Source organism: Enterobacter sp. BIDMC 26 (assembly GCF_000534435.1).
GTDB classification, from domain to species: domain Bacteria; phylum Pseudomonadota; class Gammaproteobacteria; order Enterobacterales; family Enterobacteriaceae; genus Enterobacter; species Enterobacter ludwigii.
The window spans coordinates 4,894,806-4,983,972 of record NZ_KI973182.1; the positions used below are offsets into that span (position 1 = coordinate 4,894,806).

Below are 89,167 nucleotides of genomic sequence, written 5' to 3' on the forward strand. Positions count from 1 at the left end.
AGAATTCTGGCAGTTCCCGACAGTATCCATGGGTCTGGGCCCAATCGGTGCTATCTATCAGGCTAAATTCCTGAAATATCTGGAACACCGTGGTCTGAAAGACACCTCTGAACAGACCGTCTACGCCTTCCTGGGCGATGGCGAGATGGATGAGCCAGAATCGAAAGGCGCAATCACCATTGCGACCCGTGAGAAACTGGACAACCTGTGCTTCATCATCAACTGTAACCTGCAGCGTCTGGATGGTCCGGTAACCGGTAACGGCAAGATCATCAACGAACTGGAAGGCATCTTCGCCGGTGCTGGCTGGAACGTGATCAAAGTGATGTGGGGTTCCCGTTGGGACGAACTGCTGCGTAAAGACACCAGCGGTAAACTGATCCAGCTGATGAACGAAACCGTTGACGGTGACTACCAGACCTTCAAATCCAAAGACGGTGCCTACGTTCGTGAGCACTTCTTCGGTAAATATCCTGAAACCGCAGCACTGGTTGCAGACTGGACTGACGAACAGATCTGGGCTCTGAACCGTGGCGGCCACGATCCGAAGAAAATTTACGCTGCACTGAAAAAAGCGCGTGAAACCAAAGGTAAAGCGACTGTAATCCTGGCCCATACCATCAAAGGTTACGGCATGGGTGATACCGCAGAAGGTAAAAACATCGCTCACCAGGTTAAGAAAATGAACATGGACGGCGTGCGTTATATCCGCGACCGTTTCAACGTTCCAGTGACCGATGAGCAGGTAGAAAACCTGTCTTACATCACCTTCCCTGAAGGTTCTGAAGAGCATAAGTACCTGCACGAACGTCGTCAGGCGCTGAAAGGCTACCTGCCAGCTCGTCAGCCTAACTTCACCGAGAAGCTGGAACTGCCAGCGCTGGAAGATTTCTCTCAGCTGCTGGAAGAGCAGAACAAAGAGATCTCTACCACTATCGCTTTCGTTCGTGCCCTGAACGTGATGCTGAAGAACAAGTCGATCAAAGATCGTCTGGTTCCAATCATTGCCGACGAAGCGCGTACTTTCGGTATGGAAGGTCTGTTCCGTCAGATCGGTATTTACAGCCCGAACGGCCAGCAGTACACCCCGCAGGACCGTGAACAGGTTGCTTACTACAAAGAAGACGAGAAAGGTCAGATCCTGCAGGAAGGTATCAACGAGCTGGGCGCCGGCGCATCCTGGCTGGCTGCTGCGACCTCTTACAGCACCAACAACCTGCCGATGATCCCGTTCTACATTTACTACTCCATGTTCGGGTTCCAGCGTATCGGTGACCTGTGCTGGCAGGCAGGCGACCAGCAGGCTCGCGGCTTCCTGATCGGTGGTACTTCTGGTCGTACGACCCTGAACGGTGAAGGTCTGCAGCACGAAGATGGTCACAGCCATATTCAGTCTCTGACTATCCCTAACTGTATCTCTTACGACCCGTCTTACGCGTACGAAGTGGCAGTCATCATGCATGACGGTCTGCAGCGCATGTACGGTGAAGCGCAAGAGAACATTTACTACTACATCACCACGCTGAACGAAAACTACCACATGCCGGCCATGCCAGCAGGTGCCGAGGAAGGTATCCGTAAAGGTATCTACAAACTCGAAACCGTTGCAGGTAGCAAAGGTAAAGTTCAGCTGCTGGGCTCCGGTTCTATCCTGCGTCACGTACGTGAAGCGGCACAGATCCTGGCGAACGACTACGGCGTTGGCTCTGACGTGTACAGCGTAACGTCCTTCACTGAACTGGCGCGTGATGGCCAGGATTGTGAGCGCTGGAACATGCTGCACCCAATGGAAACGCCACGCGTTCCATACATCGCTCAGGTGATGAACGACGCGCCTGCGGTTGCGTCTACTGACTATATGAAACTGTTCGCTGAGCAGGTTCGTACTTACGTACCGGCTGATGATTACCGCGTACTGGGTACTGACGGCTTCGGTCGTTCTGACAGCCGCGAAAACCTGCGTCACCACTTCGAAGTGGATGCATCTTACGTGGTTGTAGCAGCACTGGGCGAACTGGCTAAACGTGGCGAAATCGATAAGAAAGTGGTTGCGGACGCAATCACCAAATTCAACATCGATGCAGATAAAGTTAACCCGCGTCTGGCGTAAGAGGTAAAAGAAGAATGGCTATCGAAATCAAAGTACCGGACATCGGGGCTGATGAAGTTGAAATCACCGAGATCCTGGTCAAAGTGGGCGACAAAGTTGAAGCTGAACAGTCGCTGATCACTGTAGAAGGCGATAAAGCCTCTATGGAAGTTCCGTCTCCTCAGGCTGGCATCGTTAAAGAGATCAAAGTCTCTGTTGGCGATAAAACCGAGACTGGCAAACTGATCATGATTTTCGATTCCGCCGACGGTGCAGCAGCTGCTGCACCTGCGCAGGAAGAGAAGAAAGAAGCTGCTCCTGCGGCTGCTGCACCAGCAGCTGCTGCGGCAAAAGAAGTCAACGTGCCTGACATCGGCGGTGACGAAGTAGAAGTCACTGAAATCCTGGTGAAAGTGGGCGATACCGTTACGGCTGAGCAGTCCCTGATCACCGTAGAAGGCGACAAAGCCTCTATGGAAGTGCCGGCGCCATTCGCGGGTACGGTTAAAGAGATCAAGATCAACACCGGTGACAAAGTTTCTACCGGCTCTCTGATCATGATCTTCGAAGTGGCAGGTGCTGCACCTGCTGCCGCGCCTGCTCAGGCTGCTGCGCCAGCGCCGGCCGCTGCACCTGCTGCTGGCGGTGCGAAAGATGTCAACGTACCTGACATCGGTGGTGACGAAGTTGAAGTCACCGAAGTGATGGTAAAAGTGGGCGACAAAGTTGCTGCTGAACAGTCACTGATCACCGTTGAAGGCGACAAAGCGTCTATGGAAGTACCCGCGCCATTCGCGGGTACCGTTAAAGAGATCAAAATCAGCACCGGCGACAAAGTGTCTACGGGCTCTCTGATCATGGTCTTCGAAGTGGAAGGCGCTGCGCCAGCTGCTGCTCCGGCAGCCGCTGCTGCCGCTGCACCGGCTCAGGCGGCTAAACCTGCTGCTGCCCCTGCTGCAAAAGCAGAAGGTAAATCTGAGTTCGCTGAGAACGACGCTTACGTTCACGCTACGCCACTGATTCGTCGCCTGGCGCGCGAATTCGGTGTAAACCTGGCGAAAGTGAAAGGGACTGGCCGTAAAGGTCGTATCCTGCGCGAAGACGTTCAGGCCTATGTGAAAGACGCGGTGAAACGCGCTGAAGCTGCCCCTGCTGCTGCCGCTGGCGGCGGTATCCCGGGCATGCTGCCATGGCCGAAAGTGGACTTCAGCAAGTTCGGTGAAATCGAAGAAGTGGAACTGGGTCGTATCCAGAAAATCTCTGGTGCCAACCTGAGCCGTAACTGGGTGATGATCCCGCACGTTACGCACTTCGACAAAACGGATATCACCGATCTGGAAGCGTTCCGTAAACAGCAGAATGCCGAAGCTGAGAAGCGTAAACTGGATGTGAAATTCACCCCAGTCGTCTTCATCATGAAAGCCGTTGCTGCGGCGCTTGAGCAGATGCCACGCTTCAACAGCTCCCTGTCCGAAGATGGCCAGAAGCTGACGCTGAAGAAATACATCAACATCGGTGTTGCGGTTGATACGCCAAATGGTCTGGTTGTTCCGGTCTTCAAAGACGTGAACAAGAAGAGCATCACTGAGCTGTCCCGTGAACTGACCACCATCTCCAAAAAAGCGCGTGATGGTAAGCTGACTGCCGGCGAAATGCAGGGCGGCTGCTTCACTATCTCCAGCATCGGCGGCCTGGGTACTACCCACTTCGCACCGATTGTTAACGCGCCGGAAGTGGCTATCCTCGGTGTGTCCAAGTCCGCGATGGAACCGGTATGGAATGGCAAAGAGTTCGTGCCGCGTCTGATGATGCCAATCTCTCTGTCCTTCGACCACCGCGTGATCGACGGTGCTGATGGTGCGCGTTTCATCACCATCATCAACAACACCCTGAGCGACATTCGCCGCCTGGTGATGTAATCGAAAAGCCGGCCAGTCGGCCGGCTTTTTTCTGTTAATCTCATGTGGTCTGTGAGGTTATTGGCGAAAAGCGACAATTCGTGAGCCGTTTGTTGTTTCAAAATTGTTAACAATTTTGTAAACTGCGGGCGGATAGAACGTCCCGGTGGATGAAGGGCGACAAGTACCTGGACCGCCGGAAATCAATAAGAGGTCATGATGAGTACTGAAATCAAAACTCAGGTCGTGGTACTTGGGGCAGGCCCGGCGGGTTACTCTGCTGCCTTCCGTTGCGCTGATTTAGGTCTGGAAACCGTAATCGTAGAACGCTACAACACCCTCGGTGGTGTTTGCCTGAACGTAGGCTGTATCCCTTCTAAAGCTCTGCTGCACGTTGCGAAAGTTATCGAAGAAGCCAAAGCACTGGCTGAACACGGTATCGTCTTCGGCGAGCCGAAAACCGATATCGACAAGATTCGTACCTGGAAAGAGAAAGTTATCACTCAGCTGACCGGTGGTCTGGCAGGTATGGCCAAAGGCCGTAAAGTGAAAGTGGTAAACGGTCTGGGTAAATTCACCGGCGCGAACACCCTGGAAGTGGAAGGCGAAAACGGCAAAACCGTTATCAACTTCGACAACGCGATCATCGCTGCGGGTTCCCGTCCAATTCAGCTGCCATTCATTCCACATGAAGATCCACGCGTGTGGGATTCCACCGATGCGCTGGAGCTGAAATCCGTACCTAAGCGTATGCTGGTTATGGGTGGCGGTATCATCGGTCTGGAAATGGGTACCGTGTACCATGCGCTGGGTTCAGAGATCGACGTGGTTGAAATGTTCGACCAGGTTATCCCGGCTGCCGATAAAGACATCGTTAAAGTCTTCACCAAACGTATCAGCAAGAAATTCAACCTGATGCTGGAAACCAAAGTGACTGCCGTTGAAGCAAAAGAAGACGGTATTTACGTTTCCATGGAAGGCAAAAAAGCCCCTGCCGAACCACAGCGTTACGACGCAGTGCTGGTGGCTATCGGCCGTGTGCCGAACGGTAAAAACCTCGACGCGGGCAAAGCAGGCGTGGAAGTGGACGACCGTGGCTTCATCCGCGTTGACAAACAGCTGCGCACCAACGTGCCGCACATCTTTGCTATCGGCGATATCGTCGGTCAGCCAATGCTGGCGCACAAAGGTGTTCACGAAGGTCACGTTGCCGCTGAAGTTATCGCCGGCATGAAACACTACTTCGATCCGAAAGTGATCCCATCTATCGCTTACACCGAGCCAGAAGTGGCATGGGTGGGTCTGACTGAGAAAGAAGCGAAAGAGAAAGGCATCAGCTACGAAACCGCCACCTTCCCGTGGGCTGCTTCTGGCCGTGCTATCGCTTCCGACTGCGCAGACGGTATGACCAAACTGATCTTCGACAAAGAGACTCACCGTGTGATCGGTGGTGCGATTGTCGGTACCAACGGCGGCGAGCTGCTGGGTGAAATCGGTCTGGCTATCGAAATGGGTTGTGACGCTGAAGACATCGCGCTGACTATCCACGCTCACCCGACTCTGCACGAGTCTGTTGGCCTGGCGGCAGAAGTGTTCGAAGGTAGCATCACCGACCTGCCTAACGCGAAAGCGAAGAAGAAATAAGTTTCTTCATGATTGCGAAACGCCTCCTCCGGAGGCGTTTTTTTTGCCTGCGTTATGGGGCGACCGGTTGCCAGGTGTGATCCAGGTGATAAGCAGGTAACGCCTGCGCTTTCTTCTCTGACTCGCTGCCGAGGTCCGACTGGTACACCTTGTCGGTCTGGTTTATTACAAAGCTCATCACGCCCGTCTGGCCGTAGCTGACTGGCCAGGCCACCATGGCAAAACCATTTTTATCCGGCAGGATGCGAAAACGGTAGCCGTGATAGCCAGTGCCGGGTTCTTTCGGGCTGAAGGCCGGACCGAGTGGGCTGGGGGCTTCGCCGGGCGAGGCCGGCCAGTATAAGCCGTCTTTTTTGCCGGCTGAGCTGACAATCTTCTGCGCATATTTCTGGTTCAGCGCAAAATAGCTTTGCTGTGCATCCACATACGCGTGCAGCGCCTCGATGGCGGCGAGCTCGTTGCGGCCAATCTCGCGGGTCAGGATCTCTTCAGCCCCTTCTTTGATATCAAATTGCCAGCCAGAGGCGGTTTTGATCACCGGAATCGGTAGCTGCCAGTCGCTGTCACCGACCACAAGATGTGCCTTATTCCCGTCAACGACCGTATTGTGCCGAACTTTCCAGTCGCGCAGGAAGCGATCCACGGCATCAGGATCCACCCCTTCCGGCGGCAGGAAATCACGCCAGTTCTCACCGAGCAGGGTGTTCATCGCGCTTTCATTTTGCTCACTGATGGCGCTGGCCAGCGCATCGGTTGCCTGGTCTGGCGTGCTGAAAGATTGCTGCGCCATTGCGGCGGCCGACAGCATGAATAACGCGATCCCACTGAGTAATTTGCTTTTCATGTCGGCTTCCTTAACGGTGACGGAATTCACGGTGTTCAGCACGCCCGGTAGACGTCTGGCGCGGTTGCTGATGGCGGGCAGCCTGTTGCCTGCTCTGGGCGCCTCGCTGCTGCTGGGCTTGCCAGTTGGCGGAACGACTGTCGTTACCGCTGAGCGCATTGGCGCGCGGCTGGCTACTCCGCGCAGGCTGCGAAACCCGTTTCTCTTGCCTTTGCGTGGTGGTCGGGCGACTGTCTCGCGTCTTAGCGGCTGTCCGCTGTGCCGTTTGCGGTTTGGTGTCGTAGCCCCGGTAGTTGTTGCGCTGGGAAATTTGCTTCAGCTGGGCGGTTGACGCCTGACGCTGTGCATCTTTGGTGCCCGGACGCGCGGTTTGCGGGAAGGTTTTTCCCGTTGATTTCTCCATCTGGCTCAGCGCAGCCTGCCGTTGGCTGTCCCGGTTGACCGGTTTTTGCTGCGTCGCGCTTAGCCCCGTTGCCGTGTTCGTTGAGTGGAAGCGATTGTTGAGCGTGTTGGTGGGATAGGGCACTCCTTCACGATAGGCCGGGTTATGCTGCCAGGTGCGGTTGGCGTCCGTCAGGCGCTGGCCGCTGATTTTATTAAAGTTCTCAACGTTGATATTGATGTTGTTATCACCGTTGCGGTTATAGCCGCCGTGGTGATCCCAGTCGTCATCATGGTGGTGATCCCAGTCATCGTCATCATCCCAGTCGATGTTGCTGAAAATAGCGTAGGTGGTCGCCACACCCAGGCTGAACCCTAAGCCTTTGACCAGGCTGTCCGTAAACTGCTCTCCCGGAGAGGGCGGTAAATAGACGGGCGGATAAGCGGTGTTCGGCCAGGTGCCATACACGGTATTCGGGTTGTAGGTGGGCACGTAAACCACCTGCGGGTCGGCAGACTCAATTTTAATGACCGTCGGGGCTGACGTCGTGGCGGTGCTTGTTGTCTGGCCGGTGGCCGTTTTCGCCGGGGCCGGTTTTGTCTCGGTGGTGACCGTTTGCTGCGGTGTTGATTGCAATGCACCGGTTTGCTGCGCCAGCAAACGCAGACGTTGCACGGAATCCATCACATCTTTCGGCTGCGCGAGAAACGCGTCGCCCAGGCTCTGCACCCAGGGTGGATTTTCGCCCATCAGGGACATCAGCTGAGGAAACGCCACCAGTGATTTCACGCTCGGATCCCAGGGGTGATTCGCCACGGCCTGAATGGCGGCATCGCCCTGCAGTTTAGGGTTGTCTTTTGACCACTGTGCCGCCTGGATGACGTTGGCCGGGTAAGTCGAAGCCATCAAAATTTGCGATAGCAGGGCATCCGGGTAGAGCGCGATGGGGGCAACCCACTGATCAATTTGCGCGGCCGTGTAGGCTGGCGCGACGACCGGTGCTGGCTGAGCGGCAGGCGGCGCAGCCGGTTGTTGTGCGACGGGGGCAGGAGCCACAGGCTCCGTTGCGCGGCTTTTAACGAACATGACGCCTGAGGCGGCAAACAGCCCGGCACTGCACAGAAGGACAAGCAGTTGTGGCTTAAAGGGCAACTTCATAAAATGACTCCAACGAGACAAGCGCTGTGCCGTGAGGCGTTACGGTTGGCGTGAGTATCAATCACCCGTCTTTTACTGTTTTGACTTTTGTGGGGAATCATCCGGTACGTCCGGATAAAGAGTGTGAGTATTTATTACACAATTATATCGGATGGTTGAAATGCCGCCGGAATATTCAGAAGGTCGCACTCACGGTTTTTGCAGTCAGAATTCGTTGCACCTGCCCGCTACACCATGCTTAACGATTCAGCAAATTTTTTAATGTTGCTTTTTTGTAAACGGATTAACACTGTGCAGAAATCCTGCTATGCTGCCCGACGCGGTATCGGGCATTTACCCTACAAACTGCTGTCTCACAGGAGCGTGAAGAGAACGCCCGCCGCATATGACAATGAGAGCGAGGAGAACCGTCGTGCTAGAAGAATACCGTAAGCACGTAGCAGAACGTGCCGCCGAGGGAATTGTACCCAAACCTTTAGATGCAACCCAAATGGCCGCGCTCGTCGAGCTGCTGAAGAACCCGCCTAAGGGCGAAGAAGAATTCCTGTTAGATCTGTTGATCAACCGTGTACCGCCTGGCGTAGATGAAGCTGCCTACGTAAAAGCCGGATTCCTTGCCGCCGTCGCCAAAGGCGAAGCAACCTCCCCACTGGTTACTCCTGAAAAAGCTATTGAACTGCTCGGTACCATGCAGGGTGGCTACAACATTCATCCGCTGATTGACGCACTGGATAACGACACGCTGGCACCGATTGCCGCCAAAGCGCTCTCCTCAACGCTGCTGATGTTCGATAACTTCTACGATGTGGAAGAAAAAGCCAAAGCCGGCAACGCCTACGCGAAACAGGTTATGCAATCCTGGGCCGATGCCGAATGGTTCCTGAACCGTCCTGCACTGGCTGAAAAAATCACCGTTACCGTCTTCAAAGTGACCGGTGAAACTAACACCGATGACCTCTCTCCGGCACCGGATGCGTGGTCTCGTCCTGATATTCCTCTGCACGCGCTGGCGATGCTGAAAAACGCCCGTGAAGGTATTGAGCCGGATCAGCCGGGCAGCGTTGGCCCGATCAAACAGATCGAAGCCCTGCAGGAAAAAGGTTTCCCGCTGGCATACGTCGGTGACGTAGTGGGTACCGGTTCGTCCCGTAAGTCCGCGACCAACTCCGTACTGTGGTTCATGGGCGATGACATTCCTCATGTGCCTAACAAACGTGGCGGCGGCCTGGTGCTGGGCGGCAAAATTGCGCCAATCTTCTTCAACACCATGGAAGATGCGGGCGCACTGCCGATCGAAGTGGATGTCTCTAACCTGAATATGGGCGACGTGATTGACGTTTACCCGTTCAAAGGTGAAGTGCGCAACCACGAAACCAACGAACTGCTGGCGAGTTTTGAGCTGAAAACCGACGTGCTGATTGACGAAGTGCGTGCCGGTGGCCGTATTCCGCTGATCATCGGTCGTGGCCTGACGACCAAAGCGCGTGAAGCGCTGGGTCTGCCGCACAGCGACGTGTTCCGTCATGCGAAAGATGTGGCGGAAAGCAATCGTGGTTACTCCCTGGCGCAGAAAATGGTGGGTCGCGCCTGCGGCGTCGCCGGTGTCCGTCCTGGCGCGTACTGCGAACCGAAGATGACCTCCGTGGGGTCTCAGGACACCACAGGCCCAATGACCCGTGATGAACTGAAAGACCTGGCGTGCCTGGGCTTCTCTTCTGACCTGGTGATGCAGAGCTTCTGTCACACTGCCGCGTATCCGAAGCCGGTTGACGTGACCACGCACCACACGCTGCCTGACTTCATCATGAACCGTGGCGGTGTGTCGCTGCGTCCGGGTGACGGTGTTATTCACTCCTGGCTGAACCGTATGCTGCTGCCTGATACCGTCGGTACCGGTGGTGATTCCCATACGCGTTTCCCAATCGGTATCTCGTTCCCGGCGGGCTCTGGGCTGGTGGCGTTTGCTGCTGCGACCGGCGTGATGCCGCTGGATATGCCAGAATCGGTTCTGGTGCGCTTCAAGGGCAAAATGCAGCCGGGTATCACCCTGCGTGACCTCGTGCATGCTATCCCTCTGTATGCCATCAAACAGGGTCTGCTGACCGTTGAGAAGAAAGGGAAGAAAAACATCTTCTCTGGCCGTATTCTGGAAATTGAAGGTCTGCCGGATCTGAAAGTCGAGCAGGCATTCGAACTGACCGATGCGTCCGCGGAGCGTTCTGCTGCTGGCTGTACCATCAAGCTGAACAAAGAGCCGATTATTGAGTATCTGACCTCTAACATCGTGCTGCTGAAGTGGATGATTGCAGAAGGCTACGGCGACCGTCGTACGCTGGAGCGCCGTATCCAGGGCATGGAAAAATGGCTGGCGGATCCACAGCTGCTGGAAGCCGATGCTGACGCAGAATACGCGGCAGTGATCGACATCGATCTGGCGGATATCAAAGAGCCAATCCTGTGTGCACCGAACGATCCGGACGACGCGCGTCTGCTTTCCGACGTTCAGGGCGACAAGATCGACGAAGTGTTCATTGGATCCTGTATGACCAACATCGGCCACTTCCGTGCTGCCGGTAAGCTGCTGGATACCCACAAAGGCCAGCTGCCAACGCGTCTGTGGGTGGCTCCGCCAACCCGTATGGATGCGGCTCAGCTGACCGAAGAGGGCTACTACAGCGTGTTCGGTAAGAGCGGTGCGCGTATCGAAATTCCTGGCTGTTCCCTGTGTATGGGTAACCAGGCGCGTGTGGCTGACGGTGCGACGGTGGTTTCCACCTCTACCCGTAACTTCCCGAACCGTTTAGGTACCGGTGCTAACGTCTACCTGGCCTCTGCGGAGCTGGCGGCGGTTGCGGCACTGATTGGTAAACTGCCAACGCCGGAAGAGTACCAGACCTTTGTGGCTCAGGTGGATAAGACGGCGGTAGATACCTATCGCTATCTGAACTTCGACCAGCTCTCTCAGTACACCGAGAAAGCTGACGGGGTTATCTTCCAGACGGCGGTATAAACAGCTAAACCGTCTCCACGGAGGCGGTTTTGTGTTTGCACCCTCTCCTGTGGAGAGGGACAGGGTGAGGGCATCAGACCGCAAGGTCTTGCTCTCACCTTTTTATTTTCATTCCTCCTGCCTCCCACGCTTTTTTTCTTCCTCTCTGCTGCGATAATTAGCGTAATGGCTTTGCAGAGGAAAATACTATGGATTACGAATTTCTGCGCGACATCACCGGAGTGGTGAAAGTGCGTATGTCGATGGGCCACGAAGCTGTTGGACACTGGTTCAACGAAGAGGTGAAAGAGAATCTCGCCCTTCTGGACGAAGTTGAACAGGCGGCAAATACGGTGAAAGGCAGTGAACGCTCCTGGCAACGTGCCGGGCACGAATACACGCTGTGGATGGATGGCGAAGAGGTGATGGTGCGTGCCAACCAGCTTGAATTCTCCGGTGATGAGATGGAAGAGGGGATGAGCTACTACGATGAAGAGAGTCTGTCGCTGTGCGGCGTAGAAGACTTTTTGCAAGTCGTGACGGCGTACCGGGCGTTCATGAAACAGAAATAGCACACCGGAGCGTCCTTGCTCCCAGCGCGGCTTACACGGTCGGAATATTGCGGCCGTAGTAGATTTCGCGCATCTCTTTCCAGAGCAGGTCAGTAATGGCCTTGCGCTCTTCTTCGCTTAAATCTTCTGGTCGGGTATGGAACATGTAGTGCTTAAGGTCGAACTCCTTAAGTAACATCTTGGTATGGAAGATATTTTCCTGATACACGTTCACATCCATCATGTCATATAGCGACTTCATGTCGTCGGACATAAAGTTCTGAATGGAATTGATCTCGTGATCGATAAAGTGCTTCATGCCGTTAATGTCACGGGTAAAGCCTCGCACGCGATAATCAATCGTCACGATATCGGATTCCAGCTGGTGGATTAAATAGTTCAGCGCGTTCAGCGGGGAGATCACGCCGCAGGTCGACACTTCGATATCGGCACGGAAGGTACACAGCCCGCCTTCAGGATGGCTTTCCGGGTAGGTGTGCACGCAGATGTGGCTTTTATCGAGATGGGCGACGACCACTTCCGGCAGCGGGCCCGGATGTTCTGTTTTATCGATAAGTTGAGGGTCGACCGGCTCTTCGCTGACCAGAATCGTGACGCTGGCACCCTGAGGTTCATAATCCTGACGGGCGATATTCAGGATATTCGCGCCGATAATCGAACAGGTTTCTGACAGGATCTCGGTCAGACGGTTGGCATTGTAGAGTTCATCGATATAGGCGATGTAACCATCGCGTTCTTCCGCTGTTTTGGCATAGCAGATATCGTAAATACAAAAACTCAGGCTTTTGGTCAGGTTGTTAAAGCCATGCAGTTTAAGCTTTTTCAATTAGCTCACCCCCTTAGTGGATAATGCGTCTTGCAGGTACTGCGGTAAGGCAAACGCTGCGGTATGAACTGCCGGATTGTAGTAACGGCACATAAGACCGGCCTGGTGGAAGCGGGCCTGAATAATTTCGGTAGAAAGATGGCGCAGTACGTCGTTATCTGTCGCCCAGGCAAAGGTCATGATCCCGCCGTAGTACGTCGGAATAGCGGCCTGATAGAAGCTGACATCGCCAAAATAGGTGCTTAGCTTGCGGTGGCTGTCGAGGGCTTCATCCTGTTGCAGGAAGCAGACGCCGTTTTGTGCCACGAAAATCCCGCCCGGCTTCAGGCAGCGCTTGCAGCCTTCGTAGAAATCGGAGGTAAACAGCGATGCGCCGGGACCGATCGGGTCGGTACAGTCGGAGATAATAACGTCGAAGGCCTGGGTCGTCTGATTAACGAAGTTAACCCCATCATCAATGACCAGACTGAAGCGCGGATCGTCATAGCTACCGGCGTTATGGTTCGGCAGGTACTGACGACAGAAAGAGACCACGCCGGCATCAATTTCCACCATCGTAATGGTTTCGATGGATTGATGGCGGGAGACTTCACGCAGCATTGCGCCATCACCACCACCGATAATCAAAACATGCTTCGCATGCCCGTGTGCCAGCAGCGGAACGTGGGTCATCATCTCATGATAGATAAACTCGTCGCGCTCGGTCGTTTGCACGACACCATCCAGCGCCATCACGCGGCCAAAGGCGGCATTCTCGAAGATGATCAGATCCTGGTGATCGGTTTTCTCATGATAGAGCACGTTATCAACGGCAAAGTACTGACCAAACTGGTCATGCAGTGTTTCATGCCACAACGTGTGGTCGGCCATACGCGGACTCCTCCTTTGTTAACATCCGTTACGCTCACAAAAAATGAGCGAAACATGATAGCTAACTATAACCGTGGTTGCACGGCTATAGGCTCAACAAGGGGGCGTCGGGAAGGTTATTTCACGTAGGCGAGCAGGCTGAGTGAATCGCGAGCCAGCGCTTTGCATTTTTTGGCGGTAGGGATACCAATACCGCTTAAATCGCGGTAGCTGTCTTCGCCGAGCGCCTTCATGTCGAAGCTATCGTAGTTGCTGAGATCCCATTGGTTTTGCTGGGCAAAAAAGACCAGTGCGCGACGAATCTGCCCGTTGGGCAAATTCTGGTAACCACAATCGTTTTTCAGAAAGACAAAAACTGCCGTCAGATCGGCCATATCTTCCGCTTCATTTTCACTCAGCGCGTAACTGTTCGCACACATCGCCATCAGGCTACCGAACAAAATTGTTCTGAAAAACGTCTTCATTGCTTCTACCACTGCATCACGGAAAATTAACGTTAGCATACTTGATGCCAGGCCGACGATCTTTATTATTGCCGCTTTACTTGACCTTCCGGTAAGGGGAGGGTTTATGCTCAAAAGATCGCCTGCTGGAAATAAGGAAATGAACATGCAACGCCGTGATTTTTTAAAATATTCCGTTGCGCTTGGCGTAGCCAGCGCTTTACCGCTGTGGAGCCGCGCGGCTTTTGCGGCTGACAGACCTGCCTTACCGATCCCTGATTTACTCACCGCGGATGCCCGTAGCCGCATCCAGCTTGTTGTCCAGTCCGGTAAAACGACCTTTGGTGCACACAGTGCGACAACGTGGGGTTATAACGGCAATCTTCTCGGCCCGGCACTTCAGTTACGTAAAGGGAAAGCGGTAACGGTGGATATCCATAACACGCTGGCTGAGGAGACCACGTTGCACTGGCACGGACTGGAAGTGCCGGGCGAGGTGGATGGGGGGCCGCAGGGCATCATAAAACCGGGCGGTAAGCGAAGCGTGACCTTTACCCCGGACCAGCGCGCCGCGACCTGCTGGTTCCACCCCCATCAGCATGGCAAAACGGGCCATCAGGTGGCGATGGGGCTGGCGGGGCTGGTGCTGATTGAAGATGACGAAAGCCGTTTGCTGCGCCTGCCCAAACAGTGGGGCATCGACGATGTGCCGGTCATTGTGCAGGACAAAAAATTCACCGCTGACGGGCAAATTGATTATCAGCTGGACGTCATGAGCGCGGCGGTAGGCTGGTTTGGCGACACCCTGCTGACCAACGGTGCCATTTACCCGCAGCATGCGGCACCGAAAGGCTGGCTGCGCTTACGCCTGCTCAACGGCTGTAACGCCCGCTCACTGAATTTCGCCACCAGCGATAAACGCCCTCTGTACGTGGTCGCAAGCGACGGGGGGCTACTGCCTGAACCGGTGAAGGTGGATACGCTACCGATGCTGATGGGGGAACGTTTTGAGGTGCTGGTGGATATCAGCGATGGCAAACCGTTTGACCTGGTCACGCTACCGGTCAGTCAGATGGGAATGGCGGTTGCACCCTTTGACAAGCCGCACCCGGTACTGCAGATCCAGCCGCTGCAGGTCACGGCCTCGGGCATGTTGCCGGATACCCTGACCACGCTCCCGGCGCTACCTTCTCTCGAGGGCCTGACCCAACGCAAGCTGCAACTGTCCATGAACCCGATGCTCGATATGATGGGCATGCAGGCACTGATGGCGAAATATGGCAATCAGGCGATGGCGGGTATGCACCACGGAGAGATGATGGGCCATATGAATATGGACCACGGTAAAATGGGCGGCATGGGGCACGGTGGCCATGATTTCGATTTCCACAATGCCAACATGATCAACGGCAAAGCGTTCGACATGAACACGCCAATGTTTGCAGCCACAAAAGGGCAGTTTGAACGCTGGGTGATTTCAGGCGAAGGCGACATGATGCTGCACCCATTCCATATTCACGGCACCCAGTTCCGCATCCTTTCTGAAAACGGTAACGCGCCACAGGCGCATCGCGCGGGATGGAAAGACACCGTCAGGGTTGAAGGTGGCGTCAGTGAGGTGCTGGTGAAATTTGACCACGAGGCACCGAAGGCGTTTGCCTATATGGCGCACTGCCATCTGCTGGAGCATGAAGATACGGGCATGATGCTGGGGTTCACGGTTTAATATCGTGTGGCCTGATGCCCAGACCCCGGTCCAGAGGGGATAAACAATAAAAACGGCAACCGAAGTTGCCGTTTTTTTTACCGTTGGCGGTGTTAATTATTTAGCGTCGTCGGGTAAAGCATAAGCCACAATGTAGTCGCCCATCTTCGTACCAAACGAACCATGACCACCCGCAGAGATGACAACGTACTGCTTGCCATTCACTTCATAGGTCATCGGCGTTGCCTGTCCACCTGCTGGCAGACGGCCTTGCCACAGTTTTTCACCGTTGGTCATGTTGTACGCACGCAGGTAGTTATCGGCGGTTGCCGCGATGAACAGCACGTTACCGGCGGTAGAAATTGGACCACCCAGCATTGGCATACCCATATTGAACGGGACAGGAACTGGCATCGGGAACGGCATGCTGTCCTGAGGCGTACCAATACGTTTTTTCCAGACGATCTGGTTAGTTTTCAGATCCAGGCCGGAGATATAACCCCAGGCAGGCTGTTTACACGGCAGACCAAACGGCGACAGGAACGGGTTCAGCGTGACGCCGTATGGCACGCCATACTGCGGCTGAATACCCGCTTCAGTACCGCTGCCTTTAGCATCTTTAGGCTGCTCCATTGGGTTGCCTGGACCGCGTGGAATAAGCTTAGAGACAAACGGCAGGGCCATCGGGTTGGCAATCGCCACCTGACGGTTAGGGTCAACGGAGATCCCACCCCATTCGAACATGCCCAGGTTACCCGGGAAGACCAGCGTGCCCTGCTCAGAAGGTGGTGTGAAGATACCTTCATAGCGCAGCTGATGGAACATCACGCGGCACACCAGCTGGTCAAACATTGTGGCACCCCACATGTCTGCACCGCTGAGATCTTTCTTCGGACGGAAGCTCAGGTCAGAGAACGGCTGTGTTTTGGTGACATAGTCGCCTTTGGCAGCGCCCTGCGGAACGGGTTTTTCGGGTGCCGGGACAACCAGCTTACCGTTGCTGCGATCCAGCACAAAGATGTTGCCCGTTTTCGCCGGTGCATAAATCACCGGAACGGTTTTGCCGTTAACGGTAATGTCCGCCAGCGTCGGCTGGGACGGCATGTCCATATCCCACAGATCGTGGTGAACAGTCTGGTAGCTCCAGGCCAGTTTACCGGTGGTCGCGTTCAGCGCCACGATAGAGCTGGCATAACGCTCTTGCTCAGGCGTACGGTTACCCCCCCAGATATCTGGCGTGGTGACGCCCATCGGCAGGTAGACCAGGTCCAGCTTCGCGTCATACGCCGCCGGTGCCCAGGAGTTAGGTGAGTTAAAGGTAAAGGTGTGTTCGTCCGATGGGATCGCATTTGGATCTTTCGCGCCCGGGTCGAAGGCCCACAGCAGTTTACCGGTGTTCACGTCAAAACCACGGATAACGCCAGAGGTTTCGCGGGTGGAGAAGTTATCGGTTACCGAGCCGGCAATCACGATAGTTTTATCGGTGATGATCGGCGGTGAGGTTGGCTCATACAGACCCGGCGTGGTGTCCGGCATGTTGGTCTGCAGATTCAGGATACCTTTGTTGGCAAAGGTCTCACACAGCTTACCGGTTTCGGCATTGATCGCGAACAGGCGGCCATCGTTTACCGGCAGCATGATGCGGCGAGGACAGTCGGCAATGACTTCAGGACTCGCATTATCAGCACGCGCTTCGTGGTAAGAGACGCCACGGCAGGTGATGTGCTGGAACGACGGGTTGGAGTTCAGCTGTGGATCGAAGTGCCATTTCTCTTTACCGGTGGCCGCGTCAAGCGCGAACAGACGCTGGTGCGCGGTACACAGATAAAGCATGTTACCGACTTTAATCGGCGTCACTTCGTTGGTCAGTTCACCCGGATCGTTTGGCATCTTCAGGTCGCCGGTACGGAATACCCAGGCTTCTTTCAGGTTCTTAACGTTGTCCGCGTTGATCTGCTTGAGCGGGGAGTAGCGCTGACCTTCCTGATTACGGCCATAAGCTGGCCAGTCGCCATCCGCGACCTGCGAGATAGCCGCAGCTGGGGTGGATTCGGCATTCAGCGTACCGTTAATCTCCTGCGGGTCGTTAAAACCGGCCCAGGTGAGAATGCCGCCGCTGATCAGCAGGGCAACCACCAGCGCCGCAACGGCACCGCTTGAAGGAACAATCAGGCGACGCCACACGAACGGCAGGATCAGCCAGATACCAAAGAAGACCAGGATGTCACTGCGCGGCGTCAGTGCCCAGAAGTCGAAACCGACTTCCCAGACGCCCCAGATCATGGTTGCGAGGAGTAAAGCAGCATAAAGCCATAGCGCGGATTGTTTTCTACGCCACAACAGGACGGTTACGCCAAGCATAACCAGACCCGCAATAGGGTAGTACCAGGAGCCGCCAATTGCGGCCAGCCAGACGCCACCGATTAACAGATACAGGCCGCAGAAGGCGGCGAATAGCGCTGTTAATGTCACCAGTAGACGTGGCTGTTGAGTTTTTATTTCAGCCATAGAAAGTGTACTCGTCAGTTTTGTTAATTATTTGCTAGCAACTAATTATAGGTATTAACAAGTGTGATCGGAATCACAATATTTGCTTTTTATAACTCATGCGCCAGGTGTATCCATTTACTGATATAATGGCTGGCTTGCGTATCGATGCCGGAGTAACATTCATCCGCATTGAGAGATTTTCATTAAAATCATATGGTTAGTAATATGAAACATACTGTTGAAGTGATGATCCCGGAAGCCGAGATCAAAGCGCGTATCGCCGAACTGGGTCGTCAAATCACCGAACATTACAAGGACAGCGGCAGCGAAATGGTGCTGGTCGGTCTTTTACGTGGCTCTTTCATGTTCATGGCAGACCTGTGCCGTGAAGTGCAGGTGTCCCATGAGGTCGATTTTATGACCGCCTCCAGCTACGGCAGCGGCATGTCCACAACCCGTGATGTGAAAATCCTGAAAGATCTGGATGAAGATATTCGTGGCAAAGATGTGTTGATCGTTGAGGACATCATCGACTCCGGCAACACGCTCTCTAAAGTGCGCGAGATCCTGAGCCTGCGTGAGCCAAAATCCCTGGCGATCTGCACCCTGCTGGATAAACCCAGCCGCCGTGAAGTGCAGGTGCCGGTAGAGTTTGTCGGCTTCTCTATCCCTGACGAGTTCGTCGTGGGCTATGGCATTGACTACGCGCAGCGTTACCGCCATCTGCCGTATGTGGGTAAAGTGATCCTGCTCGACGAGTAAGGTTTGTGACGTGCGGCCTGTTGCCCTCTGACGAGGGGACACACAGTAAAAACGGCAACCCGGGTTGCCGTTTTGTTTTTATCTGAACCGCTTACAGGCAGCTATTTATGGTTGACGTGCTTAAGCTTCAGGTTGGCGATCCCGGAACGATAGCGCTGCTCCAGCGTTTCACGGTTGGTGGCGGTCACTTCCAGGTTACGAAGCAAACCATCGTGAATACCGTACGCCCAGCCGTGGATCGAGACTTTTTGCCCGCGTTTCCACGCCGATTGCATGATGGTGGAATGGCCAAGGTTATAAACCTGCTCCATCACGTTCAGCTCGCAAAGGGTATCGAGACGACGCTCCTGCGGCATTTCACCCAACAGTGAGCTATGTTTGAACCAGATATCGCGGATATGCAGCAGCCAGTTATCGATTAACCCGAGTTCGGTATTTTCAATCGCGGCCTGCACACCGCCGCAGCCATAGTGGCCACAAATAATGATGTGCTCGACCTCCAGAACGTCAACGGCGTACTGAACAACCGAAAGGCAGTTGAGGTCGGTATGGATCACCAGGTTGGCAACATTACGGTGCACAAACAGTTCGCCAGGCTCGAGGCCTGTCAGGCGCTCTGCCGGAACGCGGCTGTCGGAACATCCAATCCAGAGAAAGCGTGGGTTTTGCGCCTGCGCGAGCTTTCCAAAAAATCCGGGGTCTTCCTCCACCAGCATTTTTGACCATAGTGCATTGTTGCTGATGAGTGTATCTATGTCGTTCATGGAGGTTAGCGACCTGTAACCGAGTGATTGCGTTGCGCTAATATAGGGTAACTCGACTTTTAATGAAACCACACAACGTGTGTCAGAACCTAAGGTAAGTTTAATTCATGGCGATTGCACTGGAGCTTGAGCAGCTCAAAAAAACCTATCCAGGCGGCGTTCAGGCGCTGCGTGGGATAGATCTCAAAGTGGAAGCGGGGGATTTCTACGCGCTTCTGGGGCCGAATGGGGCGGGGAAATCCACCACCATTGGCATTATCAGTTCGCTGGTCAACAAAACGTCCGGCCGGGTGAGCGTGTTTGGTTACGACCTGCAAAAAGATGTGGTGAATGCCAAGCGCCAGCTCGGACTGGTACCGCAGGAGTTCAACTTCAACCCGTTCGAGACAGTGCAGCAAATCGTGGTTAATCAGGCGGGTTACTACGGTGTTGAGCGCAAAGAAGCGGTGGAGCGCAGCGAAAAGTACCTCAAACAGCTCGATCTGTGGGAAAAACGCAATGAACGTGCGCGCATGTTGTCTGGCGGGATGAAGCGCCGTCTGATGATTGCCCGTGCGCTGATGCATGAGCCAAAGCTGCTGATCCTTGATGAGCCCACCGCGGGCGTGGATATCGAACTGCGTCGTTCAATGTGGGGCTTCCTGAAGGACCTCAACGACAAAGGCACGACCATTATTTTGACCACGCACTACCTCGAAGAGGCGGAGATGCTGTGTCGCAATATCGGCATCATTCAGAACGGTGAGCTGGTGGAAAACACCTCGATGAAGAGCCTGCTCGCCAAGCTAAAATCCGAAACCTTCATTCTCGACCTGGCGGCGAAAAGCCCGCTGCCGACGCTGGAAGGCTATAACTATCGTCTGGTGGATACCTCAACGCTGGAAGTGGAAGTGCTGCGCGAGCAGGGCATCAACAGCGTGTTCTCACAGCTGAGCGCGCAGGGTGTTCAGGTATTAAGTATGCGTAACAAAGCGAACCGACTGGAAGAGCTGTTTGTCTCTCTGGTGCAGGATAAACAAGGAGACAAGGCATGACGCATCTTTACTGGGTCGCGCTGAAAAGCATCTGGGCGAAAGAGATTAACCGCTTTATGCGTATCTGGGTGCAAACTCTGGTACCGCCGGTGATCACCATGACGCTCTACTTCATCATCTTCGGTAACCTCATCGGTTCCCGCATTGGTGAAATGCACGGCTTTACCTATATGCAGTTTATTGTGCCGGGCCTGATCATGATGGCGGTGATCACCAACGCCTATGCTAACGTGGCATCATCATTCTTTAGCGCCAAGTTCCAGCGTAACATTGAAGAGCTGCTGGTCGCGCCGGTACCAACGCATGTGATCATTGCGGGTTATGTGGGCGGCGGCGTGGCGCGCGGTCTCTGCGTGGGGATTCTGGTGACGGCGATCTCCCTGTTCTTTGTGCCGTTCCAGGTGCATTCATGGCTGTTCGTGGCGCTCACGTTACTGTTGACGGCCATCTTGTTCTCGCTGGCCGGTCTGCTGAACGCGGTGTTTGCTAAAACGTTCGATGATATCAGCCTGATCCCGACCTTTGTGCTGACGCCACTGACCTATCTTGGCGGGGTGTTCTACTCCCTGACGCTGCTGCCGCCGTTCTGGCAGGCGCTGTCACACCTGAACCCGATTGTTTATATGATCAGCGGCTTCCGCTTTGGTTTCCTCGGCATTACGGATGTGCCACTGATTACCACGGTTGCGGTGCTGGTGGTGTTTATTATCGCCTTCTACCTGCTGTGCTGGTCTCTGATTCAGCGTGGACGCGGTCTGCGCAGCTAATCTTCCGCCCGGCGACATTCTGTTTGCCGGGTGCTTTTCTTTGATTGTTATCACCGTACGCTAACCTTCACTCCGCTAAACTACTTGCCTGCTAAGGAGAGAGTGATGCTGGGATGGGTGATCGCCTGCCATGATGAACAGGCGCAGGATATGCTGGATAAACTGGAGGCCAGATTTGGTCCGCTGGCGCAATGCCGTGCGGTTAACTACTGGCGTGGATTGAGCACCAACATGCTCAGCCGAATGATGTGCGATGCCCTGCATGAAACCGACACCGGTGACGGCGTCATCTTCCTGACCGATAAATCCGGCGCGGCACCTTATCGCTCTGCGGCATTGTTGAGCCACAAGCACGACAACTGTGAAGTGATATCAGGCATTAACTCTTTGCTGCTGGAATCCATGTATCCCTTTCGGGAAACCTTAAGCAGCGCTGAATTCCGTCATGCGATCGTCGACAAAAAAGTGGCCGGCGTCAGCAGCCTGTGGCATCAGCAGCAAAAAAATCCTCCCTTTGTCTTGCTCCATGATTTGTATAAGAATTAAACATTGGTATTGATGCTGCTTTTGTTACAATGGTGGCTGATTTTTCGTGTCGATTAATATTCCATGTTCATGCGCGTTGTATTCCTTCTGTTGCTGCTGGTTTCCGGCGGCGCATCTGCCAGCCTGATCGCTCAGCAAGGGCTTCCCGCCCGATATATGCAAACCACCGAAGATGCGGCTATCTGGGCGCAAGTAGGTAACAATGTGGTCAATGTCGGCAATATCCGTGCCGGGCAAATCCTGGCCGTCGTCCCCACATCCGCTGATTACTACGAGTTTCGTTTTGGCTTCGGCACGGGCTTTATTGATAAAGAGCACCTGGAAGACGTGCAGGGCAAACAGCGCGTGGAAGACAGCCTTGGTGATTTGAATAAACCGCTGAGTAACCAGAACCTGATAACCTGGAAAGACACGCCTGTCTTTAACGCCCCCAGCAGCGGAAGCGCCCCTTTCGGCACGATGAGCGCTAACCTTCGCTACCCCATTCTGAATAAACTTAAAGACCGTCTGAACCAGACCTGGTATCAGATCCGCATCGGCAATCGTCTGGCGTGGATCAGCAGCCTGGATGCGCAGGAAGATAACGGCATCCCGGTCCTGACCTATCACCATATCCTGCGTGATGAGGAGAACACCCGTTTCCGGCATACCTCTACGACCACCAGCGTGCGTGCGTTCAGCAACCAGATGACCTGGCTTCGCGATCAGGGCTATACCACGCTGACGATGGCTCAGCTTGAAGGGTATGTGCGTAACAAAATGAACCTGCCGGCGAAGTCTGTGGTGATCACCTTTGATGACGGGCTGAAGTCGGTGAGCCGCTATGCGTATCCCGTCCTCAAAGCGTATGGATTCAAGGCGACGGCGTTTATCATCTCGTCGCGTATAAAACGTCATCCGCAGAAGTGGGCGCCGAAATACCTGCAGTTTATGAGTGTCTCTGAGCTTGAGCAGATCCAGGATGTGTTTGATATCCAGTCCCATACTCACTTCTTGCATCGGGTGGACGGCAATAAACACCCGATCTTACTGAGCCGTAGCCATCACGTGATTTTGTTCGATTTCGCGCGTTCACGCCGGGCGCTGGCGCAATTTAACCCGCACGTGCTCTATCTCTCTTATCCGTTTGGCGCCTATGATGACAAAGCGGTAAAAGCAGCGAATGACGCAGGGTTCCACCTGGCGGTGACAACGGTAAAAGGCAAAGTGAAGCCCGGGGACAATCCGTTCCTGCTTAAGCGACTGTATATTTTAAGGACGGATTCGCTGGAGACGATGTCGCGGCTTATCAGTAATCAGCCGCAGGGATGAGGTGAGAGAAGGCTGTGAACGGTTCACAGCCTTCAGGATATCAGGCAACCTGGACCGGAATGGCTTTCGCGGTGCGTTTCATTTCGTTGTCGCCTTCGAAGTACGCCACTTTTGGCTGCCAGCGACGGGCTTCTTCGTCAGACATCATCACGAAGCTGGCGATGATAACGATATCACCGACGTCGGCACAGTGAGCGGCAGCGCCATTCACGGAGATAATTCTGGAGCCGCGTTCCGCCGCGATCGCATAGGTAGAGAAGCGCTTACCGTTATTCACGTTCCAGATATCAATGGCTTCGTTTTCAAGGATGCCCGCTGCATCAAGAAAATCCTGATCAATGGCGCAGGAGCCTTCATAGTGCAGGTCGGCCTGAGTGACTTTCACACGGTGAAGCTTACCTTGCAGCATTTTGCGAATCATTACGTTTACCTTTAATCATCATGCGTTAACCCCCCGCGAACGAGGGGAGGTAGAGAGTTATGCCAGCTCAACCACTTTATTGTCGATAAGGCGTGCCTGACCGAGCCATGCAGCCACCAGAAGCACCGCGCGCTTGCTGGTATCGGTCAGCTCAAGCAGCGTATCGGCATCACGGATTTGGATATCGTCAGCGCGGAAGCCTTTGTCGTTCAGCGCCTGTTCGGCGAGGGCAACGATCTCTTCTGCACTCAGCTCTTTAGCCACAAGCTGTTCCGCCATGGTATTCATGACCTTGCTCAATCCCGGCGCGATTTTACGCTCATCCGCGGTAAGGTACCCGTTACGGGAACTGAGCGCCAGACCGTCTTTGGCACGCACAATCGGCACGCCCACGATCTCAATATCATAACCCATGTCGGCGACCATCTTACGGATCAACGCCAGCTGCTGGAAGTCCTTCTCACCGAAGCAGGCAACGTCCGGCTGCACCAGGTTAAACAGCTTGCTGACGATGGTTGAAACGCCGCGGAAATGGCCCGGACGGCTGGCGCCTTCCAGCATGGTTGAAATGCCCGGCACGTCCACGTAGGTCGCGTCCTCGGTCCCCTGCGGGTAGACGTCTGCAGGTGCCGGAGAGAAGACAATGTCGGCGTGGCGTTTTTTGAGTTTTTCGCAATCTTCCTGCAGGGTGCGCGGATAGCGCGCCAGGTCGTCGGCACGGTCAAACTGCATGGGGTTCACGAAGATACTGACCACCACGATATCTGCACGCGCTCTGGCTTCATCAACAAGCTTCATATGGCCGTCATGCAGGTTACCCATCGTGGGAACCAGTGCGATACGTTTACCTTCCTGACGTGCACGACGGATATGCTGGCGAAGCAGCGGCAGGGTTTCAATGATTAGCACAACAAGACTCCTTAATGGAAACTGTGTTCTTCACCCGGGTAAACACCGGATTCAACGTCGGCAATATACTGCCGCACAGCAGCACGCATGTCGCCTGCTTCTGCCAGGAAATTTTTGGCGAATTTAGGGATATGACCGCCGGTAATACCAAAGGCGTCGTGCATCACTAAAATCTGACCGTCGGTAACGTTGCCTGCGCCAATACCAATCACCGGAATCGACAGCGCCTCGGTGATGCGTTTCGCCAGTTCAACCGGCACACACTCCAGCACCAGCAGCTGCGCGCCAGCGGCTTCCAGCGCCAGGGCATCCTCAAACAGTGTCTGTGCCGCGTCACCGCGGCCCTGCACCTTATAGCCGCCAAAAATATTGACGGATTGCGGCGTCAGACCCAGATGACCACAGACCGGCACGGCACGTTCGGTGAGCATTTTCACGGTCTCTGCAAGCCAGGCTCCGCCTTCGATTTTGACCATATTGGCCCCGGCACGCATGACGGTTGCCGCATTCTCGAACGCTTGCTCTGGCGTCGCGTAGGCCATAAAAGGCAGATCGGAAAGCAGCAGACAGGCAGGTGCTCCGCGGCGCACGGCACGGGTATGGTAGGCAATATCTTCGACCGTCACCGGCAGGGTGGAATCATGGCCTTGTACCGTCATCCCTAACGAATCTCCGACCAGCATGACAGTGATACCCTCTTCGGCAAAAAGCTTAGCGAAGCTGTAGTCATACGCAGTAATGGTGGCGAAGCGTCTCTTTTCCTGTTTGCATTTCTGCAGTAAGGAGATGGTGGTTGGTTTCATACTGTTTCCTGATAGCCCAAAAGCGAATCTTTGCGCATTCTAACAGTAACATTTGAGGGAACAATGATTTTAGGCAACCGATTAACCACAATTCAGTGAGGGTTAACCGGTAAAAACGCGGATCACCAGCGGGCTGGTTTTTCTGCGTCGAGGCTATCCAGCACTGCCTTCAGCGAGAGGCCGTCAGGGAAGGTGAGGTCAGGGGCAACGTCGAACAGCGGCCAGAGCATAAAGCCGCGATTTTTCATGTCGTAGTGCGGAACGGTGAGACGGGGGGTGTTAATCACCTCGTGGCCAAACAGCATAATGTCGAGATCGAGGGTGCGCGGCCCCCAGCGTTCGGCTTTGCGTACGCGGCCCTGCTGCAGTTCGATTCGCTGAGTATTATCCAGCAGCGTGTCGGCATCCAGCGCAGTGTCCAGCACCACGGCGGCATTCAGGTAATCAGGCTGATCCTGTGGCCCCAGCGGCGGTGTCCGGTAGAAAGAAGAGACCGCCACAATACGGCTTTGTGGGATTTCACCCAGCGCCTGAACGGCAGCATTAACCTGCTCCAGCGGAGAGGCCAGATTGCTGCCGATGGCAATGTACGCCAGGGTCATGCCGTACCTTCACGGCGCGGCGCACGTTTGCGCGGACGACGGTGGCGACGACGCGGCGTCGGTTCGTCATCGAGGTCGACGAGCATATCTTTCTGCTCTGGCGGTGCTGAAACCTGGAATTCTCCCCACCACTGCGCCAGACGCTGCAGTTCCTGGTTCCGTTCAATTTCAGCACGCAGCGACAGTAAATCGAACGCGGCGCGGAATTTAGGATGCTCCATCAGCTTCCAGGCGCGTTTACCCTGACGACGAGACATGCGCAGCTGAAGCTGCCAGATATCACGCACCAGCGTCGTAATACGTTTTGGAATGGCGAGCGTGCGGCAGGCTTCATCCAGCACGTCATTTGCGGCCAGCGCAAACGCATCGTAGTAGGCCAGACCGCTTTCCTGCGCAATTCTCTGCGCTGCTTCCAGCAGCGGATACCAGAACATCGCGGCAAACAGGAACGCCGGGTTCACACGCATATCGTTGTGAATGCGGGTATCGGTATTCTTCAGCACCTGCGCAATCATGCGTTCCATTGGGCTGTCACCGTTTTCGGTAAAGCAGCGCGTAATGGTCGGGAACAGGGGCTGGAAAAGGCTGTATTCGCGTAGCAGCTTGTAGGTTTCGTAGCCGTAACCGGCCTGCAGCAGCTTCAGCGCCTCTTCAAACAGACGGGCTGGCGGCACGTCGTTAATCAGCGTCGCCAGACGCGGTATCGGCTCTGCGGTTTCCGGGCTGATGCGCATTGAGAGTTTGGCGGCGAAACGTACGGCGCGCAGCATACGCACCGGGTCTTCACGATAACGCGTTTCCGGCGTGCCGATCAGGCGAATCAGACCGTCTTTCAGGTCCTGCATGCCACCGACGTAATCACGGACGGTGAAATCTGCCACGCTGTAGTAAAGGCTGTTGATCGTGAAATCGCGACGCTGGGCATCTTCTTCGATAGAGCCGAAGATATTGTCCCGCAGCAGCATGCCGTTCTGGCCGCGCTGGGAGGTGGTGCGATCGGATTCGCCCGCCTCGTGGTGACCGCGGAAGGTCGCCACTTCAATAATTTCCGGCCCAAACATGACGTGAGCAAGACGAAAACGACGGCCAACAAGGCGACAGTTACGGAATAATTTGCGCACCTGCTCTGGCGTGGCGCTGGTCGTCACGTCGAAATCTTTTGGTTTTTTGCCCAGCAGTAAATCACGCACCCCACCGCCAACGAGATAGGCCTCGTAGCCTGCTTTATTCAGACGATAGAGCACCTTGAGGGCATTTTCACTGATATCTTTGCGGGAAATATTGTGCTGCTCACGTGGAATAACCGACATGCGGTTTTGCGCAATAGCGTCGTTCGCCATGCTCTCTTCGCGGCTTAGCACTTTACGGCAAAAATTAGCGACTCGGGTAAAAATAGTACACCTCGTAGTGTGTTTTGTTATGAAAAAAGCGGCTAATCATAGCTCAGCGCAACGCATTTGAGAATGCTGGATTTTTGGCACGGTCGTCAGCGTCCAGTTGGCGATCGCCATTTTCAGCAGTTCGTCAATTCGCAAATCCTGCCATTCGTTGGTTACATTCTGGTTGAGAAATCGCAGCGCGTCGATCAAAACAGGGCGCGGATCGCCGTCTGGCAGGGCGGGCGCATGATTTTGTTTTGACAGTTTAAAGCCCTGTTCATTGACCGCCAGCGGCAGATGAATGTAATCCGGCGCGTTCCAGCCAAACTGGTGATAGAGCGATATTTGTCGCACGGTAGGTTCCACCAGGTCAGCCCCGCGCACAATTTCCGTCACGCCCTGGAAATGGTCATCAACCACAACCGCCAGGTTATAGGCGAACAAGCCGTCACGGCGGTGGATAATAAAATCTTCGCGTGCAAGACGTTCATCCGCATGGATTTCGCCGGAGAGTAAATCAGTAAAGTGCGTCACCGGGGCATGCTGCTTTATGCGCACGGCGGCCAGTTCTGGGCCGTTATTGCGCGTGCGGCAGTGGCCGTCATAGACGCCACCCACGCTCTGAATACGCGCGCGGGTGCAGGTGCAGTAGTAGGAGAGCCCTTGTGCGTGGAGCCACGCCAGGCGTTCCCGGTAGGCATCATGTCGCCTTGACTGCCAGAGGACGTCACCGTCCCAGTGAAGACCGTAATGTTCCAGCTGACGCAGAATGGTATCTGCTGCACCGGGAACTTCACGCGGAGGATCAATATCTTCAATGCGGACCAGCCATTTACCGTGACGGGCGCGAGCCTGCAGGTAGCTGCCGAGGGCGGCAATTAATGAGCCGAAGTGTAATTCACCAGAAGGGGATGGCGCGAAGCGCCCAATATAGTGTGATTCAGACATATCAACAGTAACAAGGCGGGAGAAACTCCCGCCTTTAGAGTGTGTAAACAGCGCTGGTATTAACCGGCCATCTGTTTTTCGCGGATTTCTGCCAGCGTTTTACAGTCGATGCACAGATCGGCGGTTGGACGCGCTTCCAGGCGACGAATTCCGATTTCAACACCGCAGGATTCGCAGTAGCCAAAATCTTCGTCTTCGACTTTTTTCAGCGTTTTTTCGATCTTTTTGATCAGTTTGCGTTCGCGGTCACGGTTACGCAGTTCGAGGCTGAACTCTTCTTCCTGAGCGGCACGGTCTACCGGGTCCGGGAAGTTAGCAGCTTCATCCTGCATATGAGTAACGGTGCGATCGACTTCATCCCTGAGTTGATTACGCCATGCTTCAAGAATACGCTTGAAGTGCGACAGCTGGGCTTCGTTCATATACTCTTCGCCCGGCTTCTCTTGATACGGCTCCACCCCAGCGATGGCGAGAATACTCAGGGACGATGTTTTACGGTTTTGCCCTTCTTGCATGTTGCTTCTCCTTAACACGCACTATCGATCCCCGTGTTGGGGGAAAAATCAGGTCGCTATAAATAGCAGATGCTTTTCCGTATGGCAATTATCTAAACGTAACACTTGACAAGCCTGTGAGGAAAAGCGTATTTGCGCACGCGGCCAGAACACTTAATAGTCAATCGTCTAATCCCTTATAAGACAATGGGAAGAGAGGATCTCAGAGTCATATTATCGGCAGAAAGTTCCGCTTTATAAGCCAAAACCTCCACCCCCTGCTTTTGTGCCTCATTCAACAATTGCGCGTATTTGAGATCAATATGGCGGGCTGGAGAAAATCGTTCAATGGCTGAATGTAAAACCGCAAACAGCAATACGGCGCGTTTGCCCGCCGCCGCAACACTCATCAGCTCCCGCAGATGCTTCTGCCCCCGTAGCGTGACCGCATCCGGGAAGTAGCCGTTTTCCTGTTCCGCTAACGTCACTGATTTTACTTCAATATAGCACTCGGGCCGGTCTTCCGCCTGTAACATGAAGTCAATTCTGCTGCTTTCATCGCCATATTTAACTTCACTTTTGTGCGTGCCATACCCCACCAGTTCGGGCAGGGTGCCAAGGGTCAATGCTTCCTTAACTAATTGATTGGCGCGCAGGGTATTCACGCAAATAAATGCCCCGTTTTGCGTCTCGGTCATTTCCCAGGTATGGGCGTATTTGCGTTTAGTATTTTCTGAAGTGGAATACCAGACCGTGTCACCCGGCGTTGCACAGCCGGTCATGGCACCGGTGTTCGGGCAGTGCAGCGTGAGCTGTTCACCTTCGGGGGTGATCACATCAGCGAGAAAGCGTTTGTAGCGTTGAACCAGCGTGGCGTGCTGCAGGGCAGGACTAAACTTCATCAGAATTCCTTAGGGTATCGCCCAGCGACCAGCGCTGTAGCGGCGTATAACGGGTGCGTCCTTGGGTAAAGACCGATTCGTAAAGCGCGAAGGTATTGACCTCAACGTCCCAGTGAAAGCCGGGTGGCGGAATGGCAACGGCCTGACCGGCATCGCGCAGCAGGGTGATATGCGGATGAAACGGCTGCGGACTCTGGTAACACCCGCTGCGAGCCGCCTGGGCGCGCAACATACTGGCAAGCTGTAAAAGCCCGCGGGGCGGCTGGCGCGTGCCCAGCCAGACCACACGTGAGCGCAGCCACTGGCCCGCGTCGTCGAGGTGCAGCGTAAACGCCGGCTGAGAAATGCGGCCAGCCATTGCTGCCAGCGCGCGCTGTTTTTCGGCGCTGACGTCGCCCAGAAAGGCCAGCGTCAGGTGCAGGTTTGCCGCCGCGATCGGACGCCCTGCGTCCTGGGGAAAATGGCTGGCTCGCCAGCGAACGATTTTTCGCTGCAGCGTGGAGGGCAATTCTATGGCAAAAAACAGCCGTTTCGACTCAGACATACAGGGGACTCGGTAATGGTATGCGCCGATGCTACAATGTACGCCGACTAATGTTAACCCTCTGGAGCTGTTAGTGTCCTCATTGCCGGTCGCCGTCGTCCTTCCTGAGCTTCTTGCTGCCTTACACCATGCCCCGCAGGTTTTACTTAACGCCCCGACGGGCGCAGGTAAATCCACCTGGCTGCCGCTGCAGATCCTCAAAGAGGGCACTGTCCGCGGGAAAATTATCCTGCTGGAGCCGCGCAGGCTGGCCGCACGGAACGTGGCGCAGCGCCTGGCGGAACTGCTTGGTGAAAAGCCGGGCGAGACGGTGGGTTACCGTATGCGCGCCGAAACCTGCGTTGGCCCGTCCACGCGCCTTGAGGTGGTGACCGAAGGGATCCTGACCCGCATGCTGCAAAACGATCCGGAGTTAAACGGCGTCGGGCTGGTGATTCTGGATGAATTCCACGAGCGTAGCCTGCAGGCAGATCTGGCACTGGCGCTGTTACTTGATGTTCAGCAAGGGCTACGCGACGACCTCCGGTTGCTTATCATGTCCGCTACGCTGGATAACGAGCGACTGCAGCAGACGTTGCCCGACGCGCCGGTTATCGCCTCCGAAGGCAGAGCATTTCCCGTTGAGCGTCGCTATCAACCATTGCCTGCCCATCAGCGTTTTGACGACGCGGTAGCCATCGCAACCGCCGAATTGCTCCGCCAGGAATCGGGATCGCTATTGCTGTTTTTGCCAGGCGTAGGCGAGATCCAGCGCGTGCAGGACCAACTGGCTTCCCGGGTGGGAAGTGAGGTGCTGCTTTGCCCGCTCTACGGCGCGCTTTCGCTGGCGGATCAGCGTAAAGCAATCCTGCCCGCGCCCGCGGGGCAGCGTAAGGTGGTGCTGGCAACCAATATTGCCGAAACCAGTTTAACCATAGAAGGCATTCGCCTGGTGGTGGACAGTGCGCAGGAGAGGGTGGCGAGCTTTGACGCGCGCACCGGGCTGACTAAACTGCTGACGCAGCGCATAAGCCAGGCGTCGATGGTTCAGCGAGCAGGCCGTGCGGGACGTCTTGAGCCCGGTATCTGCCTGCATTTGACCAGCGCGGAGCAGGCTGAGCGCGCTGCACAGCAAAGCACGCCGGAAATTTTACACAGCGATCTGGCGGGGCTGGTGATGGATCTTCTGCAGTGGGGATGCCCGGATCCGGCACAGCTAACCTGGCTTAATCCTCCACCCGCCGCGAACCTTGCTGCTGCCCGGACCTTACTGAACCGCCTGGGGGCGCTTGATGGTGAGCGATTGTCATCCCGCGGGCAAAAAATGGCCGCGCTGGGCAATGACCCTCGCCTGGCGGCGATGCTGGTGGCCGCGCAGGGGGAAGATGAAATTGCTACGGCGGCGAAACTGGCAGCTATTCTTGAGGAGCCACCACGCGGTGGCAGCAGCGATCTGGCGCAGGCCTTTTCCCGCAATCAGGGGAACTGGCAGCAGCGGGCGCAGCAGCTTTGCCGGCGACTTAACGGCAAAGCCGGGTCGCCAGACAGCGCGGCTATCGCGCCTCTGTTAGCGCAGGCGTTTCCCGACAGGATCGCACGTCGTCGCGGTCTGGACGGGCGATATCAACTGGCCAATGGCATGGGTGCGATGCTGGACAGCGATGACGCCATGACGCGTCACGAATGGCTGATTGCGCCGTTACTGTTACAGGGTAGCCACTCCCCGGACGCGCGTATTTTACAGGCTATCGCGGTGGATATTGACGCCCTGACGCGTGCCTGTCCGCAGTTGGTCCAGCAATCCGATACCGTGGAATGGGATGAGGCTCAGGGCACGCTGAAGGCGTTTCGTCGCAGCCAGACAGGTAAACTGATCCTCGGCACCACGCCGCTGGCAAAACCGTCGGAAGAGGTGCTGCATCTGGCCATGCTGAACGGCATCCGGGACAAAGGGTTAGGGGTGTTGAACTGGACGCCAGAGGCGGAACAGTACCGTATTCGTCTGCACTGTGCCGCGCGCTGGCTACCGGAGTATGACTGGCCCGCGGTCGATGATGAGACATTGCTGGGCTCGCTGGAACGCTGGCTGCTGCCGCAAATGCACGGTGTACACTCGCTGCGTGCGCTAAAAGCGCTTGATGTTAAGGTCGCGTTACAGAATTTACTGGACTGGTCATTACGTCAACGTCTGGATAGTGAACTGCCAGGGCATTACACTGTGCCGACCGGAAGCCGGATTGCCATTCGTTATCACGAGGATAATCCTCCGGCGCTGGCGGTACGTATGCAGGAAATGTTTGGAGAGGCCACCACGCCTTCTGTGGCGCAAGGGCGCGTCTCTCTGGTGCTGGAGCTGTTGTCGCCAGCCCATCGCCCGTTACAGATTACCCGCGACCTGGGGGCATTCTGGGCGGGGAGCTACCGTGACGTGCAAAAAGAGATGAAGGGGCGGTATCCCAAACATGTCTGGCCGGACGATCCGGCAAATACGGCACCGACACGACGGACGAAGAAGTATTCGTGACGGGGGTGGCTGGGAACGTGCGGCTTGATGCCCTCACCCGCAGGGTGCGGGAGAAAATACTAAAGACGTTCCTGTCTGGAAGGTCTTGCTGTTTACTTTGAGAGATTTCTTCTTTCACAGGCCAGTGGAAGAAAAGAGAATCGGGCCCTTGCGCCTGAAAGTTGCGGAGAAAAAGCATGGCGGGGAATGACCGCGAGCCAATAGGACGTAAGGGAAAACCAACGCGTCCGGCGAAAGAAAAGGTAAGCCGTCGTCGCCTCAGAGATGAGGATTATGACGATGACTATGAAGACGATTATGAGGATGAAGAACCGATGCCGCGTAAAGGGAAAGGCAAAGGGCGTAAGCCTCGGGGCAAGCGCGGCTGGTTCTGGCTGCTGCTGAAGCTGTTCATTGTATTTGTTGTGCTGATGGCGATTTACGGCGTCTATCTGGATCAGAAGATCCGTAGCCGTATCGACGGAAAAGTCTGGCAACTGCCTGCGGCGGTGTATGGCCGCATGGTGAACCTTGAGCCAGATATGTCCATCAGCAAGAACGAGATGGTGAAACTGCTGGAAGCCACCCAGTATCGTCAGGTGTCGAAAATGACGCGTCCTGGCGAATTTACCGTGCAGGCGAAAAGCATTGAGATGATCCGCCGTCCGTTTGATTTCCCGGACAGCAAAGAGGGCCAGGTGCGTGCGCGTCTGACCTTTGACGGCGATCGTCTGGATACCATCGAGAACATGGATAACAACCGTCAGTTCGGTTTCTTCCGTCTCGATCCGCGTCTGATCACCATGCTCTCGTCGGCGAACGGCGAACAACGTCTGTTCGTTGCCCGTAACGGCTTCCCGGACCTGCTGGTTGATACCCTGCTGGCAACCGAAGACCGTCACTTCTATGAGCATGATGGCATCAGCCTTTACTCAATTGGCCGTGCGGTGCTGGCTAACCTGACCGCCGGACGGACGGTACAGGGGGCGAGTACGCTGACCCAGCAGCTGGTGAAGAACCTGTTCCTCTCCAGTGAGCGCTCTTACTGGCGTAAAGCCAACGAAGCGTACATGGCCGTACTGATGGATGCGCGTTACAGCAAGGATCGTATTCTTGAGCTGTACATGAACGAGGTGTACCTCGGTCAGAGCGGGGATAACGAAATCCGCGGCTTCCCGCTGGCAAGTCTGTACTACTTTGGTCGTCCGGTGGAAGAGCTGAGTCTTGACCAGCAGGCGCTGCTGGTGGGCATGGTGAAAGGGGCGTCCATTTATAACCCGTGGCGTAACCCGAAACTGGCGCTGGAACGTCGTAACCTGGTGCTGCGTCTGCTGCAACAACAGCAGGTGATTGACCAGGAGCTGTACGACATGCTGAGCGCACGTCCACTCGGCGTTCAGCCGCGCGGTGGCGTGATCTCGCCTCAGCCTGCGTTTATGCAGCTGGTGCGTCAGGAGCTGCAAAGCAAGCTCGGTGATAAGGTGAAAGATCTCTCCGGCGTGAAGATCTTTACCACCTTCGATTCCGTGGCGCAGGAAGCCGCTGAAAAAGCTGCGGTGGAAGGCATCCCGGCGCTGAAGAAACAGCGTAAGCTGAGCGATCTTGAAACCGCGATGGTGGTGGTTGACCGTAACACCGGCGAAGTTCGCGCCATGGTGGGCGGTGCTGAGCCGCAGTTCGCAGGCTACAACCGTGCAATGCAGGCGCGACGTTCGATTGGTTCACTGGCAAAACCGGCAACCTATCTTACCGCCCTGAGTCAGCCTAACCAGTATCGCCTGAATACCTGGATTGCCGATGCGCCGATTTCCCTGCGCCAGCCTAACGGCCAGGTATGGTCTCCGCAGAACGACGATAAACAGTTCAGCGGCCAGGTCATGCTGGTGGATGCGTTGACCCGCTCGATGAACGTGCCAACGGTGAATCTGGGTATGGCGCTCGGTCTGCCGGCGATTGTCGACACCTGGCAGAAACTGGGTGTGCCGAAAGATCAGCTCCATCCTGTTCCGGCGATGATCCTGGGGGCGCTTAACCTGACGCCGATCGAAGTGGCTCAGGCGTTCCAGACCATTGCCAGCGGGGGTAACCGTGCACAGCTCTCTGCTCTGCGTTCAGTGATTGCTGAGGACGGCTCCGTGTTGTATCAGAGCTTCCCGCAAGCGGAACGTGCCGTGCCAGCGCAGGCGGCCTATATGACGTTGTGGACGATGCAGCAGGTTGTGCAGCGGGGGACCGGACGTCAACTGGGTGCGAAGTATCCGGGCCTGCATCTGGCAGGTAAAACCGGGACCACCAACAACAACGTGGATACCTGGTTCGCCGGTATCGATGGCCGTGAAGTGGTGATCACCTGGGTAGGCCGCGATAACAACCAGCCAACCAAACTGTACGGTGCAAGCGGGGCGATGTCGATTTACCAGCGCTATCTGGCGAATCAGTCTCCGGTACCGCTGAATCTGGTGGCGCCGGAAGATATCGTCGATATGGGCGTGGACGGTTCCGGTAACTTTGTCTGTGGCGGCGGTATGCGTACCTTGCCTGTCTGGACCACCAACCCGGATTCGCTGTGCCAGCAAAGCCAGCCAGAGCAACCGACGGGTAATCCGTTCGAGCAGTCTTCTCAGCCTCAGCAGCAGCCGCAACAACAGCCGCAGCAGCAGAATGAGAAAAAAGACAGCGACGGTGTCGCGGGCTGGATTAAAGATATGTTCGGCGGTAACTAACGCTTCACATCCCCCCGAAAGGGGGGATTTTTTTACCTGTACTTTCCATTTCCTTAACCCTCGTTTTCATTCTGATTAACCCTTCGTTTTCTCTTGTTTATTTCTTAAACCCTTAATTCTCGTAGGGCTGCTTACTGCTTGCTATGCAGCCAGCGTTTCGCATATTATTCTGCGGTCATAATAATAATTCTCGTTTACGTTATCATTCACTTTTCCATCAGAGATAAACATGGCGCTTTCCAATACTGCTCAGCCAATTCACACGTCGCTGCGAAAAATCGCGGTCGTCGTAGCCACAGCGGTTGCCGGCATGTCTACGTATGCACATGCGGCTGAAACCCAGAAAAAAGAAGAAACCATCACCGTCACTGCCGCGCCTGCCGCCCAGGAAAGTCCGTGGGGGCCTGCGCCAACGATCGCAGCAAAACGCACGGCAACGGCGACCAAAACCGATACCGCGATTGAAAAGACCCCGCAGTCTATTTCCGTGGTAACGCGTGATGAAATGGAACGCCGCCAGCCAGCGACCGTCAAAGAGGCGCTGGGCTATACGCCGAGCGTGTTTGCGACCCGCGGCAGTTCCACCACCTATGATGTGGTCTCAATTCGTGGTTTTACCGCGCCTTCGACGGTAAACACCAACCAGTATCTCGATGGCATGAAGCTGATGGGGAATAACTACTCCGAAGCTTCCATGGATCCGTACTTCCTTGAGCGCGTAGAAGTGATGCGCGGACCTACGTCTGTGCTCTACGGCAACAGCAATCCAGGCGGTATCGTCAGTATGGTGAGCAAACGCCCACTGACCGAGCCGCTGAAAGAAGTCCAGTTTAAAATGGGGACCAATAACCTGTGGCAAACGGGCTTCGATTTCAGTGATGCAATCGATGAAGATGGCGTGTGGTCGTACCGCCTGACCGGTCTTGGCAGTAGTCAGAACGCACAGCAGGAGATGTCAAAATCAACCCGCTATGCGGTTGCGCCCTCCTTTAGCTGGCGTCCGGATGACAAAACCGATTTCACCTTCCTGAGCAATTTCCAGAACGATCCGGAAGCGGGCTACTACGGCTGGTTGCCACGGGAAGGGACGGTAGTGCCATACCGTGACGCAAACGGCAATGAGCATAAGATCCCAACCGATTTCAACGAAGGTGAAGCGGATAATAAGATGGCTCGTCGCCAGCAGTTGATTGGTTACAGCTTCTCGCATCAGTTTGATGACACGTTCACCGTGCGTCAGAATCTGCGTTACGCAAAAGTTCATACGCTCTACCGCTCTGTTTACGGCAATGGCTACGCTGAGCCTGGCAAGATTAACCGCGCTTACGTGCGTTCAGATGAAGATCTGAATATGTTTACCGTGGATACTCAGCTGCAGTCGACATTCGCGACGGGCGCCGTAGACCACACGTTGCTGACGGGCGTTGATTACTCGCGTATGCGTAATGATATCAATGCGCTGTACGGTTCCGCCGACCCTATTGATATCCAGAACCCGGATTACGGCAACGCGAATATCAACACCAACCTGCCATGGTCTAACTATTCCGTCGTTAACCGTAATGAACAGACCGGGCTCTATGCTCAGGATCAGGCGGAGTGGGATAAGTGGGTGCTGACGCTGGGCGGACGCTACGACTACGTGATGGCCTCAACGCTGACGCGCGGTACGGCCGATTCGCTGGCTGAAAACCACGACCAGGCTTTCACCTGGCGCGGGGGGATTAACTATCTCTTTGATAACGGTATCTCGCCTTACTTCAGCTACAGCGAGTCGTTTGAGCCGGTATCGGGCGCCGATCGTAACGGCACACCGTTCGACCCCTCCCGCGGTAAGCAGTATGAAACGGGTGTGAAATACGCGCCGAAAGACCTGCCGGTTGTGGTCACCGCGTCGCTGTTCCAGCTGACGAAAGATAAGAACCTGACGGCGGATCCGAACGATCCAACGAATACTCACAGTATCCAGACCGGTGAGATCCGTTCTCGCGGTTTCGAACTGGAAGCGAAGGCAGCGGTTAACGCCAATATCAACGTGACCGCGGCGTACAGCTTTATTGATGCTGAGTACACCCATGACAGCACCTTTGAAGGTAAACGTCCGGCGGAAGTGCCGCGTAATCAGGCGTCATTGTGGGCAGATTACACCTTCACCGACACGGCCTTAAGCGGCCTGACGATTGGTGCCGGTACCCGTTACATCGGTAACACGGTGAGCTACTACTCAAGCGGCGACAAAAAAGATCAGCCGTTTAACGTCGCGAGCTACACCCTTGCCGATGCGATGGTGAAATACGATCTGGCCCGTCTGGGTCTGCCGGGGTCATCTGTGGCGGTGAACGTGAATAACCTGTTCGATCGGGAATATGTCTCCAGCTGCTACAAGGATTATGCATGCTACTGGGGTGCTGAACGTCAGGTTGTCGCCACCGCGACCTTCCGCTTCTAATCTCTCTTCGGGCACGGTTCGCCGTGCCCTTTTTATTTAAGTTGGCCGATATGCAGGATAATCAAACGCAATCCGACACCACCTTCACGCTCAATAATCTCTCCTTTCGCGTGCCCGGACGCACCCTGCTGCATCCGCTCTCTTTGACCTTCCCGGCAGGTAAAGTGACAGGCCTGATTGGTCACAACGGCTCTGGTAAATCAACGCTGCTCAAAATGCTTGGCCGCCATCAGCCGCCGTCAGAAGGCGATATCCTGCTGGACGGTCAGCCGCTGGAGAGCTGGAGCAGTAAAGCCTTTGCCCGCAAAGTGGCGTATCTGCCGCAGCAGTTGCCGCAGGCGGAGGGGATGACCGTGCGTGAACTGGTGGCGATTGGGCGTTATCCGTGGCACGGCGCGCTTGGCCGTTTCGGCGTGGCCGACAGAGAGAAAGTGGAAGAGGCGATTGCGCTGGTGGGGCTAAAACCACTGGCCCACCGTCTGGTAGACAGCCTGTCAGGAGGGGAGCGTCAGCGCGCGTGGATAGCAATGCTGGTGGCCCAGGACAGCCGCTGCCTGCTGCTCGACGAACCGACCTCTGCGCTGGACATTGCCCATCAGGTCGACGTGCTTGCGCTGGTGCATCGTTTAAGCCAGCAGCGCGGTCTGACGGTTATCGCGGTCCTGCATGATATCAACATGGCCGCGCGTTACTGCGATTACCTCGTTGCCCTGCGCGGCGGTGAGATGATCGCCCAGGGGACGCCGTCTGAACTGATGCGCAGTGAAACGCTGGAACACATTTACGGTATTCCAATGGGGATTTTGCCTCACCCTGCCGGGGCTGCACCGGTGAGCTTTGTGTACTGATGCTGGATTCTATGTTGATGAGTCGCCGTCGTCTGCTGACGGCAATGGCGCTTTCACCGCTGCTGTTAAAAATGAATACCGCGCGTGCGGCTGCGGTCGATCCACACCGCATTGTGGCGCTGGAATGGTTGCCGGTAGAGCTGATGATGGCGCTGGGCGTTACGCCCTATGGTGTGGCGGATATTCCCAACTACAGGCTATGGGTGAATGAGCCGAGGCTACCGGACTCGGTAATCGACATCGGCCTGCGCACCGAGCCAAATCTCGAACTGCTCACCCAGATGAAGCCGTCATTCCTGTTCTGGTCTGCAGGTTACGGCCCGTCAGAAGAGACAATGGCACGGATTGCGCCCGGCCGTGGTTTCTCCTTCAGCGACGGTAAAAATCCGCTGGCGATGGCGAAAAACTCCCTCCACGAGATGGCACTGTTCCTTAACCGTGAGGTTGAGGCCAAAAAACATCTCGACGATTTTGATGCCCTGATTAACGCCCTGAAGCCGCGTTTTGCTCACCGGGGCGATCGCCCGCTGCTGATGGTGACGCTGCTGGATGCCCGCCATATGCTGATCTTTGGGAAAAACTGCCTGTTCCAGGACGTGCTCGACAGTTTTGGTATTCGTAATGCCTGGGAAGGGGAGATGACCTTCTGGGGCAGCACCGCCGTGGGGATTGACCGTCTTGCGGCATTTCGCGATGTGGATGTGTTGTGCTTTGACCACGGCAACGAGCGGGAGATGCAAACCCTGATGGCGACGCCGCTCTGGCAGGCAATGCCGTTTGTGCGTGAAAAACGGTTCCTGCGCGCACCTGCGGTATGGTTCTACGGCGCGACGCTTTCTGCCATGCACTTTGCCCGCGTGCTGGACAACGCGCTGGGAGGCCAGGCATGAGTACGCGTATTGCCCGTTTCCCGGCACTGTTGCTTTGCCTCATTTTCCTGTGCGCGCTGGCATTGACCTGGTTCAATCTGTCGACGGCCTTACCGCGCGACCAGTGGCGTGGGGCGCTGGTGGCGCCAGATATCGATAATATTCAGCAAATGCTGTTCCACTACAGTCTGCTGCCGCGCCTATCGATTTCGCTGCTGGTCGGGGCGGGATTAGGGCTGGTGGGCGTTTTATTCCAGCAGGTACTGCGTAACCCACTGGCCGAGCCGACGACGCTTGGCGTGGCGACCGGGGCACAGCTTGGGATCACGATTACCACGCTCTGGGCGTTGCCTGGGGCATTGACCTCGCAGTTTGCTGCCCTCGCCGGTGCGTGTGTGGTGGGCGCGCTGGTATTCGGCGTCGCCTGGGGCAAACGTCTCTCCCCCGTCACGCTTATTCTTGCGGGGCTGGTGGTGAGCCTGTACTGCGGCGCGATTAATCAGCTGCTGGTGCTGTTCCATCACGATCAGCTGCAAAGCATGTTCCTCTGGAGCACCGGTACGCTCACCCAGACCGACTGGAGCGTCGTGCAGCGTCTGTGGCCGCAGCTCGTCGGTGGCGTCGTGTTGACGCTGCTGCTCTTGCGCCCGCTGACGTTGATGGGTCTTGACGATGGCGTGGCGCGTAATCTGGGGCTGGCGCTGTCGCTGGCCCGTCTGGGGGCGCTGACGCTGGCGATTGTGCTCAGTGCCCTGCTGGTTAATGCGGTAGGCATCATCGGGTTTATCGGACTGTTTGCGCCGCTGCTGGCAAAAATGCTCGGTGCGCGCCGCCTGCTGGCGCGCCTGATGTTAGCCCCGCTGATTGGCGCGTTGATCCTCTGGCTTTCCGATCAAATCATTCTCTGGCTGGCACGCGTCTGGATGGAAGTGTCTACCGGTTCGATGACGGCGCTTATCGGTGCACCGCTGCTGCTGTGGCTGCTGCCGCGTCTGCGCAGTATCAGCGCGCCAGCGATGGATGCTGGCGATAAGGTCTATGCTGAGCGCCAGTCAGTGCTGGGGTTCAGCCTTGCCGGGCTGGCAGTGCTGATTGTTATCTCATTTGCCGCGCTCGCTTTCGGACGCGATGCGGTGGGCTGGCACTGGGCGTCTGGGGATCTGCTTAACGAACTCATGCAGTGGCGCTGGCCGCGCATTCTCTCGGCGTTAATCGCCGGGGTCATGCTGGCGGTGGCGGGCTGTATTATCCAGCGTCTGACCGGTAATCCGATGGCCAGCCCGGAGGTTCTGGGTATCAGTTCTGGTGCCGCCTTTGGCGTGGTCCTGATGCTGTTCCTGGTGCCGGGAAATGCCTTCGGCTGGTTGATGCCTGCCGGGAGCGTTGGCGCGGCGGTGACGCTGCTGATCATCCTCATTGCCTCCGGGCGTGGTGGGTTTTCCCCTCACCGGATGCTGCTTGCCGGGATGGCGCTCAGCACGGCATTTACTATGCTGCTGATGATGCTGCAGGCGAGTGGCGATCCGCGTATGGCCAAGATCCTGACCTGGATCTCCGGTTCAACGTACAGCGCCACCGGCAGCCAGGTCGTGCATTCCGGGATTGCAATGATCGTATTGCTGGCGATGGTGCCGCTGTGCCGTCGCTGGATGACCATTCTGCCGCTGGGCGGCGAGACCGCGCGTGCGGTGGGGATGGCCCTGGCGCCGTCCCGTATCGGGTTACTGCTGCTGGCCGCATGCCTCACGGCAACGGCCACCATGACCATCGGCCCGCTGAGCTTTGTCGGCTTAATGGCGCCGCACATTGCCAGAATGATGGGCTTTCGTCGCACGATGCCGCACATTGTGATGTCGGCGCTGACGGGGGGCGTAATACTGGTGGTTGCTGACTGGCTGGGGCGGATGGTGCTGTTCCCGTACCAGATACCTGCCGGGTTGCTGTCGACGTTTATCGGGGCGCCGTACTTTATCTATTTGTTGAGAAAGCAAAGCAGGTAGAAGGGCGGTGGGGTATTGCCCTCTCCGGGAGGAGAGGGCAGCAGATCGTTTCTGTCTTACAACTTCGCAAAGACCCGGCGCGCAGCATCGATAGTCTTATTGATATCGTCTTCGCTGTGCGCGACGGACATAAAGCCTGCTTCAAACGCGGATGGTGCCAGGTAGACGCCTTCTTCCAGCATCAGATGGAAGAAGCGCTTGAAGCGTTCAACGTCACACTTCACCACATCCTGATAGCAGGTCACGGTTGTCGCATCGGTGAAGAAAATCCCGAACATCCCACCAACGTGGTTTACCACCAGAGGAATACCGGTTTCTTGCGCGGCCTCCAGCAGGCCGTTGGCCAGTTGAGTTGTCAGATCGGTCAGGGTTTCGTGAATACCCGGCTGCGCCACTTCGGTCAGACAGGCGAAACCTGCGGCCATTGCAATCGGGTTGCCGGAAAGGGTACCCGCCTGGTAGACCGGGCCAGTCGGCGCCAGCGCTTCCATCACCTCTTTACGTCCCCCGAATGCTCCGACAGGCATGCCGCCGCCGATGATTTTGCCAAGGCACGTCAGGTCCGGCTCTACGTCGTAGTAAGACTGTGCCCCCGCCAGCGCGACGCGGAAGCCGGTCATCACTTCGTCGATGATCAGCAGAGCGCCAAACTCATCGCACAGAGCGCGCAGACCCGGCAGGAACTCCGGCTGCGGTGGAATGCAGTTCATGTTGCCTGCGACAGGTTCAACGATGATACAGGCAATCTCCTGCGGATACTGCTCGAAGGCTGCCCGAACGGTGTTCAGATCGTTATAGGTGCAGGTCAGGGTATGCTTCGCAAAGTCAGCCGGTACGCCCGGTGAGTTCGGCTGACCGAGGGTCAGCGCGCCGGAGCCGGCTTTTACCAGCAGGCAGTCCGCATGACCGTGGTAGCAGCCTTCAAATTTGATGATCTTGTCACGGCCGGTAAAACCACGTGCCAGGCGGATCGCGCTCATGGTGGCCTCGGTACCGGAGTTCACCATACGCACCATGTCCATTGTCGGGACCAGTTCGGTGACCAGTTCCGCCATTTTCACTTCCATCTCGGTTGGCGCGCCGAAGCTCAGGCCGCGCTGGGCGGCTTCGATCACCGCATTGCGGATAGCAGGATGGTTGTGACCCAGCACCATCGGACCCCAGGAGCCGACATAATCGATATAGGCTTTGCCATCGACATCATACAGATACGCGCCGTCAGCACGTTCGATAAACAGCGGCGTACCGCCTACGCCGGTAAAGGCGCGAACAGGCGAATTCACGCCACCTGGGATAAGCTCGCGGGCTGCACTGTAGAGGTTTTCAGACTTGCTCATGGCGTCGTTCCTGGTTCGTATAAAATGATTAAGCACACTATTCTAAGTGATCCTCAGAAGGTAATGAAATTTTTGCCCCCTTTCATGCCCAAACAATTGTTAAGTATTTTTCACGGGATGATATTACGCACTCTGGTAAAATCCCTGCGGTTATTTGTATGATGAAAAGAAACGGTAATGAAAGCAGACACTCATTCTTATACTGAACAGCAGTTCAGACGTGCGCAGCACCGTATCAGCATCCGGCGCTTGCTTAATCGTGATAAAACGCCGCTGGCTATCCTGCTGGCTGCTGCCGTGGTCGGCGCAGTTGCCGGGCTGGTGGGTATCGCCTTCGAAAAAGCGGTTAACGCGATAATGAACTGGCGAATTGGAACCGTGGCGGGTTTTGCCTATAGCGGTGGATGGGTATGGGTGTGGGCCTTTGGCTTATCTGCGCTGTTTGCCATGGTGGGCTATTTCCTGGTCCGTAAATTTGCGCCGGAAGCGGGCGGTTCCGGGATCCCTGAAATAGAAGGCGCACTGGAAGAGCTGAGGCCGGTTCGCTGGTGGCGCGTCATCCCGGTAAAATTTATCGGTGGCATGGGAACGCTCGGGGCAGGCATGGTGCTCGGGCGCGAAGGGCCAACGGTGCAGCTGGGCGGAAACGTTGGGCGTATGGTCGGCGATCTTTTTCGCATGCGCAGCGCGGAGGCGCGACATACACTGCTGGCAACGGGGGCGGCGGCCGGCCTTTCGGCGGCGTTCAACGCACCGCTGGCGGGGATCCTGTTCATTATTGAAGAGATGCGGGCACAGTTTCGCTACAACCTGATCTCGATAAAAGCGGTATTCACCGGCGTCATTATGTCGAGCATTGTCTTTCGCATTTTTAATGGCGAAGGTGCGGTGATTGAGGTGGGGAAACTGACCAATGCGCCGGTGAATACGCTGTGGCTGTACCTGATCCTCGGCATGATTTTTGGCGTGGTCGGCCCGCTGTTTAACACGCTTATCTTACGCGCTCAGGATATGTTCCAGCGCATTCACGGTGGGAATACCACCCGCTGGGTATTGATCGGCGGACTGCTGGGCGGCGGCTGCGGCGTGCTCGGCTTCATTGAGCCCAATGCCGCAGGCGGTGGCTTCGGGCTGATACCGATTGCCGCAGCGGGTAATTTCAGCATTGGTCTGTTGCTGTTCATGTTTATTTCGCGGGTGATTACCACCGTATTGTGCTTCTCCTCCGGTGCGCCTGGCGGTATTTTTGCCCCGATGCTGGCGCTGGGTACGCTTCTGGGAACCGCGTTTGGCATGGTCGCTGCTGCCGGATTTCCGGCCTATCATCTGGACGCCGGGACCTTTGCTATTGCCGGAATGGGCGCGCTGCTGGCGGCGTCTCTGCGCGCGCCGTTGACCGGCATCGTGCTGGTTCTGGAGATGACGGATAATTACCAGCTCATTTTGCCAATGATCATTACCTGTCTCGGCGCGACACTATTAGCCCAATTCCTGGGTGGAAAACCGCTATACTCCACCATTCTTGCCCGTACCCTGGCAAAACAAGAGGCCGAGCGGGCCCCGACGCAGAATACTTGAATGAATTACCAGGGTATTAGATAATGACATAAAGAATTGGGTGAATTTTACCCAATAGCAGTAGCAGTATTCATGGGAGCATAAGATGAGTGATGACGTAGCGTTGCCGCTGGAATTTACCGAAGCAGCAGCCAACAAAGTGAAAACCCTGATTGCCGACGAGGACAATCCGGATCTGAAACTGCGTGTCTATATTACCGGTGGCGGCTGCAGCGGCTTCCAGTATGGTTTTACCTTTGACGATCAGGTCAACGACGGCGATATGACTATCGAGAAGCAGGGCGTTGCGCTGGTGGTTGACCCGATGAGCCTGCAGTACCTGGTGGGTGGTTCGGTGGATTACACTGAAGGCCTGGAAGGTTCGCGCTTCGTTGTGACTAACCCGAACGCGACAAGTACCTGTGGATGTGGCTCTTCGTTCAGCATCTGACAGGGATGCAGTCGTAAGCCCGGTAAGCGTAGCGCCACCGGGCTTATAAACAACGCTTATCGTGCATTATCATCCAGCGCAAATGTCGGCAGCTTCAGATGCCAGCGTATCGCCGCTAACCGTATCCCCAGCGTGACCACCATACCCAGCATGGCTGCATTTTCTAGCGGCATCGCAAAGGTGTAATACGCCGTCGCGTGAACAATCCCACCAATAATACACGCCGTGGCATAGATTTCGGTACGCAGGATCATGGGAACTTCACGCGCCAGAATGTCGCGAATAATCCCGCCGCCGACCCCGGTTAACACGCCCATGCAGATGGCCACCATCGGGCCCGTTCCCGCATTGAAGGCTTTGTTGACCCCGATGCCCACAAAGACGGCCAGACCGACGGCATCCAGTACCGGGAGTATCCATTTCGGTAACCGGCGGGGTTGGCGAACCAACACAATGGTCAACAGACAGGTGACCATCGCCACCACCAGATCGGTTGGATCTTTTACCCAAAATACCGGGCCATTCGCCAGGGCCATATCACGTATCGTCCCGCCACCCACGGCGGTGACCACGCCCAGCACCAGCACGCCAAACGGATCCATGCGCAGTTTTCCGGCGAGTAAAACGCCGGAGATAGCAAAAACGGCTGTGCCAAGAATATCCAGCCAATAAACGAGCATCGTTAAATCCTCGAGCGGGGTATGTTGTTAGTGACTCTCTGCCAGCGCGGCACAGAGCTGTTTTGCGGCGAGGATAATACGCGGGCTGGCGCGTTCAAACCAGTCACTGGTGAGGGGGATCACCGGTATTTTTAGCTGACGTTGCCAGAATTGTTCAATTTTAGGAATCTCGCTCGCATTTCCGACCACCACGATGGCCTGTGGCTGGCGTGCGAGCACCTGTTCCCGGCTGACCTGAGGCCACGGCACCCGGCTGGCTGCAAAGATGTTTTCACCGCCGCAGATTTCCAGCACCTGATTCTGAATGGATCCTTTCCCGGTGGTGAACAGCGGCTGGCTGCCAAATTGCAGGAAGATGCGTTTTTTGACGGGGACATCGTAGCGGGATTTCAGCGCGGCATAGTCGCTGAGCATCTGTTTCGCGGCATTCTCGGCTTTTGCTGGGGTAGGGCTGTAGGGGGCCAGAGAACGCAGTGCCTGAGCGACCTGCTCAATGCTCACCGCATCAATCCACATCACCTTGATCCCAAGCGAGGAGAGCTGGTTGACCTGCCGCTCGGCGTTACCGCCGCGCCAGGCGAGCACGAGATCGGGTTTAAGCGCCACGATGCGCTCAATGTTCATCCCTTGCCAGGTTGCCACCTGTTCAATATGGGCCGCTTGCGGAGGGTAATCCGAAAAGCTGCTCACGCCGACAGGCGTGATCCCGGCGGCAAAGGCCAGTTCGGTATTTGCCGGAGAGAGCGTAATCACACGCGGCGCGGCAAATAGCCATGCCGGTGCGAGAAAAAGCAGGGCGACCAGCGCCCTGATGTATGGGTTACCCACGAGCCAGTTTCTGCACCAGGCGCTCCACCATCACGGTGGACTGTTTTGCCGCAACGGTCAGGAACTCGTCGAAGCTGATATGAGACTGCTGGTCAGCCACGTCGGAGATGGCGCGAACCACCACGAACGGAACGTTGAAGTTATGGCAAACGTGAGCAATGGCGGTCGCTTCCATCTCAACGGCAACGGCCTGAGGGAAGTTATGACGAATTTTCGCCAGGCCGACGGAGCCATTGATGAACGCATCACCGCTGACGATCAGGCCGCGTACCGCGTTGAGGTTCAGCTCAGCGATGCAGCTTTCAGCCGCCGCAATCAGTTTGTCATCGGCTTTAAACCCGGCCGGGCAACCCGGAAGCTGACCGTATTCGTAGCCGAATGCGGTAACGTCTGCATCGTGGTAACGCGCTTCATCGGAAACAACGATATCACCGACTTTCAGCGTCGACGCCAGGCCGCCTGCAGAACCGGTGTTAATGATAACGTCCGGCTTGCAGCGTTCGAGCAGCAGGGTCGCGCCCAGCGCAGCAGCAACCTTACCGATGCCTGATTTCAGCAGAGCGACGTCAACGCCATTCAACTGGCCGGTATAGATCTCACAGCCACCGAGGGAGAGAGTCTGACGGTTCTCAATTTTGTCACGCAGCAGCGTAACTTCTTCTTCCATTGCACCAATAATGCCGATTTTCATAGATTTACTCGCGATGTGCCTTGTTAAGATGCATAGTCTATCATGCGGTTAAGAGGAAACGCATTCTCACGCGGGGGAGCACATGTCACCAATCGATTTTCGCACCAAAATTAACTGGCACCGACGTTTCCGTTCGCCGCAGGGCGACAAGAGCGAGCATGAGATCCTGCGTATCTTCGAAAGCGATCGTGGGCGGATCATAAACTCGCCGGCAATCCGTCGTTTACAGCAAAAAACCCAGGTGTTTCCGCTTGAACGTAACGCTGCGGTGCGCACGCGCTTAACGCATTCTATGGAAGTTCAGCAGGTTGGCCGCTACATTGCCAAAGAGATTTTAAGCCGTCTCAAAGAGCAGCAGCTTCTCGAAACCTATGGGCTGAATGAGCTGACCGGGCCGTTTGAGAGCATTGTTGAGATGGCCTGCCTGATGCATGACATCGGTAACCCGCCCTTTGGTCATTTTGGCGAAGCCGCCATAAATGACTGGTTTAAACAGCGGCTTTATCCTGCTGATGCGGTAAGCCAGCCTCTGAGCGATGACCGCTGCCTGGTGCGGGATTTACGCCTGCGCGAAGGTGAAGACGCGCTGAACGACCTGCGGCGTAAAGTCCGTCACGACCTCTGTCACTTCGAAGGGAATGCGCAGGGGATCCGGCTGGTACACTCCCTGATGCGTATGAACCTGACCTGGGCACAGGTGGGGTGTATCCTGAAATATACGCGACCGGCCTGGTGGATGGGCGAGACGCCCGCGTCGCACAGTTATTTGATGAAAAAGCCGGGCTATTATCTTTCCGAAGAAGCCTATATTGAGCGCCTGCGTAAAGAACTTTCTCTGACACCAAACGGCCGCTTCCCCTTAACCTGGATTATGGAAGCTGCCGACGACATTTCATATTGTGTTGCCGACCTGGAAGACGCCGTTGAGAAAAGAATATTCAGCGTCGAAGAACTTTATCAGCATCTTTATGAGGCCTGGGGAACGCATGAAAAAGGCTCGCTGTTTGCTCAGGTTGTCGAAAATGCCTGGGAGAAATCGCGTTCAAATACATTAAGCCGCAGCACGGAAGATCAGTTCTTTATGTATTTACGGGTCAATACATTAAATAAACTGGTGCCTTATGCCGCCTCGCGCTTTATAGACAACCTGCCGTTAATTTATAGCGGCGAATTCAACCATGCGTTGCTGGAAGATGACAGCAGCTTTAGCCAGCTTCTTGAGCTCTATAAAAACGTGGCCGTGCGTCATGTTTTCAGCCATCCGGATGTTGAACAGCTTGAGCTGCAGGGATACAGGGTTATCAGTGGGTTACTCGAAATCTATCGGCCTCTGCTGCAGTTATCCGTCGACGAGTTCAGCGAGCTGGTGGAAAAAGAGCGCGTGCGGCGAATACCGATTGAATCCCGGCTTTATCAGAAACTTTCAACCCGCCACCGTCTGGCTTATGTCGAAGCCATCGGCAAGCTGGATCGGCAGTCGCCCCAGTGGCCGGTGCTGGAATATTATTATCGCTGCCGTCTTATCCAGGACTATATCAGCGGGATGACAGATTTGTATGCCTGGGATGAATACCGCAAGCTCATGGCGGTGGAATAAGCACGGAGTTTTGTAAAGACGGCCAATAAATTTTTACCTTTTCCATAAACTTATGGCCGGAACTAAGCGGTATAAAATGAATCTGAGTTACACAGCAATTTTGCGTTATCTGTAAATCGAGATTAAGACACATGAAAAAAACCACATTAGCAATGAGTGCACTGGCTCTGAGTTTAGGTTTAGCGCTGTCTCCTCTGACTGCTACTGCAGCTGAGACCGCATCGTCGGCAGCGACCGCGCAGCAGATGCCAAGCCTGGCACCGATGCTCGAAAAAGTGATGCCATCGGTGGTGAGTATTAACGTTGAGGGCAGCACAACCGTCAATACGCCGCGTATGCCGCGTAACTTCCAGCAGTTCTTTGGTGATAACTCACCTTTCTGCCAGGACGGTTCGCCATTCCAGAGCTCCCCGTTCTGTCAGGGCGGTGGTGCAGGGGATGACACCCAGGGGGGTGGCCAGCAGCAGAAATTCATGGCGCTTGGCTCGGGTGTGATTATCGATGCGGCGAAAGGCTACGTCGTGACCAACAACCACGTTGTTGATAACGCCAACAGCATTAAGGTTCAGCTGAGCGACGGGCGTAAATTTGATGCCAAAGTGGTCGGGAAAGACCCGCGCTCCGATATCGCGTTGATCCAGATTCAGGATCCGAAAAACCTGACGGCGATTAAAATTGCCGACTCCGATGCGCTGCGTGTCGGTGATTATACCGTCGCTATCGGTAACCCGTTCGGTCTGGGTGAAACCGTAACCTCGGGGATTGTTTCCGCGCTGGGTCGTAGCGGCCTCAACGCCGAAAACTATGAAAACTTCATCCAGACGGATGCCGCCATCAACCGGGGTAACTCCGGCGGTGCGCTGGTGAACCTGAACGGTGAGCTGATTGGTATCAACACCGCGATCCTTGCACCAGACGGCGGCAATATCGGGATCGGCTTTGCTATCCCAAGTAACATGGTGAAAAACCTGACCGCGCAGATGGTGCAGTATGGCCAGGTGAAACGCGGTGAACTGGGGATTCTGGGTACCGAACTGAATTCCGAACTGGCTAAGGCGATGAAAGTTGACGCCCAGCGCGGCGCATTTGTCAGCCAGGTGATGCCGAACTCCTCCGCGGCGAAAGCGGGCATTAAAGCGGGTGATGTCATTACCTCCCTGAACGGGAAACCGATCAGCAGCTTTGCCGCGCTGCGTGCTGAAGTGGGCTCCATGCCGATTGGCAGCAAAGTGACCCTCGGCCTGCTGCGTGACGGTAAACCGGTTAACGTGAGCCTGGAACTGCAGCAGAGCAGCCAGAATCAGGTTGATTCCAGCACCATCTTCAGCGGCATTGAAGGCGCCGAGATGAGCAATAAAGGTCAGGACAAAGGCGTTGTGGTGAACAACGTTAAAGCGAACAGCCCGGCTGCGCGCATTGGCCTGAAAAAAGGCGATGTGATCATGGGTGCGAACCAGCAGCCAGTGAAAAACATCGCTGAACTGCGCAAAATTCTGGACAGCAAACCTTCCGTGCTGGCGTTGAATATTCAGCGTGGTGATACCTCAATTTACCTGCTGATGCAGTAATCCTCTCAGGCCCCTGTTTCAGATGAGCAGGGGCTTTTCACCTTTCTGTGACCTTTTCCACAACTCCATACTTCTCCCTTTCACTTTGTGCATTCGCACAATGCAGCGGTAGCTGAACTTCCCTATGCTTGAGCTCTGCTCACAGGAGGGTTACATGGCTGGCTGGCATCTCGATACCAAAATGGCGCAGGATATTGTGGCACGCACCATGCGCATCATTGATACCAATATCAACGTAATGGATGCCCGTGGGCGCATTATTGGCAGTGGCGATCGTGAGCGTATTGGGGAATTGCACGAAGGGGCGCTGCTGGTGCTCTCCCAGGGGCGGGTGGTGGACATCGACGATGCGGTGGCGAAACACCTGCACGGTGTCCGTCAGGGCATCAATTTACCGCTGCGTCTTGAGGGGGAAATTGTTGGCGTTATCGGCCTGACCGGCGAGCCGGAGTCGCTGCGAAAATATGGCGAACTGGTCTGTATGACGGCGGAGATGATGCTTGAGCAGTCGCGCCTGATGCATCTGCTCGCCCAGGACAGCCGTCTGCGTGAAGAGCTGGTGATGAACCTGATTCAGGCGGATGAGCATACCCCTGCACTCAATGAATGGGCGCAGCGCCTGGGAATCGATCTGAATCAACCGCGCGTCGTGGCGGTAATTGAGGTGGACAGCGGCCAGCTTGGCGTCGACAGTGCGATGGCTGAGCTGCAGCAGCTGCAAAATGCGCTGGCGACACCGGAACGCGATAACCTGGTGGCGATTGTCTCTCTGACGGAAATGGTGGTGCTCAAGCCCGCGCTGAACGCGTTCGGGCGCTGGGATGCAGAAGATCATCGTCGTCGCGTGGAGCAGTTGATTGCCCGCATGAAGGAGAATGGACAGCTTCGTTTTCGCGTCGCGCTGGGCAATTACTTCACCGGTCCGGGCAGTATTGCCCGTTCCTGGCGTACTGCCCGCACCACCATGATGGTGGGTAAGCAGCGGATGCCGGAAAGCCGCAGTTATTTCTACCAGGATCTGATGCTGCCGGTGCTGCTCGACAGCCTGCGCGGTGGCTGGCAGGCCAATGAGCTGGCACGTCCGTTAGCGCGCCTCAAGGCGATGGACAACAACGGTCTGCTGCGTCGGACGCTGCAGGCGTGGTTCCGTCATAACGTACAGCCGCTGGCAACGTCGAAAGCGCTGTTTATACATCGCAATACGCTGGAATATCGACTGAACCGGATTTCGGAGCTGACAGGACTGGATCTGGGGAGCTTTGACGACAGGCTGCTGCTTTATGTGGCGTTACAGCTCGATGAGCAGAGATGAGTGAAATACGGCCTGATGCCCTTACGCCATCCCTTTCCACGGGAGAGGGCGCAAACACTAAAACGGCAATCAAAGATTGCCGTTTTAGTGTTTATTTCCGGGTAAGCTTTTCAAGATCCGCTTCGATTTCGCTAATCTTGTTGGTGACAACGCTTTCAAGGTGACGCAGATCGTCGAGGATCTTACGTTTGAGATCGACTTCAGTGCGGTCGCGCTGACAGATCTGATCGAGTTCATCGATCACATAGCGCAGATTAGGGCTGATTTCCTGAACTTCTTTGTATCCCTGCCCTACACCGTCAGCGACGACGGTCTTACGCTGGCGTGGATATTTAAACTTCACGCTCTTGGCGAAAAACTCTCCTTTGTCCTTGTGAAAATAGATTTTCAGAATGTCGTTATTAGCTTCCTGGCGAAGGCTGTAACGATCAATTTCATCAGGATTGGTAATGCCCAGACTTTTCAGATTATCGTACATAGCGGTACCCTTGATCTCAACATAACCTTTGAATAATTAACGAAAAAATCTATTTTCGCCACCCTCAGATATGAAAAAAGCGGGGTGGCCCCCGCTTTTTGTTATATCCGATTAATCGATGGTGCGCAGCAACTCATTGATGCCCACCTTACCGCGGGTTTTCGCATCAACTTTCTTCACGATAACCGCACAGTACAGGCTGTACTTGCCATCTTTTGACGGCAGGTTGCCGGAGACCACAACGGAACCGGCCGGCACGCGACCGTAGTGAATTTCACCGGTCTCACGATCGTAAATACGGGTGCTCTGACCGATGTAAACGCCCATCGAGATAACGGAGCCTTCCTCAACGATCACGCCTTCCACCACTTCAGAGCGCGCGCCGATGAAGCAGTTATCTTCGATGATGGTTGGATTAGCCTGCAGTGGCTCCAGTACACCACCGATACCCACGCCGCCGGACAGGTGAACGTTTTTACCGATCTGCGCGCAGGAGCCGACGGTTGCCCAGGTATCCACCATGGAGCCTTCGTCTACGTAAGCACCGATGTTAACGTAGGAGGGCATCAGCACGGTGTTACGCGCGATGAACGCACCCTGACGCACGGCCGCTGGCGGTACTACGCGGAAGCCTTCTTTCTGGAAGCGAGCTTCGTCGTAGTCAGCGAATTTCATAGGGACTTTATCGAAATAGCGGCTTTCTGCTCCGTCGATAACCTGGTTATCATTGATACGGAAAGAGAGCAGCACGGCTTTCTTCAGCCATTGATGAGTTACCCACTGACCGTCGATTTTTTCTGCTACACGTAGCGCGCCGGAATCCAGCAGAGAAATAACCTGATTAACCGCTTCACGGGTAACGGTATCCACATTTGCCGGAGTAATCTCGGCGCGACGCTCAAAAGCGGACTCAATAACGTTCTGTAACTGCTGCATTGTTTACTCTTTCCATTTCACTAAAAAACACGTCACCCTTTATCGTTTGGATTGAGGGCTGCTGTCAACCGTTGTTGCACTTCAAGTTGCAGGTCATTATTAAGGGCACGCCGGTCGGCGGTGGCGATTATAAATAAATCTTCTACTCGTTCGCCAATGGTTGTAATTCTGGCCCCGTGAAGCGAAATTCCCAGATCGGCAAAAACCTGGCCGACGCGGGCGAGCAGCCCAGGCTGGTCGAGCGCGATCAGCTCCAGGAACGATTTACGATCGGTGTGGGTCGGCAGGAAATTGACCTCGGTATCGACGGTAAAGTGGCGTAATTTCGACGGCTGACGACGCGGCTGCGGTGGCTGCCAGCTGCGCTGGGTGATCGCCTGTTCCAGGCCAAAACGTATCCCTTCATGGCGGTCCGACGACAGCGGGCTTCCGTCTGGCTCCAGTACAATAAAGGTGTCCATCGCCATGCCGTCCCGGGTGGTGAAAATCTGCGCGTCGTGAACGCTCAGATTACGCCTGTCCAGTTCGGCACAAACCGCAGCAAACAGATAAGGCCGATCCGGGCTCCAGATAAAGATCTCGGTACCGCCGCGCGTGGCCTGCGGACTGAGGAGGATCATCGGCTGCGATAAATCATGCTGAAGCAGATGTCGCGCATGCCAGGCAAGCTGGTTTGGGCTGTGGCGGACAAAATAGTTGGCACGACAGCGCGCCCAAATCTGATGCAGCGCCTCTTCATCAATGTTATCCATCCGCAACAGCGCCAGCGCCTGCAGCTGATGATGGCGTACACGCTCGCGCATGTCTGGGGTGTTTTGCATCCCGCGGCGCAGCTGTTTTTCGGTGGCAAAGTACAACTCGCGCAACAGGCTTTGCTTCCAGCTGTTCCACAGCGTTTCGTTGGTGGCACAAATATCGGCTACCGTAAGGCAGACCAGATAGCGCAGGCGGTTTTCCGTCTGAACCTCTTCTGCAAACTGCTTGATGACCTCCGGATCCTGAATGTCACGACGCTGCGCGGTGACGGACATCAGCAGGTGATGGCGTACCAGCCAGGCAACCAGCTGCGTCTCGCGAGAGTTCAGTCCATGCAGTTCGGCAAATTTCAGCACGTCCTGTGCGCCGAGCACCGAGTGGTCACCGCCGCGACCTTTGGCGATGTCGTGGAACAGGGCGGCAATCAGGATCAGTTCCGGGTGGGTAAGACGTGGCCACAGTTCGACGCACAGTGGGTGACGTGAGCGTGTCTCTTCTCTGGCAAAGCTCTCCAGCTTGAGCATGACGCGGATCGTGTGTTCATCCACCGTATAGGCGTGGAACAGATCGAACTGCATCTGCCCGACGATATGTGACCACTGTGGCATATAGGCCCACAGCACGCTGTGGCGATGCATCGGCAGAAGCCCACGGCTGACGGCCCCCGGATGGCGCAACATACTGAGAAAAAGGGATCGGGCTTCCGGGATATAGCACAGTGGCTGCGTCAGATGACGGCGCGCATGGCGCAGATGACGCAGCGTTGTGGAGTAGATCCCGGTGATCGTGCTGTTGCGAACCATGGTGTAGAACATCCGCAGGATCGCTTCCGGCTCACGGATAAACAGCGTTTCGTCGCGCAGATCGATAAGCGTGCCGCGCAGCTGGAATTCATCATCGATCGGCCGCGGTTTTTCGTCCGCCGTCAGGGCCAGGATCGCTTCGTCGAACAGCTGCAGCAGCATCTGGTTCAATTCAGTGACGCGACGGGTAACGCGGAAGAAATCCTTCATCATGTGCTCAACCGGCTCGTTACCTTCACCGCGGTAGTTGAGGCGCTGCGCCACGCTGAGCTGACGGTCAAACAGCAGACGGTTATCGTAGCGGCTAAGCTCGAGATGCAGGGCAAAACGGATCCGCCAGAGCAGGTGCAGACACTCATTCAGCTCGTTTCGCTCAGCCTCGGTTAAAAAGCCGAAGCCAACCATCTCGTCCATTGAGGTGGCGCCAAAGTGGCGGCGGGCCACCCACTGCAGCGTGTGAATGTCGCGCAGTCCGCCCGGACTGCTTTTAATATCCGGCTCCAGGTTATAGCTGGTGCCGTGGTAGCGCTGGTGACGCTGATTCTGCTCCTCGACCTTCGCGGCGAAGAATTTTTCTGAAGGCCAGAAGCCGTCGCTGAAAATGTGTTTTTGCAGTTCCAGGAACAACGCGACGTCGCCAATCAACAGGCGGGTTTCAATCAGGTTGGTGGCGACGGTCAGGTCAGATAATCCTTCAAGCAGGCACTCTTCCAGCGTGCGCACGCTGTGGCCCACTTCAAGCTTCACATCCCACAGCAGCGTCAGCAGTTCGCCAATTTTCTGCGCCTGTTCATCCGGCAGCTTTTTGCGGCTTAAAATCAGTAAGTCGATATCGGAAAGCGGATGAAGCTCACCGCGGCCATAGCCCCCGACGGCGACCAGTGCCACGTCACTGATCTGCCCAAACCCGTAATCAATCCACAGACGCTGCAGGAGCTGGTCGATAAACTCGGTGCGTGCTTCAATAAGCTGCTCCGCGGAGATGCCGGCATCAAATGCGCTTCCGAGCCAGCGCTGGAAGACATCCATATGCGCCTTGATACCGGCGCAGGTCAGATCCTGCTGGGGCCAGACGCCCGGGTTATCGGGCTGGTCGGGTAGGGTGGGAAGTGCTGTGTTAGCATACTGTTCGGGTAAAAGATTACTCATCGTGCGCCACCCATAAGAAAAAGCTATAGCCATTAAAAAAGCCGGCATCTGCCGGCTTTTTTATCATTCATCGTGCGTGAGTATCGCCGGGATGGTGTCATCCTTGCGCAACGTCATAATTTCGCAGCCGTTGTCTGTTACCACAATAGTATGCTCGTACTGCGCAGACAAGCTTCTGTCTTTGGTTTTCACCGTCCAGCCATCTTTCATGGTGCGGATGCGGTAATCACCGGCGTTGACCATCGGCTCGATGGTGAAGGTCATGCCTTTTTGCAGTACCACGCCGCCGTCATCCGCATCATAGTGCAGAACCTGTGGCTCTTCGTGGAAGACACGGCCAATGCCGTGGCCGCAGTATTCACGCACAACGGAGAAACCTTCCGCTTCAACGAATTTCTGGATAGCGGCCCCGATGGTGCGCAGGCGAATGCCGGGTTTAACCATTTTCAGCGCCAGGTAGAGGCTTTCTTGCGTCACTTTGCACAGACGCTCGCCCAGAATCGTCGGCTTGCCCACGATGAACATCTTAGAGGTGTCACCGTGGTAGTCATCTTTAATGACCGTCACGTCGATGTTGACGATGTCGCCATCTTTAAGCAGTTTTTCGTTGTCCGGAATACCGTGACAAACCACTTCGTTAATCGAAATGCAGACGGATTTCGGGAAACCATGATAGCCAAGGCAGGCGGAGACCGCGTGCTGCTCATTGACGATATAGTCGTTACAAATGCGGTCCAGTTCACCCGTGCTCACGCCCGGCTTCACGTACGGCTCGATCATTTCCAGCACGTCTGCGGCCAGACGACCGGCGACGCGCATCTTTTCAATTTCTTCAGGTGTCTTAATAGAGATAGCCATGTAATCTGTCCATCAGTGTCGATTTTTTCGACAATACTAGTCTAAGTGTCGTTAATGGTATCAGTCAGGCGCACCCCGTGCCAAATTGAGAATCATTAACAGCACACTCGGCCAACAACTGTTGGTTTCTGGTCGTGTTTTGTGGTATAAAGCGCGCCGGACTTCCGATCCATTTCAGATACACAGGCTGGACGGAAGCGACAAATCTCACTTTGTGTAACAACACACACGTATCGGCACATATTCCGGGGTGCCCTTCGGGGTCGGTAATATGGGATACGTGGAGGCATAACCCCAACTTTTAATATAGAGGTTTTAAACATGGCAACTGTTTCCATGCGCGACATGCTCAAGGCTGGTGTTCACTTCGGTCACCAGACCCGTTACTGGAACCCGAAAATGAAGCCTTTCATCTTCGGCGCACGTAACAAAGTTCACATCATCAACCTTGAGAAAACTGTACCAATGTTCAACGAAGCCCTGGCTGAGCTGAACAAGATCTCTTCCCGTAAAGGTAAGATTCTGTTCGTTGGTACTAAGCGCGCTGCAAGCGAAGCTGTGAAAGATGCTGCTAACAGCTGCGATCAGTTCTTCGTGAACCATCGCTGGTTGGGCGGCATGCTGACTAACTGGAAAACCGTTCGTCAGTCCATCAAGCGCCTGAAAGATCTGGAAACCCAGTCTCAGGACGGTACTTTCGACAAGCTGACTAAGAAAGAAGCGCTGATGCGCACTCGTGAACTGGACAAGCTGGAAAACAGCCTGGGCGGTATCAAAGATATGGGCGGCCTGCCAGACGCGCTGTTCGTAATCGATGCAGACCACGAGCACATCGCAATCAAAGAAGCTAACAACCTGGGTATCCCGGTATTCGCTATCGTTGATACCAACTCCGATCCGGACGGTGTTGACTTCGTTATCCCGGGTAACGACGACGCAATCCGTGCTGTTAGCCTGTACCTGAGCGCTGTAGCTGCTACCGTTCGTGAAGGCCGTTCCCAGGATCTGGCTTCTCAGGCGGAAGAAAGCTTCGTAGAAGCTGAATAATAAGGTTTCACCCCTTATTAGTACCGTGTATGAATAGGGGCCAATTATCGGCCCCTTTTTTCAATTTACACTGTTTGGCCTCAGGCCGGGCAGTTCACATCTCCCGAGGATTTAAGAATGGCTGAAATTACCGCATCCCTGGTAAAAGAGCTGCGCGAGCGTACTGGCGCAGGCATGATGGATTGCAAAAAAGCGCTGACTGAAGCGAACGGCGACATCGAGCTGGCAATCGAAAACATGCGTAAATCCGGTGCGATCAAAGCAGCTAAAAAAGCAGGCAACGTTGCTGCTGACGGCGTGATCATCACTAAGATCGACGGCAACTACGGCATCATCCTGGAAGTTAACTGCCAGACTGACTTCGTTGCTAAAGATGGTGGTTTCCAGGCATTTGCTAACAAAGTTCTGGACGCAGCTGTTGCGGGCAAAATCACTGACGTTGAAGTTCTGAAAGCACAGTTCGAAGAAGAACGTGTTGCTCTGGTTGCTAAAATCGGTGAGAACATCAACATCCGTCGTGTTGCTTCTCTGGAAGGCGACGTTCTGGGTTCATACCAGCACGGTGCACGTATCGGTGTTCTGGTTGCGGCTAAAGGCGCTGATGAAGAGCTGGTTAAACAGCTGGCTATGCACATCGCTGCAAGCAAACCAGAATTCGTTAAGCCAGAAGACGTGTCTGCTGAAGTGGTAGAGAAAGAGTACCAGGTTCAGCTGGACATCGCGATGCAGTCTGGTAAGCCAAAAGAAATCGCAGAGAAAATGGTTGAAGGCCGCATGAAGAAATTCACCGGCGAAGTTTCTCTGACTGGCCAGCCATTCGTTATGGATCCAAGCAAGTCTGTTGCTCAGCTGCTGAAAGAGCACAACGCTGACGTGACTGGCTTCATCCGCTTCGAAGTGGGCGAAGGCATCGAGAAAGTTGAGACTGACTTCGCAGCAGAAGTTGCTGCAATGTCCAAGCAGTCTTAATGATTGAAAAGGAGCCGCCTGAGGGCGGCTTCTTTTTGTCACCCGTCACACGAAATCAGACAGGCTCCAGTATCCCTGTGCTGATATGCGACATATCATGTCGCCAGAATTAACCCCCATCTTAATCGTTGACAGTCTCAGGAAAGAAACATGGCTACCAATGCAAAACCCGTGTACAAACGCATTCTGCTTAAGCTGAGTGGCGAAGCGCTGCAGGGATCGGAAGGCTTCGGTATTGACGCAAGCATCCTTGACCGCATGGCACAGGAAATCAAAGAACTGGTCGAACTGGGTATTCAGGTTGGCGTGGTCATTGGCGGTGGCAACCTTTTCCGTGGCGCTGGTCTGGCGAAAGCGGGGATGAACCGCGTTGTGGGCGACCACATGGGTATGCTGGCAACCGTGATGAATGGCCTGGCAATGCGTGATGCGCTTCATCGCGCCTATGTGAACGCCCGCCTGATGTCCGCAATCCCATTGAATGGCGTCTGCGATAACTACAGCTGGGCAGAGGCGATTAGCCTGCTGCGCAACAACCGCGTGGTGATCCTCTCCGCCGGTACGGGTAACCCGTTCTTTACTACCGATTCCGCTGCCTGCCTGCGCGGTATCGAGATCGAAGCCGATGTGGTTCTGAAAGCGACCAAAGTGGATGGCGTGTTTACTGCCGACCCGGCAAAAGATCCGTCTGCCACCATGTACGATCAGCTGAGCTACAGCGAAGTGCTGGAAAAAGAGCTGAAAGTGATGGATCTTGCCGCCTTTACGCTTGCTCGTGACCACAAACTGCCGATCCGTGTCTTCAACATGAACAAACCTGGCGCACTGCGTCGCGTGGTCATGGGTGAAAAAGAAGGCACTTTGATCACGGAATAATTTCCGTCGGCGATAAATACAGGTAAGATTCCGCTTTATTTTGTAGTGGTATCTTACCTGGGCGCGCCTTTGGCGTTGTCAGAATTAAACGCGACTATACTTAGCACACCTGTAGCGCTGTGCTGGCGGATAGTCTGCCTGAGACAAGTTTTCAAGGATTCGTAACGTGATTAACGAAATCAGAAAAGATGCTGAAGTACGCATGGAAAAATGCGTAGAAGCGTTCAAAACCCAAATCAGCAAAATCCGTACTGGCCGTGCTTCCCCAAGCCTGCTGGATGGCATCATCGTAGAATACTACGGCACGCCAACGCCACTGCGTCAACTGGCGAGTGTTACCGTTGAAGATACCCGTACGCTGAAAATCAACGTCTTCGATCGTTCTATGAGCCCAGCGGTTGAGAAAGCGATCATGGCGTCTGACCTGGGTCTGAACCCAAGCTCTGCGGGCGCTGACATTCGCGTTCCACTGCCTCCACTGACGGAAGAACGTCGTAAAGACCTGATCAAAGTCGTTCGTGGTGAAGCTGAGCAGGGTCGCGTATCCGTGCGTAACGTACGTCGTGATGCGAACGATAAACTCAAAGCGCTGCTGAAAGAAAAAGAGATCAGTGAAGATGACGATCGTCGTTCTCAGGACGACATTCAGAAGATGACGGATGCTGCGATCAAGAAAATTGATGCGGCGCTGGCAGATAAAGAAGCGGAACTGATGCAGTTCTGATTTCTGTCGTACACTGATAAACGCCGTTCAGAAGGACTTCGGGTCTTGCTGGCGGCGTTTTGCTTTTATCTGGTCTAACTTTTTTCGGGCATCTCATGAAGCATTTAACACTCCTTGGCTCAACCGGCTCTATCGGTTGCAGCACTCTCGACGTTGTTCGCCATAATCCTGAACATTACACCGTGACCGCGCTGGTGGCCGGTAAGAATGTGCAGCGTATGATCGAACAGTGCCTGGAGTTTACGCCTCGCTATGCGGTTATGGATGACGAAGAGAGCGCCCGCCTGCTCACCGCGCAGTTGCGTGAGAAAGGCTGTCGTACCGAGGTCCTGAGTGGCCAGCAGGCGGCCTGCGACATGGCTGCGCTGGATGAGGTTGATCAGGTCATGGCGGCAATCGTCGGGGCTGCAGGGCTGCTACCGACGCTTGCCGCTATTGATGGCGGTAAAGAGGTTCTGCTGGCTAACAAAGAGTCGCTGGTGACCTGCGGACGTCTCTTTATGGAGGCGGTGAAGCAGCGCGGGGCGCGTCTTTTACCGGTCGACAGCGAGCACAACGCGATTTTTCAGAGTTTACCGCAACCTTTTCAACAGAACCTGGGGTACGCTGACCTGGAGCAGAATGGCGTTGTATCGATTTTGCTTACCGGGTCAGGTGGCCCGTTCCGTGAAACGCCACTGTCTGAACTGAGCGCAATGACGCCTGAGCAGGCGTGCCGTCATCCGAACTGGTCAATGGGGCGTAAAATCTCCGTTGACTCCGCCACCATGATGAACAAAGGTCTGGAATACATTGAAGCGCGCTGGCTGTTCAATGCGTCGGCGAAACAGATGGAAGTGCTGATCCACCCGCAATCGGTGATTCACTCGATGGTGCGCTATCAGGATGGCAGCGTCCTTGCGCAACTGGGCGAACCGGACATGCGCACGCCTATCGCGCATGCCATGGCGTGGCCGAATCGGGTGAAGTCCGGGGCGAAACCGCTCGATTTTTGCAAGCTGAGTTCACTGACCTTTAGCGAACCGGACTACGATCGTTATCCGTGTCTGAAGCTTGCGATGAAAGCCTTTGACCAGGGGCAGGCGGCGACGACGGCACTTAATGCAGCTAATGAAATTACCGTTGAGGCATTTCTGAATCAGCAGATCCGCTTTACCGATATTGCGACGTTGAATTTATCGGTACTGGAAATGATGGATTTGCGCGAACCACAAAGCGTGGAAGAGGTGCTGGCGGTGGATGCACAGGCTCGCGTTATTGCACGTAAGCAGGTGACACGCCTCGCAAGCTGGTGATAAAGCAAGCACTAGTGGTTGTGCTATTTGTTAGCGTTGGGCTTCAGTGATATAGTCTGCGCCACCTGATCGCAGGTATTTGACTTTACGTGGTCAGGTAAGCCGTGGTTTGACACGGCTTTTTTACGTATAGGCTTCAGTATTCCTGAGTACCGTTAAATCCTTTTCAGGGACCAAAAACGCGTTATGTTGTCTGCGAATCAACCAATAAGCGAAAACTTGCCAGCTCATGGCTGCCGTCATGTAGCAATCATTATGGATGGCAACGGCCGCTGGGCGAAAAGACAAGGGAAGATACGAGCCTTTGGGCATAAAGCTGGGGCGAAATCTGTTCGCCGCGCCGTTTCTTTTGCCGCCAATAACGGCATTGATGCGTTAACGCTCTATGCTTTTAGCAGTGAAAACTGGAATCGACCGCCGCAGGAAGTGACCGCGTTGATGGAATTGTTTGTGTGGGCGCTCGATAGCGAAGTAAAAAGCCTGCACCGCCACAACGTCCGTCTGCGTATTATCGGTGAAACCAGTCGTTTTAACTCACGTTTGCAGGAACGGATTCGTAAAGCAGAAGCGCTGACTGAAAATAATACCGGTCTGACGCTCAATATCGCGGCGAATTACGGTGGACGCTGGGATATTATCCAGGGCGTTCGGCATCTGGCCGAACAGGTTCAGGAAGGGCTGTTGAGACCCGACCAAATTGATGAAGAGGCGCTGAGTAAGCAAATCTGCATGAATGAACTGGCACCTGTGGATTTGGTAATTAGGACAGGGGGAGAACATCGCATCAGTAACTTTTTGCTGTGGCAAATTGCCTACGCCGAACTTTACTTTACTGATGTTCTTTGGCCCGATTTTGATGAACAAGACTTTGAAGGTGCGCTGCATGCCTTTGCCAATCGAGAGCGTCGTTTCGGCGGCACCGAGCCAGGTGGCGACAAAGCCTGATGGGGGTAGCTTTTGCTGAAGTATCGCCTGATTTCCGCTTTTGTATTAATACCCATTGTCATTGCGGCGCTGTTTTTACTGCCCCCGGTGGGATTCGCTATTTTGACGCTGGTGGTCTGCATGCTCGCCGCGTGGGAATGGGGTCAGTTTAGCGGCTTTACCTCACGCACTCAGCGGGTATGGCTGGCGGTACTCTGTGGCTTTATCCTGGCCCTGATGCTGTTTACCTTGCCTGAATATCACCATGATATTCATCAACCGCTGGTAGCCGGTTCCCTTTGGGTATCGCTGGGCTGGTGGGTTGCCGCGCTGCTGCTGGTGCTTTTTTACCCAGGTTCCGCGGCATTCTGGCGTAATTCAAAAGTGTTGCGTCTTATTTTTGGCCTGCTCACAATTGTTCCTTTTTTCTGGGGTATGGTCGCACTGCGCGCCTGGCACTATGACGAAAACCACTACAGCGGCGCGATCTGGCTGCTTTATGTGATGATTCTCGTCTGGGGGGCTGACTCTGGGGCCTATATGTTTGGTAAACTGTTTGGCAAACATAAACTGGCGCCAAAAGTGTCTCCGGGCAAAACCTGGCAAGGATTCATCGGCGGCCTGTTTACGGCAGCAATCATTTCCTGGGGCTATGGCGTCTGGGCGAATCTGGAAGTGGCACCGTCAATACTGCTGGTGTGCTCTATTTTTGCTGCGCTGGCCTCGGTACTCGGTGATTTAACCGAAAGTATGTTTAAGCGTGAAGCAGGGATTAAAGACAGCGGACACCTGATTCCAGGACATGGCGGTATACTGGATCGCATTGATAGCCTGACAGCGGCTGTTCCAGTGTTTGCGTGCTTGCTTTTACTGGTATTCGGGACGATTTAACGGAAGGTTTTATGCTGAGCATTCTCTGGAATCTGGCGGCGTTCATTGTTGCACTGGGTGTACTGATTACCGTGCATGAATTTGGCCATTTCTGGGTTGCTCGCCGTTGCGGTGTGCGGGTAGAGCGGTTTTCCATCGGTTTTGGTAAATCACTCTGGACGCGCACTGACCGCCACGGCACAGAATTTGTCATCGCTCTTATCCCGCTTGGCGGCTACGTTAAGATGCTCGACGAACGCGTTGAGCCTGTTGCCCCTGAGCTACGACACAGCGCATTCAACAACAAAACCGTTGGACAACGCGCCGCCATCATCGCTGCCGGGCCGGTAGCCAACTTCATCTTTGCTGTTTTCGCCTACTGGCTGGTGTTTATCATCGGCGTGCCTGGCGTGCGTCCGGTTGTGGGTGAAATTGCGCCTGATTCCATCGCGGCGAGTGCGCAAATTACGCCGGGGATGGAACTTAAAGCGATTGATGGCATCGAAACCCCTGATTGGGATGCCGTGCGTCTGCAGCTGGTAGCCAAAATTGGCGATCGGCAGACAACATTCAGCGTGTCGCCGTTTGGTTCTGACCAGCGGCAGGACAAAGTGCTCGATTTACGTCACTGGCGTTTCGAGCCAGACAAAGAAGATCCCGTCTCTGCGCTGGGCATTCGTCCACGCGGTGCGCAGATTGAGCCGGTATTAGCCGAAGTACAGGCAAACTCGGCTGCCAGCAAAGCAGGTTTGCAAGCGGGCGACAGGATCGTTAAAGTCGATGGTCAACCATTAACAGAGTGGATGACCTTTGTTACTCTGGTGCGCGATAATCCGGGCACGTCGCTCGCGCTGAAAGTTGAAAGGCAGGGCAGTCCGCTTTCGCTGACGCTGACTCCGGATACGAAGTCGGTCGGCAAAAAGGCAGAAGGGTTTGCAGGCGTTGTGCCAAAAGTCATCCCGCTGCCAGATGAGTACAAGACAATACGCCAGTATGGGCCGTTCAGCGCCATCCTTGAAGCCACGGATAAAACATGGCAACTGATGAAGCTGACGGTAAACATGTTGGGGAAATTGATAACCGGTGATGTGAAACTGAACAACCTCAGTGGGCCAATTTCAATAGCTCAGGGGGCTGGGATGTCAGCGGAGTTCGGGGTGATTTACTATCTCATGTTTCTTGCGCTCATTAGCGTGAACCTTGGGATAATCAACCTGTTCCCGCTTCCCGTTTTAGACGGGGGTCATCTGCTGTTTTTGGCGATTGAAAAGCTAAAAGGCGGGCCGGTATCCGAGCGAGTTCAAGACTTTAGTTATCGCATTGGCTCGATTTTGCTGGTGCTGTTAATGGGGCTTGCACTTTTCAATGATTTCTCTCGGTTGTAAGAGAGTTAGTTAGGAAGAACGCATAATAACGATGGCGATGAAAAAGTTGCTCATAGCGTCGCTGCTGTTTAGCAGCGCCACCGTATACGGTGCTGACGGGTTCGTAGTGAAAGACATTCATTTCGAAGGCCTTCAGCGTGTCGCCGTTGGTGCGGCCCTCCTCAGTATGCCTGTGCGCCCCGGCGATACGGTTAATGATGATGACATCAGTAACACCATCCGTGCTCTGTTTGCCACTGGCAACTTCGAGGATGTCCGCGTCCTGCGCGATGGTGATACGCTTCTGGTTCAGGTAAAAGAACGTCCGACGATCGCCAGTATCACCTTCTCCGGTAACAAGTCGGTGAAAGATGACATGCTCAAGCAGAACCTTGAAGCATCTGGCGTACGTGTGGGGGAATCCCTGGACCGCACAACCCTTTCAGACATAGAAAAAGGTCTGGAAGATTTCTATTACAGCGTGGGTAAATACAGTGCCAGCGTGAAAGCGGTTGTGACGCCGTTGCCACGTAACCGTGTTGACCTGAAACTGGTCTTCCAGGAAGGTGTTTCTGCGAAGATCCAACAGATCAACATCGTGGGTAACCACGCGTTCAGCACCGATGAACTGATCTCTACGTTCCAGCTGCGCGACGAAGTGCCATGGTGGAACGTGGTGGGCGATCGTAAATACCAGAAGCAGAAACTGGCGGGCGACCTTGAAACCCTGCGCAGCTACTATCTGGATCGCGGTTATGCCCGTTTCAACATCGACTCGACTCAGGTCAGTCTGACGCCAGACAAGAAAGGCATCTACATTACGATTAACATCACAGAAGGCGATCAGTACAAGCTTTCTGGTGTTGACGTGAGTGGTAACCTGGCAGGCCATTCTGCTGAGATCGAATCGCTGACCAAAATTCAGCCGGGCGAGCTGTATAGCGGGTCTAAAGTGACCAAAATGGAAGACAGCATTAAGAAGCTGCTCGGCCGCTATGGTTATGCTTATCCGCGTGTACAAACTCAGCCTGAAATCAACGACGCGGATAAAACTGTGAAGCTTCACGTTAACGTTGATGCGGGTAACCGTTTCTACGTGCGTAAGATCCGCTTCGAAGGTAACGACACCTCTAAAGATTCTGTCCTGCGTCGCGAGATGCGTCAGATGGAAGGCGCATGGTTAGGTAGCGACCTTGTTGACCAGGGTAAAGAGCGTCTGAACCGTCTGGGCTATTTCGAAACGGTTGATACCGATACCCAGCGTGTTCCGGGCAGCCCGGATCAGGTTGATGTCGTTTATAAAGTCAAAGAGCGTAACACCGGTAGCTTTAACTTCGGTGTGGGCTACGGTACTGAAAGTGGCGTCAGCTTCCAGGTCGGCGTACAGCAGGATAACTGGCTGGGTACGGGTTACTCCGTAGGTATCAACGGTACCAAAAACGACTACCAGACCTACTCTGAGTTCTCTGTTACCAACCCATACTTCACCGTAGATGGTGTGAGCCTGGGCGGTCGTATCTTCTATAACGACTTTAAAGCAGATGACGCGGATCTGTCTTCTTACACCAACAAGAGCTACGGTGTAGATGGCACGCTCGGCTTCCCGGTTAACGAATACAACTCGCTGCGCGCTGGTTTAGGTTATGTGCATAACGACCTGTCCAACATGCAACCGCAGGTGGCGATGTGGCGTTATCTGGACTCTATTGGCCAGTCAACCAGTAAAAATGGGGACAACAACGGCTTTGCTGCTGATGACTTCACCTTCAACTATGGCTGGACCTATAACCGTCTCGACCGCGGTTACTTCCCGACGGAAGGTTCTCGTGTCAACCTGAACGGTAAAGTGACCGTTCCGGGTTCTGATAACGAGTTCTACAAGGTAACGCTGGACACCGCGTCCTACTTCCCAATTGATGACGACCACAAGTGGGTCGTCCTGGGTCGTACCCGTTGGGGCTATGGCGATGGTTTAGGTGGCAAAGAACTGCCATTCTATGAGAACTTCTACGCCGGTGGTTCCAGCACCGTCCGTGGCTTCCAGTCCAACAACATTGGTCCGAAAGCGGTCTATTACGGCGGTAACGACACCGATAACTGTAATAAATCGTCGTCTTCTGAAGTCTGTAGCTCTGATGATGCGGTGGGCGGTAACGCCATGGCCGTTGCCAGCCTGGAGTTCATCACACCAACGCCGTTCATCAGTGATAAATACGCAAACTCAGTCCGTACATCCATCTTCTGGGATGCCGGTACTGTATGGGATACCAACTGGGAGAATACTGCCCAGATGCGTGCGGCAGGCGTACCAGACTACAGCGATCCGAGCAATATTCGCATGTCTGCAGGTATCGCATTACAATGGATGTCACCGCTGGGGCCGTTGGTCTTCTCTTACGCCCAGCCGTTTAAGAAATACGATGGAGACAAAGCGGAGCAATTCCAGTTTAACATTGGTAAAACCTGGTAATAATCCGCTGCAATGGAATGCGTTGGCAGTGTAGCGCTGACAACTGGCGATCGGTAACACGATCGCCTTGCCACGCAAAGAACGGTACCTTCTGGTGCCAATGGGATGGTAAGGAGTTAATTGTGAAAAAGTGGTTATTAGCTGCAGGTCTCGGTTTAGCGATGGCAACCTCTGCTCAGGCAGCAGACAAAATTGCAATCGTCAACATGGGTAATTTGTTCCAGCAGGTTGCACAGAAAACTGGTGTTTCTGCGACGCTGGAAAACGAATTCAAAGGCCGTGCAAGCGAACTGCAGGGTATGGAAAACGATCTTCAGTCCAAAATGCAGCGTCTGCAGCGTGATGGTTCTACCATGAAAGCGAGCGACCGTAGCAAGCTGGAAAAAGACGTAATGGCTCAGCGTCAGACATTCTCCCAGAAAGCGCAGGCTTTCGAGCAGGATCGTCAGCGTCGTTCTAACGAAGAGCGTGGCAAGCTGGTGACTCGCATTCAGACTGCTGTTAAAGCAGTTGCTGCCGATCAGAGCATCGATCTGGTTGTTGATGCGAATGCCGTTGCTTTCAACAGCAGCGATGTTAAAGACATCACCGCTGATGTTCTGAAACAGGTTAAATAAGTAATGCCTTCAATTCGACTGGCTGATTTAGCTCAGCAGTTGGATGCAGAATTACACGGTGATGGCGATCTCGTCATCACCGCTGTTGCGTCCATGCAATCTGCTAAAGCCGGCACTATTACCTTCATGGTAAGCCCTAAGTACCGTGAGCAACTGGCTCAATGCCAGGCGTCAGCTGTTGTTCTGACGCAGGACGATCTTCCGTTTGCCACTGGAAGCGCGTTGGTAGTGAAAAATCCCTACCTGACGTATGCACGCATGGCACAAATTCTTGATTCCACGCCGCAGCCGGCGCAGGACATTGCTGCCAGTGCAGCGATTGATCCGACGGCTCAGCTTGGTCACAACGTGGCAGTTGGCGCAAATGCCGTTATCGAATCTGGCGTGGTGCTGGGCGATAACGTTGTCATTGGCCCAGGCTGCTTCGTTGGGAAAAATACGAAAATCGGCGCCGGGACCCGTTTATGGGCCAACGTGTCTGTTTACCATGAAGTAGAAATTGGCGAAAATTGCCTCATTCAGTCCAGCACAGTGATTGGTTCTGATGGCTTTGGCTACGCTAACGATCGTGGTAATTGGGTTAAGATCCCACAGCTTGGTCGCGTGATTATCGGCGATCGTGTTGAGATCGGTGCTTGTACCACCATTGACCGTGGTGCACTTGACGATACGATTATTGGCAATGGTGTTATCATCGATAACCAGTGCCAGATTGCGCATAACGTTGTGATTGGCGACAATACCGCGGTTGCGGGTGGCGTTATCATGGCGGGCAGCCTGAAAATTGGCCGTTACTGCATGATCGGCGGTGCGAGCGTGATTAATGGCCATATGGAAATATGCGACAAGGTGACCGTGACAGGAATGGGCATGGTAATGCGTCCTATCACCGAACCTGGCGTCTATTCCTCTGGCATCCCGCTGCAACCCAACAAGGTATGGCGTAAAACAGCTGCTCTGGTGATGAATATTGATGATATGAGCAAGCGACTCAAGTCTCTTGAGCGCAAAATCGATCAACAAGACTAAGCGTTCATCCGTTTAATGCTATATTCCCCGGCCTGTCGGCTTTCTTATAAACCGGCAGGCCGTGTTATTATTTTTATCAGTACATTTTGACAGGAAGAGTATTTTGACTACTGACACTCATACTCTGCATATTGAAGAGATTTTAGAACTTCTGCCGCACCGCTACCCGTTTTTGCTGGTAGACCGTGTGCTGGATTTTGAAGAAGGTCGTTTTCTGCGCGCAGTGAAAAATGTTTCCGTGAACGAGCCGTTCTTCCAGGGACACTTCCCGGGTAAACCTATCTTCCCGGGTGTGTTGATTCTGGAAGCGATGGCACAGGCTACCGGTATTCTTGCGTTTAAAAGCGTGGGCAAACTGGAGCCGGGTGAGCTGTACTACTTCGCGGGTATCGATGAAGCGCGCTTCAAGCGTCCTGTCGTGCCTGGTGATCAGATGATCATGGAAGTCACTTTTGAAAAAACGCGTCGCGGCCTGACTCGCTTCAAAGGCGTAGCTCTGGTTGATGGCAAAGTTGTTTGCGAAGCGACTATGATGTGTGCTCGTAGCCGGGAGTCTTGATACGTGATTGATAAATCCGCCTTTATTCATCCTACCGCCATTGTGGAAGTCGGTGCCATCATTGGTGCTAACGTCCATATTGGCCCATTTTGTATTGTTGGACCCCATGTCGAAATTGGTGAGGGTACAGTACTGAAATCTCACGTTGTCGTGAATGGTCATACGACTATTGGCTGCAATAACGAGATCTATCAGTTCGCTTCCATCGGCGAAGTAAACCAGGATCTTAAATATGCTGGTGAGTCGACCCGTCTGGAAATCGGCGATCGTAACCGCATTCGCGAAAGCGTCACCATTCATCGTGGAACAGTACAGGGTGGTGGATTGACGAAGGTGGGCAGCGACAACCTGTTTATGGTTAATGCGCATATCGCGCACGACTGTACGGTAGGTAACCGCTGTATTCTTGCCAACAACGCAACGCTGGCAGGACACGTATCGGTAGATGATTTCGCAATTATTGGCGGCATGACCGCAGTCCATCAGTTCTGCATCATTGGTGCACACGTGATGGTCGGCGGATGCTCCGGTGTGGCGCAGGATGTCCCACCGTTCGTCATTGCGCAGGGTAACCATGCCACGCCGTTTGGCGTGAACATCGAAGGCCTCAAGCGTCGTGGCTTTAGCCGCGAAGCGATTACTGCAATCCGCAACGCGTACAAACTGTTGTACCGTAGCGGTAAAACGCTGGAAGAGGCGAAGCCGGAAATTGTCGAGCTGGCGGAAAAGCACCCTGAAGTGAACGAGTTCATGACGTTCTTTGACCGTTCCACAAGGGGTCTGATTCGTTAATGGTCGACAGTCGTCCGCTTACGATAGCCCTGGTCGCCGGAGAAACCTCCGGCGATATTCTTGGTGCAGGTCTTATCCGTGCGCTCAAGGCCCGGGTACCCAATGCGCGCTTTGTAGGCGTTGCTGGCCCGCTGATGCAGGCCGAAGGCTGTGAAGCCTGGTATGAAATGGAAGAGCTGGCTGTGATGGGCATCGTTGAGGTGCTGGGTCGCCTGCGTCGTCTGCTGCACATTCGAGCCGATCTCACCCGTCGCTTTACCGAACTCAAACCCGATGTGTTTGTCGGTATCGATGCACCGGATTTCAACATTACCCTCGAAGGGAATCTGAAGCAGAAGGGCATCAAAACCATTCATTATGTCAGTCCGTCTGTCTGGGCGTGGCGACAGAAACGCGTTTTCAAAATCGGACGGTCAACCAACCTGGTGCTGGCTTTTCTGCCTTTCGAAAAAGCGTTTTACGACAAATTTAATGTCCCGTGCCGTTTTATCGGTCATACCATGGCGGATGCAATGCCGCTGGATCCGGATAAAAACGCGGCGCGCGATGTGCTGGGTATTTCTCATGATGCGCACTGTCTGGCACTGCTGCCTGGTAGCCGTGGTGCAGAAGTCGAGATGCTCAGCGCGGACTTCCTGAAAACGGCGCAAATCCTTCGCAAGACCTATCCTGACCTCGAAGTGGTTGTGCCGCTGGTGAATGCAAAACGTCGCGAGCAGTTTGAGCGCATCAAGGCGGAGGTTGCTCCGGATCTCCATGTTCATCTGCTGGACGGGAAGGGCCGTGAGGCGATGGTCGCAAGCGACGCCGCACTGCTGGCCTCGGGCACCGCTGCGCTGGAGTGTATGCTGGCGAAATGCCCGATGGTGGTAGGCTATCGCATGAAGCCGTTCACCTTCTGGCTGGCGAAACGTCTGGTGAAAACGGACTATGTCTCTCTGCCAAACCTGCTTGCCGGGCGCGAGCTGGTGAAAGAGCTTCTGCAGGATGAGTGCGAGCCGCAGGCGTTGGCCGATGCGTTGTTACCGCTACTGGCCGACGGCAAAACCAGCCACCAGATGCATGATACGTTCCGCGAACTGCATCAGCAGATCCGCTGTAATGCCGATGAACAAGCGGCTGAAGCGGTGCTGGAGTTAGCAAAATGATGGAATTTATTTATCCTCACACCCACCTCGTGGCGGGTGTGGACGAAGTCGGTCGTGGCCCGTTAGTGGGTGCAGTGGTGACCGCTGCGGTGATCCTCGATCCTGCTCGCCCGATTATCGGGTTAAACGACTCTAAAAAATTGTCTGAAAAGCGCCGTCTGGCGCTGTTTAGTGAGATTCAGGAAAAGGCGCTGGCCTGGAGCCTGGGGCGTGCAGAGCCGCATGAGATCGACGAACTCAATATTTTGCATGCCACTATGCTGGCGATGCAGCGTGCAGTGGCGGGTCTGAAAATTGCCCCGGAGTATGTCCTGATTGACGGAAACCGCTGCCCTGCGTTGCCGATGCCGTCAATGGCGGTGGTGAAAGGCGATAGCCGGGTCGCAGAAATCAGTGCGGCTTCTATCATTGCCAAAGTGACGCGTGATGCCGAAATGGCCGCGCTGGACCTCACTTACCCTCAGTATGGCTTCGCCCAGCATAAGGGTTATCCAACGGCCTTTCATCTGGAAAGGCTGGCTGAACATGGCGCAACTGAACATCACCGACGCAGCTTTGGCCCGGTGAAACGCGCGCTGGGACTGGTGTCCTGAATCAATACGCAAGCAATTAAGTAACGCGGAATCTGAAGATGGCTGAACCACGTTTCGTACACCTGCGGGTGCATAGCGACTACTCCATGATCGATGGGCTGGCGAAGACCGGGCCGCTGGTAAAAAAGGCGGCCTCGCTTGGCATGCCTGCGCTGGCGATCACCGATTTTACCAACCTGTGTGGCCTGGTGAAGTTCTACGGAGCGGCACATGGCGCGGGGATGAAACCCATCGTTGGCGCGGATTTTCACGTCCAAAGCGATCTTATCGGCGATGAATTGACGCAAATCTCCGTGTTAGCGATGAATAACGTAGGGTATCAAAACCTGACTCTGCTTATCTCCAAAGCCTATCAGCGCGGCTATGGCGCACTGGGGCCGTGGATTGACCGGGACTGGCTGGCTGAGCTGAACGACGGGCTGCTGCTGATCTCCGGCGGCCGTATGGGTGATGTCGGCAAATGTCTGCTGCGTGGCAACAGTGCGCTGGTGGATCAGTGCGTGTCGTTCTATGAAGAACATTTCCCGGATCGTTACTACCTTGAGCTGATCCGCACCGGTCGGCAGGACGAAGAGAGTTACCTGCACGCCGCGGTTGCGCTGGCTGAAGAACGCGGCCTGCCCGTGGTGGCAACCAATGACGTGCGTTTCCTTGAGCCTGGCGATTTTGACGCGCATGAGATTCGCGTCGCGATTCATGATGGCTTCACGCTTGACGATCCGAAACGTCCGCGCAACTACTCGACGCAGCAGTACATGCGCAATGAAGAGGAGATGTGCGAACTCTTCTCCGATATCCCGGAAGCGCTGGAGAACAGCGTAGAGATAGCCAAACGCTGTAACGTCACCGTGCGCCTTGGCGAATACTTCCTGCCGCAGTTCCCGACCGGGGACATGACCACGGAAGACTTCCTGGTCATGAAGTCAAAAGAAGGCCTCGAAGAGCGTCTGGAATTCCTCTTCCCGGATGAAGAAGAGCGTAAAAAGCGTCGTCCAGAATATGACGAGCGCCTGGATATTGAACTCCAGGTGATCAACCAGATGGGTTTTCCGGGCTACTTCCTGATCGTTATGGAGTTTATCCAGTGGTCGAAGGATAACGGCGTACCGGTTGGACCGGGGCGTGGCTCCGGTGCGGGCTCGCTGGTGGCCTATGCACTCAAAATTACCGACCTCGACCCGCTGGAATTTGACCTGCTGTTCGAACGTTTCCTTAACCCGGAACGTGTCTCGATGCCCGACTTTGACGTCGACTTCTGCATGGAGAAACGCGACCAGGTTATTGAACACGTGGCGGACATGTACGGCCGCGACGCGGTATCGCAGATTATTACCTTCGGTACGATGGCAGCGAAAGCGGTTATTCGCGACGTTGGCCGTGTACTGGGGCATCCGTACGGTTTTGTCGATCGTATCTCTAAACTGGTTCCACCTGACCCAGGTATGACGCTGGCAAAAGCGTTTGAAGCTGAACCACAGCTGCCAGAAATCTACGAAGCCGATGAAGAAGTTAAAGCGCTGATCGACATGGCCCGTAAGCTGGAAGGCGTCACGCGTAACGCCGGTAAGCATGCGGGTGGGGTAGTTATCGCGCCGACCAAAATCACCGATTTTGCGCCGCTATACTGCGATGAAACGGGCCAGCATCCGGTCACCCAGTTTGACAAGAACGACGTCGAATACGCCGGGCTGGTGAAGTTTGACTTCCTCGGTCTGCGTACGCTCACCATCATCAACTGGGCGCTGGAGATGATCAACGCCCGTCGCGAGAAGAATGGCGAGCCGCCGCTGGATATCGCGGCCATCCCGCTTGATGATAAGAAAAGTTTCGACATGCTGCAGCGCTCGGAGACCACCGCCGTCTTCCAGCTTGAATCCCGCGGCATGAAAGATTTGATTAAGCGCCTGCAGCCTGACTGCTTCGAAGATATGATCGCACTGGTGGCCCTGTTCCGTCCGGGCCCGCTACAGTCAGGGATGGTAGATAACTTTATCGACCGTAAGCACGGGCGTGAAGAGATTTCCTATCCGGATGTGCAGTGGCAGCACGAGTGCCTGAAGCCCGTTCTGGAGCCAACCTACGGCATTATCCTGTACCAGGAACAGGTTATGCAGATTGCCCAGGTGCTCTCTGGCTACACCCTTGGCGGCGCGGACATGCTGCGTCGTGCGATGGGTAAGAAAAAGCCGGAAGAGATGGCCAAGCAGCGCGGCACTTTCGAAGAAGGCGCAAGAAAAAACGGTATTGATGGCGAGCTGGCGATCAAAATCTTTGACCTGGTAGAGAAATTCGCCGGGTACGGATTTAACAAATCCCACTCTGCTGCCTATGCTTTGGTCTCTTACCAGACGCTGTGGCTGAAAGCGCACTATCCTGCTGAATTTATGGCGGCGGTTATGACTGCCGATATGGACAACACCGAGAAGGTGGTTGGTCTGGTCGATGAGTGCTGGCGCATGGGGCTTAAGATCCTGCCGCCGGATATCAACTCCGGTCTCTATCATTTCCACGTCAACGAGCACGGGGAAATTGTTTACGGGATTGGCGCGATAAAAGGCGTGGGTGAAGGCCCGATTGAGGCAATCCTCGAAGCGCGTAACAACGGCGGTTATTTCCGCGAGTTGTTCGATCTTTGCGCCCGTACGGACACCAAAAAACTGAACCGACGCGTGCTCGAAAAACTGATCATGTCCGGCGCGTTCGACAGGCTGGGGCCGCATCGCGCCGCGCTGATGAACTCTCTCGGCGATGCGCTGAAAGCGGCTGATCAGCACGCCAAAGCGGAAGCGATCGGTCAGGCGGATATGTTTGGCGTACTGGCGGAAGAGCCAGAGCAGATAGAGCAGTCTTATGCCAGCTGCCAGCCGTGGCCAGAACAGGTGGTGCTGGATGGAGAGCGTGAAACGTTAGGCTTATACCTGACGGGGCACCCCATCACCCAGTACATCAAAGAAATTGAGCGCTATGTCGGAGGCTACAGGCTGAAAGACATGCATCCGACAGAACGTGGTAAAATCACCACGGCTGCGGGGCTCGTGATTGCTGCAAGGGTTATGGTCACCAAGCGCGGCAATCGTATCGGCATCTGTACGTTGGATGACCGTTCCGGGCGTCTGGAGGTGATGTTGTTCACCGACGCGCTGGATAAATACCAGCATTTGCTGGAAAAAGACCGCATACTTATCGTCAGCGGACAGGTCAGCTTTGATGACTTCAGTGGGGGGCTTAAAATGACCGCCCGCGAAGTGATGGACATTGACGAAGCCCGGGAAAAATATGCTCGCGGGCTTGCTATCTCGCTGACGGACAGGCAAATTGATGACCAGCTTTTAAACCGACTCCGTCAGTCTCTGGAACCCCACCGCTCGGGGACAATTCCAGTACATCTCTACTATCAGAGGGCGGATGCACGTGCGCGGTTGCGCTTTGGTGCAACGTGGCGTGTCTCTCCGAGCGATCGTTTACTTAACGATCTCCGTGGCCTCATTGGTTCGGAGCAGGTGGAACTGGAGTTTGACTAATACAGGAATACTATGAGTCTGAATTTCCTTGATTTCGAACAGCCGATTGCTGAGCTGGAAGCGAAAATCGATTCTCTGACAGCGGTAAGCCGTCAGGATGAAAAACTGGATATTAACATCGATGAAGAAGTGCATCGTCTGCGTGAGAAAAGCGTAGAACTGACGCGCAAAATCTTTGCCGATCTCGGCGCATGGCAGATCGCCCAGCTGGCGCGTCATCCACAGCGTCCGTACACCCTGGATTATGTCCGCCTGGCGTTTGACGAATTTGACGAACTGGCAGGCGATCGCGCTTACGCTGACGACAAAGCTATCGTCGGCGGCATCGCACGTCTGGACGGGCGCCCGGTGATGATCATTGGTCATCAGAAAGGTCGTGAAACCAAAGAGAAAATTCGCCGTAACTTTGGTATGCCGGCACCAGAAGGCTACCGTAAAGCCCTGCGTCTGATGGAGATGGCTGAGCGTTTCAAGATGCCAATCATCACCTTCATCGACACCCCGGGTGCGTATCCTGGCGTGGGCGCGGAAGAGCGTGGCCAGTCAGAAGCCATCGCACGCAACCTTCGCGAGATGTCTCGCCTGAAGGTGCCGGTCATCTGTACCGTTATCGGTGAAGGGGGTTCCGGTGGTGCGCTGGCGATTGGCGTGGGCGATAAAGTGAATATGCTGCAGTACAGCACCTATTCCGTTATCTCCCCGGAAGGTTGTGCCTCTATTCTGTGGAAGAGCGCCGATAAAGCGCCTCTGGCTGCAGAAGCGATGGGCATCATTGCCCCACGTCTGAAAGAGCTGAAGCTGATCGACTCCGTGATCCCTGAACCTCTGGGTGGCGCGCATCGTAAGCCGGAAGTGATGGCGGCTTCCCTGAAAGCGCAGCTGCTGGCAGACCTGGCGGACCTGGATGTCCTGAGCACAGAAGATCTGCTCAACCGTCGTTACCAGCGTCTGATGACCTACGGTTACGCGTAAGCTTCACAATTATCCTAAAAGCCGCACATTGTTGCGGCTTTTTTTATGCCTGCCGTTTACCTTAACTATGCTTAGCTAATGTTTTTCAAGGAGGTAAACCGTGAACATCATCGCCATTATGGGGCCGCACGGCGTCTTTTATAAAGACGAGCCCATTAAGGAGCTGGAGCACGCCCTTCAGTCCCGTGGGTACCAGCTGATTTGGCCGCACAATAGCGCCGACCTGCTGAAATTTATCGAGCACAACCCTCGCATCTGTGGCGTGATCTTCGACTGGGACGAGTACGACATGGAGTTGTGCAGCGATATCAATAAGCTGAACGAATATCTCCCGCTGTACGCTTTTATTAATACCCACTCGACAATGGACGTGAGCGCTCATGATATGCGAATGGCGCTGTGGTTCTTTGAATACTCACTCGGTGTCGCGGAAGATATTGCGACCCGTATTCAACAGTACACCGGTGAATATCTCGATAACATCACGCCACCGTTTACCCGCGCGCTGTTTACTTACGTCAAAGAAGGCAAATACACCTTCTGCACGCCAGGCCATATGGCAGGGACGGCCTATCAAAAAAGCCCGGTGGGTTGTTTGTTCTATGATTTCTTCGGGGGCAACACGCTCAAAGCGGACGTGTCGATTTCCGTCACTGAACTCGGATCGCTGCTCGATCACACCGGACCGCACCTGGAAGCTGAAGAATACATTGCCCGGACTTTTGGGGCCGAGCAGAGTTATATGGTGACCAACGGCACCTCGACATCAAACAAAATCGTCGGAATGTACGCCGCACCCGCCGGTAGCACCTTGCTGATTGACCGTAACTGCCACAAGTCGCTGGCTCATCTGCTGATGATGAGCGATGTCGTGCCGTTATGGCTCTCCCCGACGCGAAACGCGCTTGGGATCCTCGGCGGGATCCCGCGTCGTGAATTTAGCCACGCCGCGATTGAACATAAGGTCGCGGCGATCCCGGGGGCAAGCTGGCCGATCCATGCGGTCATCACTAACTCCACCTATGACGGTCTGCTCTATAACACCAACTGGATTAAGCAGACGCTGGATGTCCCGTCGATCCACTTTGACTCCGCGTGGGTGCCATACACCAACTTTCACCCGATTTACGCGGGAAAAAGCGGCATGAGCGGTGAGCGCGTGCCGGGCAAAGTGTTTTTCGAAACGCAGTCGACGCACAAAATGCTGGCCGCGTTTTCTCAGGCCTCGCTTATTCACATCAAAGGCGAGTACGACGAAGAGACGTTTAACGAAGCCTTTATGATGCACACCACCACCTCGCCAAGCTATCCGCTGGTGGCCTCTATTGAAACGGCGGCGGCAATGCTGCGCGGGAATCCGGGCAAGCGTCTGATCAATCGGTCTGTGGAGCGGGCGCTGCATTTCCGTAAAGAAGTCCAGCGGCTTAAAGATGAAGCAGACGGCTGGTTCTTCGATATCTGGCAACCCGAAGAGATTGATGAGGCCGAGTGCTGGCCTGTCTCACCTGGCGAGAGCTGGCACGGTTTTCGCGATGCCGACGCCGACCATATGTTCCTCGACCCGGTGAAGGTAACGATCCTGACTCCGGGGATGGACGAACAAGGCACGATGAGTGACGAAGGCATTCCTGCTGCTCTGGTGGCAAAATTCCTTGATGAACGTGGCGTAGTGGTGGAGAAAACCGGCCCGTATAACCTCTTGTTCCTGTTCAGTATTGGGATAGATAAAACCCGTGCGATGGGCTTATTGCGCGGACTGATGGAGTTTAAGCGCGCTTACGATCTCAACCTGCGGGTGAAAAATATGCTGCCGGATCTTTATGCTGAAGATCCTGACTTCTACCGCAATATGCGCATTCAGGATCTGGCTCAGGGGATCCATCGGCTGATCCGTCAGCACGATCTGCCGCGCCTGATGCTGCAGGCGTTTGACGTGCTGCCGGAGATGAAGTTGACCCCACACAAGGCCTGGCAACGTCAGGTGAAAGGGGAGGTTGAAACCGTTGAGCTGGAAAATCTGGTCGGGCGCGTGTCGGCTAACATGATCCTGCCTTATCCGCCGGGCGTACCGTTGTTGATGCCGGGGGAGATGATCACCGAAGAGAGTCGGGCGGTGCTCGATTTTCTGCTGATGCTCTGCTCAGTGGGGCGCCACTATCCGGGCTTTGAGACTGATATTCACGGGGCGAAGCGCGATGAGCAAGGGGTTTACTGGGTGCGAGTCCTAAAATAAGGGCGACAGCTTGCCAGGCCCGGGTTGTCGGTTGTAACGTTCAGGCATCATAAAAAGGAGAAGCTATGCTGGGTTTAAAACAGGTTCACCATATTGCGATCATTGCCACCGATTACGCAAAAAGTAAGGCCTTCTACTGCGATATTCTGGGCTTTACGTTGTTAAGCGAGGCGTATCGTGAGGAGCGTGACTCCTGGAAAGGCGATCTCGCTTTAAACGGGCAATATGTGATTGAGCTGTTCTCTTTTCCTTTTCCGCCAGCACGTCCGTCCCGCCCGGAAGCTTGCGGCCTGCGCCACCTTGCCTTTAGCGTCGACGACATTGATCGCGCCGTAAAACATCTGGAAACCCACGGCGTGAAGTGCGAAGCGATTCGTATCGACCCGTTCACCGACAAGCGTTTTACCTTTTTCAACGATCCGGATGGCCTTCCGCTGGAGCTTTACCAGCAGTAATTTCCACCCTGTGTGATAATGCCCGCTCAGTTCGGGCATTTTTATATGTGATTTTCTATGACCCTACCCGCGATTGCTCAAGCCGTTTCACCGTACCGCCAGCTGCTGGTGGGGTTTAGCGGTGGCCTGGATTCCACCGTTTTGCTCCACCGTCTCAAACTCTGGCGTGACAACGAGCCTGATATTCAGCTTCGGGCGATGCACATTCATCACGGGTTAAGCCCGCACGCGGATGCGTGGGTGGCACACTGCGAGGCGGTGTGTGCGGCATGGGCGATCCCGCTGACTGTTGAACGTGTACATCTCCAGGATGAGGGGCTGGGCATTGAGGCGCAGGCGCGTAAAGCACGCTATGCCGCTTTTGCCGCTGAATTACAGCCTGACGAAGCGCTGGTCACGGCGCAGCATCTCGATGACCAGTGCGAGACGTTATTACTGGCCCTCAAACGAGGAAGCGGCCCGGCGGGATTATCCGCGATGCCAGAACGGGCTGATTTCGCCGGATCGCACCTCCTTCGCCCACTGCTTGGCGAGACGCGAGCCTCGCTGGAAACGTGGGCACGGGAACACGAGCTGAGCTGGATTGAAGATGAAAGCAACCAGGATGACCGCTATGACCGTAACTTCCTGCGTCTGCGTGTCGTACCGCTTCTGAGCGAACGCTGGCCGCACTTTGCAGAAGCGGCAGCACGCAGCGCCATGCTGTGCGCTGAACAGGAGAGTCTGCTGGATGAGCTGCTGAGCGAAGAGCTGGCGGAACTGATTTCCGCGCAGGGATCGCTTACCATCGCACCGCTGGAAGCGATGAGCCCGGCGCGTCGGGCCGCATTGTTACGACGCTGGCTGGCCTCTCACGGTGCCGCTATGCCGTCGCGGGCAATGCTGGCTCGTTTCTGGGATGAAGTCGCCCTGGCGCGGGAAGATGCTACGCCGTGTGTGCACCTGAACGGTTTCGACGTCAGACGCTATAAAGGGGCGCTCTGGTGGGTTAAATCATCTCCCTCGCTCGCCGACAGGGTACTCGACTGGCCGTCGCTTGCGGAACCGCTGCTGTTGCCCTGTGATGCCGGTCGTGTGTCTTTGGTGCCAACCGGCCATGTACGTCTGCCTGAACCCGGGGAGCCGGTCACCGTGCGCTTTAAGGCGGGCGGTCTGCTGCATATTGTCGGGCGCAACGGAGGGCGGAAGCTGAAGAAAATCTGGCAGGAGAGCAATGTGCCGCCCTGGCGACGCGATACCACGCCGCTACTTTTCTACGGTGAAACGCTGATTGCTGCAGCAGGGGTATTCATTACGCAAGAGGGGTGGGCAGAAACGGGCATGCAGTTTGAGTGGAAAGCGTAACGGGCAGCCGGGCTGCCCGTTAGTGTCATCAGGATTCGCTCACCACAACGGTGCCGATTTGCGGGTGGCTGAAACTGGCAATTTTGTCCAGACGTAGCTCACGCGTCGCCCCGGCATCTTCCACTATCAGATATTCCACATTCTTTCGCGAAACCAGGTCGCTGGCTTTTGCCTTCAACACTTCGCCATCTTTTAACTCCAGCGTCAGTATTAAATGATGCTGGCAGGCGAGTTCGAGGTTGTCATAGTCATCACAATTGATGGGTTGATAAGTTTCATTCATTGACATAATCGCTCACCAGTAAATTCGCCGCAGCATACGCTGCTTTTTCCCTGACCGATTCTGAAAGGCCCTCATCAGAGGCCACTTCATTAAGCACTTTCAATACACAGCCCAACGCGTCCGGGACATACCCCAGATCTCCGCTGGCGATTTCCGCATACCGTTTGCGAATTAACTCACAATAATTATTCACATCCCCTCCCGCCAGCGCACTGACTTACTGTGAGATATCATTAAGCCTACGAAGATAAACTCGGTTTAGCAAGGTGACTATACCATACTCATTTAAGCAATATCAGCGCCTTGATAGCCGGTGAATGTTCACCCGGGAACAGCCTTTTTATTCCTTTTTCGCTACAATGTGCGCCTGATTCGAAAGGAGTTCTCTCATGGCGCTGAAAGCGACAATTTATAAAGCTGTGGTCAATGTGGCAGATCTTGACCGCAACCAGTTCCTGGATGCGTCACTCACTCTGGCACGCCACCCCTCTGAAACCCAGGAGCGCATGATGCTGCGCCTGCTGGCGTGGATAAAGTATGCTGACGAGCGTCTGCAATTTAGCCGTGGCTTAAGCGCTGAGGACGAGCCAGAGGCCTGGCTGCACAACGATCATCTGGGTATCGATTTATGGATTGAACTCGGTCTGCCGGATGAGCGCCGCATTAAAAAGGCCTGCACGCAGTCCGCTAACGTGGCGTTATTCGCGTATAATCAACGTGCTGCGGAAATCTGGTGGCAGCAAAGCAAGAGCAAGTGCGGGCAGTTTGCCAACCTTACCGTCTGGTATCTGGACGATGAGCAGCTGGCGAAGCTGAGCGAGTTTGCCAGCCGGACGATGGTCCTGCAGGCCACAATTCAGGACGGCGCTATCTGGCTTTCTGATTCTCAGAATAATCTGGAAATTCATTTGACGGCGTGGCAGCCAGCGCCATGATTGTCTTGTCCCGAAACGTTAGCATCCCTGACAATGAGCTGGAGATCACCGCCATCCGTGCTCAGGGGGCGGGTGGACAGCACGTTAACAAGGCTTCAACGGCTATCCATTTGCGCTTTGACATTCGGGCCTCCAGCCTGCCAGAGTATTACAAAGAAAGCCTGCTCGCTGCCAGCCATCATCTGATCACCAGTGATGGCGTGATTGTGATTAAAGCGCAGGAGTACCGCAGCCAGGAGTTGAACCGCGAAGCGGCGATTGCCAGACTGGTGTCGATGATTAAAGAACTAACGGCAGTGCAAAAAAGCCGTCGGGCAACGCGACCGACCCGCGCATCGAAAGAGCGTCGGCTATCGTCGAAGGCCCAAAAATCCACAGTGAAAGCACTACGCGGTAAAGTTCGTCGCCCTACGGAGTGACGAAAAGGAACACAATTTCATAAGGAATTCATTGTGAAAAAAGCATTATTGTCAGCGCTGGCAGTGAGTACGCTGTTTGCGCTTTTCGGGTGTAACAACCGTTCTGAAACGCAGGTCGTGCAGCCTGCGCAGAATGAAGAGTTAAAACCAATGCAGCAGAGCTGGCGCGGCGTTTTACCGTGTGCCGACTGCGAGGGCATTGAAACGTCACTGTTCCTGCAGAAAGACGGTACCTGGGTTATGAACCAGCGTTATCAGGGGGCGAAAGAACCATCTTCCTTTGCGAGCTACGGGACATGGGCGCGTACGGCTGAGAAGCTGGTACTGACGGATACCACCGGTGAGAAAACCTATTTCCGCGCCAAAGGTGAAGGGATGGAGATGCTCGACCGCGAAGGCAATCCGATTGAGTCCCAGTTCAACTATACGCTGGCCCCGGTGAAAGCGGCCCTGCCTGCAACGCCAATGCCAATGCGTGGGATGTATTTCTATATGGCGGATGCGGCGATCTTTACCGACTGCGCCACCGGCAAGAAAATCAGCGTGGCGAACAATGCGCAGCTGGAGCGTGATTACGCTGTTGCGCGTGGCAATGACAGCAAGCCAGTCCTGCTGACGGTAGATGGTCACTTTACGCTGGAGCCGAACCCGGACAGCGGAGAGCTGGTGAAAACGCTGGTGGCAGATAAAGACGCGAAGTTTGTTGCGGGCAAAGACTGTAACAGCAAATAAGCCGATATCGGCCCATTAAAAAACCCCGCCTGAGCGGGGTTTTTTGTTTAACGTTAACCTTTGATGGCTTTCACCAGGTAATCAAGAATGTCGCCAGTCTTGATCATCTGCTTTTCACCACTGCGACGGTATTTGTATTCAATGTCGTCGCTGTCGAGGTTACGGTCGCCGATGACTACGGTGTGCGGGATACCGATCAGTTCCATATCGGCAAACATCACGCCTGGACGCTCTTTACGGTCATCCATCAGCACTTCGATACCCTGAGCGCGCAGCTCGGAGTAAAGTTTTTCGGCCAGCTCCTGCACGCGGTAAGACTTGTGCATGTTCATTGGCAGAATAGCCACCTGGAACGGGGCGATATTGTCTGGCCAGACGATGCCACGTTCGTCGTAGTTTTGCTCAATGGCGGCTGCAACCACACGCGTCACACCGATACCGTAGCAACCCATGGTCAGGATCTGGTTGCGGCCATCTTCCCCCTGAACGGCGGCATTCAGCGCGCGGGAATATTTATCCCCCAGCTGGAAGATGTGGCCCACTTCGATACCGCGTTTGATCATCAGGGTGCCCTGGCCGTCCGGGCTTGGATCGCCTGCCACCACGTTACGGATATCAGCGACTTCCGGCGTCGCGACATCGCGATCCCAGTTGATGCCGAAGTAATGTTTACCGTCGATGTTAGCGCCAGCGGCGAAGTCGCTCATTGCGGCTACCGTACGGTCAATAACCACCGGAACCGGCATATTCACCGGGCCCAGAGAGCCAGGACCTGCGTTCACGACGGCACGGATTTCCGCTTCCGTTGCGAACGTCAGCGGGCTGGCAACCTGAGGCAGCTTCTCAGCTTTCACTTCGTTCAGTTCGTGATCGCCACGCACCAGCAGGGCAACCAGCGGGTACGCGCTACCTTCGGTGGATTTCACCAGCAGGGTTTTTACCGTTTTTTCGACGGGCAGGTTGAACTGCTCAACCAGCTCGGCAATGGTTTTTGCGTGAGGTGTATCAACCAGCGTCATCTCTTCGGTTGCAGCAGCACGTGGCGCTTTAGGGGCCAGCGCTTCTGCAAACTCGATGTTCGCGGCGTAATCAGAAGAGTCAGAGAAGATCACATCGTCTTCGCCGCTCTGAGCCAGAACCTGGAACTCATGAGACGCGCTTCCGCCGATAGAACCGGTATCAGCCTGCACAGCACGGAAATCCAGCCCCATACGGGAGAAGATTTTGCTGTAAGCCTCGTACATTTTGTCGTAGGTCTCTTGCAGCGATTCCTGAGACGTATGGAAAGAGTAAGCATCTTTCATCAGGAATTCGCGTGAGCGCATGACGCCGAAACGTGGGCGAACTTCATCACGGAACTTGGTCTGGATCTGGAAGAAGTTCAGCGGCAGCTGTTTGTAAGAGCTCAGCTCATTACGAATCAGGTCGGTAATGACTTCTTCATGCGTTGGGCCGAGGACGAATGGACGCTCGCCACGATCAACGAAACGCAGCAGCTCAGGGCCATATTGCTCCCAACGGCCGCTCTCCTGCCACAGGTCAGCGGGCTGAACCACAGGCATGGACACCTCGATAGCACCGGCGTTGTTCATCTCTTCACGCACGATGTTTTCGACTTTTTTCAGGACGCGCACGCCGGTCGGCAGCCAGGTATATAACCCGGAGGCCAGCTTGCGGATCATCCCGGCGCGCAGCATCAGCTGATGGCTGATCACTTCGGCGTCGGCAGGCGTCTCCTTCAGAGTGGAGAGCAGATATTGGCTAGTACGCATGTTGTTACGGTTCCATTTCGACGATTGGAACAGGCTGAAACACCAGCCTGAGACAAAAAAAGTGGTTTAGTTTACCAGTGTGGCAAAGATGCCAAAAGAGAGGAGGACAAAATTACCTGGGTTCAAGGGCAAACACTTCAAAACCTGCCCCGGTCACGCGCCAGCGAACGTTAAAATCCAGCAGCCAGACGGCGTAGGTTTTCCCGGCGTCCTCTTCTTTACGATAGGCCGGACGGGGGTCCTGAGCCAGCACTTCGGTGATAAAGTCACGAAGGCGGGGATAGCGTGTTTCCAGCTGCTCAAGCTGCGTGGTTATCTCAGCCGTGAAGTGAACAGGCATATCTGCCTGCGGTGCTTCCTGTGCATAGCTTGCGCGGGCGTCGGGTAACGCTTCGGCAAAGGGGAGATACGGCTTGATATCGATAACCGGCGTGCCATCAACCAGGTCAAGGCTGCCTAATTCCAGTATGACCTGATCCTTTTGACAGCGTATACCTTTCAGTTCGACCAGCGACATCCCGACAGGGTTTGGACGGAAGGTTGAGCGCGTCGCAAACACGCCCATCCTGGCGTTGCCTCCCAGGCGAGGAGGGCGTACGGTCGGACGCCAGCCACCTTCCATCGTCTGGTGAAACACAAACACAATCCATAAGTGGCTGAATGCTTCGAGCCCGCGTACGGCATCGGCCTGATTGTAGGGCGCGATCAAGTGAAGCTCGCCACCGCTGGTGACCAGACCTGGCTGGCGTGGCACGGCGAACTTCTCTTTATAGGGAGAGCGAATAACGCCTATCTGTTCGAACTGAAATGAACTCATTTCGCCGTAATGTTCAGCGCCGAGCCGATGCAAACCGCCTGACGGTAGCAACCCGGTGTTCCACTGGTCACTTCGCAGCTATGCAGCAGAACCGCGTTGGCTTTCATTTTTGCCGCGTTGATCTGCATGCGTTTACGCGCTGTTGGGATATTCGGTGGAGAGTCCTGATTGGTAGCCTGACAGGATTCGCCGCTTACTTCACCCAGTTCACGGAAAGGTTTACCCACGAGTTCGTCAGCTTTGGTAATAATGCGAACCGGCGCAGGGCGAGGCGCTTTCGGTTTTACGGGTTCTGCTTTTGGCGGGGTTGCCGTGCTTTGGACAGGTTCAACAGGAGATCTGCTTAGCATAGAACAGCCGCTCAGCATGAGTGCTAAAAGACAGATCGGTAAAGCACGCATAATAATTCCTCAATGGATAATCAAAACGTCAGATATTGAATCAGTTGACTGCACAAATGACAAGACGGGCATAAGCCCGTCTTGATGATATTACACTGAGGTGAGATTACCAGCCCTTAACAGCGCCGCCGTTAAACACTTTGTTGGCTTCCTGGTAAACTTCGTCAGACTGATAAGCCTGTACGAACTTCTTCACGTTTTCCGCATCTTTGTTGTCTTCGCGAGTCACGATCAGGTTTACATACGGGGAGTCTTTGTCTTCAACGAAGATACCGTCTTTCGCTGGCGTCAGGCCAATCTGGCTGGCGTACGTGGTGTTGATAACGGCCAGGGCAATCTGCGCGTCGTCGAGAGAACGTGGCAGCTGTGGGGCTTCCAGCTCAACAATTTTCAGATTTTTCGGGTTCTCGGTGACATCCAGAACGGTTGGCAGCAGGCCAACACCGTCTTTCAGTTTAATCAGGCCCACTTTCTGCAGCAGCAGCAGGGAACGGCCAAGGTTGGTTGGGTCGTTAGGGACGGCAACCTGAGAGCCTGGCTGCAGTTCGTCCAGAGATTTAATTTTCTTGGAGTAACCGGCAATAGGGTAAACAAAGGTGTTACCCACACCCACCAGTTTATAGCCGCGATCCTTGATCTGCTGATCCAGGTAAGGTTTGTGCTGGAAGGCGTTGGCGTCGATATCGCCTTTGCTCAGCGCTTCGTTCGGCAGAACGTAATCGTTAAAGGTCACCAGCTCAACGTCCAGACCATACTTCTCTTTCGCGACTTTCTGCGCGACTTCAGCAACCTGCTGTTCTGCACCCACGATAACGCCCACTTTGATGTGGTTTGGATCTTTTTCGTCCTGACCGCAACCCACCAGTGCCAGAGAGCCGATCAGCGCGCCTACCGCTGCAAAGGTCTTTAATTTAAACGCCATGTTATATCCTTAACTCGTCGAGTTTGTGTTGTGTGTAACGTTATTTGTGAGTAACAGTCCGGACGATGCGATCGCCAGAGAACTGGATTAAGTAAACCAGCACAACCAGCAATACCAGAACGGTATTCATTACGGTAGCGTTATAACCAATATAGCCGTACTGGTAGCCAATCTGGCCTAAACCGCCGGCGCCAACGGCACCGCCCATCGCGGAATAACCCACCAGAGTAATCAACGTAATGGTTGCCGCATTCACCAGCCCTGGCAGCGCTTCAGGTAGCAGGACTTTACGCACGATCTGCATTGGCGTTGCCCCCATCGCGCGGGAAGCCTCGATCAAACCGGTCGGAATTTCCAGCAGGGCGTTTTCCACCATACGGGCGATAAACGGCGCAGCTCCTACGGTCAGCGGAACGATGGCTGCCTGCAAACCGATAGACGTTCCCACGATCACACGGGTAAATGGAATCATCCACACCAGCAGAATAATGAACGGGATAGAACGGAAGATATTCACCAGTGCAGACAGGGTGCGATACAGCTTCGCGTTCTCAATGATTTGTCCCGGGCGCGTCACATACAACAGCACGCCGACCGGCAGACCAATCACAAAACCAAAGAAGCCTGATACAAAGGTCATTGCCAGCGTTTCCCAAACGCCGCGAACCAGCAGCCACATCATCGGCTCAGACATAACCCAGTACCTCTACTTTTACGTGATGTTCTTGCAGCCAGGCAATGGCCGCCTGGGTTTCTGCTTGTGTGCCGTGCATTTCCGTCAGCATGATGCCGAACTTCACGCCACCGGCGTAATCCATTTGCGCGCTGATGATGTTGTTATTCACATTAAAGCGGCGCGCGGTTTCGGACAGCAGCGGTGCATCGACGGACTGGCCAGTGAACTCCATACGCAGCATCGGGACGCTGTCCGCGGTCGATTCTGTTTTTAAACGCTCCAGATAATCTTCCGGAATATCCAGGTGCAGCGTGGACTGAATAAACTGTTGTGCCAGTGGGGTTTTCGGATGGGAAAACACTTCGCTGACCGTGTCTTGCTCAATCAACTCACCGTTGCTGATTACCGCGACGCAATCACAGATGCGTTTCACCACGTCCATTTCATGTGTAATAAGGAGAATGGTCAGGCCGAGGCGACGGTTGATGTCCTTCAGCAGCTCCAGAATGGAACGCGTAGTGGCGGGATCTAATGCGCTGGTGGCTTCATCGCACAGCAGCACTTTCGGGTTACTTGCCAGCGCGCGGGCAATGGCCACACGCTGTTTTTGTCCACCGGACAGGTTTGCCGGGTAGCTATCGTGTTTATCACCCAGTCCAACGAGATCCAGCAGTTCGGTTACGCGACGCTTAACTTCTTCTTTTGGCGTGTTGTCCAGTTCCAGCGGCAAGGCAACGTTGCCAAACACCGTACGGGAGGCCAGCAGGTTAAAGTGCTGGAAGATCATGCCAATCTGGCGGCGTGCTTTCGTCAGTTCTTTCTCTGAAAGGGCGGTCAGTTCCTGCCCGCCTACTTCTACACGACCCTGGGTTGGGCGCTCAAGCAGGTTAACACAACGGATCAGCGTACTTTTACCTGCACCCGATGCGCCAATGACGCCATAAATTTGACCAGCAGGAACATGCAGGCTGACATTGTTCAGCGCCTGAATGGTTCGGTTCCCCTGCTGGAACACTTTGGTGATATTGGAAAGTTTAATCATTAGATTATTTTTATCGTATGTAAGTTAGCCGTGGCATTTTCTTCTGCCAGATACGGGTGATGACCGTAAACAAAACGGATGTTAAGGCATCCAGACGTCTAAATCAATCCAACTCTGTACGATGAGCACTTTATTGCGCTGCGATTCATGAGATACTAGCTGTACATGCCTTTTTCAGGAGCAAACCGGTGGCAAAATCAGTACCCGCAATTTTTCTCGATCGTGATGGCACTATCAATGTGGATCACGGTTATGTCCACGAGATTGATGAGTTCGAGTTTATCGAGGGCGTTATCGATGCCATGCGCCAGCTGAAAGAGATGGGCTATGCGCTGGTGGTCGTGACCAACCAGTCCGGTATCGCACGTGGAAAATTCACCGAGGCGCAATTCGAGACGCTGACGGAATGGATGGACTGGTCGCTGGCTGACCGCGGTGTCGAACTTGATGGCATTTACTATTGCCCGCACCACCCGCAGGGAACTGTAGAAGAGTTTCGCCAGACGTGTGATTGCCGCAAGCCGCATCCGGGAATGTTTATCTCTGCGCAGGAATTCCTGCATATCGATATGGCTGCTTCTTATATGGTGGGCGATAAACTGGAAGATATGCAGGCAGCAATCGCCGCAGGTGTGGGGACTAAAATACTTGTGCGCACCGGCAAACCTGTGACCCCTGAAGCAGAGAGTGCCGCGGATTGGGTGATTAATAGCCTGGCAGAGCTGCCAAAAGAGATTAAAAAGCACCAAAAATAGCCTTTTTGGTGAAAAGGTGAGCGGTCGAAATAAAAATGCATATTTCCGCTTGTCATTCCTCGGTGGCACCCTATAATGCGCCTCCATCGACACGGCAGATGTGAATCACTTCACAGTTAACCCGGTCGGTTGAAGAGAAAAAA

General features: G+C 54.7%; 78 protein-coding genes (1 of these 78 running past the window's edge). 46 read left to right on the forward strand and 32 right to left on the reverse strand.

The genetic code is table 11. From position 1 onward, the window contains the following. The 3 genes from aceE to lpdA form a co-directional block, all read left to right on the forward strand. A protein-coding gene (aceE, locus tag L462_RS00680) for a pyruvate dehydrogenase (acetyl-transferring), homodimeric type (RefSeq protein WP_014168653.1) crosses the window boundary here: on the forward strand, positions 1-2,110 show its 3' portion. The gene continues 554 nt to the left of window position 1, outside the view; 2,110 of the gene's 2,664 nt are visible here — the last part of the coding sequence; its start codon lies beyond the left edge, outside the window; it ends in the stop codon at positions 2,108-2,110. Positions 2,111-2,124: 14 nt separating this feature from the next. Continuing rightward, on the forward strand, positions 2,125-4,008 hold the full coding sequence (aceF, locus tag L462_RS00675; RefSeq protein ID WP_032679630.1) for a pyruvate dehydrogenase complex dihydrolipoyllysine-residue acetyltransferase: 1,884 nt from the start codon (positions 2,125-2,127) through the stop codon (positions 4,006-4,008). Between the two features lie 198 nt (positions 4,009-4,206). Beyond that, positions 4,207-5,631 (forward strand): dihydrolipoyl dehydrogenase, encoded by a 1,425-nt coding sequence (gene lpdA / locus L462_RS00670; RefSeq protein ID WP_020882589.1) that lies wholly within the window; start codon positions 4,207-4,209, stop codon positions 5,629-5,631. Between the two features lie 52 nt (positions 5,632-5,683). On the opposite strand, the gene L462_RS00665 is transcribed toward lpdA, so the two are convergent. Both L462_RS00665 and L462_RS00660 read right to left on the reverse strand, forming a co-directional pair. Next, the gene (locus tag L462_RS00665; RefSeq protein ID WP_020882590.1) at positions 5,684-6,475 is read right to left on the reverse strand and encodes a DUF2950 family protein; all 792 of its coding nucleotides are present in this window, start codon (positions 6,473-6,475) and stop codon (positions 5,684-5,686) included. A 10-nt stretch (positions 6,476-6,485) separates the two neighbouring features. Beyond that, entirely contained in the window at positions 6,486-8,015 is a 1,530-nt protein-coding gene (locus L462_RS00660; protein ID WP_032679631.1) for a DUF3300 domain-containing protein, read from the reverse strand. 412 nt (positions 8,016-8,427) lie between these two features. Between L462_RS00660 and acnB the strand changes: the two genes are divergently transcribed. Both acnB and yacL read left to right on the forward strand, forming a co-directional pair. Beyond that, positions 8,428-11,025, forward strand: coding sequence for a bifunctional aconitate hydratase 2/2-methylisocitrate dehydratase (acnB, locus tag L462_RS00655; RefSeq protein WP_020882592.1), 2,598 nt, complete (start codon positions 8,428-8,430; stop codon positions 11,023-11,025). A gap of 188 nt (positions 11,026-11,213) precedes the next feature. After that, a complete protein-coding gene (gene yacL / locus L462_RS00650; RefSeq protein WP_014168659.1) occupies positions 11,214-11,576 on the forward strand; it encodes a protein YacL in 363 nt (120 codons plus the stop codon). Between the two features lie 31 nt (positions 11,577-11,607). Here the strand turns inward: yacL and speD are convergent, their stop codons facing one another. The 3 genes from speD to L462_RS00635 form a co-directional block, all read right to left on the reverse strand. Beyond that, a complete protein-coding gene (gene speD, locus L462_RS00645; RefSeq protein ID WP_014168660.1) occupies positions 11,608-12,402 on the reverse strand; it encodes an adenosylmethionine decarboxylase in 795 nt (264 codons plus the stop codon). Then, positions 12,403-13,272: a polyamine aminopropyltransferase gene (speE, locus tag L462_RS00640; RefSeq protein ID WP_032679632.1), complete on the reverse strand. Its 870-nt coding sequence runs from the start codon at positions 13,270-13,272 to the stop codon at positions 12,403-12,405. A 116-nt stretch (positions 13,273-13,388) separates the two neighbouring features. Next, positions 13,389-13,736: a YacC family pilotin-like protein gene (locus L462_RS00635; RefSeq protein WP_014882582.1), complete on the reverse strand. Its 348-nt coding sequence runs from the start codon at positions 13,734-13,736 to the stop codon at positions 13,389-13,391. 145 nt (positions 13,737-13,881) lie between these two features. Between L462_RS00635 and cueO the strand changes: the two genes are divergently transcribed. Next, positions 13,882-15,441, forward strand: a complete 1,560-nt coding sequence (gene cueO, locus L462_RS00630; RefSeq protein WP_032679633.1) for a multicopper oxidase CueO — start codon at positions 13,882-13,884, stop codon at positions 15,439-15,441. Positions 15,442-15,537: 96 nt separating this feature from the next. Here the strand turns inward: cueO and L462_RS00625 are convergent, their stop codons facing one another. After that, a complete protein-coding gene (locus L462_RS00625) occupies positions 15,538-17,928 on the reverse strand; it encodes a glucose/quinate/shikimate family membrane-bound PQQ-dependent dehydrogenase (RefSeq protein WP_020882595.1) in 2,391 nt (796 codons plus the stop codon). A gap of 207 nt (positions 17,929-18,135) precedes the next feature. Here L462_RS00625 and hpt point away from each other — a divergent pair, with 207 nt between their 5' ends. Next, a complete protein-coding gene (hpt, locus tag L462_RS00620) occupies positions 18,136-18,672 on the forward strand; it encodes a hypoxanthine phosphoribosyltransferase (protein WP_025205381.1) in 537 nt (178 codons plus the stop codon). A gap of 101 nt (positions 18,673-18,773) precedes the next feature. Here hpt and can read toward each other — a convergent pair whose 3' ends face one another. Continuing rightward, positions 18,774-19,436: a carbonate dehydratase gene (gene can, locus L462_RS00615; RefSeq protein WP_020882596.1), complete on the reverse strand. Its 663-nt coding sequence runs from the start codon at positions 19,434-19,436 to the stop codon at positions 18,774-18,776. 107 nt (positions 19,437-19,543) lie between these two features. Here can and L462_RS00610 point away from each other — a divergent pair, with 107 nt between their 5' ends. The 4 genes from L462_RS00610 to L462_RS00595 all read left to right on the forward strand — a co-directional run bounded on the left by L462_RS00610 (position 19,544) and on the right by L462_RS00595 (position 23,094). Further along, the gene (locus L462_RS00610) at positions 19,544-20,470 is read left to right on the forward strand and encodes an ABC transporter ATP-binding protein (protein ID WP_014168668.1); all 927 of its coding nucleotides are present in this window, start codon (positions 19,544-19,546) and stop codon (positions 20,468-20,470) included. Then, positions 20,467-21,237 carry an ABC transporter permease gene (locus L462_RS00605; RefSeq protein WP_014168669.1) on the forward strand — a complete coding sequence of 257 codons (771 nt, stop codon included), beginning with the start codon at positions 20,467-20,469 and terminating at the stop codon, positions 21,235-21,237. The genes L462_RS00610 and L462_RS00605 overlap by 4 nt, the downstream gene beginning before the upstream one ends. A 105-nt stretch (positions 21,238-21,342) precedes the next feature. Beyond that, a complete protein-coding gene (locus L462_RS00600) occupies positions 21,343-21,783 on the forward strand; it encodes a PTS sugar transporter subunit IIA (RefSeq protein ID WP_020882597.1) in 441 nt (146 codons plus the stop codon). Between the two features lie 63 nt (positions 21,784-21,846). Beyond that, a complete protein-coding gene (locus tag L462_RS00595) occupies positions 21,847-23,094 on the forward strand; it encodes a polysaccharide deacetylase family protein (RefSeq protein ID WP_014168671.1) in 1,248 nt (415 codons plus the stop codon). A gap of 40 nt (positions 23,095-23,134) precedes the next feature. Here L462_RS00595 and panD read toward each other — a convergent pair whose 3' ends face one another. The 9 genes from panD to thpR form a co-directional block, all read right to left on the reverse strand. Beyond that, positions 23,135-23,515, reverse strand: coding sequence for an aspartate 1-decarboxylase (gene panD / locus L462_RS00590; RefSeq protein ID WP_014168672.1), 381 nt, complete (start codon positions 23,513-23,515; stop codon positions 23,135-23,137). 57 nt (positions 23,516-23,572) lie between these two features. Next, the gene (gene panC, locus L462_RS00585) at positions 23,573-24,424 is read right to left on the reverse strand and encodes a pantoate--beta-alanine ligase (RefSeq protein WP_025205376.1); all 852 of its coding nucleotides are present in this window, start codon (positions 24,422-24,424) and stop codon (positions 23,573-23,575) included. 11 nt (positions 24,425-24,435) lie between these two features. Beyond that, entirely contained in the window at positions 24,436-25,227 is a 792-nt protein-coding gene (gene panB / locus L462_RS00580) for a 3-methyl-2-oxobutanoate hydroxymethyltransferase (RefSeq protein WP_014168674.1), read from the reverse strand. A gap of 122 nt (positions 25,228-25,349) precedes the next feature. Then, positions 25,350-25,829: a 2-amino-4-hydroxy-6-hydroxymethyldihydropteridine diphosphokinase gene (gene folK / locus L462_RS00575; protein ID WP_032679634.1), complete on the reverse strand. Its 480-nt coding sequence runs from the start codon at positions 25,827-25,829 to the stop codon at positions 25,350-25,352. After that, positions 25,826-27,223: a polynucleotide adenylyltransferase PcnB gene (gene pcnB, locus L462_RS00570; protein ID WP_071605427.1), complete on the reverse strand. Its 1,398-nt coding sequence runs from the start codon at positions 27,221-27,223 to the stop codon at positions 25,826-25,828. Before pcnB ends, folK begins: the two co-directional genes overlap by 4 nt. A 42-nt stretch (positions 27,224-27,265) precedes the next feature. Next, positions 27,266-28,156 carry a tRNA glutamyl-Q(34) synthetase GluQRS gene (gene gluQRS, locus L462_RS00565; protein ID WP_014168677.1) on the reverse strand — a complete coding sequence of 297 codons (891 nt, stop codon included), beginning with the start codon at positions 28,154-28,156 and terminating at the stop codon, positions 27,266-27,268. Positions 28,157-28,215: 59 nt separating this feature from the next. Further along, positions 28,216-28,671: an RNA polymerase-binding protein DksA gene (dksA, locus tag L462_RS00560; RefSeq protein WP_001155232.1), complete on the reverse strand. Its 456-nt coding sequence runs from the start codon at positions 28,669-28,671 to the stop codon at positions 28,216-28,218. Between the two features lie 176 nt (positions 28,672-28,847). Beyond that, the gene (sfsA, locus tag L462_RS00555) at positions 28,848-29,552 is read right to left on the reverse strand and encodes a DNA/RNA nuclease SfsA (protein ID WP_014168679.1); all 705 of its coding nucleotides are present in this window, start codon (positions 29,550-29,552) and stop codon (positions 28,848-28,850) included. Then, the gene (gene thpR, locus L462_RS00550) at positions 29,542-30,096 is read right to left on the reverse strand and encodes an RNA 2',3'-cyclic phosphodiesterase (protein WP_014168680.1); all 555 of its coding nucleotides are present in this window, start codon (positions 30,094-30,096) and stop codon (positions 29,542-29,544) included. The genes sfsA and thpR overlap by 11 nt, the downstream gene beginning before the upstream one ends. 73 nt (positions 30,097-30,169) lie before the next feature. Between thpR and hrpB the strand changes: the two genes are divergently transcribed. The 6 genes from hrpB to fhuB all read left to right on the forward strand — a co-directional run bounded on the left by hrpB (position 30,170) and on the right by fhuB (position 41,467). After that, entirely contained in the window at positions 30,170-32,599 is a 2,430-nt protein-coding gene (gene hrpB, locus L462_RS00545; RefSeq protein ID WP_020882603.1) for an ATP-dependent helicase HrpB, read from the forward strand. Between the two features lie 176 nt (positions 32,600-32,775). Beyond that, positions 32,776-35,301 (forward strand): bifunctional glycosyl transferase/transpeptidase, encoded by a 2,526-nt coding sequence (gene mrcB / locus L462_RS00540; protein ID WP_020882604.1) that lies wholly within the window; start codon positions 32,776-32,778, stop codon positions 35,299-35,301. A gap of 229 nt (positions 35,302-35,530) precedes the next feature. Next, complete coding sequence (gene fhuA / locus L462_RS00535) at positions 35,531-37,750, forward strand: ferrichrome porin FhuA (RefSeq protein WP_020882605.1); 2,220 nt, start codon at positions 35,531-35,533, stop codon at positions 37,748-37,750. Between the two features lie 50 nt (positions 37,751-37,800). Continuing rightward, the gene (gene fhuC, locus L462_RS00530) at positions 37,801-38,598 is read left to right on the forward strand and encodes a Fe3+-hydroxamate ABC transporter ATP-binding protein FhuC (RefSeq protein ID WP_020882606.1); all 798 of its coding nucleotides are present in this window, start codon (positions 37,801-37,803) and stop codon (positions 38,596-38,598) included. Then, complete coding sequence (gene fhuD / locus L462_RS00525) at positions 38,598-39,488, forward strand: Fe(3+)-hydroxamate ABC transporter substrate-binding protein FhuD (protein ID WP_020882607.1); 891 nt, start codon at positions 38,598-38,600, stop codon at positions 39,486-39,488. Before fhuC ends, fhuD begins: the two co-directional genes overlap by 1 nt. Continuing rightward, complete coding sequence (fhuB, locus tag L462_RS00520; RefSeq protein WP_032679635.1) at positions 39,485-41,467, forward strand: Fe(3+)-hydroxamate ABC transporter permease FhuB; 1,983 nt, start codon at positions 39,485-39,487, stop codon at positions 41,465-41,467. Before fhuD ends, fhuB begins: the two co-directional genes overlap by 4 nt. 56 nt (positions 41,468-41,523) lie before the next feature. Here fhuB and hemL read toward each other — a convergent pair whose 3' ends face one another. After that, positions 41,524-42,804, reverse strand: a complete 1,281-nt coding sequence (hemL, locus tag L462_RS00515; RefSeq protein WP_032679636.1) for a glutamate-1-semialdehyde 2,1-aminomutase — start codon at positions 42,802-42,804, stop codon at positions 41,524-41,526. A 177-nt stretch (positions 42,805-42,981) separates the two neighbouring features. On the opposite strand from hemL, the gene clcA reads away from it, so the two are divergent. Next, on the forward strand, positions 42,982-44,382 hold the full coding sequence (clcA, locus tag L462_RS00510) for a H(+)/Cl(-) exchange transporter ClcA (RefSeq protein ID WP_020882610.1): 1,401 nt from the start codon (positions 42,982-42,984) through the stop codon (positions 44,380-44,382). Positions 44,383-44,467: 85 nt separating this feature from the next. Next, a complete protein-coding gene (gene erpA, locus L462_RS00505; protein ID WP_013095643.1) occupies positions 44,468-44,812 on the forward strand; it encodes an iron-sulfur cluster insertion protein ErpA in 345 nt (114 codons plus the stop codon). Positions 44,813-44,868: 56 nt separating this feature from the next. Here erpA and L462_RS00500 read toward each other — a convergent pair whose 3' ends face one another. From L462_RS00500 to mtnN, 3 genes are read right to left on the reverse strand one after another with little or no spacing between them, the layout of a single operon-like run. Beyond that, positions 44,869-45,492, reverse strand: coding sequence for a TRIC cation channel family protein (locus tag L462_RS00500; protein WP_014168690.1), 624 nt, complete (start codon positions 45,490-45,492; stop codon positions 44,869-44,871). Between the two features lie 27 nt (positions 45,493-45,519). Then, complete coding sequence (gene btuF, locus L462_RS00495) at positions 45,520-46,320, reverse strand: vitamin B12 ABC transporter substrate-binding protein BtuF (protein ID WP_020882611.1); 801 nt, start codon at positions 46,318-46,320, stop codon at positions 45,520-45,522. After that, a complete protein-coding gene (mtnN, locus tag L462_RS00490; protein WP_014168692.1) occupies positions 46,313-47,011 on the reverse strand; it encodes a 5'-methylthioadenosine/S-adenosylhomocysteine nucleosidase in 699 nt (232 codons plus the stop codon). The genes btuF and mtnN overlap by 8 nt, the downstream gene beginning before the upstream one ends. Positions 47,012-47,093: 82 nt before the next feature. Here mtnN and dgt point away from each other — a divergent pair, with 82 nt between their 5' ends. The 3 genes from dgt to cdaR all read left to right on the forward strand — a co-directional run bounded on the left by dgt (position 47,094) and on the right by cdaR (position 51,488). After that, on the forward strand, positions 47,094-48,608 hold the full coding sequence (dgt, locus tag L462_RS00485) for a dGTPase (protein WP_032679637.1): 1,515 nt from the start codon (positions 47,094-47,096) through the stop codon (positions 48,606-48,608). A 131-nt stretch (positions 48,609-48,739) separates the two neighbouring features. Further along, complete coding sequence (gene degP, locus L462_RS00480; RefSeq protein WP_032679638.1) at positions 48,740-50,176, forward strand: serine endoprotease DegP; 1,437 nt, start codon at positions 48,740-48,742, stop codon at positions 50,174-50,176. 154 nt (positions 50,177-50,330) lie between these two features. Next, positions 50,331-51,488, forward strand: a complete 1,158-nt coding sequence (cdaR, locus tag L462_RS00475) for a DNA-binding transcriptional regulator CdaR (protein WP_020882613.1) — start codon at positions 50,331-50,333, stop codon at positions 51,486-51,488. Between the two features lie 91 nt (positions 51,489-51,579). On the opposite strand, the gene L462_RS00470 is transcribed toward cdaR, so the two are convergent. The 4 genes from L462_RS00470 to map all read right to left on the reverse strand — a co-directional run bounded on the left by L462_RS00470 (position 51,580) and on the right by map (position 56,468). Continuing rightward, positions 51,580-51,966 carry a DUF3461 family protein gene (locus L462_RS00470; protein WP_014168696.1) on the reverse strand — a complete coding sequence of 129 codons (387 nt, stop codon included), beginning with the start codon at positions 51,964-51,966 and terminating at the stop codon, positions 51,580-51,582. Positions 51,967-52,077: 111 nt separating this feature from the next. Continuing rightward, complete coding sequence (dapD, locus tag L462_RS00465) at positions 52,078-52,902, reverse strand: 2,3,4,5-tetrahydropyridine-2,6-dicarboxylate N-succinyltransferase (protein WP_020882614.1); 825 nt, start codon at positions 52,900-52,902, stop codon at positions 52,078-52,080. 32 nt (positions 52,903-52,934) lie between these two features. Beyond that, on the reverse strand, positions 52,935-55,610 hold the full coding sequence (gene glnD, locus L462_RS00460) for a bifunctional uridylyltransferase/uridylyl-removing protein GlnD (RefSeq protein WP_020882615.1): 2,676 nt from the start codon (positions 55,608-55,610) through the stop codon (positions 52,935-52,937). A gap of 63 nt (positions 55,611-55,673) precedes the next feature. Then, positions 55,674-56,468: a type I methionyl aminopeptidase gene (gene map / locus L462_RS00455; protein WP_014168699.1), complete on the reverse strand. Its 795-nt coding sequence runs from the start codon at positions 56,466-56,468 to the stop codon at positions 55,674-55,676. Between the two features lie 321 nt (positions 56,469-56,789). Here map and rpsB point away from each other — a divergent pair, with 321 nt between their 5' ends. The 20 genes from rpsB to tilS all read left to right on the forward strand — a co-directional run bounded on the left by rpsB (position 56,790) and on the right by tilS (position 80,270). Further along, entirely contained in the window at positions 56,790-57,515 is a 726-nt protein-coding gene (gene rpsB / locus L462_RS00450) for a 30S ribosomal protein S2 (RefSeq protein ID WP_003856207.1), read from the forward strand. A 117-nt stretch (positions 57,516-57,632) separates the two neighbouring features. After that, positions 57,633-58,484, forward strand: a complete 852-nt coding sequence (gene tsf, locus L462_RS00445) for a translation elongation factor Ts (RefSeq protein WP_008501911.1) — start codon at positions 57,633-57,635, stop codon at positions 58,482-58,484. Positions 58,485-58,634: 150 nt separating this feature from the next. Then, positions 58,635-59,360 carry a UMP kinase gene (gene pyrH, locus L462_RS00440; protein ID WP_003856194.1) on the forward strand — a complete coding sequence of 242 codons (726 nt, stop codon included), beginning with the start codon at positions 58,635-58,637 and terminating at the stop codon, positions 59,358-59,360. 166 nt (positions 59,361-59,526) lie between these two features. Next, positions 59,527-60,084, forward strand: a complete 558-nt coding sequence (frr, locus tag L462_RS00435; protein WP_014168702.1) for a ribosome recycling factor — start codon at positions 59,527-59,529, stop codon at positions 60,082-60,084. Positions 60,085-60,179: 95 nt separating this feature from the next. After that, complete coding sequence (ispC, locus tag L462_RS00430) at positions 60,180-61,379, forward strand: 1-deoxy-D-xylulose-5-phosphate reductoisomerase (RefSeq protein ID WP_032679639.1); 1,200 nt, start codon at positions 60,180-60,182, stop codon at positions 61,377-61,379. 186 nt (positions 61,380-61,565) lie between these two features. Then, positions 61,566-62,324: a (2E,6E)-farnesyl-diphosphate-specific ditrans,polycis-undecaprenyl-diphosphate synthase gene (gene ispU / locus L462_RS00425; protein ID WP_014168704.1), complete on the forward strand. Its 759-nt coding sequence runs from the start codon at positions 61,566-61,568 to the stop codon at positions 62,322-62,324. Between the two features lie 12 nt (positions 62,325-62,336). After that, positions 62,337-63,194: a phosphatidate cytidylyltransferase gene (gene cdsA, locus L462_RS00420; RefSeq protein ID WP_032679640.1), complete on the forward strand. Its 858-nt coding sequence runs from the start codon at positions 62,337-62,339 to the stop codon at positions 63,192-63,194. 11 nt (positions 63,195-63,205) lie between these two features. Further along, on the forward strand, positions 63,206-64,558 hold the full coding sequence (rseP, locus tag L462_RS00415; RefSeq protein WP_032679641.1) for a sigma E protease regulator RseP: 1,353 nt from the start codon (positions 63,206-63,208) through the stop codon (positions 64,556-64,558). Positions 64,559-64,589: 31 nt separating this feature from the next. Continuing rightward, on the forward strand, positions 64,590-67,007 hold the full coding sequence (bamA, locus tag L462_RS00410) for an outer membrane protein assembly factor BamA (RefSeq protein ID WP_014168707.1): 2,418 nt from the start codon (positions 64,590-64,592) through the stop codon (positions 67,005-67,007). 122 nt (positions 67,008-67,129) lie between these two features. Beyond that, on the forward strand, positions 67,130-67,624 hold the full coding sequence (skp, locus tag L462_RS00405) for a molecular chaperone Skp (protein ID WP_020882619.1): 495 nt from the start codon (positions 67,130-67,132) through the stop codon (positions 67,622-67,624). A 3-nt stretch (positions 67,625-67,627) separates the two neighbouring features. Next, entirely contained in the window at positions 67,628-68,653 is a 1,026-nt protein-coding gene (gene lpxD / locus L462_RS00400; RefSeq protein ID WP_014168709.1) for a UDP-3-O-(3-hydroxymyristoyl)glucosamine N-acyltransferase, read from the forward strand. A gap of 103 nt (positions 68,654-68,756) precedes the next feature. Beyond that, positions 68,757-69,212, forward strand: coding sequence for a 3-hydroxyacyl-ACP dehydratase FabZ (gene fabZ, locus L462_RS00395; protein WP_010426706.1), 456 nt, complete (start codon positions 68,757-68,759; stop codon positions 69,210-69,212). A 3-nt stretch (positions 69,213-69,215) separates the two neighbouring features. Next, the gene (gene lpxA, locus L462_RS00390) at positions 69,216-70,004 is read left to right on the forward strand and encodes an acyl-ACP--UDP-N-acetylglucosamine O-acyltransferase (protein ID WP_032679642.1); all 789 of its coding nucleotides are present in this window, start codon (positions 69,216-69,218) and stop codon (positions 70,002-70,004) included. Further along, positions 70,004-71,152, forward strand: a complete 1,149-nt coding sequence (gene lpxB / locus L462_RS00385; protein WP_014168713.1) for a lipid-A-disaccharide synthase — start codon at positions 70,004-70,006, stop codon at positions 71,150-71,152. The genes lpxA and lpxB overlap by 1 nt, the downstream gene beginning before the upstream one ends. Continuing rightward, positions 71,149-71,745: a ribonuclease HII gene (gene rnhB, locus L462_RS00380; protein ID WP_032679643.1), complete on the forward strand. Its 597-nt coding sequence runs from the start codon at positions 71,149-71,151 to the stop codon at positions 71,743-71,745. Before lpxB ends, rnhB begins: the two co-directional genes overlap by 4 nt. Before the next feature lie 38 nt (positions 71,746-71,783). Beyond that, positions 71,784-75,266: a DNA polymerase III subunit alpha gene (gene dnaE, locus L462_RS00375; RefSeq protein WP_032679644.1), complete on the forward strand. Its 3,483-nt coding sequence runs from the start codon at positions 71,784-71,786 to the stop codon at positions 75,264-75,266. Positions 75,267-75,278: 12 nt separating this feature from the next. Next, entirely contained in the window at positions 75,279-76,238 is a 960-nt protein-coding gene (gene accA, locus L462_RS00370; RefSeq protein ID WP_014168716.1) for an acetyl-CoA carboxylase carboxyl transferase subunit alpha, read from the forward strand. Positions 76,239-76,338: 100 nt separating this feature from the next. Beyond that, a complete protein-coding gene (locus L462_RS00365; RefSeq protein ID WP_014168717.1) occupies positions 76,339-78,471 on the forward strand; it encodes a lysine decarboxylase LdcC in 2,133 nt (710 codons plus the stop codon). A 65-nt stretch (positions 78,472-78,536) separates the two neighbouring features. Further along, complete coding sequence (locus tag L462_RS00360; RefSeq protein WP_014168718.1) at positions 78,537-78,926, forward strand: VOC family protein; 390 nt, start codon at positions 78,537-78,539, stop codon at positions 78,924-78,926. 57 nt (positions 78,927-78,983) lie between these two features. Beyond that, positions 78,984-80,270, forward strand: coding sequence for a tRNA lysidine(34) synthetase TilS (gene tilS, locus L462_RS00355; RefSeq protein WP_032679645.1), 1,287 nt, complete (start codon positions 78,984-78,986; stop codon positions 80,268-80,270). A gap of 28 nt (positions 80,271-80,298) precedes the next feature. On the opposite strand, the gene rof is transcribed toward tilS, so the two are convergent. Further along, the gene (gene rof / locus L462_RS00350; RefSeq protein ID WP_014168720.1) at positions 80,299-80,559 is read right to left on the reverse strand and encodes a Rho-binding antiterminator; all 261 of its coding nucleotides are present in this window, start codon (positions 80,557-80,559) and stop codon (positions 80,299-80,301) included. After that, entirely contained in the window at positions 80,546-80,746 is a 201-nt protein-coding gene (locus L462_RS00345) for a YaeP family protein (RefSeq protein WP_014168721.1), read from the reverse strand. Before L462_RS00345 ends, rof begins: the two co-directional genes overlap by 14 nt. 196 nt (positions 80,747-80,942) lie before the next feature. Between L462_RS00345 and L462_RS00340 the strand changes: the two genes are divergently transcribed. Genes L462_RS00340 through nlpE form a run of 3 tightly spaced genes read left to right on the forward strand, consistent with a single transcriptional unit; the run spans position 80,943 to position 82,639 of the window. Then, positions 80,943-81,488: a YaeQ family protein gene (locus L462_RS00340; protein WP_014168722.1), complete on the forward strand. Its 546-nt coding sequence runs from the start codon at positions 80,943-80,945 to the stop codon at positions 81,486-81,488. Then, a complete protein-coding gene (gene arfB / locus L462_RS00335; RefSeq protein ID WP_020882624.1) occupies positions 81,485-81,907 on the forward strand; it encodes an alternative ribosome rescue aminoacyl-tRNA hydrolase ArfB in 423 nt (140 codons plus the stop codon). The genes L462_RS00340 and arfB overlap by 4 nt, the downstream gene beginning before the upstream one ends. Positions 81,908-81,940: 33 nt before the next feature. Further along, positions 81,941-82,639: an envelope stress response activation lipoprotein NlpE gene (gene nlpE, locus L462_RS00330; RefSeq protein WP_014168724.1), complete on the forward strand. Its 699-nt coding sequence runs from the start codon at positions 81,941-81,943 to the stop codon at positions 82,637-82,639. A gap of 53 nt (positions 82,640-82,692) precedes the next feature. On the opposite strand, the gene proS is transcribed toward nlpE, so the two are convergent. From proS to metN, 6 genes are all read right to left on the reverse strand, one after another. Beyond that, entirely contained in the window at positions 82,693-84,411 is a 1,719-nt protein-coding gene (gene proS / locus L462_RS00325) for a proline--tRNA ligase (RefSeq protein WP_014168725.1), read from the reverse strand. A 112-nt stretch (positions 84,412-84,523) separates the two neighbouring features. After that, positions 84,524-85,228, reverse strand: a complete 705-nt coding sequence (tsaA, locus tag L462_RS00320; protein ID WP_032679646.1) for a tRNA (N6-threonylcarbamoyladenosine(37)-N6)-methyltransferase TrmO — start codon at positions 85,226-85,228, stop codon at positions 84,524-84,526. Next, a complete protein-coding gene (gene rcsF, locus L462_RS00315) occupies positions 85,225-85,629 on the reverse strand; it encodes an Rcs stress response system protein RcsF (protein ID WP_014168727.1) in 405 nt (134 codons plus the stop codon). Before rcsF ends, tsaA begins: the two co-directional genes overlap by 4 nt. Before the next feature lie 106 nt (positions 85,630-85,735). After that, positions 85,736-86,551, reverse strand: coding sequence for a methionine ABC transporter substrate-binding lipoprotein MetQ (metQ, locus tag L462_RS00310; protein WP_014168729.1), 816 nt, complete (start codon positions 86,549-86,551; stop codon positions 85,736-85,738). A gap of 40 nt (positions 86,552-86,591) precedes the next feature. Further along, positions 86,592-87,245 carry a methionine ABC transporter permease MetI gene (locus L462_RS00305; RefSeq protein ID WP_014168730.1) on the reverse strand — a complete coding sequence of 218 codons (654 nt, stop codon included), beginning with the start codon at positions 87,243-87,245 and terminating at the stop codon, positions 86,592-86,594. Next, complete coding sequence (gene metN, locus L462_RS00300; protein ID WP_014168731.1) at positions 87,238-88,269, reverse strand: methionine ABC transporter ATP-binding protein MetN; 1,032 nt, start codon at positions 88,267-88,269, stop codon at positions 87,238-87,240. The genes L462_RS00305 and metN overlap by 8 nt, the downstream gene beginning before the upstream one ends. Before the next feature lie 188 nt (positions 88,270-88,457). Between metN and gmhB the strand changes: the two genes are divergently transcribed. Further along, positions 88,458-89,024, forward strand: coding sequence for a D-glycero-beta-D-manno-heptose 1,7-bisphosphate 7-phosphatase (gene gmhB / locus L462_RS00295; protein WP_032679647.1), 567 nt, complete (start codon positions 88,458-88,460; stop codon positions 89,022-89,024). Positions 89,025-89,167: the final 143 nt, after the last annotated feature.

What these genes read in the sequence shown, in the direction of transcription:
- tsaA (WP_032679646.1), bottom strand. Translation starts at nt 85,228, where the DNA reads ATGAGTTCATTTCAGTTCGAACAGATAGGCGTTATTCGCTCTCCCTAT.
- dgt (WP_032679637.1), top strand. Translation starts at nt 47,094, where the DNA reads ATGTCACCAATCGATTTTCGCACCAAAATTAACTGGCACCGACGTTTC.
- sfsA (WP_014168679.1), bottom strand. Translation starts at nt 29,552, where the DNA reads ATGAAGTTTAGTCCTGCCCTGCAGCACGCCACGCTGGTTCAACGCTAC.
- panB (WP_014168674.1), bottom strand. Translation starts at nt 25,227, where the DNA reads ATGAAACCAACCACCATCTCCTTACTGCAGAAATGCAAACAGGAAAAG.
- rof (WP_014168720.1), bottom strand. Translation starts at nt 80,559, where the DNA reads ATGTCAATGAATGAAACTTATCAACCCATCAATTGTGATGACTATGAC.
- L462_RS00595 (WP_014168671.1), top strand. Translation starts at nt 21,847, where the DNA reads ATGTTCATGCGCGTTGTATTCCTTCTGTTGCTGCTGGTTTCCGGCGGC.
- accA (WP_014168716.1), top strand. Translation starts at nt 75,279, where the DNA reads ATGAGTCTGAATTTCCTTGATTTCGAACAGCCGATTGCTGAGCTGGAA.
- thpR (WP_014168680.1), bottom strand. Translation starts at nt 30,096, where the DNA reads ATGTCTGAGTCGAAACGGCTGTTTTTTGCCATAGAATTGCCCTCCACG.
- L462_RS00605 (WP_014168669.1), top strand. Translation starts at nt 20,467, where the DNA reads ATGACGCATCTTTACTGGGTCGCGCTGAAAAGCATCTGGGCGAAAGAG.
- ispU (WP_014168704.1), top strand. Translation starts at nt 61,566, where the DNA reads ATGTTGTCTGCGAATCAACCAATAAGCGAAAACTTGCCAGCTCATGGC.
- tsf (WP_008501911.1), top strand. Translation starts at nt 57,633, where the DNA reads ATGGCTGAAATTACCGCATCCCTGGTAAAAGAGCTGCGCGAGCGTACT.
- L462_RS00305 (WP_014168730.1), bottom strand. Translation starts at nt 87,245, where the DNA reads ATGTCTGAGCCGATGATGTGGCTGCTGGTTCGCGGCGTTTGGGAAACG.
- lpxD (WP_014168709.1), top strand. Translation starts at nt 67,628, where the DNA reads ATGCCTTCAATTCGACTGGCTGATTTAGCTCAGCAGTTGGATGCAGAA.
- gluQRS (WP_014168677.1), bottom strand. Translation starts at nt 28,156, where the DNA reads ATGTCTGAATCACACTATATTGGGCGCTTCGCGCCATCCCCTTCTGGT.
- mtnN (WP_014168692.1), bottom strand. Translation starts at nt 47,011, where the DNA reads ATGAAAATCGGCATTATTGGTGCAATGGAAGAAGAAGTTACGCTGCTG.
- glnD (WP_020882615.1), bottom strand. Translation starts at nt 55,610, where the DNA reads ATGAGTAATCTTTTACCCGAACAGTATGCTAACACAGCACTTCCCACC.
- hemL (WP_032679636.1), bottom strand. Translation starts at nt 42,804, where the DNA reads ATGAGCAAGTCTGAAAACCTCTACAGTGCAGCCCGCGAGCTTATCCCA.
- panD (WP_014168672.1), bottom strand. Translation starts at nt 23,515, where the DNA reads ATGATTCGCAAAATGCTGCAAGGTAAGCTTCACCGTGTGAAAGTCACT.
- hpt (WP_025205381.1), top strand. Translation starts at nt 18,136, where the DNA reads ATGAAACATACTGTTGAAGTGATGATCCCGGAAGCCGAGATCAAAGCG.
- metQ (WP_014168729.1), bottom strand. Translation starts at nt 86,551, where the DNA reads ATGGCGTTTAAATTAAAGACCTTTGCAGCGGTAGGCGCGCTGATCGGC.
- ispC (WP_032679639.1), top strand. Translation starts at nt 60,180, where the DNA reads ATGAAGCATTTAACACTCCTTGGCTCAACCGGCTCTATCGGTTGCAGC.
- rcsF (WP_014168727.1), bottom strand. Translation starts at nt 85,629, where the DNA reads ATGCGTGCTTTACCGATCTGTCTTTTAGCACTCATGCTGAGCGGCTGT.
- speE (WP_032679632.1), bottom strand. Translation starts at nt 13,272, where the DNA reads ATGGCCGACCACACGTTGTGGCATGAAACACTGCATGACCAGTTTGGT.
- can (WP_020882596.1), bottom strand. Translation starts at nt 19,436, where the DNA reads ATGAACGACATAGATACACTCATCAGCAACAATGCACTATGGTCAAAA.
- L462_RS00665 (WP_020882590.1), bottom strand. Translation starts at nt 6,475, where the DNA reads ATGAAAAGCAAATTACTCAGTGGGATCGCGTTATTCATGCTGTCGGCC.
- fhuB (WP_032679635.1), top strand. Translation starts at nt 39,485, where the DNA reads ATGAGTACGCGTATTGCCCGTTTCCCGGCACTGTTGCTTTGCCTCATT.
- lpxB (WP_014168713.1), top strand. Translation starts at nt 70,004, where the DNA reads ATGGTCGACAGTCGTCCGCTTACGATAGCCCTGGTCGCCGGAGAAACC.
- aceF (WP_032679630.1), top strand. Translation starts at nt 2,125, where the DNA reads ATGGCTATCGAAATCAAAGTACCGGACATCGGGGCTGATGAAGTTGAA.
- L462_RS00360 (WP_014168718.1), top strand. Translation starts at nt 78,537, where the DNA reads ATGCTGGGTTTAAAACAGGTTCACCATATTGCGATCATTGCCACCGAT.
- L462_RS00660 (WP_032679631.1), bottom strand. Translation starts at nt 8,015, where the DNA reads ATGAAGTTGCCCTTTAAGCCACAACTGCTTGTCCTTCTGTGCAGTGCC.
- L462_RS00500 (WP_014168690.1), bottom strand. Translation starts at nt 45,492, where the DNA reads ATGCTCGTTTATTGGCTGGATATTCTTGGCACAGCCGTTTTTGCTATC.
- bamA (WP_014168707.1), top strand. Translation starts at nt 64,590, where the DNA reads ATGGCGATGAAAAAGTTGCTCATAGCGTCGCTGCTGTTTAGCAGCGCC.
- clcA (WP_020882610.1), top strand. Translation starts at nt 42,982, where the DNA reads ATGAAAGCAGACACTCATTCTTATACTGAACAGCAGTTCAGACGTGCG.
- degP (WP_032679638.1), top strand. Translation starts at nt 48,740, where the DNA reads ATGAAAAAAACCACATTAGCAATGAGTGCACTGGCTCTGAGTTTAGGT.
- pyrH (WP_003856194.1), top strand. Translation starts at nt 58,635, where the DNA reads ATGGCTACCAATGCAAAACCCGTGTACAAACGCATTCTGCTTAAGCTG.
- dksA (WP_001155232.1), bottom strand. Translation starts at nt 28,671, where the DNA reads ATGCAAGAAGGGCAAAACCGTAAAACATCGTCCCTGAGTATTCTCGCC.
- dapD (WP_020882614.1), bottom strand. Translation starts at nt 52,902, where the DNA reads ATGCAGCAGTTACAGAACGTTATTGAGTCCGCTTTTGAGCGTCGCGCC.
- rnhB (WP_032679643.1), top strand. Translation starts at nt 71,149, where the DNA reads ATGATGGAATTTATTTATCCTCACACCCACCTCGTGGCGGGTGTGGAC.
- L462_RS00625 (WP_020882595.1), bottom strand. Translation starts at nt 17,928, where the DNA reads ATGGCTGAAATAAAAACTCAACAGCCACGTCTACTGGTGACATTAACA.
- rseP (WP_032679641.1), top strand. Translation starts at nt 63,206, where the DNA reads ATGCTGAGCATTCTCTGGAATCTGGCGGCGTTCATTGTTGCACTGGGT.
- proS (WP_014168725.1), bottom strand. Translation starts at nt 84,411, where the DNA reads ATGCGTACTAGCCAATATCTGCTCTCCACTCTGAAGGAGACGCCTGCC.
- mrcB (WP_020882604.1), top strand. Translation starts at nt 32,776, where the DNA reads ATGGCGGGGAATGACCGCGAGCCAATAGGACGTAAGGGAAAACCAACG.
- L462_RS00600 (WP_020882597.1), top strand. Translation starts at nt 21,343, where the DNA reads ATGCTGGGATGGGTGATCGCCTGCCATGATGAACAGGCGCAGGATATG.
- L462_RS00470 (WP_014168696.1), bottom strand. Translation starts at nt 51,966, where the DNA reads ATGTACGATAATCTGAAAAGTCTGGGCATTACCAATCCTGATGAAATT.
- cueO (WP_032679633.1), top strand. Translation starts at nt 13,882, where the DNA reads ATGCAACGCCGTGATTTTTTAAAATATTCCGTTGCGCTTGGCGTAGCC.
- yacL (WP_014168659.1), top strand. Translation starts at nt 11,214, where the DNA reads ATGGATTACGAATTTCTGCGCGACATCACCGGAGTGGTGAAAGTGCGT.
- metN (WP_014168731.1), bottom strand. Translation starts at nt 88,269, where the DNA reads ATGATTAAACTTTCCAATATCACCAAAGTGTTCCAGCAGGGGAACCGA.
- cdaR (WP_020882613.1), top strand. Translation starts at nt 50,331, where the DNA reads ATGGCTGGCTGGCATCTCGATACCAAAATGGCGCAGGATATTGTGGCA.
- lpdA (WP_020882589.1), top strand. Translation starts at nt 4,207, where the DNA reads ATGAGTACTGAAATCAAAACTCAGGTCGTGGTACTTGGGGCAGGCCCG.
- arfB (WP_020882624.1), top strand. Translation starts at nt 81,485, where the DNA reads ATGATTGTCTTGTCCCGAAACGTTAGCATCCCTGACAATGAGCTGGAG.
- L462_RS00610 (WP_014168668.1), top strand. Translation starts at nt 19,544, where the DNA reads ATGGCGATTGCACTGGAGCTTGAGCAGCTCAAAAAAACCTATCCAGGC.
- L462_RS00635 (WP_014882582.1), bottom strand. Translation starts at nt 13,736, where the DNA reads ATGAAGACGTTTTTCAGAACAATTTTGTTCGGTAGCCTGATGGCGATG.
- map (WP_014168699.1), bottom strand. Translation starts at nt 56,468, where the DNA reads ATGGCTATCTCTATTAAGACACCTGAAGAAATTGAAAAGATGCGCGTC.
- L462_RS00340 (WP_014168722.1), top strand. Translation starts at nt 80,943, where the DNA reads ATGGCGCTGAAAGCGACAATTTATAAAGCTGTGGTCAATGTGGCAGAT.
- tilS (WP_032679645.1), top strand. Translation starts at nt 78,984, where the DNA reads ATGACCCTACCCGCGATTGCTCAAGCCGTTTCACCGTACCGCCAGCTG.
- rpsB (WP_003856207.1), top strand. Translation starts at nt 56,790, where the DNA reads ATGGCAACTGTTTCCATGCGCGACATGCTCAAGGCTGGTGTTCACTTC.
- fhuC (WP_020882606.1), top strand. Translation starts at nt 37,801, where the DNA reads ATGCAGGATAATCAAACGCAATCCGACACCACCTTCACGCTCAATAAT.
- fhuD (WP_020882607.1), top strand. Translation starts at nt 38,598, where the DNA reads ATGCTGGATTCTATGTTGATGAGTCGCCGTCGTCTGCTGACGGCAATG.
- dnaE (WP_032679644.1), top strand. Translation starts at nt 71,784, where the DNA reads ATGGCTGAACCACGTTTCGTACACCTGCGGGTGCATAGCGACTACTCC.
- folK (WP_032679634.1), bottom strand. Translation starts at nt 25,829, where the DNA reads ATGACCCTGGCGTACATTGCCATCGGCAGCAATCTGGCCTCTCCGCTG.
- erpA (WP_013095643.1), top strand. Translation starts at nt 44,468, where the DNA reads ATGAGTGATGACGTAGCGTTGCCGCTGGAATTTACCGAAGCAGCAGCC.
- fhuA (WP_020882605.1), top strand. Translation starts at nt 35,531, where the DNA reads ATGGCGCTTTCCAATACTGCTCAGCCAATTCACACGTCGCTGCGAAAA.